Below are 115,343 nucleotides of genomic sequence, written 5' to 3' on the forward strand. Positions count from 1 at the left end.
TACGCGACAGTGCTGCACCGCCAGGTACGCGAATCACGGCTACGCGGCCTTTTTCGTCGTTCGCTGGGCCAGAGAACACTTTGAAGTCAACATCTTTCAGGATGTCAGCAACATCAACCAACTCTAGTGGGTTACGAAGGTCTGGCTTGTCTGAACCGAAACGGCGTGCCGCTTCTTCAAATGACATGATTGGGAATGCGCCAAGGTCTACATTAAGTAGCTCTTTCCACATTTCAGTGATCATACGCTCTGTCACTTCACGTACCTGCTCAGCAGACATGAATGACGTTTCGATATCGATCTGGGTAAATTCAGGCTGACGGTCAGCACGCAGATCTTCATCACGGAAACATTTTACGATCTGGTAGTAACGGTCAAAGCCAGACATCATCAGCAACTGCTTGAACAGCTGTGGTGACTGTGGCAATGCGTAGAAGCTGCCTTTGTGTACACGGCTTGGTACCAAGTAGTCACGAGCACCTTCTGGTGTCGCTTTTGTCAGTACTGGTGTTTCGATGTCTAGAAACGCGTTGTCATCAAGGAAACGACGCACAAAGCTTGATGCTTTTGCACGTAGCTTGATGCGGTCGCTCATTTCTGGACGACGTAAATCCAAGTAACGGTACTTTAGACGCTGCTCTTCAGAGTTCTTCTGGTTGAAGTCAAGCGGCAGTACATCAGAACGGTTGATGATTTCTAGGCCTGTAGCCAGAATTTCCACTTCACCGGTTGCCATGTCTTTGTTGACTTGGCTTTCTGGACGCTCACGTACTTCACCAACCAAACGGATACAGAATTCGTTGCGCAGTTGGTTGGCAACACCGAATACCTCTGTCATATCCGGATCAACAACTACCTGAACAATACCTTCACGATCTCGCATATCGATAAAGATAAGACCGCCTAAATCGCGGCGACGATTAACCCAGCCGCATAACTCTACTGTTTGCCCTGCTAGGGACTTGTTCAGGTGACCACAATATTGGGTGCGCATATGAAATTCCCGATCTGTTTACTAACTTTCCTGAGTCCATGGGGAGCAAGCGGCCCCGAACCACGCACAGGCTGAATCCTTCCCGGCCGCATTGGTTAAATTACACACAGCAGCATGTAATAACGGGGGCCGAGAGACAAAAATAACGAACCATTATATACCCAAGTTACCGGAAGATGAATCTTACATCGTCAGGTAAACGCGGGATTAGTTTGAACACTGTAGAAAAAAGCGACGCCAGTGATCAAGCAAAATTACCCTATTGCAGGCAGAAAGCCCCAAGAAAGATTGACCGCACCCAAAACGACTCGCCACAATAGCGAATAATCGCCCCATCACTGCCATCATACAGGACGTTGTTATGCCCGAACCCGCCATCCCTTCCCCGCCGGCACTCAAGCTTGGTTTGGCCATGTGGTCACACCCGCATTGGCAACAAAGCCTGTATGGCCGAGGCTGTAAAAGCGGTGAACGGCTGGCGCGCTATGCTGAGGTGTTTCACGCCGTCGAAGGTAATACCACCTTTTATGCCACGCCCAGCCCACAGACAGTGAAAAACTGGGACGCTGCAACGCCGGATGCCTTCCGGTTTACCTTCAAATTGCCGCAAACCATCACCCACCAGCAGCAACTACAACATTGTGATCAACTGTTGGCGGATTTTTTCTCGACGCTGTCGCCGCTGGCGCACAAAATTGGCTTGTGGAAGATTCAGTTACCGGCGCAATTTGGGCCCGCCGATTTACCGGCATTGGCCCGTGTGCTCGCCCGCTTTCCCCGCCAATACCCGATCGGCGTGGAAGTCCGCCATCCTGCGTTTTTTGCCAAAGGCGAAGACGAGCAGCAACTGAATCGCTTATTGATCCAACACGGGGCGAATCGCATCATCATGGACAGTCGCCCTGTGTTTGCTGCGCCCCCGACGACCCCTGCGGTTATTGAGGCGCACCAGAATAAACCGCATGTGCCAGTGCATGCCATTGCGACAGCGAACCAGCCGATGATCCGCTTTATCGGTCATCCCGATGACGCCAGCAATGATGCGTTCTTCACCAACTGGCTCGCCCGCCTGCCATTATGGCTACGCGCAGGTAAACAGCCCTACCTGTTTGTGCACACGCCAGACAACAATGCGGCCCCTGAATTGGCCATCCGGTTATACCAACACCTGCAACGCCATGCGCCAGATTTAGCCCTGCCCACGGTGGAATTACCGAAACCGCCCGACAGTGCGCAATTTTCCTTGCTGTAGCCTGACAGGAGGCTGAGTGAAAACAAAATCGTTAAAGACAAATGATCGCATTTTCACTACAATACGCGACCTTTCAGCGGTGATGGATCACCCGGTATGTCAGCACGGCGAACAACGCTGCAAAGTGCGCATACTTCTATAATTGGGATCCCAGTTCTTTCTACATTGACGAGGTTCGTGAGAATGGCAGGTCACGACAATATTTTTGCAGCACCTATCGAAAAGATGGGTGATTTCACCTTTGATGCGCGTGTGGCCGAAGTGTTCCCGGACATGATCCAACGTTCCGTACCGGGTTACAGCAACATTATTTCTGCGATTGGCATGTTGGCCGAGCGCTTTGCCAAACCGCACTCCAATGTCTACGACCTCGGTTGCTCTTTAGGGGCTGCCACGCTCTCAATGCGTCGCCATATTCAGCAAGAAGGTTGTGAGATCATTGCGGTCGACAACTCCAGCGCGATGGTGGAACGCTGCCGTTTGCACATTAATGCGTACCGCTCTGACACCCCGGTTCAAGTGATTGAAGCCGATATCCGTGATATCGACATTACTGACGCCTCCGTGGTGGTGCTGAACTTCACCTTGCAGTTTCTAGTGCCTGAAGATCGCTACAAACTGTTGGAAAAAATCTATGCAGGCCTGCGCCCAGGCGGCATTTTGATCCTGTCTGAAAAATACATTTTCGACGATGAACGTGCACACGATCTGTTGATTGATCTGCACCACGATTTCAAGCGCGCCAATGGCTACAGTGAATTAGAGATCAGCCAGAAACGCAGCGCGATCGAAAATGTCATGCGCCCTGATAGCATCGACACCCACAAAGCACGCTTTGCATCCATTGGCTTTAGCAGCTCTGAAGTCTGGTTCCAATGCTTCAATTTTGGCTCGATGTTTGCGATTAAATAAGGTTACCCGTTTTTATGTTTAGTTTTTCTGAGTTTTACCAACTCATTGCCCAGCACGACACACTACGTCCGTGGCTGAACACCCTGCCGCAACAATTGAGCGACTGGGAAGCAGAAGCCCACGGCGACATGGCCCGTTGGATGCGTGCACTGAATAAGTTCCCGACAGACAAGCCCGATACGATTGATATCAAAAACGCGGTGAGTGTGTGTAACGACACACCGATTGCCGAAGGCGAACAAAAGCGCCTAGAAAGCTTACTGCGCCTGCTACACCCATGGCGTAAAGGCCCGTACACCATGCACGACATCCACATCGATACCGAGTGGCGTTCTGACTGGAAATGGGACCGCGTACTGCCGCATATCACACCGTTAAAAGGCCGCTCAGTACTGGATGTCGGTTGCGGTAACGGCTACCACATGTGGCGTATGCTGGGTGAAGGCGCAAAGCTGACCGTGGGTATCGACCCGTCGAATCTGTTCTTAATCCAGTTTGAAGCGATCAAGCGTTTGATGGGCGGCGATGACCGCGCGTACTTGCTGCCGCTGGGCATTGAACAACTGCCAGAGCTAAAAGCCTTTGATACCGTCTTCAGCATGGGCGTGCTGTACCACCGCCGCTCACCGCTGGATCACATCATTCAATTGAAGAACCAGTTGCGCAAAGACGGCGAGATGATTTTGGAAACCTTGGTGATCGACGGCGATGAAAATGCGGTTTTGGTTCCCACGCACCGCTACGCACAAATGCACAACGTGTATTTCTTCCCGTCAGCCAAAGCGCTGAAAGTGTGGATGGAAAAATGCGGCCTTGTGGACGTGCGCATTGTGGATGAGTGTGTCACCACCACCGATGAACAACGGTCGACCAACTGGATGACCAACAACTCGTTGCCTGAGTACCTTGACCCAGCGGACCCATCGAAAACCATCGAAGGTTACCCTGCGCCAAGACGTGCCATTCTGGTTGCACGAAATCCTGACTAAGTACTGACAAGGGATGCTGTTCGCATCCCTTTTTGTACGTTAAAATATTGCCGCTTAAAGAAAAAATGTACTTCGGGAGAGACAATGCTTCACCGCTGTGTACCACTACTGACTCTGGCTATTCTATCTGGCTGTACGATGACCCCTCAGCAAGAACACGACAAAACCATGCTGGCGATTAACACCATGGAAGATCGGGTCAATTTCCAACTAGCCACTATGATTAAACAAATCGATGATCAACAGTCGTCGATTGGCAACCTCGAAAAAGAACTCTCAACGGTGTCTAAGCAGTTAGTGCAAGCGAACGCTGCCATGCGTTTGGCACAAACCGCCACACCGCAAACCAAAGCCCAGCCGATTCCAGAAAAAATGGATGCCGACCCACGCGTCGCACACGGCAAAGTCATTTTGGGTGAAGAAGAATGGGTATGGCTTGATACCGTACAGGCCTTTTTCAAGGCGCGCGTTGATACCGGTGCGACCACTTCATCACTGAGCGCTACGGATATCCAAATTTTTGAACGTGATGGCAGAGAATGGGCCCGTTTTCACCTTAACCACACCAATGATGAAGTGCCTGCTGATGCCGGTGTGATTGAAGCCCCCGTTGTGCGCTGGGTGAAAATTCGTCAAGCCAGCACCGAAGAGCCGGTACGTCGTCCTGTGATCGAAATCTGGGTGAAACTCGGTCAATTGCATGAGAAAACACAATTTACCTTGGCAGATCGCACACAAATGACCTATCCAGTATTATTAGGCCGTGAATTTTTTAAAGACATCGCCTTGGTTGATGTGGGTAAAAAGTTTGTTCAAGGCATGGATGAACAACAGGCACGACAAGTCAAACAAAACTAATAACAAAATAATGATGAGGATGTCATGACATCAAGAATCCCGTTCTACTTTCTTATTACGCTGCTGGTGATTGTCGGGGCGGCCCTTAGCCTGTACCGTCATGATGTTTACGGCGTGCCTTGGACACCCGGTGAAGAACGTGCTCTTTGGGAACTCGAAGCCCGCATTGAATTTGATGCCATTGGCGATCCGGTCAAGGTATCCATGGCTGCGCCTGAAACACAGCAAGGGTTTACCCAAATTGATGAAAGTACCTCCTCGCCTGGCTACGGTGTCGCACTGATTGACACCAGCAAAGGCCGCCGTGCCGAGTGGTCTATCCGCGAAGCCACCGGTAAGCAAATCCTGTATTACAAAACCCAAATGCTGGTCGATAACCAAGCCTCTTACACCCCTGTGCCCCCCAAAGGCGACACGGTGGCTGTCAGCTTGGATAACCCACAGCAAACCGCCGCTAAAGCACTGCTTGATCAAGCCCGTAGTCTCTCTTCTGACAACACCACCTTGACCCGTGAGCTGATCAAACAATTTAATGATCACAATAATCAGAATGCAGCGCTTCTGCTCAATAGCCTCAGCCGTGAACAAGCGATCATTAACCTGTTATCGCTAGAAAAAATCCATGCCCGTATTGTCGGTGGCTTGCTGCTGGAAGACGGACGCCGTCGTCAAAGCATCACCCCGATGGTGGAAGTGTGGGACGGTGGCCATTGGGAACTGTTTGATCTGCAAACCGGTCAGGAAGGTCAACCCGACAATGTGCTGATCTGGAACCAGCAAGGTCACTCACTGCTCGACGTGGTCGGCGGCCGTAATTCCAACATCAGCTTCTCGATCATTGCGCAAGATATTACGCCACAACAAGCAACCCGCGAGAAAGTCCAAGCAGAAGATCTGCTGAACTTCTCCATCCACAGCTTGCCGGTGGAAGAACAAGCCATGTTCAAGACCATCATGCTCGTGCCGATTGGCGCGCTGATTGTGGTGTTCCTGCGTATTATTATCGGCCTGAAAACCTCCGGTACCTTCATGCCCGTGCTGATCGCGGTGGCCTTCGTGCAGACCCAATTGGTGACCGGTGTGCTCGGCTTCCTGCTGATTGTCGGTACCGGTTTGATCATTCGAAGTTACTTGTCGAAACTGAACTTGCTGCTGGTCGCGCGAATATCCGCGGTGATCATCACGGTGATCATGATCATCTCCGTCTTCACCGTGGTGGCGTTTAAGATTGGCTTGGTGGAAGGCTTAAGCATCACCTTCTTCCCAATGATCATCTTGTCATGGACCATTGAGCGTATGTCTATCCTGTGGGAAGAAGAAGGCGCGAAAGAAGTCTTGATCCAAGGGGGTGGCTCGCTCTTAACGGCGATCATTGTTTATCTGGCGATGACCAACCCACTGGTTCGTCACCTGACGTTCAACTTCATCGGCATACAGCTCATTATCTTGGCTGTGATTCTAATGCTGGGTAACTACACCGGTTACCGCTTGAGTGAACTGCGCCGCTTCAAGCCGCTAACGGAGGATTGATATGTTGTCATTCCTGTCCAAGTTCACCTCCCCCATGAAGCTGCACCAACGTGGCATCATGGGCATGAACAAGCGTAACCACAGCTACATTGGCCGCTACAACAGCCGCCATTTGTTTCCCTTGGTTGATGACAAGCTCAAAACTAAACTGCTCGCCCAACAAGCCGGGGCAACCGTTCCTGACTTGATTGGCGTTATCGGCAGCCAAGTGGATGTGAAAACCATCCATGACATGGTGAAAAAATGGCCGGGCTTTGTGATCAAGCCCGCGCAGGGTTCCGGCGGTAAAGGCATTTTGGTGATCATCCGCCACAAAGACGGCGTTTACGTGAAGCCGTCAGGCGCCGAGATCAACAAACAAGATGTGGAACGTCACATTACCAATACCTTGGCGGGCTTGTTCTCGCTGGGGGGCAAAAATGACGTAGCCATGGTCGAGAACCTGATCCAGTTTGACGATGTGTTCGATGGCTTCAGTTACGAAGGTGTGCCGGATGTGCGCGTGATTGTCTTCAAGGGCTACCCGGTGATGGCGATGATGCGTTGCTCTACGGCGGCATCTGACGGCAAGGCCAACTTGCACCAAGGGGCGGTCGGGGTCGGTATTGATATCGCCACCGGCAAAGCCATTCGTGCGGTACAGTTTAACCAACCGATTGAACGTCACCCGGATACGGATCGCTTGCTCAGTGAGTTATCCGTGCCGAACTGGCACAAACTGCTGACGCTGGCATCCAGCGCTTGGGAAATGACCGGACTGGGCTACATGGGTACTGACATGGTACTCGACAAGTCCAAAGGCCCGATGGTACTGGAATTGAACGCCCGTCCGGGTTTAGCCATTCAAATTGCCAACGGGTGTGGCCTGTTACCGCGCCTCCAGCATATTGAACACCTCGGCGTGCCGGCTAAACCGCCAACACCGGAAGAGCGCGTGGCGTATGCGGCCGATCAATTTGGCAGCAAGTCACAGTTCTAAGTCCCCCTATCGGTTTTATGACCGTCTTCATGGCTACTTTCAAGCCCCGACCTTTGGTTGGGGCTTTTTCTTATCTGCTCGCCCACCATTACATCGCCGCCGCTTCGGCAGCGCTTTCACATAGCGTCACGCCAGAGAACCGCATAATATAGGTGAGTATCTCTTAGAGGGTCTCTACCCTGCTCACTTTTTTCGTTCAAGGATCCGATCATGTCTCTTCCTCCAAGCTTTGCACAGCCGGTTGATCGCACCAACAGTAACAGCATTAAATGGAATAAATACAAAGACCAAGACATTCTGCCTATGTGGATTGCCGATAGTGACTTTACGGTACCCAGCGCGATTACCGATGCTCTGCATAACCATATTGACCATGGGATCTTTGGCTATGGCTGCGCACCAGTACACCTAACCAATCTGCTAGTTGAGCGCATGGCCCATCGCTACCAATGGCACATTGAGCCAGAATGGATTGTGTATTTACCGGGCTTGGTATGCGGCATTAACCTGAGTGTGCGTGCGACAACCGAGGCTACCGCAGGCGTGTTGTGCCCAACACCGATTTATCCGCCGTTTAAACAAGCGGTAAAATTGGGCGAACGCACCTATCAGCCCCTGCCGATTGAACTGGATAACCAACGCTGGTTGCTGTCGCTGGACGATAATGCCGTGACAGCAGACAGCCAGTTGCTGCTGTTCTGTAACCCACTGAATCCGGGTGGCACAGTCTACCGCCGCCATGAATTGGAAGCCGTGTGTCACTTTGCGGAAAAACATGACTTGGTGGTGTGCTCGGATGAAATCCACAGTGATTTGATCTTGGATCCTCAGTGTCAGCATATTCCATTTGCCAGCATCAGCGAACAAGCCGCGCAACGCTCAATCACGCTGATCGCCCCAAGTAAAACCTTCAACATTGCCGGTTTGGGGGCGTCGATGGCGATTATTCCTAACCCGACCCTGCGTCGCGCATTCATTAAAGCGAAAGCAGGCATTGTGTCGGATGTGAACGTCTTGGCCTATACTGCCGCCGAAGCCGCTTATGAGCACGGACAAAGCTGGTTAGATGAACAATTGGTACTGCTTCGCCAACATAAACAAAAATTAGAAGAAACCATCAACGCCTTGCCTTATTTGACCTTACACCCGATTGAAGGCACGTACCTGGCGTGGATTGATGCGAGCGCGCTGCCTGTAACTTCTCCATTCAAATTCTTTGAAGAAGCGGGTGTCGGCCTGTCTCCTGGGGCTGATTTTGGTAATCCGCAATTTGTGCGCCTTAATTTCGCGTGTCACACCGACGTGCTGGATGAAGCACTGCGCCGTATTACGCATGCGGTAAGCACATTGGCCCAGCAGCAGGCACAAGCGTAAGCACGAAAAAAATGATGGCTTTGCGCTAAAGAAATGTTTGTTCGAACCGATACGCTTTATACGAAGGCAAAAGGCCATTCGCAAAGCAACGAGATGAACGGGCAAACATGCAGATCCATACCTTAGACAAAGCGCAGCTGATACACGAAGTTCAGCTCGGCAGCCACCTCAGCCATGCGGTTGAAGGCGGACGTCGTGCTGACTTTGCGTTAATGCTTGCCATGCTGTCACCGGATCTGCTGGAAACGACCCCGCTCGATACCCCGCCAGCACAGGGGAAAACCGAAAGTGAATTACGTGCATACTTCGAACTGCCACCGGCCGCGCCGTTATCAAGCACAGAACAGTGCTATGAGCACAGTGCACGACAAGCTCAAGCCTTCCATGACAGTGGCCTGTCTGATGTACGCTTACTGAGCGGCTTGCAGCCAACTGCACTCTCATACCCGCCACAAGGCACGAAAGGTATGCCGGAAGAGCTGTACCACAACCTTTCAGGCCATGAACGTCGCTTGCTGCCACCCACCGAAACCACCCGTGTCCCCGCTTCACCACAAGATCTTTACTTGTCATTGCTGCAGGCCAAGCGTTTCTCTGAAATGTACATCGCCTGATATTGCACGTTCCCCCCGTACAACACCCTCCGCGTTCTAGGCTTTCATCTATAGCCTCACTACAGCCTCTCAATCCATCTATACGCCAAAGAAATACACATACGCTTTAGGGGTATTTTTTATTTCGTGACCGCCTTCATAGCTTTGTCATCACGATCCCGCACGATGATCACAGTTCGCTAACATTTTATAGCGGGCCTTCAGGGAATGGGGGCTTTTTCACAGTTATTCGCGCCACAACCCCGTAGTGTCAGATGAAACAGTAGAAAAAGGGGGCCGTTATGGCGATTTTCAGGAGAAAACACCACCGTATGAAGACAGGTATAACACACCGCCTGACACATACCGATTTTCCCCATCACCTCCCTTATGCACGGTACCTGGGCATCACCCTGAAAGGATAAAAAACGTTATGAATATTGCACAATCCGTCATACTCGTTACCGCCGCAGGCAGCCCATTAGGCAAAGCGATTGCCATGCATTTTTCAACACTGGGTGCACAAGTGGCACTGGTGGATCACAACAAACGGGCACTCAACAATACGCTCATGGCATGTCAGGCCATTCAGCCCCATTGTCAGTCTTACCTGATCGACGATCATGATGAGAGTACCATTGCAACGTTAATCACCAATGTTCATCAAACCTTTGGCAAAATTGATGTGCTACTCAACTGCTGGCTCAGTACGCCTTTACCTGCCTTATTGAGCCCGACCTCCGTGGATCAATTCAGCCGATCACTGGCTGACGCCGTGGCGCCGTTTTTCTTGTTTGGCCAACACACCGCCCATTACATGCGACAGCATCACTGTCGTGGTGTGATCATCAACTTGGCGTTAAATGATGATAGCCTGCATCCGTCACTCAATAGCGGATCCAAAGCCATGGTCTCTGGGTTGACCTCCAGCTGGGCCAAAGAACTGGCCGAATTTAATATCCGCGTCGGCGGCGTCGTCCCTTTGACCCGCGATCACGACGAGATGACGGCTCACACGGTGATTAGCTCACCGTTGCAGTACGAAATTGTTCGCAGCGCGGAATACATTGTCGCGAACGATTACTTCAACGGCCGGATGATCGAAGCCGAAGTCAGTTAGTTCCCCCCCTTTCCTCAGTGGTGTAACAACACCCCACCACTGAGGCCTAAGTTTCATCGTTCTATCGCGCGAACTTAACACTCCGCTCTTATTCCCTTATCTTTTCGCTTTGACTCGACATTCGTCTCTTAATACTCACCTATCTTCTTTCCGGTCTTCCTAGGCACTCGTCCCTTCTCTTTACCGCTCTGACTCAACACTCGCACCTCGAAAACTCGTCACTAGAAACTCGCCCCCCTCTTTTCATCAGACGTAAAAAAGCCCGCCAAAGTGGCGGGCTAAATGTTTACAGTGCGCTAGCTAAACAAGGATTATGCTTCAGCTTTATCTGCTTTCTTTGCTTTTGCAGGCTTAGCAACTTCAACAGGCTCAGACTTCTTGATCACTGTTGTACCTTCGAACGTTTCACCTTCAACGTAAGCATTACCGTAGTAAGCCGCTGTTAGTACGTCTTTCAGCTCGCTGATCAATGGGTAGCGTGGGTTAGCACCTGTACACTGGTCATCAAACGCTTCAACAGACAAGGTATCCACTTTCGCTAGGAAGTCTGCTTCTGGTACGCCAGCCGCTTGGATAGACATAGGAATGTCTAGTGCCACTTTCAGCTCGTCCAACCATGTTAGTAGACGCTCAATCTTCTCAGCAGTGCGGTCACCAGCTTGAGACAGACCTAGGTGGTCAGCCACTTCTGCGTAACGACGACGTGCTTGAGGGCTCGCGTACTGAGAGAATGCCGTTTGCTTAGTTGGGTTATCATTCGCGTTGTAACGTACAACGTTAGAAATCAATAGTGCGTTCGCCAAACCGTGTGGAATGTGGAACTCTGCACCCAACTTGTGGGCCATTGAGTGACATACACCCAAAAAGGCATTCGCAAACGCGATACCCGCGATAGTTGCTGCGTTGTGTACTTTCTCACGTGCGATTGGGTCGTTTGCACCGTTCGCGTAGCTTGAAGGTAGGTATTCTTTAAGCATCTTAAGCGCTTGAAGTGCCTGACCGTCAGAGTATTCGTTCGCAAGAACAGAAACGTAAGCTTCTAGTGCGTGCGTTACTGCATCGTAACCACCGAAAGCAGTCAGTGACTTAGGCATGTTCATCACAAGGTTCGCATCAACGATAGCCATGTGAGGTGTTAGCTCGTAGTCAGCCAGTGGGTATTTTGCACCGGTCTTGTCGTCAGTAACAACCGCAAACGGTGTCACTTCAGAACCTGTACCTGATGTGGTTGTAATACAAACAAGCTCAGCTTTCTTACCCATTTTAGGGAACTTGTAGATACGCTTACGGATGTCCATAAAGCGCATTGCTAGTTCTTCGAAATGCGTTTCTGGGTGCTCGTACATTACCCACATGATCTTCGCCGCATCCATTGGAGAACCGCCACCTAGTGCTAGGATAACGTCTGGCTGGAAGCTCTTCATTGCTTCTGCGCCTTTCTCAACAACAGATAGCGTTGGATCCGCTTCTACGTCGAAGAATGTTTGTACTTCAATGCCTTGTGCTTTCAGTAGTGAAACCACTTCGTCTGCATAACCGTTGTTGAATAGGAAACGGTCAGTCACAAGGAATGCACGCTTCTTACCTTCTAGGTCGCTTAGCGCGATTGGAAGGCTACCACGACGGAAGTAGATAGATTTTGGTAGTTTGTGCCACAACATATTCTCTGCTCGCTTCGCTACTGTCTTCTTGTTGATAAGGTGCTTAGGACCTACGTTCTCAGAGATAGAGTTACCACCCCATGAGCCACAACCAAGAGTCAGAGAAGGTGCAACGTTGAAGTTGTAAAGGTCACCGATACCACCGTGTGTGGTTGGGATGTTTACAAGAATACGTGCAGTTTTTAGCTTGTCACCGAAGTAACGGATACGGTCTGCGTTCACATCTTGGTTAGTGTATAGGCCAGAGGTGTGACCGATACCGCCAATCTCAACCATGGTTACTGCTTGGTCTACGGCGTTTTCAAAAGAAGACGCGCGGAACATACCCAATGTTGGAGACAGTTTTTCGTGAGCGAATTCATCTTCGTACTTCACTTCAACACCTTCACCGATAAGGATCTTGGTGTTAGCTGGTACTTTAACGCCTGCCATTTCAGCAATCTTAGTTGCTGGCTGGCCAACGATGTCTGCGTTTAGTGCACCGTTGATAAGCAGAATTTTACGTACTTTGTCCGCTTCAGCAGCCGTCAATACATAACCGTTGTGAGAAGCAAAACGTGCTTTCACTTCTTCATACACTTCATCCATAACGATAACTGCTTGCTCTGAAGCACAAACAACACCGTTATCGAATGTTTTAGACATCAGTACAGAAGCGACTGCACGCTTAACGTCTGCGGTTTCATCGATAACAACAGGTACGTTACCTGCACCAACACCGATAGCTGGTTTACCTGAAGAGTAAGCCGCTTTAACCATGCCTGGACCACCAGTTGCAAGGATAAGGTTGATGTCATCGTGCTTCATCAGCGCGTTAGATAGTTCGACAGATGGCTGGTCAATCCAACCGATGATGTCTTTTGGTGCGCCAGCTGCAACGGCTGCGTCAAGCACAAGCTTAGCCGCGTCATTCGTTGAGTTTTTAGCACGTGGGTGTGGAGAGAAGATGATCGCGTTACGCGTTTTAAGCGAGATAAGAGATTTGAAGATCGCTGTAGACGTTGGGTTCGTTGTTGGAACGATACCACAAATGATGCCAACAGGTTCTGCGATGGTCATGGTGCCGAACTCTTCGTTCTCTTCCAAGATACCGCATGTTTTTTCGTCTTTGTATTTGTTGTAGATAAATTCTGAAGCGAAGTGGTTTTTGATAACCTTATCTTCAACAATACCCATACCTGATTCAGCAACAGCTTGTTGAGCTAGAGGAATACGCGCATTGTTTGCGGCAAGAGAAGCTGCACGGAAGATCTTATCAACTTGCTCTTGTGAGTAAGTTGCAAACTCTTTCTGAGCCGCTTTTACACGTGCAATCATTGCATCTAGTTCAGCTACATTAGTAACAGCCATAGTTAACTCCTAACTTAATATTGAAAACTTTTTAGTAAGGATACGTTTTACATCCTTTGAGCTACCTGGGCGCATCCAATGCAAACAACTCGGTAACACACATTCTTAGTAAATTGCTTTCAAAACTGATTATATTCTTTCACACCGCGAAAGAAATTGATTTAGATCACTTTCGGCCATTGAGACGTCGATTTTGTAAAAACAAGAGCTAAATCATACATAAATACGCTTCTACGTGGTTACTTTGTGAGCCTGGTGTTTTTATTGCACTCAAAGCATGTAATTCAGCGCCGCATCAACAGCTCTATTTTACGTAATAAACCTACATAAACGATCACAATTAGCGCTCAATGAGACATAAATCACAGTTATTTTTTTGCTCTTACCGAATGGCATATCATCGTGTAGCACGAGATCTACCTCATAGAGGGTACGTGAAAATATCCGCCTTTTACAGTCACGCAACAAACAATTCATAAATAACTTTTAATACCGACTAGGATAACTATTTTTAGTTGGTCTATATCAAGTGTTTAGACTAAAGTATCGCCGATCAACAGTCATGCATGCAGATTCCACTGTTGAGTAGGGATACTTTCTTTCGCGCTTTCTCATCATCAGACAGTCTATTTATGCCATCACTTGAACTTGCCATTTTCCTGCAGTTTTTTGTCGGCTTAATCGCCGCCGTGAACCCTATCGGCATCATGCCGATCTTTGTCTCGCTCACCAGCCATATGAGCCCTGAAGAGCGGAATAAAACCGCCCTGACAGCCAATATTGGTGTGGCTGTGATCTTAACCGTCTCGCTCTTAGCAGGGCAAATGCTGCTGGATATGTTCAGCATTTCACTTGATTCTTTCCGTGTCGCGGGCGGATTACTGCTATTAACCATCGCGTTTTCAATGATGAGCGGTAAGCTGGGGGAAGATAAGCAGAATAAAGAAGAGCGATCAGAGTCGATCAGCCGTGAACAAATCGGTGTGGTACCACTGGCCATGCCGTTAATGGCTGGCCCAGGTGCCATCAGCTCCACGATCGTGTATGGCTCTCGCCACCCCGACATGGCCAGTACCGTTGGCATTGCCCTGACCATTGTACTGTTTGCCACCAGTTGTTGGATGCTGTTCCGCGCCGCGCCGTTGATCGTACGTGTGCTCGGGCAAACCGGTATCAACGTCATCACCCGTATTATGGGTCTGATCTTGGCCGCGTTAGGTATTGAGTTTATCGCTAACGGGTTACGCGCCCTTTTCCCTGGTCTCGCATAACACCCTTTACTTGCATAACATACACCCCGCATTACACACACTTTAATTACCTCACGCTCTCTGTGACAGAGCGTGAGTGTGCTCACTGACGCCCCGACTCCGCCGCCATCCCATGGCTGGTTTCTTTTTGTTGCGCTCGTTTTCCCATCATCTTGTGCCATTAGTCTGAGAATCCACGCGATATCCTTGCATATCACCTTGCTTGCATTGTTCCTCTCGTCAATCCTTTATATGCTATGGCGCTTCAATTTCGACGTCGCGTATACATTTTGACATCGCGCATAACAGGGGAAAGGCAGACCAGTGGTAACACTTACCCGCAAGCAGCGGCTTTATCAGATCATTTTCGGCACCCAAACCAAAGCTGGGCAATATTTTGACATCATCCTGATTGGTGCGATCCTCAGTTCAGAGTTGATCCTGATCTTGTCCTCGGTACAAACCGTCGAATCCCAATACAGCACCCTGCTCACCGTACTGGAGTGGACCTTCACGTTGCTGTTCACTGCCGAGTACATCGTGCGTCTGTATTGCTCCCCGAAACCGTGGGCCTATGCCAAAAGCTTTTACGGCGTGATTGATTTGATTGCTGTGCTACCCAGCTATTTGGCTTTCTTGCTACCGGGATCCAATTACCTGCTGATCGTACGTTTGGTGCGTGTGATGCGGATTTTCCGTATTTTGAAGCTGGCGCGATTCCTGAAAGACTCCAACATCCTGCTGCGATCATTGAAGATGGCACAGCGTAAAATTTTGGTCTTTTTCAGTACGGTGGCCATTCTCGTGACCGTTCTTGGCTCGCTGCTGTACATCATTGAAGGGCCGGATAACGGCTTCACCAGCATTCCAATCAGTATTTACTGGGCGATTGTGACCATCACCACGGTCGGATACGGTGACATTGTGCCGCAAACCGATTTAGGGAAAGCGCTGGCCTCGTTAACCATGCTATTGGGTTACTCCATTTTGGCTGTCCCCACCGGGATCATTACCGCTGAACTCAGCCAAGAAATGAAAACCCAGCGTGAGTTCATTCGTTGTATGAACTGCTCCACCAGCGGCCATGAAGCGGATGCCAAATACTGCCGTAACTGCGGCACTGAACTGCCCGAGCATTTATAACAGGCACAAAAAAACCGGCGTATTCAACGCCGGTTTTTTATTTGAGCTTTTTTATTTGAGCTTTATGACTCGCACTTTCGTGATGGCTTACTTACGACGCCACGTTGTGCCTTGCGGGCCATCTTCCAGTACGATGCCCATCTCGGTCAGCTTATCTCGCGCCACATCGGCAGCCGCCCAGTCTTTCGCCGCTCGTGCATCAAAACGCTGCTGAATCAATGCTTCGATTTCAGCCACATCTTCTGCATCTTTCGTGCTTTGCAAGAACGCTTCTGGTTCTTGTGATAGCAAACCAAGAATGTCAGCCAATTCACGCATACGTGCACCCAGTGCCGATGCCGCCGCCATGTCTTCGTTCTTCAGACGGTTGATTTCACGCGCCATGTCAAACAGTACAGAGTAAGCTTCTGGTGTGTTGAAGTCGTCATCCATCGCTTCGATAAAGCGTGCGATAAACTCATCACCACCGATTGCTGCAACGTTGGTGTCCAAACCGCGCAGTGAGGTGTACAAACGCTCAAGTGCAGAACGCGCTTGCTTCAGGTTATCTTCGCTGTAGTTCAGCTGGCTACGGTAATGGCCTGACATCAGGAAGTAACGAACCGTTTCTGCATCGTAATGTGCCAATACGTCACGGATAGTGAAGAAGTTACCCAATGACTTGGACATCTTTTCACGGTCAACCATCACCATGCCACTGTGCATCCACGTGTTCACGTACTGTGAACCGGTTGCACAGCATGACTGCGCAATTTCGTTTTCATGGTGCGGGAATTGAAGATCCGAACCGCCGCCGTGGATGTCAAAGTGATCACCCAAAATCGCCGAGTTCATGGCTGAACATTCAATGTGCCAACCTGGACGACCCGGGCCCCATGGTGATTCCCATGTTGGTTCACCCGGCTTAGACATTTTCCACAACACGAAGTCCAATGGGCTGCGTTTTGCCATGTCGATATCAACACGTGCACCCGCCTGAAGCTGATCCAAATCTTGCTTAGACAGTTTGCCGTATTCGTCAAACTTGCTCACTTCAAACATCACGTCGCCGTTGCTTGCTACATACGCAAAGCCACGTTCGATCAAACGCTCACACATAGTGATGATTTCAGCAATGTAATCGGTCGCGCGCGGTTCGATATCTGGACGCTTCATGCCAAGGGCATCAAAGTCAGCGTGCATTTCACCGATCAAACGGGCTGTCAGTGAGTCACAGCTTTCGCCGTTTTCTGCCGCGCGTTTAATGATCTTGTCATCGATATCGGTAATGTTACGCACAAACGTCAAGTCGTAACCGGCATAGCGCAAGTAGCGGGATACCACATCAAACGATACGAATGTACGACCGTGACCGATGTGACACAAATCGTAAATGGTAACCCCACAGACATACATGCCTACTTTACCAGGCTGGATGGGTTTGAATGCCTCTTTCTGTTTTGTCAGTGAGTTATAGATCTTCAACATGTCTCTTAGATACTCATTTTCTGGGGTTACGATATAAGAAAGTCATTATACCCAAGCCACTTCAAGATGCCAGTTTCAGTGAGAATATATTGGTCACGGATTGCGCCACGACAGCCCGTATGACAGCGGGATCATCTATAGTTAGATCAATCGTTCCAAGCCGTGAAGCGAGGCACGCTTTCACGATTCCGTCACGCTGATTATTTCATCGATTTCGGCGGTAAAAGGGGTTCCTCAGCAGTTAATATTGACGGCTAATACCAGTAAGATAGAATCCAACGTTTATAGCAATAAACATCCATTTAAAGGACAAGCTCATGGTAACGCTTCACACGACTTTTGGTGACATCAAAATCCAACTAAATACAGAACAAGCACCTGTAACTTGTGAAAACTTCCTGCAGTACTGCCGTGACGGTTTTTACAACGGCACAATCTTCCACCGTGTAATCGACGGTTTCATGGTTCAAGGTGGCGGCATGGCATCTGGCATGGAAGAAAAAGAATCTCGTGCACCGATCAAGAACGAAGCGAACAACGGCCTAAGCAACAAAGTGGGTACACTGGCTATGGCACGTACAATGGAACCGCATTCAGCAAGCTCTCAGTTCTTCATCAACGTGAACGACAACAAATTCCTAGACTTCAAATCAGAGACGCCTGATGGTTGGGGCTACTGTGTATTCGCAGAAGTGGTTGAAGGTATGGACGTTGTAAACAAGATCAAAGCAGTATCAACGGGCAACTGGGGTTACGTACACCAAGATGTACCTGTTGAAGAAGTGCTTATCAACAGCGTAACTATCGAAGCATAAGTCTTCATAAGGGGCGGCCAGAGTGTCGCCCCTTTTTTTCCTATGACAACACTCTTTATTGCAGATTTGCACCTCAGTGCCGAACGCACTGACATTACCGATTGTTTCCTGCGTTTCATGGCACACGACACACAAGGGATTGATGCCCTCTATGTGTTGGGTGATTTATTTGAAATGTGGATCGGTGACGACGATGACTCCCCTTTCCACCAGCAGATCAAGCAGGCCTTTCGCCAGCTAACTGACCGTGGGATCCCGTGCTATTTCATTCATGGCAACCGCGACTTTCTTGTGGGGCAGCGATTCAGTCGTGAAACCGGCGTGCAGCTATTACCTGAGCACACCGTGATTGATCTTTATGGCATCCCAACACTGGTGCTGCATGGTGACACCTTATGCACCCTCGATGAAGCCTATCAAAAGTACCGTAAAAAAGTGCATAACCGCTTTATTCAATGGCTATTTTTCCGTCTACCGCTCCGCTACCGCCAACAAATCGGCCAGAAGATGCGTGGCAACAGCAGTAAAAATAATCAGGCGAAAACACAACGCATCATGGATGTGACACCGAGTGAAGTGCTGGCGTTGATGAGCGAGTATCAGGTTAATCAGATGATCCACGGCCATACCCACCGCCCGGATGTGCATCATTTGTCCCTGCACGGCCAACCTGCAACACGCACCGTGCTGGGAGATTGGTATGATCATGGGTCGGTACTGGTGTGCACCCCTGAGGGGAATACCTTAGAGACCCGTGATTTCAGTGCGCCCGAGGCCACACCACACACTGCGCACTCACCGGCCTAGCGATACGTGTTGCTTGCCCATGCACGAATAACGCCGAAGCCTAGCCTAAGAAAGCGGGGAAACCGGATCGTCAGACACAAAAAAGGTACGCCATGCGTACCTTTTTCTTTTTCACCCGTACTTTATGACCGGTCCATTATGACCAGCCTATTATGATTCGGAACCCGACAAGATCGGTGACGATACTTCCGTACCTTTCTCTGCGTCTTTCACCATCTCTTTCGCCGGCTCTTTCGCAGCTAAAGCGTGTGGGCGCTCTTGACGCCAAGAACGGTACATCGTCAACGACGTGTACAACACCACCCCAATCACCAGCCACGCCAACACGTGCATATCCAGCGATTTCACCAAGTATGCGGCAATCACGACCCCAATCGGACCGGTAATTGCCACCACTAAGGCGGCACGGCTGTTAATACGATTGCGGACAATAAAGCCACCGGCGGAGAAGAAACTCAAAAATGCGCACGAGCACATCATGATTGGGAACGCCGCCAAAGGATGCATACCGAGTAGATACACCATGGTCATACACGGTGCATACAAGCCAATGCCCACTGTCATCAAGGCGCCGAACAAGAAGTTACCGGCAATCGCAATCGCCAACTTCCAGCCTGTCAGCCCCAAGGCCATGCCACCCAGCGGTAACAACTTGAGCTGCCCCGCCAACATCATGCCTGCAATCGCCAGTAACGCGCCACACATGACGATACGGATCAACTGTCTGTCCCAGCTTGAGACCAAACGAGCGCCAAAGGTTGCCCCTAAGCACGCCGCAATCACCATGCTAACAAGGGTTGTCGGATCCACATCCACCGCAGTCAAAAAGATCAGCGATTGAAACACCGTCGCCATCACCGCTTGGCAATTTAACGTGCCCGGCAAAAGCTGGTCATCAACCAGTTTAAATTGTTTATAACCTGCGGTTTTAATAGCAAAGCTGCCGATACCTAAGGTATCACAGAAATTGGCCACCCCGCCGATAAGGCCAATGGGTAGGATCTTAGTTTGTGCTTCCTGCTTACGATTTTTACGCCATGCCATTAGCAGCATGACCATAAAAACGCATCCACCTACAAGCAATCCCGCTTGTATGACTGTGAATACTGTCATGAGTTACACATTATTTTGCGAAAGGAAAGGAATTATCTATTAAGATTAAGGCTTATTCTATGCGTCACGTCAGAGCGATACGGCTGAATCAGCATCCGTATTGACCCGCAATGACAGTAAGAAGCATGGGTATCATACCGATTTTGGCGGGCCACTGGCAAATATACGGCCATTTCAACAATATTACCGATCGCGAGTTTTGCCTCTTTTATGCATTCATACCTTGCCAGACAACCCATTCTCAACCGCAAAAAAGAAACCATTGGCTACGAATTGCTGTTTCGTGATGGCCCGAATAATGCTTTCCCCGGTGTCGAAGCCGAACACGCTACCCACCGCCTACTGACCGATAACTTCCTTGGCGGAAGCTCGTTGCATGTTGCTGCCGGTAAAAAAGCCTTTATCAATTTCCCCTATAGCAGCCTGATCAAGCGCACGCCGCTGATGTTTGCTAAAGAAAGCTTCATCATTGAAATTCTCGAATCGTGTGAACCGGATGATGCCTTGCTTGATGCGGTAATGGAACTGCATCATATCGGTTACACGTTGGCGCTGGATGATTTCATTCCGTCACCGCCGTGGAATCGCTTTTTGCCGTATATCCACATCATTAAGTTTGATATTCGCGCTATCCCCATCAGCCGTGCTGGTTTTTTCATTCGTCAGCATCGTAAAAAAGGCAGCCCTTTGCGCTTTTTAGCTGAAAAAGTCGAAAGCCATGCCGAGTTTATGGCCGCCCGAGATGCCGGATTTGACTGGTTTCAAGGCTACTTTTTCAGTCGTCCAGAATTACTGCGACAAAAAACCTTGTCACCTTCCGCCCTGACCATATTGCGTTTATATCAGGCCATCAGCCAACCTGAGCTGGATCTCAGCCACATCGAACAGCTCATCACGAACGATGTGTCACTGTCTTACAAGCTGTTGCGCCACGTCAACAACATGACCGCGCCGCGAGCCAAGCCGATGTCATCGTTTAAACAAGCCCTAGCGTTTATGGGGGAAACCCAGTTACGCCGCTTTGTCACCTTTGTTGCCACCTCACAAGCGACCGAAGATAAACCCCTGTCGCTCTATTTGCTGTCACTGCAACGCGCCCGTTTCTGCGAATACCTCAGTCAGCACATCACGCCAAAAGTCAGAGCGAACCAAGCATTTCTTACCGGTTTGTTTTCGTTGCTGGAATCCATGCTGGATCAGCCCATTGATGTGATCATTGATCAATTGGCACTGAATAAAGCCATCCGCCATGCATTGATCGCCCAACACGGTGAGCTGGGGTTGTTGCTGCAATTGGCAATCGCCTACGACAATGCCGATTGGCCGCGCATTCGCCAACTCAGTCAGATTTTGCATGTCCCTGAATCTGTCGTTGCAGAACAGTATCTAGAGTCATTAAAATGGGCCACTCATCATGAACAACACACTACCGAGTAAACCATGACCCAACGTCATTTGTCGTGCCCGTGCGGAAACAAACGCCCACTGGCAGAATGCTGCCAACCGATCCACCAAAACCCAGCCCTTGCAACACACCCTGAGCAACTGATGCGCGCACGCTACAGTGCTCACGTATTGGGCTTGGTGGACTTTGTCGTTCAGACGTATCACGCCAGCTGCGAAGCCGAACAACACCGCGATGCCATCGCAGAATCCGTGAATACCAAGTGGCTTGGCCTTGACGTGATCAATAGCGAAATCGCAGACAATGGCGAAGGGTTTGTTGAGTTTCAAGCCTTCTACCGTGACGGTAAAGAAGAATACTGCCTGCATGAGCGTTCTCGCTTTTTGCAAGAAGACGTTAACGGCGAAGCGCAATGGTTCTACCTTGACGGTGAATACCCAGAGCCGGAAGCCCCCGAAGTACTGACGCCAGCTGTGAGCGACAAAATTGGCCGTAACGACCCGTGTGTATGCGGCAGCGGTAAAAAATACAAGAAGTGTTGCGGCTAACGACGCCCGTCATCGAATTGTCTCTTGCTCCACAGGCCGCTGGCGTGTGGAGCAGATACATTTCCCCCTTTCACCTGACACATATCCCTTTCCCCTGACACATCCATCGCCTGCGCAGCAACAGCACAAACGTCGGGGCAATCGCGACATACTGACAATTTCCCTCTAATCGCTTGCCCAGAAAAAGCCCGCATAATGCCACTGCAAAAAGTCGTTAACAGACAGCCTGTTTCTGTTGTTTTTACATGGTAAATGAAAGCAAAAATCGGTGGTAATGCAGAGAGATACCCACAATAGGTACAGTCCAACAACACACGCACAATGAAATTTAATATTTCCTTAAAATACCTGTTGCAAAAAACCCGTAGCTTGGTTAGTGTGAATATCAAGCACAGCGTTAATAAAGATTTAGACAGAGTACATAATTATGCGTATCGACATGGTAAACCTACATCACCATCATCATCCTGATTAGTCTTTCGGGAGGATACGCCTCACTCTGGAAGACACCCATCACTCTTCCAGCGGTCAGATAAGCACTCAGCATTCAAGACCCTCGGGAGAGACATTTTCCGAGGGTTTTTCCGTTTTTACGCGCCACCATTTTTCGCTACACCATTTTCCGTTCACAGGGATGACAGGGATCAGAATTATGCAAACACAACGACTACGTATTGCCATTCAAAAAAAGGGACGCTTGAGCAAAGAGTGCCAAGAGCTACTAAAGCGCTGTGGCGTGAAGTTCAACATGGTCGGGGAACGCCTCGTCGTTCACGCTGAAAACATGCCGATTGATTTACTGCTGGTCCGTGATGACGATATTCCCGGCTTGATCATGGATGGCGTGGTGGATTTGGGCGTGATCGGCGAAAACGAGCTGGAAGAAGTCGCCCTTGAGCGTATCGCCCGTGGTGAGCCGGCCAACTATGAAAAACTGCGTCGCCTCGATTTCGGCGGCTGCCGCCTCTCGATTGCCATCAACAAGGGCGCGACGTACAACGGCCCACAAGATCTGCAAGGCCAGCGCATTGCCACCACGTATCCACAATTAGTGAAACGTTATATGGATGAGCAAGGCGTACAATTCAGTACCTGTATGCTGAACGGCTCGGTTGAAGTCGCTCCCCGTGCCGGTCTGGCCGATGCCATTTGTGATCTTGTTTCTACCGGCGCTACGCTAGAAGCCAATGGCCTGAAAGAAGCGGAAGTGATCTTGCGCTCGAAAGCGGTGCTGATCCAACGTACCGGTGACTTCTGCTACGACAAGCAAGCCTTGATCAATCGCCTGCTGACCCGTATGCAAGGGGTGATCCAAGCCAAAGAATCCAAGTACATCATGCTGCATGCCCCGACAGACCGCCTTGAGCAAATCAAAGATTTGCTGCCGGGTGCCGAAGATCCAACGGTACTGCCACTGTCTCAAGACAAAAACCGTGTCGCTATCCATTTAGTCAGCTCTGAAAATCTGTTCTGGGAAACCATGGAGCAACTCAAAGAGTTGGGTGCCAGCTCCATCCTTGTGCTGCCAATTGAAAAAATGATGGAGTAAGCGATGAAAACTGTTGTCTGGCAATCACTGAGCGAAACACAGCAAAACAGCGTGTTAGAACGCCCTGCGATCACAGAAGGCGCAAACATTACCGCGGCGGTGTCATCGGTCATCGCCCAAGTACAAACCGACGGCGATGCGGCACTGAAAGCGCTCACGGCAAAATTCGACAACGTGGCACTCGATAACCTGCGCGTGTCGGAAGAGGCCATTGTGGCTGCGTCTGGTCGTTTAACGGACACCATGAAGCAAGCCCTTCAAGCGGCTTACAACAACATCAGCACTTTCCATGAGGCGCAACGTCCGGCAGCCATTCGTGTGGAAACCCAACCGGGCGTGGTCTGTGAGCAAGTCACCCGCCCTATCAATGCGGTCGGGCTATACATTCCCGGTGGCAGTGCACCGTTGCCGTCAACGGTATTGATGCTGGGTGTACCCGCGAAAATTGCAGGCTGTGCACGTGCTATTCTGTGTTCGCCACCACCAATTGCCGATGAAATTCTCTATGTCGCCCAACTGTGTGGCATTGAAGAGGTCTACCAACTGGGCGGCGCCCAAGCGGTCGCGGCCATGGCGTATGGCACCGAAAGCATCACGAAAGTGGACAAAATCTTTGGTCCGGGCAATGCCTACGTGACCGAAGCCAAACGCCAGATCAGCAATGACTTCCGTGGCGCCGCTATTGATATGCCAGCAGGCCCTTCCGAAGTATTAGTGATTGCCGACAGCAGTGCGGATCCCGATTTCATCGCCGCCGATTTACTGAGCCAAGCCGAACACGGCCCGGATTCTCAGGTTGTGTTGGTGACGCCGGATCCTGCGTTGGCAGACCGTGTCGCCGATGCCATTCACAGCCAATTGCTGCAACTCAGCCGCGCCGACATTGCTCGTCAGGCACTGGGCGCCAGCATTTTGATTGTGGCGGACTCCATTGCAGAATGTGTTGCGATTTCTAACCGTTACGGCCCCGAGCACCTGATCGTCCAAACGGACAACCCGCGTGCGCTGCTGCCTGAATTGGATAACGCAGGATCGATTTTCCTTGGCAAGTGGTCACCCGAGTCCGTGGGGGATTATGCCTCTGGGACCAACCACGTACTGCCAACCTACGGGTATACCCGTACCTATTCGAGTCTGGGCTTGGCGGATTTCTCCAAGCGCATGACCGTACAAGAATTAAGTTGTGATGGCTTACTGGCGATTGCGCCAGTGGTTGAAGCCATTGCCGATGCCGAAGGGCTTGATGCCCACAAACGTGCCGTCACCCTCCGAGTTGAGAAGTTAAAGGAGCTGTAATGAGCCAGAATATTGAAGCATTGGCCCGTAAAACGGTCAGAGAAATGACCCCGTACATGTCTGCCCGCCGCTTGGGTGGTTGTGGGGACATTTGGCTCAATGCGAACGAATCCCCGTTCGTGAATGAATACACCATCAAAAGTGACCGTCTCAACCGCTACAGCACGTGTCAACCGGATACCCTGATTGGCGCCTACGCCAGTTATGCCGGTATTGACCGCGACTACGTACTGACCTCTCGCGGTGCCGATGAAGGGATTGAACTGTTAGTGCGCGCATTCTGTGAGCCCAATAAAGACGCCATTCTGTACTGTCCGCCAACGTATGGCATGTACGCGATCAGTGCACAAACGTTTGATGTGGCCGCCAAGCAAGTGCCGTTAACGGCGGACTGGCAATTAGATTTAGACGCCATTGCCGCCCACCTCGATGACGTGAAGCTGGTGTTTGTCTGCAGCCCGAATAACCCGACCGGCAATCTGCTCAACCGTGCGGACATTGAAGCGCTGTTAACCCTGACAGCCGACCGTGCCTTAGTGGTGGTGGATGAAGCCTACATTGATTTTTGCATGGACGCCTCAGTGGTGGACTTACTCAATCAATACCCGAACTTGGTGATCCTGCGTACGCTGTCTAAAGCTTTTGCGCTCGCTGGCCTGCGTTGCGGCTTCACCCTTGCCCACCCGATTGTCATCGAGTTGCTGCTGAAAGTGATCGCGCCGTATCCGGTACCGGTACCGGTGGCGGACATTGCCGTTGAAGCCCTATCGCCTGCTGGTTTGGCCCGCACCAAATTCCAAGTGCTCGATCTCAGTGCCAACCGCGCTTACCTGCAAGCCGGGTTGGGCATGTTACCGGGGGTCGAGGTCTTTGACGGTTACGGCAACTACCTGTTAGTGAAATTTCCTGACAGCGAAGGCCTGTTTAACGCCCTGTGGGAAAACGGCATCATTTTACGCCGTAGCCCAATCGAAGGCTGCATCCGCATCAGTGTCGGTAGCCGTGATGAGTGCGAAAAAACCCTCGCCTTCATTCGTCAACAACTCGCGTAATCGCGCACAATAAGGAAAGCCATTGTGAGCAAGGAAAAGATTTTATTTATCGACCGTGACGGCACATTGATTGTTGAACCCCCGGTTGATTTTCAAGTGGACCGTTTAGACAAATTGGCGCTTGAACCCTTTGTGATCCCCGCGCTGCTTCAGCTCCAAGCGGCCGGTTACAAGCTGGTCATGGTGACCAACCAAGATGGACTGGGCACTGACAGCTACCCGCAAGCAGATTTCGATGCCCCGCATAACATGATGATGGACATCTTCACCTCGCAAGGTGTTCGCTTTGACGATGTGTTGATCTGCCCACACTTTGACGCCGACAACTGCAGCTGCCGTAAGCCAAAGCTCGGCATGGTGAAAGACTACCTGCAACAAGGTCGCGTTGACTTTGAAACCTCTGCCGTGATCGGCGATCGCCAAACGGATCTGCAACTGGCCGAGAACATGGCGATCCGCGGTATTCAATACCACCCAGAGCGCATGGGCTGGCAGCAGATCGTCAAGGATCTCACCACTCAGCCACGCATCGCCGAAGTGGTACGCACCACCAAAGAAACCGATATCACGGTGAAAGTGAACCTGGACGAAAGCGGCGGCAACGAGATTACCACCGGCCTCGGCTTCTTTGATCACATGTTGGATCAAATCGCGACCCACGGCGGGTTCCGCATGATCTGTAAAGTCGACGGCGATCTGCACATTGACGATCACCACAGCGTGGAAGATACCGCGCTCGCTTTAGGCGAAGCCTTGAAGCAAGCCTTGGGCGACAAACGGGGCATTGGCCGTTTCGGCTTTAGTCTGCCAATGGACGAATGCCTAGCGCAATGTGCCTTGGATTTGTCGGGACGTCCGTACCTGAAATTCGACGCAACCTTCAGCCGCGACCAAGTGGGCGATCTGTCGACCGAAATGGTGCCCCACTTCTTCCGCTCGTTAACCGATACCTTGGCTTGCACCCTGCACCTGTCTTCGACGGGCCATAACGACCACCACATTGTCGAAAGCTTATTCAAAGCCTTTGGCCGCACCCTGCGCCAAGCGATCAAAGTCGAGGGCAATGAACTACCGAGCAGCAAAGGAGTGTTGTAATGGCCTCAACTACACAAAACGTCGTCATTATTGATACCGGTTGTGCCAATGTTGCTTCTGTGCGCTTTGCCATTGAACGCCTTGGCTACACGGTCACCGTCAGCAAGGCGCCAGATGTCGTGCTGGCAGCCGATAAACTGTTTTTGCCCGGTGTCGGCACTGCCAGCGAAGCGATGAAAAACCTGCAGGAACGTGAGCTGATCGAGTTAGTCAAACAAGTCGATAAGCCCCTGCTCGGTATTTGCCTTGGGATGCAGTTGCTGTGCCGTCTGTCGCAAGAACACGGTTCAGCCGGTGAAGACACCGTGGATTGTCTCGGCCTGTGTGATGCGCCTGTCGAAAAAATGCAGCCGGGCGATTTGCCCCTGCCGCACATGGGCTGGAACACCATCACACCGCAAGACGGCCACCCGCTGTTTAACGGTATTCCGGCAGACACTTACTTCTACTTTGTACACAGTTATGCCATGCCCGTGCGTGAAGGAAACACCATCGCCCAGTGTGAATACGGCCAGCCATTTACTGCCGCACTGCAAAGCGGCAATTACTATGGCGTGCAGTTTCACCCGGAGCGTTCCAGTAAAGCGGGCGCCCAACTGATCAAAAACTTTTTAGAGATGTGATAAGGAATGTCGATGATTATCCCTGCACTCGATTTAATTGACGGTCAAGTTGTCCGTCTCTATCAAGGTGACTACGGCCAAGTGACCGAATACCCCGTCATGCCAGCCGAGCAATTTGCGTTGTACCATCAAGCGGGCGCGAACTGGCTGCACTTGGTGGATCTCACCGGCGCCAAAGACACCTCGGCGCGTCAGCTCGATCTGATCGCCACGATTCTGGCCAGCACCCCGGCCAAGATCCAAATTGGCGGCGGCGTACGCAGCGAACAAGATGTGAAAGACTTGCTCGATGCCGGCGCACAGCGTGTGGTGATTGGCTCCACTGCGGTGAAACAGCCCGCGCTAGTCAAAGGCTGGATGGAAAAATACGGCCCTGAACACATCGTGCTGGCGCTGGACGTCAACATTGATGACCAAGGTAACCGCAAGGTCGCCATTTCCGGCTGGCAGGAAGATTCCGGTGTGTCCATTGAAGCGCTATTGGATGACTTCCTCACCGTGGGTCTGAAACACGTGTTGTGTACCGACATTTCCCGTGACGGCACCTTAGCGGGCTCCAATGTCGACCTGTACCGTGACTTGTGTGCGCAATACCCACAGGTGGCATTTCAGTCCTCTGGCGGCATTGGCTCGCTGGATGACATCGCCGCGCTGAAAGGCACGGGCGTACAAGGTGTGATTGTCGGTCGCGCTCTGCTCGACGGCAAATTCACCGCGGAAGATGCTTTCCGTATCTGGGCAGAATAAGGAGTCCATTATGTTAGCAAGACGCATTATTCCTTGCCTTGATGTGCGCGACGGCCAAGTCGTCAAAGGCGTGCAATTTCGCAACCACGAAATCATCGGTGACATTGTCCCGCTCGCCAAACGCTATGCCGAAGAAGGCGCGGACGAGTTGGTGTTCTATGACATCACCGCGTCCAGTGATGGCCGCGTCGTCGACAAAAGCTGGGTCGCCCGTGTGGCCGAAGTGATCGACATTCCGTTCTGTGTCGCCGGGGGTATTAAGTCTGCTGACGATGCCGCCCGCATTTTGCAATTTGGCGCCGATAAAGTCTCCATCAACTCACCGGCGTTAGCCAACCCTGCCCTCATCACCGAGTTGGCGGACAAATTCGGCGTGCAATGTATCGTGGTCGGCATTGATTCGTACTTTGATGCAGACACCGGAAAATACCAGGTCTACCAGTTCACGGGCGATGAAAGCCGCACCAAAGCCACCCAATGGGAAACCTGTGATTGGGTGCAGGAAGTGCAACGCCGCGGCGCCGGTGAAATCGTGTTGAATATGATGAACCAAGACGGCGTGCGTAACGGCTACGATCTCGATCAACTTAACATGGTACGCAATGTGTGCCGCGTGCCGCTGATCGCTTCAGGCGGTGCCGGAGAAATGGTGCACTTTGCCGATGCGTTCAAACACGCCAATGTGGACGGCGCACTGGCGGCGTCCGTCTTCCACAAGCAGATCATCAATATTGGCGACTTAAAACAGTACTTGAAGCAACAACAGGTGGAGATCCGACTATGAGCCTACAAACAAATATCGATTGGGAAAAAGTGGGCGGATTAGTCCCTGCCGTGGTGCAAGATCACACCAGTGGCCAAGTGCTGATGCTCGGTTACATGAATCAGGACGCACTGGCGAAAACGCTGGAAACGGAGCAAGTCACGTTCTTCTCGCGCACTAAGCAACGCCTGTGGACCAAAGGGGAAACCTCCGGCAACGTGTTAGCGCTTAAAAACATTGCGCTCGATTGTGATAACGACACCCTTTTGGTACAGGTGAATCCGATTGGCCCCACCTGCCACCTTGGCACGACCTCCTGCTTCGATACCGGCTTTGATGGCGATGCCGTCAACCAACCGTCAATCGTATTCCTTCATCAATTGGAACAAGTGTTGGCAGCCCGTAAAGGCAGCGATCCTGAGTCCTCTTACACCGCCAGCCTCTATGCCCGTGGCACCAAGCGTATTTCGCAAAAAGTGGGCGAAGAAGGCGTTGAAGTCGCGCTTGCGGCAACGTCGGGCGACAAGGCGGAGTTAGTGTGTGAATCGGCCGATTTAATCTACCACCTCTTGGTGCTATTGCAAGATCAAGGCCTGTCACTGTCAGACGTGACGGCAAAACTGCAAGAGCGTCATAAATAACGCGACATATTGGCTTGCGTATCAACGCCCAATAAAAAGCCCGCGTTCAGGATCGCGGGCTTTTCATTTTTAATGTTATATCGCAGCAGCGTATAGCTTTTGATTCAGTTTGTTCAGTCGTCTAACGCTTCTTTGTAGTGCTTACGGCACACAGACACATAACGGTCATTACCACCGATTTCCACCTGATCGCCATCAGCAATGGCTTTACCGCTTTCATCCTGACGGATCACCATGTTGGCTTTACGGCCGCAATGACAAATGGTTTTCAGCTCTACCAATTTATCGGCCCACGCGAGCAAATAACGGCTGCCATCAAACAACTCACCACGGAAATCACTGCGTAGACCGTAGCACAATACCGGGATATGCAGTTTATCGACCACTTCGGTCAACTGATACACCTGCGGTTTCGTTAGAAATTGGCTCTCATCGATCAGTACACAATCAATTTTATTCTCCGCATGCATTTGCGACAAACGCTGATACAGATCGTCTTCCACGTTAAACAACTCGGCTTCTTCTTGCAGGCCGATACGGGAACTCACGATCCCTTTACCGTAACGATCATCAATCGCTGCCGTAAAGATAACCGGATTCATCCCTCGCTCGCGGTAATTAAATGAAGACTGCAACAGGGTGGTCGATTTACCCGCATTCATTGCTGAGTAATAGAAATACATCTGGGCCATGTCGTTTCCCTTGTAGTAATACGATGGATGCTTGGAAAAAACTGCCGCGATGCTACAGAAAAGCCCCTCAGATTGAAAGAACCTCGCGCATATCTCCCGAAGAAAGTCTCAGCTTGCGACAGAAAAAAGAAAGCCTGCTCAGAAGGCAGGCTTTCAAGGTATTGCCGTTAGATACGGTTACGGACGGCGAGACAGCCACGCCAGCCCAGAACACACTAACAAGAAGGCCACGCTGGCCGCGATAAAGCCGACCGCCAACGAATCCGTAAAGCCTAACGCCAGAAAGCCAACGGTCGATACAGCCGCCATAGCAAAGGCATACGGCAACTGCGTTGAAACGTGATCCATATGGTGACAACGCGCCCCAGTTGACGACAAAATGGTGGTATCCGAAATCGGTGAACAGTGGTCACCAAACACCGAGCCCGCCAGCACCGCCGCCAGCATCGGTAGGATCAAGGTGATATCCGTCGCGCCAGCCAAATCACCGGCAATCGGTAGCATGATGCCAAAGGTGCCCCAAGAGGTACCGGTGGAGAACGCCATCGCCCCTGCCAGCAAGAATAAAATAGCCGGAAGTAACATTGGGTTGATATTGCCTTCCACCAACGTCGACAGGTAGCTACCGGTGCCCATGTCATTGATCACATTACCGATGCTCCACGCAAACAATAGGATCAAAATGGCACCGAACATGGATTTCGCCCCGATCCACAGGGTAAAGCCGACATCAGACATCGGCAGGCGCTGGCGCAATACCGACACCATGGCAGACAGCAAGCCGGCCAAGCTACCCAACACCAAAGACATGCCCACATCGGTATTTTCAAACGCACCCAACAAGTCAAACGGTTTGCCATCGGCCGCCAGTGATTGGTTACCGGTATACAGCATGAAGAACATCGTTGCGGCAATCAAAATCACGATCGGCAACACCAAATCCAACACGCGGCCATTCAGGCTTTCGTTGATTTCCAGCTCATCATTGATGTCTTTCGCACGCTTATCGCTGTCACCTTCATCAAAACCACGGCAATGGCTGGCTTCAATCTCGTGACGCTTCATTGGGCCGACATCCAATTGGAACCATGCCACCACAAAGACCAACAATAAGGCGAAGACCGCGTAGAAATTCATTGGCGCAAGCAATAAAAACGCGCCTAAAGGGGTGTATTCGGTCACGCCGTGTGACACCAAAATGCCACTGATCACGGTAATAATGTATGCGCCCCAGCTTGATGCTGGCATCAGTACACACATCGGTGCTGCGGTTGAATCAAGGATGTACGCCAGTTTTGCCCGTGACACGTAATAGCGATCGGTCACGGGACGGGAAATCGAGCCCACGGCCAAACTGTTAAAGTAATCATCAATGAAAATAAAGACACCCAAGAAAGCGGCCAGCAATTTTGCACCACGCTTGGTCTTTATCTTAGTTTGCGCCCACTCAGCAAAGGCTCTTGTGCCGCCTGATAAGGTCAATAATGCCGTTGTCATTCCCAGTAAAATCAAGAAGGCAACAATACTCATCTTCGAGCTATTGATACTGCCGGCTTCAATAAACAACCCTTTGACGGTCGTGCTGACATAATCAAGCATATCCGTATCAGGGTGGTTAAAGGTCAATAAGAAGGCACCAAGCAGTACACCTACACCGAGGGAAAATAAGACGTGACGCGTTAAAATGGCGAGTCCGAGCGCCACAAGGGGGGGAAGCAATGATACTGCGGAATGTGAATAATCTACAATGTTCATGATCTCTACTACAACCGTTCCTGGTTGGAGATCTACTGCTGAACATGGTGAAAACCATGCCAGTTGAGTGTGAGGAAAAGAAGTTACCCTGATCCGACTCCACAGTAGCGCTCCATAGTTAATGTCAATATATACTATGGCAGTGTTGCCCCTATTTGGTGACAACCCCAGCAAGGCGGTGTGATAAACCAGCACTTACTTCGGCATCGGCGCCTTTCACAAACCCTCATCGGAATCACCCTACGGCTTGTTACTCTTCGACAATGCAACCTCTACCCTTAGTCAAGGAATAGTCAATTCTACGGACAGAAATATTAATTGCAACAACTTAAGACGCAGTGCTTAACAGCACCAGCGCATCCTGTTACCAGACGGATGCAAAAAGGCACGTTATGCAGCCTTTTGTTGACAAAAACACTATGCAATTGATCGCAAAAGTACGGGTTCCCAGCCCTTCCAATATTCGTTTATTTCAGAGTATGAGCGATAAAAAAACATTACAAATGAGAATTGCGCCCGCGAATTAGCAAAAAAAAATAAATAAGAAGGTGATTTTTTATTTGGCATCTGCCAACTAAACGTATTAATATTGCAAATATTGAATTGTCACTGCTATTATTATTTTATAGTTTTAGAACAACAGGAAATAAAAAATGTCTGATGCAATGAAAGCACTTTTGAACCTTCGTAGCCTTCGCGCACTGTCTCGTGAATATTCACTAGAGCAGCTTCAAGAAGCTCTAGAAAAACTACAAACTGTGGTTTCTGAGCGTGAAGAATCTGAAGCAGAAGAGATTGCTAAAGAAAAAGAACGTACAGAGAAACTAGCACAATACCGTGAAATGCTACTTGCTGATGGTATTGATCCAGAAGAACTGCTTGCGGCAACACTACACAAAGCACCTAAAGCGAAGCGTGCACAGCGTCCAGCTAAATATAAGTTCATCGACGAAAACGGTGAAGAGAAAACATGGACTGGCCAAGGTCGTACTCCAAGCGCATTGAAAAAAGCACTGGATGATGGCAAAGCACTAGAAGAGTTTGAAATCTAATTTCGATTTCACTTTTTGACTGCAAAAACCCGGCTTTATGCCGGGTTTTCTTTATCTATCATAAAGATAAATATTGGGATAAACATCACAATTTTTCGCTCTATTTATTCACGCTATCCCATTAAGCGCCCCTGCCCAATTATCGATTGCCTCTATGATAAACATACCAAATAGCAATAAGCGCTATCGAATTATCTCTTTTTGCTAAACGGCACTCAGAACAATAAAACACAGGCATTCCACTGATAAACATATCAAGCACAAAAAACCAGACACAAAGGTCTGGTTTTATGATCACGCATAATGCCGACACATTTATCCGTTAGCGGATCTTGTCAGCCAAATGGCTTACTGCCAACGCAAAATAATGCGAACGGTTCCAATCCAACAATGACTGGTAGTTACCATAGACCAAATACGCTCTACCATGATTATCATCCGGTTGAATAAGCCAGGCATTAATATCAACATCAGGCAAATCACGCCCATTTAATCGTCTCACACCCAGCTTCTGCCACTCGCTTAATGCACGCGCCTGCTCTTTTTTCACCCCAAACACGCTCTTATCGAGAGAATCAGGCAATGTCACTTGGCGCCCCCAAGTATAATCACTGTCCCAATTGGCTTGTTTTAAGTAGTTCGCTGCAGAGGCAAACACATCCGCATCGGTCTGCCAGATATCGATCTTGCCGTCATTATTTCCATCAACCGCATACGATAAAAATGACGTTGGCATAAATTGCGGCTGCCCCATTGCGCCCGCCCAAGAGCCCTTCATATCTTTAGGGGCAATATGACCCGCCTCTAATATATCTAACGCCGCCATCACTTGCTTGCGGAAAAAAGCTTCTCGGCGTCCTTCATAGGCCATGGTCGACAACGCTTCCACCACATTGTAATTGCCCATTAAACGACCAAAGTTACTTTCTACACCCCATAACGCCACAATAAAACGTGGCTGCACACCGTATTGCTGGCCAATTTTTTCCAACACGACTTTGTGTTTTTGGTAGCGTTCATTGGCTTGCTTAACTTTCCAATCGGGCACCGCTCGGGGAATATACTCATCCAGCGTTAATTTTTTCTCTGGCTGATTTTTATCTGCCTTTACAGCGCGCTCTGTAAATGTAATGCCATCAAAAGCAGAGTTGATAATCGACTCTGAAATTCCATTTTCACGGGCTTCTACTTTTAGCCCTTCGACATAACTGTCAAATCCTTCATCTGCAGCAGATACCGCTGATGACAATCCTAATCCTAAGGCCACTAAGGCCGATACCAATCGCTTATGCATAATTTACCCTTGGTTTTTTGCTGCTTTCTCTGCCTTGTACTGTTCCAGTAAATTGGTCACGGGTGGCGGCACCTGCAAATAAAAACCGGTGTCGGCCAATGCCACTTTTACTTTTTCCACATCTGCCTGTGCTAATTTACGCCCGTCTTGCAACTTCAGCACCATCACAAGCTGGGGGGCCCCGAAGGTATTCATCAAGGCTTCTGGCACCGCAGAAAAATCATCTTTTTTGTTGATATAAAGATACGTGCCTTCTTTTTTTGGACTTTTATAAATGGCGCACAACATGTTTCTATAACCTATAAATACTTATTAACTCTCAATTCAGACCACAAACAGACGGGAACATTCCCTCATGTGCTGCTTGATGCGCCAAACTCATGAGACGCTTGTCTGAATTTCCAACGCTAAAGCAAGGATAGCTTGCTGATATACGCTTTGGAATATAACATGCAAGTACCCAAGAGATAACGTACCTGAACGGCTATTTTAGCGACAGTCAGTCAATGCCCATGACAAAATCAGCAGAACTCAAGGGAGGCTCTTATACCCTCTCAGCCCTCCACCTCGTGGACGGTGACATCCCTCAAGCGGCTGACTTTCTCAGACAGAAAGTTGATCACGCTCCCCATTTCTTCGCTGCCGCGCCAGTTGTTATCGATATTAGCCAAGTCAGTGATAATATCGATTTTGAACAACTTAAGCGCAGCGTCAGTGAAGCGGGTATGATCCCCGTTGGGATCAGTGGATGCAAAGCAAAACAACGCCAACAGCAAGCCAAAGAAGCGGGCTTTGCCATCATGAATGCAGCTCGTCAGGCCAAAGCGTCAGAGCCGATGATGGAGCCGGTGCAGGAAGCGATGATGGAGCCCACGCGAATCATCCGCAATCCGGTACGTTCTGGCCAGCAAATATATGCAAAAAATTGTGACCTTGTGGTGATTAATCACGTCAGTGCAGGGGCAGAAATTATTGCTGATGGCTGTATCCATATTTATGGCACGCTACGTGGCCGTGCTATTGCAGGGGCAAACGGCAATGGCGAAGCGAAGATTTTTTGCCACAACCTGCAGGCAGAACTAGTCTCGATTGCAGGAAACTACTGGCTGAGCGATAAAATTCAAGAAGCGTTCTGGGGTAAGAATGTGGTTATCTCACTTGCTGAAAATAATTTGAACATAGAGCCGTTGACTCTATAACGTTTAATAAGGAATTAAAAAATGGCACGTATTATCGTGGTAACCTCAGGTAAGGGGGGCGTTGGTAAAACTACCTCTAGTGCAGCAATTGCATCAGGCCTTGCACTGTGCGGCAAAAAAACAGCCGTGATTGATTTTGATATTGGCTTACGTAACCTCGATTTGATCATGGGATGCGAGCGTCGCGTAGTCTACGATTTTGTCAATGTGATCAATGGGGAAGCGAACCTTAACCAAGCGATGATCAAAGACAAGCGTGTCGAAAACCTTTTTGTACTGCCTGCCTCTCAAACCCGTGATAAAGAAGCGCTAAGCAAAGAAGGCGTGGAAAAAGTACTGAATGACTTAGCAGAGATGGGCTTTGATTTCATCATCTGTGACTCACCAGCAGGCATCGAAACCGGCGCCCTAATGGCCTTGTACTTTGCCGATGAAGCCATCGTAACGACGAACCCTGAAGTCTCGTCAGTTCGTGATTCAGACCGTATTTTGGGCATTCTTGATTCGAAATCTCGCCGAGCTGAAACAGCCGCTGAGCCGGTCAAAACACACCTGCTTCTGACACGTTACAACCCAGCACGTGTTACGCTCGGTGAAATGTTGAGCGTGACCGATGTTGAAGAGATCCTTCACATTCCACTGCTTGGCGTGATCCCAGAAAGCCAAGCGGTACTGAACGCCTCGAACAAAGGCGAACCTGTTATCTTTGATAAAGGATCGGATGCGGGTTTGGCGTATGAAGATACCGTTGCTCGCTTACTGGGTGAAGAACGTCCGTTCCGCTTCCTTGAAGAAGAGAAGAAAGGTTTCCTTAAACGTCTATTCGGAGGGTAATGCATTATGGCACTGTTAGAATTCTTCCGCCCCAAGAAAACAACGACAGCCAGTGTTGCCAAAGAGCGCCTTCAGATCATTGTTGCTGAACGCCGATCTGCCGGTCAGGGAGCCCCGAGCTATCTTCCTCAGTTGAAAGAAGATATCTTGGAAGTGATCCGCAAGTATGTGGCCATTAGCCCCGATCAAGTCACGGTAAACCTTGATCAAAAAGAAGAAGATCTCTCTGTTCTTGAGCTCAACGTCACCCTGCCTGACGAAGAAAAATAACGTATAAAAAAAGCCCTGCTCACGTGAGCAGGGCTTTTTTATTGTTATCACCGTATGCCTATAACAATTGGCATCAACGCTTAGCGATCCAGTAACGGCAGCACTTTTTGTTCAAACAATGGCTTACGCCATGTTTTCAGCATCTCTGGCAAGTTATCTTGCGGACGCTGTTTTTTCCACGCCCAAGAAATCAACTCGTTCACTTGCTTTTTTGAGGCCAAAAACTCAGGCATCAACCCGGTTTGTGCTTCGACTGCAGCCACCACGTCTTTGATGCTTTTCACCATCTGCTTGTACCCAGCCACATCGTCCAAACGAACGATTTTTTCTGGGTATTGCTCTGGCGACAAGTCATCCACGTCGTACACCATTTTCAATAAACGGTTACCGTGACGTTGAATTTCCATGTTCTCAAAGCCTTCTTTGGTCATGACCGCTCTTGACTTAATCCCATAACGCGCCAATTTCCACAAATTCAGCTCTTTCACCACAAAGTTCAACGCCAAATCGCGCTTACGGGCCTCCAGCACACGCCACTTGGCCGCCTGCTGTAAAATCGCCAGTTGCTTCGGCGTCAATTGCCACGCATTTTTGATATCACGGTACGCTTTGTCAGGATCAACCGTCTTCATGCGCTTGAGCATCAAATTGGCACACTCTTGCTCAAGGGCCTCTTTCCAACCTTTCGCTTCCACCAAAGGCAGCAGCTTTTGGTACAACGGCAGAAGGTAGAACACGTCAGCAGCAGCGTAATCGAGCTGGCGATCCGTCAGAGGACGTGCCATCCAGTTGGTGCGTGCCTCGCCTTTATCCAGCTCAACACCCAAGAAGTCATTCACCAGCGTACCAAAGCCCGCAGAGACACCGTAACCCAAGAAGGCCGCCATCACCTGTGTATCAATCATGGGTACTGGCAAACAACCGGCATAGTGCTGAAACACTTCTAAATCTTCGCCGCACGCGTGCAGCACTTTGATCACGGATTGATCACGCAGCAAGTCCCACAGCGGTTCTAAATCGTCAATCGCAATCGGGTCAATCAGTGCCAGCGCTTCTCCATCAAACAACTGGATTAGGCCCAGCTTTGGATAAAGAGTACGGGTACGAACAAATTCAGTGTCCAGCATCACAGCGGGCTGACGACGGGCTGCCAAGCAGATCGTTTCTAAGCGCGCGGTGGTGGTTATAATTTCAAAATTCACAATATCCTACCAATAAAATGCCGGCATAACGCCGGCATTGGATAATTCTCGTTACGTGATGCGATCACGCGTCCTGAGTAGGTTGTTGAGGCTCTTCACGCAACGCGCGGCGAAGGATCTTGCCGACGTTGGTTTTCGGTAATTCCTCACGGAACTCAACAATTTTCGGGATCTTATACCCTGTCAGGTGCTCACGACAGTGACTCAACAACTCTTCACGGGTCAGGCTGTCATCACGCTTCACCACACAGATCTTCACGATTTCGCCAGACACTTCATGCGGTTCACCGATCGCGGCGACTTCCAAGACTTTACCGTGCAATGCCACGACGTCTTCAATCTCGTTCGGATAAACGTTAAAGCCTGACACCAAAATCATGTCTTTCTTACGGTCGACAATATGCAAGAAGCCTTCATCGTCAAAGCGGACGATATCGCCGGTCGATAACCAGCCGTCTTTCGTCAACACTTCATCAGTCGCGTCCGGACGCTGCCAATAGCCTTGCATCACCTGCGGGCCACGAACCTGCAATTCACCCACTTGATCATAGCCTAGCACGTTACCTTCATCGTCCACCATACGTACTTCTGTTGAAGGCACAGGCAGGCCGATAGAGCCATTATAGTCAACCAAATCGTACGGGTACGCGGCAACCAGCGGGGAACACTCGGTCAAGCCATAGCCTTCCAACAAGTAGTTACCGGTGATCTGCTTCCATTTCTCTGCTACTGCGCGCTGTACGGCCATGCCGCCGCCCACTGACAAGCGAAGTTGGCTGAAATCCACATTACGGAAGTCGGCATTGTTCACCAGCGCATTAAACAGGGTATTCACACCGGTAATCGCGGTAAATTGGTAACGCTGTAGCTCTTTGACAAATGTCGGAATGTCACGCGGGTTGGTGATCAGCAAATTGCGACCGCCCATCTCGACAAACAACAAACAGTTAACGGTCAACGCAAACACGTGATACAGCGGCAACGCCGTCACAATCAGCTCACGGCCTTCCGTCAGTACTGGACCGTATGCGCCTTTGGCTTGCATCACGTTCGCCAGCATGTTGCGGTGGCTCAGGATGGCGCCTTTGGCAACACCGGTTGTGCCGCCAGTGTACTGCAAGAACGCGACATCGTTACCGTTCATGAACGGTTTCACGTACTGCATACGGCGGCCTTTACGCAGCGCCATACGCATCGATGTCGCATGCGGCAAATGGTATTTCGGTACCATTTTCTTGATGTACTTCACCACGAAGTTCACTAACGTGCCTTTCGGGCGAGAAAGTTGATCACCCAAGCTGGTCAACACCACGTGCTGCACACCAGTGTTTTTCACGATGCTTTCTAGCGTGTGCGCAAAGTTTGACACGATGACAATCGCTTTGGCACCGGAGTCATTCAGCTGATGCTCAAGTTCACGCGGGGTGTACAACGGGTTCACGTTCACCACCACACAACCGGCACGAAGAATACCGAACAGTGCAATCGGGTATTGCAACAGGTTCGGCATCATCACCGCCACGCGGTCGCCTTTCTGCAAACGCAGTTCGTTTTGCAGGTAAGCGGCAAAGGCACGGCTACGCTCTTCCAGCTTGCGGAAGGTCATGACCTGCCCCATGTTGATAAATGCCGTTTGGTCAGCATACTTCTGTACCGACTGCTCAAACATTTCAACTAATGACGGATATTGATCCGGTGAGATTTCAGCCGGTACATCTTCCGGATAGCGGTTAAGCCAAACCTTATCCACGTTGCATTCTCCTATTAATGTAGCTTGGTGCCAATGTGCGATAACGGGATCGGCATTTACTGTCAATTCAGACAATTACAGCACAATGAACCTACAAGTAACACTGACCTTAACCGATCAGTTTCTTTATTTTTGAACTGAACAACAAAATCTGTTCAGTCACCGCATGAGGACTTTCCAGATGACAATGGTGCCCACCTGTCACCTCATGCTGAATGAGTGATGGCCAATGCTGCTGCGCAGCGTGGCTGAGTTTCCAATGTGGGTACCCGTGATGACCCACAATCGATAATATCGGGGCGCTAACTGCACGCGCTAACGCCTGTGCATGCTCGCTTCCCATGCGATAGAGCGAATCACAACGCAACCGCGGATCATGTCGCCACCACCAGCGGCCGTGGGCTTCATACACACCCCGCGTCACGATGGGACGTAACTGTTCGGCCGATAAATGGTTCACATGGCAGCGTAATGCCAGCGCTTGTTCAAACGTAGCCATCGACCGTGACAAACGGTGCTGGGCACGCTGACGAAAACGTTGCCGACTCATGATACCTTGCCGTAATCGCTCAGCCGCTTGCGTCGGTGGCTCCGATAACGGGGCCAGCCCTTCAATCAACACCAAGCGTTCTACCTGCTCAGGGAAGGCTGCAGCATAACACACCGCGACTAAGGCACCGAGCGAGTGACCCGTCAGGATCACACGCGGCAACGTCCCATCAGGGGCCGTTAACGCTGACATCACTTGGGCCAAGTCATCCACATAGTCGACAAAATGAGAGAAATTATCGACCGCACGATGAGGCGAAAGCCCATGTCCCGGCCAATCCATGGCGAGCACCGAAAAATGCGCTGCCAAGGCAGGAAATAACGGTGTGAAACTGGCAGCGTTGTCTTGCCACCCGTGCAGCATGATCAACAACGGTTTGTCCGTCGGCAATGCCACACTCACCGCGTGTTCAGAAAAATCCGGCGGTGTAAACGAACACAAGCCCGCTAAATGCGAGCCTGCTATCGGGATCTCAATGTGGTGCATCGTTACCGTGGACCTCATGCTTTATTCGGTGACACGCTCTCTCACTTCGCCCCGCGAAAAAACGGTGCCGCGATGCGGTGAGCAATACAGCCCCCAGCACGGTGGTAAAGGGCTCGTCTCTGTCAGCCAAATTTCTTTTTTGACCTGCCACAGTTGACTGCCTGATACCGTCACAACCGGGTACGTATACGCATATTCCCCCACGGTGCCACGTTCTTGTCCCGTGACATGTCCCGCAACGGTAATCAAACGTCCCGGGTGATAAGCCATCGGCTCAACAAACCCATCGATATAGGCGATAAAGCGCTGCTCGGGGGTGACCCCTAACGTGGGTTTACCGGAAGCAGAGAGAGGCAGCGACACAATTTCGACGCGTGTTGCCTGCTCACCATTTCGCACACTGGCAATCACACCGCCTAACCGCACCTCAGGCTGTGTTGTCGGTGACTCGGCCTGATGTTGTGCGACTAACGTAATATCTGTCAGTGGGTTATCGCTCTCGGTACGTAGACTCTCAGGTACCGCCGCGCAGCCTACCATACTCCCGGCAAGCAACCCAACAAATAGCATTCTAAACATTCACACCCCCTGTCAACTGATGAAGAAGCATACAAGTGCCTGCGTGTCGCCTCTTTTCATGATGCCGCTTACACGTAAAGATCCACCCCGACCAAAGCGGACAAATCATCACGTTGCTGTTGATGCATGACCCCCATGTATGACGCTAACGCTTCACGGTGTTTACCGACAGGTTGATCATACTGAACACGGGCATGTGCCGCTTCAAACTGCGCGGGATCGGCCGCCATCATCGGCGTACGCGCGCTAACCGCTACCGGCTGAGGCGTAACGTCCAGCGTGACCGGACTCTGCGACGGTTTCGCTTTTGATGGAGAGGATGATGGTGTAAGGGTAACGGGGAGGCGCTGAATAGATACCATGAAAAACTCCCTGAACAGTCACGATGCCGTGCACGTGGCACGGCATCCATCCAACGCGCTTATTCGCGACCTGGCAACTTCTTCCACGTCACGGTATCACGGACATACACCGGGCTCGCGTGTTCGGCAGACACCGCTTCACCACGGGCGAAAGCGTATTTGGCCAAGTGTACCATATCCGCTGAATCCGGATAAAGAACAGTACCTTGTACTAATTCCGCAGGCAATTGCGATAAGGCTTCAGCATAGCTTTCCCAACCTGTACCGGCCGTGAACCAGCGGCCGGTTTCACCCTGAAGTTGAGTCACCAACTCCACAGGCTTCACAACGATCTCGCCACCTTCTACCGCCCAGTCACCGTCTGCCTGACGGATGTATTGACCCCAGTACACTTCGTCCATACGGGCATCAATGGCCGCCATCACGCGGTCGGCTTGGTGCGCACGGTACGTCCCTTGTGCCATCGCGGCCAAAGTGGACACACCCAGCATCGGCAGATCAGCGCCAAACGCCAACCCTTGTGCAATGCCGATACCGATACGCACGCCGGTAAAGCTACCTGGACCACGACCAAACGCCAATGCGTCCAGCTGTGTCAGGCTAATACCGCCTTCGGCCAGTACGGCGTCCACCATTGGAAGGATTTTGATCGTGTGTTCACGCGGTGCATATTCACAGCGAGAGATCACCTCATCGCCCATCAGAAGGGCTACGGAACAATTTTCTGTGGCAGTATCCACTGCAAGGATTGTGTTGCTCATTCAAGCCTCTGAATGCTGTTCTTCGCAATCATTCGGTGTGTGATCACCGTCGATGGAAGATAAAAACTGCCCAACGCCTTCCACATCGCGTGTGCGAGGAATAGGCGGCAGACTACGTAAAAAGACTGCGCCATACGGACGCGTCACTAATCGGTTGTCACAAATCACCAAAACACCTTTGTCTTTCTTGTCTCGGATCAAACGCCCAACCCCCTGCTTCAAGGTGATCACCGCATCAGGAATTTGGACTTGTGCAAACGGATCACCACCGCGCAGGCGGCAATCTTCTATTCGCGCTTTAAGCAACGGATCATCCGGTGCAGTAAACGGTAATTTATCGATAATAACACAGCTTAGGGCTTGGCCTCTAACATCGACCCCTTCCCAGAAGGCACCGGTGGCCACCAGCAAGGCATCACCACGCTCTAAGTATTCCGCTAACAGCTTCTGTTTGGTGGTTTCCCCTTGTACCAACACGGGTAAATCCAACTTTGCACGGAAGCCTTCGGCCAAGTCCCGCACCATCTGGTGTGAGGTACACAAAAAGAAACAGCGACCGTTATTGCGCTCAATCAACGGCGCCAACATGTCGACCAAGCGATCAGCAATCCCCATGCTATTGGGCTCTGGCAAAAAGCGTGGCACACACAACAAGGCTTGCTGCTGGTAATCAAACGGGCTTTCTAGCGAAAACTGCTGCTTCGGGGTCAACCCCAAACGTTGGCTGAAATGGCTGAAATCGTCATTCACGGCCAAGGTGGCTGATGTGAAGATCCATGCGCCGCCCTGTTGGGTCATTTGCTCATGAAATTTTTCAGCCACCGACAGCGGCGTGATGTGCAAACTAAAGTGACGCGGCGTACATTCATACCAATAAGAATAACCGGTAATGCTGGTATCACACACACGCTGCAAACGTGCCTTCAGCAGCGTTGCGCGCTCAAACGCGGTGTCCAATAGTTGGCTGCGCCCCAGCGCCAACTTCAGCACTTCGTGGGTCAGATCCAAGGCATCGGTTAATCGGGTGATTTCTCGCTGAATAGCCGGACTGGTAATGGCTTCACGCCAGTTACCGCGAAATCCCGGTTCGCCCAGCACAATACGCATGTCAGCCGCGGCTTGATACAAACGATCCGCCGTTTTCTGTAATTGGCGCATGTCTTTGGCTTCGGTCCGATAACCGATTTCCACATCTTTGGCGAGCTCTTGGATTTGGCGACTGGTCAGGCTCTGGCCGAAATATTGGCTGGCAATATCTGGCATTTGGTGGGCTTCATCAAAAATGAACACATCGGCCTCGGGGATCAATTCACCAAACCCGGTTTCTTTGATCGCTAAGTCCGCAAGGAAAAGGTGATGGTTCACCACGACCACATCAGCTTCCATGGCGCGACGACGGGCTTTCACCACGAAGCATTCATCATAAGACGGACATTCACGTCCCAGACAGTTGTCATTGGTGGACGTCACCATCGGCAACACCGGGCTGTCTTCGGCAATCGCTTCACAATCGCCCAAATCGCCTGTTTTCGTGGAAGAGGACCAGTGTCTGACTTGCACTAGCTGACTCAGCAAGGTGGGATCGCTATGCACACCGTGGCTTTCTGCGATCTGACGACTCAAACGGTCAACACACAAATAGTTCGCGCGCCCTTTTAATAACGACACGCGGCCAGTAAAGCCCAGCGCATTGGTCATTAGGGGCAAATCACGGTGAAAAAGCTGCTCTTGTAAGTTCTTGGAGCCCGTGGAAATAATGGCTTTCTTGCCACTGACCAAGGCCGGCACTAAATAGGCAAAGGTCTTACCGGTACCGGTACCTGCCTCGACCACCAACTGGGTTTGCGACTGAATGGCATCCGCCACCGCCTCAGCCATGTCGATCTGTGGTTGGCGAGCCTGAAACCCAGGAATGGCTTTATCGAGCGCGCCACCGGCGGCAAAAAACTTGGCTATCATCGCAATCAGAACATACAGGAAATAAGCGCCACATTATGCCAATATTCCCGTTAGGCGACCACGATTAATTCGGTGCTTGCCCGGCTGTGATCGGTTTCTCTCCGGTGACGCCCTCTTCCGCTCTCACACCACCTTGCAACGGTGCGGCGATAAAACACGCTTTTCTTTGATCCAGAAACCTTTTGACCTTGCTAAGAATGCGAGGTACATAATGGGGTAAGGGCTTATCGGCCTATCATCTCAAGGAAGAGTACATGGAAAAGAAAACGCTGCTGACCGATTGCAAAGATAACATGGGGTTGATCAGCAAAATCACCAATATTTGTTATAAACACCAACTCAATATTATTCACAATCGCGAGTTTGTGGATCACGGCAATAACCAGTTTTTTATGCGCACCGAACTGGAAGGTTACTTCAATGACAGTACCTTTTTGGCGGATCTGGATCGCGCCTTGCCAGAGAACAGCCGCCGTCGCCTGATCAGCTCTGAGCGCAAACGCATTGTGATCATGGTAACCAAAGAAGCCCATTGCTTGGGGGATATTCTGGTGAAAGCCTTTGATGGCTCGCTGGATCTCGAGATCGCCGCCATTGTCGGTAACTATGACACATTGGGTAATCTGTCTGAGAAATTTGATGTGCCGTTCCATCACGTCAGCCACGAAGGGCTGAGCCGCGATGAGCACGAAGCGCAATTACTGGCTGCCGTGAAGCAATACCAACCGGATTACGTGGTGCTGGCCAAATACATGCGTATTCTGACGCCGAACTTTGTCGCGCAATTCCCCAATAAAATCATCAACATTCACCACAGCTTCCTGCCGGCCTTTATCGGGGCAAAACCGTACCAGCAAGCCTTTGAGCGTGGGGTGAAAATCATCGGGGCGACTGCCCACTTTGTTACCAATGATCTGGATGAAGGCCCGATCATCACCCAAGACATTTCCCCGGTGGATCACACCTTCAGTGCGGCAGATATGGCGAAAGCCGGTCGAGATGTGGAAAAATCCGTATTGAGCAAGGCGCTCGGTCTGGTGGTTGACGATCACGTCTTCGTGTATGGCAACCGGACGGTGATTCTCTAGTTCGAGGTTCGAGGTTCGAGGTTCGAGGTTCGAGGTTCGAGGTTCGAGGTTCGAGGTTCGAGGTTCGAGGTTCGAGGTTCGAGGTTCGAGCAGGATCGTACAACAACTTAGCGCGAAGCAATGCCTCGCGCTATTTTTTGGTCTACGTTTTACCTGTGCTTTTCCCGTGCTATACCATAGCCCCACCAAGCACAACCTAGATTACGCGTTTTCGCTGGCAATCACGGCTTTCAGTGAACACGGGTGCAGTTTGATGCACACACCGTCTTTTTTGAACGCATACGTCGGGTTGGCCAAACGCTCGTGCTCTCCCGAGGGAGAACTCGCTTTCACTTTGATCCCTTGCGCCTTCAAACGATCCCACGCTAACGTCGGGAACGTCTCATCCAACACGGTTTTTAGGCTATCCGTGTCATTCACGTCAGACGGGATCACAAACTCCACATGTTCCCAGCCTTCTTGCGGATACTGTTTATCCCCCGGGTACGGCAGTTCCAATGCTTCAATGGTCCACGCCCCCACCTTGAGCGGCTCATGGAAACCAATCACGATGATCGGACGGCCATTGATTTCATTGTTTGACCATTCCTCACCGTAGGCCAACCACGCTTGATGCAGCGCTTGCGCTTGTTCGCGATCGTTCACCCGTAACGCGATATGATCCGCTTGATACGCCGTGAGCGTCAGCCCTAACTCGGCCGCCAATGCGTCGATTTTGGCCATGAAGGCTGGCAATTGCGCCAGCATTTGCGCCGGAAGCAGCCCCTTTTTTTCTAATACTTGCATACCGTGACTCCCCTTTCGGCCCGTTGACTTTTGCGCATAATTATACAATTTCATCAGAAAAGAAAGCGTCATCCGACGGCGCTCTGACTATCGTTTGTCCCCCGCAGAAAGCGTGTTAGTTTTCAACGCGATTAACAACTCACTCTCCAAGATAGTTTTTCTCATCCACCTTGTTCACCGCCTCATGCCCCCCAGCCCTTTTCTGCTCTGTGATGGCTCGCGGTTTGTACGTTGACGGGCAATAAAAAAAATTCATCAACTATCATCTTTATACCTTGCCAAACGACCTAAAATTGTGGGTATGATTAGGGCAATGCAAGCAATGTATTCAAGATGCCCTACCTCCTCCTTTGCGAGGCGGCCCCGTCAAAAATACTCACGTTTTAAAAAAGCCCTCATGGACTATCTTGTATAGGCCGGTGCTCGTGACTATTTTTGACGGTTATACTTGGATAGATTGACGCTTTTGCCTCGCCGGCATCGACGGGCGTAACGAACGATTTAAAGGATAAGCGTGTGAATATTCAAGCACTCATTAATGATAAAGTCTCTCAGGCGCTAGAAGCCGCTGGCGCCCCTGCTGGAAGTCCAGCTGCGGTCCGCCAATCGGCAAAAGTCCAGTTTGGTGACTACCAAGCAAACGGTGTAATGGGCGTTGCCAAGCAGCTAGGGACGAACCCTCGCGAATTCGCACAGAAAGTCATTGATCAACTTGACCTAGACGGCATTGCTGAGAAAGTAGAAATTGCCGGCCCTGGCTTTATCAATATTTTCCTAAGCAAAACGTGGTTGGCAGAGCAAGCAGAAGCTGCACTGGCTGACGAACGTCTTGGCGTTGAAAAAGAAGCACAACAAACCATCGTCGTCGACTACTCTGCGCCAAACGTGGCGAAAGAGATGCACGTGGGTCACCTACGTTCAACCATCATCGGTGATGCCGTTGTACGTACGCTTGAGCACCTTGGTCACAACGTGATCCGTGCTAACCACCTGGGTGACTGGGGTACACAGTTCGGTATGCTTATCGCAAACCTTGAGCGTGTACAGAAAGCCTCGGGTGAAGTGTCGATGGAGCTGTCTGATCTTGAAGCGTTCTACCGCGAATCAAAGACACTTTACGATGAAGATGAAGAATTTGCTGTTCGTGCTCGTAACTATGTGGTGAAACTGCAAAGCGGCGACGCGTTCTGTGCTGAAATGTGGCGCAAGTTGGTTGACGTTACTATGGTACAAAACCAGCGTAACTATGACCGTCTGAACGTATCGCTAACGAACGACAACGTGATGGGCGAGTCCATGTACAACGACATGCTGCCTGGCATCGTTGCTGATCTTGAAGAAAAAGGTCTAGCAGTAGAAAGCGATGGCGCAGTGGTTGTTTACTTGGATGAGTACAAGAACAAAGATGGTGAGCCAATGGGCGTTATCATCCGTAAGCGTGATGGTGGCTTCCTGTACACCACCACGGACATCGCGTGTGCTAAATACCGTTACGAGCAGCTGCATGCTGATCGCGTACTGTACTTCATCGACTCACGTCAGCATCAGCACCTGATGATGGCTTGGTCTATCGTACGTAAAGCGGGTTATGTGCCAGAGAGCGTATCTCTTGAGCACCACGCATTCGGTATGATGCTGGGTAAAGATGGTCGTCCATTTAAGACCCGTGCTGGCGGTACGGTTCGTCTTGCTGATCTCTTGGATGAAGCAGAAGAGCGTGCAAACAAGCTGATTGAAGAGAAAAACCCTGAGCTAGACGCAGCAGAAAAAGCAAACATTGCGAAAACTGTGGCGATGGCGGCGGTTAAATACTCAGATCTGTCTAAGCACCGTACCACAGACTACATCTTCGATTGGGATAACATGCTGGCGTTTGAAGGCAACACTGCACCGTACATGCAGTATGCTTACACCCGTGTTGCGTCTATCTTCAAGCGTGCGAATGTTGAACTGGCAGACCTGACTCATCCTGTTGTGATTAACGACGAGAAAGAGCAAGTACTGCTATCTAAACTGCTTCAGTTTGAAGAAGCGGTACAGTCAGTGGCGCGTGAAGGTCAACCACACCTAATGTGTGCTTACCTGTTCGAGCTAGCGGGTATCTTCTCAAGCTTCTACGAAGCCTGTCCGATCCTGAACGCAGAAGAAGCCGTGAAGCAAAGCCGCTTGAAACTGGCGCTATTGACGTCGAAGACCATCAAACAAGGTCTTGATCTACTGGGTATTGAAACCCTAGAGCGTATGTAATTTATTACTGACGCCCTCAAAGCGATCAAAAACAAAAGCCTTCTCTTGTGAGAAGGCTTTTTTCTTTTTCAGCCACCGGTATCCATCGAGCATTCACGGCATCCAACAATCACTGATTTCGCACTGACACTGTTTTGCCTCACTGGCCAAAACGCTGACCGCCTTTCAGTAACCAATGCAACTCTTCTTCCGTCGACAGACGCCCATACACGGCATTGCGATGTGGAAAGCGCCCAAACCGTTTCACGACATCATGATGGCTAACAGCATACTGATAGAAACCATCAAAGATTTCAGCCTCTTCAGATGTCACTCCTTGGCGCAGGCGCTCAAAACGAAACACGGCTTCTTCTTGATCCTCTATTGCTTCAGAATGCTCCAACGGTAAATAGAAAAACACCCGCTCAATGGGCGTTAATTGCAAATCTTGATTCTTTGCCAGCCCGCGACGACACAACGCCAATGCCAGTGCATCGTAACGAAAAGCGGCACTCAACCCACGGTAGATATTACGGGTAAATTGGTCGAGCAAGATGATCAATGCCAGACTGCCTTTCGGTGACGTCCCCCAATGACTGAGCGCCCCTGAACCCGCCAGACTCACCAAATGCTGAAAACGCTGCGCAATCAACGCGTCTGTTTCCACATCCCCTTTAAACCACAGTGCATGACGGTCAGAAAGTGGGGTGTCGTTATTCATGTCACCGAACCAAAAGTCCAACACCTCTTGATATTCTGTTGTCATAAGCATGCTCCTTACCTTGAAATCACGCTAATCGATACCTTACCGGTTAACGTTTGAGAAACGGCCAATACCAGCCTCTGCATCATCCATACTTATACCCGTAGCAAATACTCCTCGCTAAAAAGGAGAAAATATTGCTACTGTCCTTTAATCACACTATCTTACTGACATCCATGCAGTTCCTGACTGTTATATCCTAACCCACCCTGCGATACCCGTAGGGAGTAATGTCCCAGCCTGTGAGCTGAATAATACAATTTAGGAATATTACGATGCACTTTACACTCCATCCGAGACTGGCCGCAGATACCACGGTACTGGGCAACTTTCCACTTTGTCAGGTGCTTCTGTCGAAAGAAGCCTTGGGGCCATGGTTAATTTTGGTGCCACGCAAAGACGCCCTGACTGAAATTCACCACCTGTCACACGAGGAACAGTGCCAACTGATGCGTGAATCCAGCACAGTAGCCGCCCTACTCGAAAACGATTACCAAGCGGACAAAATCAACATCGGCGCATTGGGTAACTTGGTACCACAGTTGCACGTACACCATATCGCGCGTTTTCAGTCTGACATTGCTTGGCCGGGGCCGGTATGGGGAAATACGGATGGCACACAGCGCAGCGAGGCCTTGCAGCAAGCACTCGCCGAAGAGTTACAGGCGGAGCTTAGCCATACTGACGGCTTTTTCATTCCGGCTTAATCTGCGCAGATGAAACTGGCGCAAAAAGACCATATATAAAAAAGGCAACCCGAAGGTTGCCTTTTCCATACAGAGAGAAGCGTTAACTACGCATCACGGTGACAGACAGTTCGTTATCTTGCAGACAACGGTACCAAATGTCTTTGGCGCTTTGGCAACAGCCATCGCTGCTGCAGCCAATCAGTTCTCGACCAATCTTTCCCTTACGGATCCAGATATCCAACATCGCTTCCACACCGTCTTCTGACATCCCAAAATGGTGTGCCAATGACGAACGGCTAATGCGTCCTTGTTGTTCAATATACTGTTTTAGCTGCTGTAAAATCATAATGCGGTCACCAATGTTTGTGCTTGTTTTCGACCTTGATGCTTAAATATCACGATCAAACCAATATTCAACAGAACAAAGAAGCCGATCCACAACATACTGGTGACGGGGTGATCCATAAAGTGCGCCACTTGGTACCACAACGTCGCAAACGTATACGCCAGCAACATGGTCCAACCGGCAATAAATGCCGCAAACTTCTGACCAAACTCACGCACGTACGCCCCCATCGCCGCCGCACACGGTGTGTACAGCAAAATGAAGATCAAGTAGGCCATGGCAGCCGCAGAACTCACAAAGTGGGCCTGAATATTCCCAAACAACGAAGCATCAACTGCTTGCTCTTCCGCTGCCTCGTCCAAATTCTTTAACTCACCGACCGTGATACCCAGTGGATCAGAGTAATTAATATCAGACAGGTTCGCGCCGATTGAGCTCACCGCTTCTTGCAAGCTCGCCATCAAATCGTATTCACCGCCGTTTTCTTCTTCTGCCGGCGAGTACAGGCTGTTCAAGGTACCCACAACCGCTTCTTTGGCAAAGATACCAGTAATGATACCAACCGTCGCTGGCCAGTTATCGGCATTCACGCCGATCGGCGCCAATACCGGTGTCACCACCTGTGCTGCTTTCGACAGGACGGAGTTCGCGCTGTCTTCGTTCCCGAACGATCCATCGGTACCCAGTGAGTTGAAGAAGCTCAATATCGCCACCACCACGACAATCGTTTTACCGGCACCGAGCACGAATCGCTTCAGCTTCTGCCAGGTTTTGATCCCCACGTTACGCATCGTCGGCAATTCATAATCCGGCAGCTCCATAATGAAGCTGTCGCTACTGCCCGGGTAGAGCGTATGACGCAGGATCAAGCCGGTCATCACTGCGGCGGCAATACCGAGTAGGTACAGGCCAAACACCACATTCTGGCCGCTTTCAGGGAAGAAGGCCGCCGCAAACAGCGCATACACAGGTAAACGGGCACCGCATGACATAAACGGGGCCATGGCCGCCGCAAGCTTACGCTCACGCTCTTGCTCTAGTGTACGCGTGGCCATGATAGCCGGTACGTTACAGCCAAAGCCCAGTACCAATGGGACAAACGCTTTTCCTGGCAGGCCGATCTTTTGCATCACTTTGTCGAGCACAAACGCGGCACGCGCCATATAACCCGAGCTTTCCAGCATCGCCAAGAACAAATACAGGCAGGCAATCACAGGAATAAAGGTCGCGACGGTCTGAATACCACCACCAATACCATCGGCTAACACGGTCACCAACCAAACGGGCAGATGGCCATCCATTAAGTAGTGCCCACCATCAACCAAGATCGCACCGACACTGATATCAAAGAAATCAATGAACGCGCTACCAATGTTGATGGAGAACATGAACATCAGGTACATCACAACGAAGAAAAAGGGGATACCAAAAGCACGATGTAATAATACCGAATCAATTTTATCGCTCAGGCTACGGCTTAATTTACCTTCCTGACGACGGACTTTCTGACACAGCGCATGCAGATAGCTATAACGCACATCCGCCACTTGGACATCTGGGTCGACCTGATCCATCAGCTGGCTACGAACGGCACAGGCTATGGTTTGATCCGCATCTGACAATGTGCGGATCACTAACGTGTCATTTTCCAGAATACGGATCGCTTGCGCCCGCGCCTTCAGCTCGGTATCGCTGACTAATGGCTCAAGCTGCGTGATCGCTTGCTCAAACGCATCACCGTAATCCAAAGACAGATCATGCACAGCAATGCCTTGCGCCAACATTTTATGCAAGTGCGTTTTGAAGGCTTCCACTTGCTTCAAGTGATGGGCTGACAAGGTCATCACGGGGCAACCCAGTGCTTTTTCCAAGCCTTTCACATCCAACACCTGACGCTGGCGTTCCAGCACATCCATCTTGTTCAGCACGACCACCATTGGGCGGCCCAGCTCACGCAGTTGCAACGTCATGTACAGACTACGCTCAAGGCAAGACGCATCCACAACGTTGATGATCACATCCGCGGCGGTGGTTAAAATCGCACGTGATGCAATGGCTTCATCCAAACTGTTCGCATCGTTCGCGCTGTCCAGGTTATAAATTCCGGGTAAATCGGTTAGCGCAAAATGGTCACCCGCACACTCATAGTGACCGGTTTTCTTCTCAACCGTCACACCAGCCCAGTTACCGACCTGTTGTTTGGCACCGGTCAAGCCATTAAAAAGTGTGGTTTTACCGCTGTTTGGGTTGCCCACCGTAAGGATGTTGTACTGCATTACTTCAACTCCACATCAATGCTATCCGCCAGTGTCTTACGTAACGCAAGATCAACGCCACGCACTCGCACCTGAAGCGGGTCGCCCAAGGGCGCGACACGCACAACACTGATAGGCGTATTGGGCAATACCCCCATCACCATCAATTTTTTACGCGTTGCAGCCGCAAGGCCGGACATACCGGTCACTACCCCTTCTGCACCACATGACATTTCTGAGAGTTTCATTCTTAATTGCCACCTTAAATAAGAATAATTAGCATTACCTTTAACATTGTTACAGATTGAAACATATTTCATCTTGTTTTAAATCAATTAATAGACCCCATTAATGGGATCATTGTTTACGTTATTGACAATGTTCGCATTATTGCTGCGTATTGTTGCAAATAAGTTTCATATCAACGCATTTGACAATATTAACGTCAATTAAACGTCACTCTTATTCGGGGATGATGAAATATGGCGAGAAATCACAGTGAACTGGCGGCAATTTAATCACCCTCCCTCTCAGATAACGTTAATATAAACACTATCGAATTGGAGAGCAGTTCATGCAGTGGACATGCTCGATGATAGACCCCATTCCAATGGTTGGTGGTTCCCCCACTAACCAGCAGCAAGCGAAGGTGCCTTTGGTACCCGTGATATGGTCGAGAGACCATATCACGTCATTTTTTTTCTCCGCTTTCTCAACCGAATCCCTCAATACAACAAAACACCGTCTCTGTTGGGCTACCCCCTGTACGCTACCCAACAACGCCGTGAATACCCTCACCCATGCCAAAAATCCGCAACCTGTAGTGCTACACCTCTAAGCGCGATCTTCGCATTCATAACCCGCAACTCGACACTCAATACCTTACATACTCACAAACAAAAAAGCCCAGCGGCTAAGGCTGGGCTTTTCAATTGTGATTTTCTGTCATCGCGCTTTACGTCAATAGACCGCTCAGCGTTGTTCGGCGTCCTGATTCACAAATCCGCTGGCAAACTGCGTGGGGGTTTGTCCAGTATGCGTTTTAAATCGAACACTGAAGTACGACGGATCGTTAAACCCACAGGCCAAGGCGACATCCGCCACCCGATCCCCTTGCTTGAGCATCAACGCCGCTTGGGTGAAACGGAACTGGGTCACATAGTCTTTAAAGGCTATCCCAAACTCTTGTTTAAACTTACGTTGTAAACTGCGCTCTGACATGAACAACGCCTTGGCTGCGGCAGATGTACCAAAGTCTGGATGATGGAAATGCGCGGCCACTAGCGCCTTTACACTGTCACGCCAAACCGTATCAACGGCTTCTTCATTACCGTCTGTTATCGCCTCTTTCAGGCTGTGCAGCAAGCGGCTGACCGCGACAAAGGCTTGACTGGTATCTAACGGCTTGGTCAACACTGCATGCGCCCATCCGGCCATCAAGACTTCACCGTGATCCACCTCATCGCCTTCCGTGACCAAGATCAGTCTTGGTTGATAATCGAAAGGCAACTCCTCCGCCAAACGTTGTAACAGCTGCGTCCCGGTTAATCCCGGCAGGTGCAAATCGGCAATCAACATCTCGGGGGCATGATCCTGCATGGCGATCAATGCATCATAGCCATCCGCCACAAAGTGCAACTGGTAGTCAGCATTCAGTAGCGATGACCATGTCTCTTTTTGTGACGTATCGGCACTGGCAATCAAAATTTTCAGTTTGGTTTCCGACGCATCCACGGCCTCTAAGGCATTATCGAGCCCATGGATCTCCGAGCGATAAATCGGCAGGCGGATAATGAATTCACTGCCGACCCCTTGGTAACTGATCACCGAAATGTCGCCTTCATACAACTCCACCAGCTGTTTGACTGTACTCAGTCCCAACCCAAATCCGGCCTCCGGACTGAATATCGGCTCTTCCTGATAATAACTTTCGAATAAGTGGGCCTTGGTTTCTTCCGTCATCCCGCGTCCTGTGTCACTCACCGAGATAACCAACTGAGATTTCATTTCACGCACATTGACGGTGATACCGCCTTTACGATCGGTGTATTTCAAGGCATTAGACAGCAAGTTCCCTAGCATGATTTCAAGGTGATACGGTGCCAAGAACACGCTGACCTTCGCGGTGCTGTCTTCCAAACACAGGGCTATTTGCTTTTTCTCCGCTTCAACCTGCCAACTGATGCAGCAAGCCTGAATAATGGGGGCGACACGTTGTTCACAACGTTTATCCGGCTCAATCAATGCCAATGCATCACACGACAACAGCTGCTCGGCCACATGCAAAGAATGTGCGATATTTTTCTCCACCACCTCTAACTGGCTCGTTGGAGGAAGCTTTTCTTTCAACCCTGCCAACATACCCTGCGCTAGACTCAGCGGCGTGCGTAATTCATGCGACAATTGCGCCATCAAATTCTGACGAATTTCCAAAATACGCTGCAACTGCATATTGCTCGCATTGAGCTGTTTTTTCTGCAATTCGATTTTAGCCGTCTTCTGGTATACCGCTTGTTTAAGCTGCTGATTTTGCTCATTGAATGTGCGACTTCGCCAGTACAATGTCGTCAGCACGATACCCCCTAGCACCAATAGCACACCGCTGATCAAGAACGTCGATAAGAACCAAGGACGCTCAACACTGAAGGGATAACGCACCACTTCACCGCCATCAAACAGGCTATCTTTCACTTCGAGCAAATAATTACCCGGCGACAACGGTTCCAATAACAAAAAACGGCTATTAATGGTTGTCCACTCCGTTGGGACATTGCTTTCGTTCACCACTCGGTAATCAAAATGCGGCTGCCCTTTCAGTGCAGTGATATTGAATTCAAAACTCGCCATGGCACCATACGGCAACAGTAAGGGTTCACTCGCCAGTCCCCCCAACTGATGCAGCGTATTGTTCACCCGCACTTCGCTCAGCGCCAAGGGCGCGATGGCTGTTTTGCTGCTTAATAAAGTACGAGGCTCAATCTGTACCAACCCTTCGCGGCTACTGAATAACAACCTGCCGGTATCGCTTCGCTGGCACATCTGATCGGCAAATTCATTGGGCACTAACCCTTCGGTGTCCGTGAAGTGACGTCTTTGATGGGCATTAAAGGATAAATAGCTCAAGCCACTCGTGGTACTGACCCACACCCCATTATTATCGCCCACAATACAGAAGGGGTATGCTCGCCCACCTAAGAGCGAGATCGGTTGCAACGACAGTGGCGATAACGTTTGGGAGTACTGTAAGCCGTAATGATGGGCGATCCAAAGTTGGCCCATGCGATCCTCATACAGATCACGCACGCCGCCTTGTGATGCGGTATTGTTGACGAGGTATAGGTGGCCCGCTTCAAACTGGTACAAACCATAATCCGTTCCTACCCAAATCTGGTATTCGCTGTCTTCATAGATCACGGTGACGCTTTCATCACCCATCGGATCTTTCAGCCAATGCTGGCCAAATGAGATCCACTCTTGGGTATCCGGCCAATAGCGATAAAGCTGCGATCTCATACCCAACCATAGCGAACCATAATGATCCACTTTTAAGCTGGTAATGGCGTGATCAGCAGAGCCATGCGGTAACGCAAGGGGGCGCCAGGTATGCGTTTTGCGTGAATACACCCGCACCGTCTTATCGGCCAGCAACCACAGTTCTTGCTGCCAGACACTGATTTTATCAACATGGCCTAACGTGGGTTCATGGCGTAGGATTTCCAGTGACGATGACAACTCGAACAAACCGTTATCCGTCGCCAGCCAATAACTGCCATCACTGGTATACACAACATCATTAATGCGGTGTGCCTTGATTTGATCGACGTCACCGCCAAATCGCACCCGGTTAAAGAGTTCTGTTCCTTGAGGAAGATAACTGATCCCCTCTTCAGTCGAGATCCATAAGCCCCCCGCTTTATCACGCTCTAAGTCCAAGATACGCTGTCCCGGCAACGCATAATCATTGTGCTTAGACGGCAAATATTGCCGCTGTTGCTGCGTCTCGAGATCGATAGAAAACAACCCGTGCTTCGAGCCTACCCACAATGTCTTATCTGTTTGCTGTAACGTCGAGACGGGCAGGTCAAAACGGCCGCCAATGAACTCAACAGGCTTACCATCACGCCCTTTAAATAGCCCATTCAACGAGGCAAACCACATGGTGCCTTGGGTATCAAGAAAGACATCGGTGATATGTTGCTGTGGAAAGCGTTTTTGAAAGACCGTTTGATCGGCAGAAGGTAACTCATACACGCCACTTTGTGCGGCGACAAACACAGAGGATCCCTCGATGTGTAATCCTCTGAGCTTCAACGGGTGTTGGAAAGGGATAAAGGCGGGCTGTAAATCATTTTCCTGCATCTTGTACACGCCACGCCGGCTGGCAAACCAAATGGTATCACCTTGACTGGCAACGTATTCCATCGGTATTTGGCTAATAGTCAGACGCAATAGTTCAGTGGTCGCCGGTGCGTAGTAATAGGCATCATCGCCCCTCACCAACCATAGCTTCGAACCGGCCATGGCTGCATCTTGCACGTTATCAATGGCGTGCCCTTGGCTATCAAGGGCCAATTTAAGGGTGAGTCCATCATAAAAATATAACGTCCCTTGCACATCGACGATCCACAAACCGCGTTGCGTATCTTGCAGTATTTTACTGGCGACAACCATCCCCCCCGGTTTTTCAACCGGTAAAGGATAAAACAAAGGCGTGGATGCAAAAGCACGCCCCCCGATCAATAAGAGCAGGAGCGATAATACAATGGAAGCCGTAAACCGTTTAAACATAGCCGTTGAAATACACCACAACCAGAGCCATAAGAATATAGGCTCATTATGCAATATCAGGGCATTGAATATAAGTTGGCATTTATAAAATGAGGCAGGATGCATAAAAAAACGTACCAACGTACGTTTTACACACAAAAATTAGTATTAAAAATGCTTTTACGTCAGCGATTTATTACAAATTGACGCCTTGTTTTTTTGACACGCCGCCATGTTGTTGACGACATGGCGGGTGTCAAGCTAATTAGGCACGCAACACAATCGCCGCGTTATTGTAGGCACGACGCAAAGCGTTGACCAAGTTGGCGTAAGAACTGCGGGTAACCGTCAGCGCCTTCCTGAATATCTGTGGCCATTGGGTCCAACACGCCCACTTTCACATCAGTGCCGCGTACCACGCTGTTAACCACCGCCGGCGTAAACTGAGGCTCACTGAACACACACTTCGCTTGGGCATCTTTCAGCGAAGCGCGAATGTTAATCAAGGTTTTTGCCCCCGGACGACGATCCGGCTCGACCGTAAAGTGGCCTAAATTGTTCAACTGAAATTGGTCTTCAAAGTAGCCGTAGCCATCGTGAAAGACAAAGTAGCCGTTTTCTTTCAGTGGCTTCAGTGACTGCTCAATCTCTTTCACCGCCACGTTCACTTCACCATTAAAGGTGTGCAAATTCGCTTGGTATTGCGCTTTATGGCTTGGATCCAACGCGATCAGTTTTTGCGTGATCACATTAGCCGCTTGCAACGCCGTTTCTGGCCCTAGCCATACGTGCGGATCAATCCCATGATGATCATGGTTGTGGCCGTGCGCCTCGTCGCTGTGCTCATGGCCATGGTCATGGTCAGCATGCGCGTCTTCATCATGGTGGTCATGCTCATCATGCACCCCAGCAGAATGTTCATCACCCTGTTCTGGCTCACCGTAATGGCGAAAATCAATTCCCTTCTGCGCCGTCAAAGCAAACGCATTACTCTGACCATCAAGGATTTTCGTCAAAAAACGCTCTAGCTCTGGCCCCACCCAAATCACCAAATCAGCATCATGCAATTTGCGGGCATCCGACGGGCGTAACGCATAATCATGGGGAGAGGTACCTGTCGGTAGTAAGGTGTCACTGGTCGTCACATCCTTCGTCAGCGCTTGGACGATCATGCTTAAAGGTTTCACCGTCGTCACCACGTTAGGTGCTTCAGCTTGCACATAAGAGGAAAATAACAAGCCAAACGAGCTGCAAGATAGAAGTAAACGGCGCATAATGGATCCCCAAAAAAATAGTTCTGAATGACAACAACGCCAAAGATGTTATATTATAACATCTCACTTTGGCAAATCCCAAAAGCAAAGAAACCATGACTTCCTTAGTTGAATTACAAACCGTCACCGTCACATTCGGCGAACGCCATGTGCTCGATCAAGTCTCGCTCAAGCTCGAACGGGGCCAAATCACGACCCTGATCGGCCCCAACGGTGCCGGCAAGTCGACCCTTGTCAAAGTCATTACCGGACTTCAAAAAATCTCGGCGGGTAAATTGCTACGCCAAAAAGGGCTACGTATCGGCTACGTCCCTCAAAAGCTTGCTCTTAACAACGCAATGCCACTGAATGTCGACCGCTTTATGCGTCTTGCTGGCCGTTATAACAACGACGACCGCTTAACAGCGCTAGAGATGGTAAACGGTAAACACCTGCAACACAGTAATATGCATTCCCTTTCTGGCGGTGAAATGCAACGCGTACTGCTGGCTCGTGCCCTGCTGCAAAAACCAGACCTTTTGGTGCTGGATGAGCCGGTGCAAGGGGTGGATGTCAATGGCCAGCTGGAACTGTACAGTTTGATCCAATCACTGCGGGATACGCTTGATTGTGCCATTTTAATGGTTTCACACGATCTGCATTTGGTGATGGCCAAAACAGATAATGTGATTTGCTTGCAACACCATGTGTGCTGTTCCGGTGAACCTGAAACCATTGCGAACCACCCATCCTACGTGGCGCTGTTTGGTTGCAAGCAAACCGAGCAACTGGCGCTGTACCACCATCATCACAATCATGAACATGCCATGTCAGGCAGCCCGATTGGCCCTTGTCAGCATGATCATCACACCGATCACCAACACGAGAAACACGATGCTTGAGTTTTTATTACCGGCTTTGCTTGCCGGTGTGGGGATCGCCCTGCTTGCGGGGCCGTTAGGCTCCTTTGTGGTATGGCGAAAAATGGCGTACTTCGGCGATACCCTTTCACACGCCTCGTTACTCGGCATCGCGCTAGGTTTTCTGTTCAATATTAATTTGAACCTGGCGCTGATCATCTGCTGTTTGGTATTAGCGGTAATTCTGGTTACCCTGCAAAAACAAAAAGTGGTGGCGACCGATACCTTACTCGGTATTTTGGCGCACAGTGCCTTGTCACTGGGCTTAGTGGCCGTCAGCTTTCTCGACAATGTCCGTATCGATTTAATGTCGTACCTGTTTGGTGATCTGCTCGCTGTCACGACGCATGATTTGTACTGGATTTACGGCGGCGGTGCGATTGCACTGGCAATGCTCATTGTGCTGTGGCGTCCGCTCTTGTCGATGACCATCAATGAAGACTTGGCGCAAGTTGAAGGTGTCAATGTCGATTTAATGCGTCTGTTATTGATGCTGATGGTCGGTTTAGTGATTGCCGTGGCGATGAAGTTCGTCGGGGCGCTGATCATCACGTCACTGCTGATTATCCCTGCTGCGACTGCACGACGCTTTGCACACAGCCCAGAAGTGATGGCGGTAATGGCCTCTGTTATCGGTATTCTCTCGGTGTTTGGTGGCTTGGCGATGTCATGGCATTACGATACCCCTGCCGGCCCTTCGGTCGTTGTCGCGGCAGCCGCCATTTTCATGTTGAGTCAGTTTAAACGCTCTGATGCTTAACGCCTTGCGTTAATGAGTGCCTGAGTTATTCAGCCCTTGCGCATCAGGCACAAATACAGACGCGATGATCTGAAAAACAAAAACCCGCCATTGGCGGGTTTTTTTATGGTCTTTCATACTCGGTGATAAACCGTCGCTTACCAGTTCGTGACATCACGCAAGGCTTTACCGATATCAGCCAAGCTCTTCACGGTACGTACACCCGCCGCTTCCAGTGCTTGGAATTTATCTTCTGCCGTGCCTTTACCACCGGAAATGATCGCACCCGCGTGACCCATACGTTTACCCGGAGGCGCTGTCACCCCCGCAATGTAAGAGACAACCGGCTTAGTGACGTGATCTTTAATGTACGCGGCCGCTTCTTCTTCTGCGGTTCCACCGATCTCACCGATCATCACGATAGCTTCTGTTTCTGGGTCTTGTTCAAACAACGCCAGAATATCAATGAAGTTAGAACCAGGGATCGGATCCCCACCAATACCGACGCACGTTGACTGGCCAAAGCCTTCATCCGTGGTCTGCTTCACCGCTTCATAGGTCAAGGTACCAGAACGCGAAACGATACCCACTTTACCCGGCTTATGAATATGACCAGGCATGATACCAATCTTACAGGCATCCGGCGTAATCACCCCCGGACAGTTAGGACCAATCATGTGTACGCCCGCTTCATCCAGACGCACTTTCACATCCAGCATATCAAGCGTTGGAATACCTTCGGTGATGGTCACAATCAGCTCAATACCCGCATCAATCGCTTCTAAGATTGCGTCTTTACAGAACGGTGCAGGGACGTAAATCACCGTCGCAGTGGCACCTGTTGCTTCAACCGCGTCACGTACCGTATTGAAGACAGGAAGCCCAAGGTGCGTGGTGCCGCCTTTGCCCGGCGATACCCCACCGACCATTTGTGTGCCGTAAGCAATCGCCTGCTCAGAATGGAATGTGCCCTGCCCGCCCGTAAAGCCCTGACAGATCACTTTGGTGTCTTTATTAATGAGTACAGACATTATTTACCCTCCGCAGCAGCAACCACTTTTTCCGCTGCTTCCGTTAGGGAAGTTGCAGCAATAATATTCAGACCACTTTTCGCCAGCGTCTCGGCACCCAGTACCGCATTGTTACCTTCGAGGCGAACCACGACAGGCACTTCTACGCCCACTTCTTCGACCGCACCGATAATGCCTTCTGCAATCAGATCACAGCGCACAATACCGCCGAAAATGTTCACTAATACGGCTTTTACATTGCTGTCTGATAGGATGATTTTGAACGCTTCTGTGACGCGCTCTTTGGTGGCGCCACCGCCCACATCCAGGAAGTTGGCAGGTTGGCCACCATGCAGGTTAACGATATCCATCGTCCCCATAGCAAGGCCCGCACCGTTGACCATACAACCGATGCTGCCATCTAACGCGACATAGTTCAGTTCCCACTGTGCCGCATGGGCTTCACGCTCATCTTCTTGTGAGGCATCGTGCATTTCACGCAGCTTAGGCTGGCGATACAGGGCGTTGGAATCAATGTTGATTTTGCCATCAAGGCAAAGAAGATCGTCGTCGCCGGTTACCACAAGAGGATTAATTTCGAGCAGGGCGAGATCGTAATCGGCAAACATGGTTGCCAATCCGAGGAAAATTTTAGTGAATTGCTTGATTTGGTCGCCTTTCAAACCCAGTTTGAAAGCCAATTCACGACCTTGGTATGGCTGTGGACCCACTAGCGGATCAATTGCAGCCTTGTGGATCAGCTCTGGCGTTTCTTCTGCCACTTTCTCGATTTCCACGCCACCTTCTGTCGAGGCCATGAAAACGATACGCTGTGTGGCACGGTCAACAACCGCCCCCAAATAGAGCTCATTGGCAATATTCGAGGCTTCTTCCACCAGAATTTTACTGACAGGTTGACCATTGGCATCGGTTTGATACGTGACGAGGTTTTTCCCTAGCCATTTTTGGGCAAACGTCTTAATGCCGTCTTTGGTGTCGTGCAGCTCTACCCCGCCCGCTTTACCGCGGCCGCCGGCATGGACCTGACATTTCACGACCCACTTATCACCGCCGATTTTCCCTGCTGCTTCTGCCGCTTCTTGTGGCGTATCACAGGCGTAACCTTCAGGAACAGGTAAACCGTACTCGGCGAACAGCTGTTTCGCTTGGTATTCATGCAAATTCATATGTTCTATCCATTTTATACCCCAATGGGGCTTGTTATATCCATATGAAATACTCTTGGGTATTTCCTCTTCATGTACTGTTGCTGTACCACCAAGACCGAACGTTGAGCCTGTCCGGCCTTGATGCCATCTTACTGTTGGTATAACCGACGTGTGTGCTTACACGTCCAGTCGATTACACATCCAATAGCAGACGGGTTGGATCTTCAAGTAAGTCCTTGATGGTTACTAGGTAACCCACTGACTCACGGCCATCGACCAAGCGATGATCGTAAGACAGCGCAAGATACATCATAGGCAAAATTTCCACTTTGCCGTCTACCGCCATTGGGCGGTCCTGAATTTTGTGCATCCCAAGGATCGCTGACTGTGGTGGGTTGATAATCGGTGTCGACATCAACGAACCAAAGACGCCGCCATTGGTAATCGTGAAGTTACCACCGGTCAAATCATCGACCGTTAGTTTGCCGTCACGCCCTTTAATGGCTAGCTCGCGAATACCTTTTTCAATTTCTGCCAAGCTTAGCTTGTCGCAATCGCGCAGTACCGGTGTTACCAAACCACGCGGTGTTGACACGGCAATGCTCACATCAAAGAAGTTGTGATAAACAATATCATCACCATCAATAGAGGCATTCACTTCTGGGTAACGCTTCAGCGCTTCAACCACGGCTTTCACGTAGAAAGACATAAAGCCAAGACGGATACCGTGGCGCTCTTCAAAAATGTCTTTATATTGCTGACGAAGATCCATGATCGGTTTCATGTTCACTTCGTTAAACGTCGTCAGCATGGCTGTGCTGTTCTTCGCTTCAAGCAGACGCTCTGCAACGCGCTTACGCAAACGGGTCATCGGCACACGTTTTTCGCTACGGTGTGCCAGAGGCGCTTCCACTTTCGCTTCAACCGGTGCAGCCACTGGTGCCGTTGGGGCTGCGTCTTTCACGAACGCTTCCACATCTTCACGGGTAATGCGACCGCCTACCCCTGAACCTTTCACCGCAGACGCTTGAATACCGTGCTCGCTCAGCAAACGGCGTACCGCTGGGCTCAAGGCTTCGTTCGTTTCTTCGCCCAATGCCGCGGTATTGCGTTTATTCGGGGACGCTTCTGCCTCAGCCGGCACATCTTGCGTCGGTTCACCCGCGACAGCACCCGCTTTGATTTTGCCAATCAATTGCTTGGTTAAAACCGTGGTGCCTTCCGCTTCAAGAATTGCTTCAAGAATGCCATCTTCCGGTGCGGGTACTTCCAACACCACTTTGTCTGTTTCGATATCAACCAGAACTTCATCACGTGTTACAGCATCGCCTGGCTGCTTGTGCCAAGTCGCTACGGTTGCATCGGCAACGGATTCAGGTAAATCGGGAACCAGAATTTCGATCGTCATATCGGTTTTGTCCTTTTTGTTCCAGTTCTTACTGCGTTATTGTTAATGCGTCTTCTACTAACGCTTTTTGCTGTTTCAGGTGAACCGACATGTAACCTACCGCCGGTGAAGCAGAGGCGGGACGGCCTGCATATTCCAACTGCGAACCCACGGGTAACGCTGAGCGGAAGTTATGCTGACTGGAGTACCATGCCCCTTGGTTTTGTGGCTCTTCCTGACACCAAATGTAATCGGTGACATGTTGGTAGTCGGCTAACGCCGCTTCTACCTCTTCTTTCGGGAAAGGATACAGCTGCTCAATGCGCACAATCGCAACATCGGTCTGTTCGTTCTTACGGCGCTGCTCGAGCAAGTCGTAATAAACTTTGCCTGAACAGAACACCACGCGTTTTACTTGTTTCGGATCCAATGGGTCGATCTCACCAATGGCGGCCTGGAAATTACCGTTGGCCAATTCGTCCATGGAGGAGATACACAGTGGATGACGAAGCAATGATTTCGGTGACATCACCACCAGCGGGCGACGCATAGGACGTACCACCTGACGGCGGAGCATGTGATACACCTGCGCAGGTGTCGATGGGATCACAACCTGCATATTCTGCTCAGCACACAACTGCAAGTAACGCTCAAGACGGGCTGATGAGTGCTCAGGACCTTGGCCTTCGTAGCCGTGCGGTAACAGCATGGTCAAGCCACACATACGACCCCACTTCTGCTCACCGGAGCTGATGAACTGGTCGATCACAACCTGTGCCCCATTGGCAAAATCACCAAACTGCGCTTCCCATACGGTTAAACCGCTAGGCTCTGCCGTCGCATAACCGTATTCAAACGCCAATACCGCCTCTTCGGATAACACAGAGTCAAAGACCTGGAAGGTGCCCTGCTTATCATGAATGTTGGACAGTGGAATGTAGGTGCTGGCATCGCCTTGATTATGCAATACCGCATGACGGTGGAAGAACGTACCGCGACCTGAATCTTGACCGGTAATACGGATGCGATTGCCTTCATCCACCAAGGTGGCGTAGGCCAAGGTTTCCGCCATGCCCCAATCGAGCATCTTGTCACCCGCCGACATTGCAAGACGGTCATTATACAATTTCTGTACCCGGCTTTGCAGTTTGTGGCTATCAGGGAACTGACACACACGTTGCGCCAATTCTTGCAAACGCTCCATGTCGACTTTGTTCGCCCAATCCACCGTCCAGTCATGACCCAAGTAAGGGGACCAATCCACCGAATGCAGTTTCATCGGACGCCATTCTTTCACCACGCACTCTCCGCGATCAAGGGCATCACGGTATTCGTTGATCAGCGATGTCGCCGTTTCCAACTCAATGGTGCCATTGTCGGTCAGCGCATCCGCGTAAATCTTACGTGGCGTCGGGTGTTTTTTGATTTTCTGGTACATCAACGGCTGCGTCGCGTTCGGCTCATCCGCTTCGTTGTGACCATGACGGCGGTAACACACTAAATCGATCACCACATCACGTTTGAACGTATTGCGGTATTCCAATGCAATGCGCGTCACAAACGCGACCGCTTCCGGATCATCCGCGTTCACGTGCAGGATCGGGGCCTGTACCATTTTTGCAATGTCAGTACAGTACTGCGTCGAGCGGGTATCCGTCGGGTTCGAGGTGGTAAAACCAATTTGGTTGTTCACCACAATACGTACGGTTCCCCCTACACGGTAGCCACGTGACTGTGACATGTTGAATGTCTCTGCCACTACGCCCTGACCGGCAATCGCCGAGTCACCATGAATGGTAATAGGCAACACTTGCGAACCATCTCGGTCGCCCAAACGATCTTGACGGGCACGTACCGAACCCACGACCACTGGATTGACAATTTCGAGGTGAGAAGGGTTAAACGCCAACACCAAGTGAACATCACCACCCGGCGTAGCAAAGTCCGCCGAGAAACCTTGATGGTATTTCACATCGCCGGTTCCCCATGACTCACCATGCTTACCCGCAAACTCATCAAACAAGTCTTGCGGCTTTTTGCCCAAAACGTTGACCAGCATGTTCAAACGGCCACGGTGTGCCATGCCAATCACGACTTCGCGTACCCCGTTGCTACCCGCATAGCGGATCAGCTCTTTCACCATTGGGATCATGGCGTCGCCACCTTCCAAGGAGAAGCGCTTCGCCCCTGGGAACTTCGCCCCAAGATAACGCTCAAGCCCCTCGGCGGCGGTCAATTCATCAAGAAACGTCAGCTTTTCTTCTTGGCTGAAATTGCCTTGGCCCACCACAGACTCAAGGCGCTGCTGCAACCAGCGTTTCTCTTCGGTATTGGTGATGTGCATGTACTCAGCACCGATAGACCCGCAATAGGTCTTTTTCAGTGCGTCATACAACGCAGACAATTTCATGGTTTCCTGCCCAATGGCAAAGGAGCCCACATTGAAGGTTTCATTGAAATCGTCTTCGGTCAGGTTGTGAAACTCAGGGTCGAGATCTGGCACGCGTTCTTGTTGCCATAAACCTAACGGATCTAAATTTGCGTGCTGATGCCCACGGAAACGGTATGCGTTAATCAACTGCAAGACCTTAACCTGCTTGGCATCAACGTCTGGATCGCTGACGGCAGCACTTAAATAGGTTGTTTCTTTCGCGAGACGTCGGAAATAGTCACGAACACGCGAGTGAGGTTGCTCAACGGCATCTTCACGCACCACCGGCAAATCACTAAACACGTGACGCCATTCTTCGTCTACTAATTCTGGATCGCTGAGATACAACTCGTAGAGATCCTCTACGTAAGTTGCATTGGCGCCAGCCAGGTGTGAAGACTCCATCCAAGTCTTCATAACGCCGTTCTGCATTGTTTTCCCTTAACCACTAGTTATCGCCATTCTTGCCCGAATAAACACCGGACTTAAAGCAGACTCTTCGCACAATACGAACAAGCCTGCATATCGATAATGCTTTAAATTAGACTGCGCGCTTGAGTAACATCGATTTGATGTGACCGATCGCCTTTGTTGGATTTAGCCCTTTAGGACAAACATTTACACAGTTCATGATGCCATGGCAACGAAAAACACTAAATGCATCGTCCAAATCGGACAAACGCGCATCCGTTGCGGTATCGCGACTATCAATTAGCCAACGGTAGGCCGCCAACAACCCTGCGGGACCAATAAACTTATCCGGGTTCCACCAAAATGATGGGCATGATGTGGAACAACACGCACACATGATGCACTCATACAGGCCATCAAGATGCGCCCGATCTGCCGGCGACTGTAAGTTTTCACGGGCAGGCGGCATGGCACCGTCATCAATCAAAAACGGCTTCACTTTGGCGTAATTGGTGTAGAACTGCTCCATGTCGATGATCAAATCACGCACCACCGGCAAGCCCGGCAACGGGCGGATCACGATGGTTTTCTCACCGGTCAAGGCTGATAGCGGCGTGATACAGGCTAACCCATTCTTACCGTTCATATTAATACCGTCGGAGCCACATACCCCTTCACGGCAAGAGCGACGAAACGCCAGACTTGGGTCTTGCTCTTTCAGTAAGATCAAGGCATCGAGCACCATCATGTCGGAGCCTTCCGGCACCTCGAGCGTGTACCCCTTCATATGGGGCGCGTTATCAACATCAGGGTTGTAACGATAAATAGAAAAACTTAATTTCATTTTGTTGTCCTCCCCTAGTAGGTACGCGCTTTCGGCGGAAATGCATCACGATGCACCGGTGCCATGTTCACACCACGTTTGGTCATCGCTTCTGTTTCCGGGTTATAGATGGAATGGCACAACCAATTCGCATCATCACGCTCAGGGAAATCAAAGCGGGCATGGGCACCACGACTTTCTGTGCGATAGTTCGCGGCAACCGCCGTCGCAAACGCCGTTTCCATCAGGTTTTCTAGCTCAAGGCATTCGATACGCTGGGTATTAAATTCAGAGGACGTATCATCCAAACGGGCGGTTTTAAGGCGGTCGCGGATCACTTTCAGCTCTTCCAAGCCTGTCGCCATCGCCTCTCCTTCACGGAACACCGAGAAGTTATTCTGCATGCAGGTTTGCAGATCTTTACGGATCTGTACGGGGTCTTCCCCTTTCTGCGTGTTGTTCCAACGGTTCACACGCGCCAATGACGCTTCAATGTCAGACTCGGTTGCCGGACGCGCTTCGGCTTGCGCCAACAACGTTTCCCCCAGATGCAGACCCGTTGCGCGACCAAAGACCACTAAATCAAGTAGGGAGTTCCCGCCTAAACGGTTAGCACCATGTACCGAGACGGATGCAATTTCACCACAAGCAAACAGGCCTTGTACTTCTACGTCATCGCCCATCGCATTTTGTTTGATCGCCTGCCCTGACACTTGTGTCGGCACGCCACCCATCATGTAGTGACAGGTCGGGATCACTGGGATCGGCTCTTTCACCGGATCAACATGCGCGAAGGTACGGGACAATTCACAGATGCCAGGCAGACGTGATTCAAGCACGTCTTTGCCTAAGTGATCCATCTTCAACTTAAGGTGTGGCCCCCACGGACCATCACAACCGCGGCCTTCACGGATTTCTACCATCATCGAACGGGCAACCACATCACGGCCAGCCAAGTCTTTGGCATTCGGTGCGTAACGCTCCATAAAGCGCTCGCCGTCCTTATTGAGGAGATAGCCCCCTTCACCGCGACACCCTTCTGTCACCAGTACCCCGGCACCGGCAATGCCGGTTGGGTGGAACTGCCACATTTCCATGTCTTGCATCGGTACGCCCGCACGGAGCGCCATCCCCACACCGTCACCGGTATTAATATGGGCATTGGTGGTTGAGGCATAAATACGCCCCGCCCCGCCTGTCGCCAAAATCGTCGCCTTCGATTTGAAGTAACACACTTCACCGGTTTCCATGCACAGCGCAGTACAACCGAGAATGGCGCCATCTTGGTTTTTCACGAGATCCAGTGCATACCATTCTGAGAAAATGGTGGTTTTGTGTTTGATATTCTGCTGATACAAGGTGTGCAGCAAGGCGTGACCGGTTCGGTCTGCCGCCGCGGCCGTACGGGCCGCTTGCTCACCACCAAATTCTTTAGACTGACCACCAAACGGACGCTGATAGATTGAGCCGTTATCAAAGCGAGAAAAAGGCAGCCCCATTTTCTCTAGCTCAATCACTGACTTCGGTCCGTTTTTACACATGTATTCAATGGCATCCTGATCACCGATGTAATCCGACCCCTTGACGGTATCGTACATGTGCCATTGCCAGTTATCGGGATGGGAATTGCCCAATGCCACCGTGATCCCGCCTTGCGCGGAAACCGTGTGGGAACGGGTTGGGAATACTTTTGACAACAGCGCACATTTAAGGCCCTGCTCAGAAATTTGTAGTGCGGCACGCATTCCTGCGCCCCCCGCACCAATCACGACCGCATCAAACTCACGAACTGCAATGCTCATTTACGCACCCCACACAATAAAGAAACCTGACAACAGGTACACAAACAACACCGCAACGACACCAAACTGCAGGCCTGCACGCAGCGCCGCCGATTTAATGTAATCCGTGAGGACTTGCCACATGCCAATCCAGGCATGGATCAAGACAGACAAAAGCGCTAGCAGGGTAAACACCTTGGTGCTCAATTGCCCCCAGAACGCGGCCCATGTTTCGTAGGTCAGTTCCGGTCCGAATGCGAGGAAACCAACCATATAAAGGGTGTATAAAGTGAGTATGATGGCCGTTGCGCGGATCAGAATGAAATCATGAATACCGTTTCGACCAACGGTAGAGACGTTATTTACCATACCAAGCCTCCTGCAAAGAGAGACAGCACGGCCACAATGGCGAAACTGACTTTCGCACTGGCGATACCGGTTTCCATTTCTTCAAAATATCCCATGTCCATCATCAAATGACGGATTCCGACGACAATGTGATAAAAGAGCGCGGTTAGGATTCCCCACAGCACAAATTTCACAAAGAAGCTGTCGACAATGCTTTGGGCACTGGCAAAACCTTCAGGAGAGGATAAAGAGATGTTCAGCAGCCATAATAGGATGGCGACGGAAACAAACGTGATCACGCCGGAAACGCGATGGATGATTGACGCTATCGCTGTCAAAGGAAAGCGAATCGTCTGTAGGTCGAGGTTGACGGGTCTTGGCTTATTTACTTTCACGGTGATTGCCCACTCAGCTCCATTTGATGGAAGCAATTTTATAGTTATGACTCTCCGCTTCTTACTCAAGCCGCCCGCTTAACATTCGCGCAACATAGTGTTGCATATTTGTTTCTCTAAACGTAAAGACAAGCGCTTTTCTTCACGTACTCAGAGAGGGAGGAACGTCGTGTAATTGCATTAGGCATCAGCAGAATCAGAGACCTAACGCGAGTATACGCCCCGTAACATTCAAATACAAACGCCGTTACATGACCGCAAACACGCTTTTAGAAATTTATACTTTTTAATTCAAAGTTATTAACAAGCGCACAGTTGAGAGTACAAAAATTGACATTTTCAGCAGCCAGCGGTACAACAATCATACATCCGCCTTGGATTAGGATTATAAAAATACAAAGGAGATTGTTATGGCAGACAAGAAAGCGACTCTTCACATTGAAGGGGAAGCACCCGTCGAACTGCCGATTATCGGGGGCACTGAAGGGCCAGAAGTCGTTGATGTACGCCAACTTGGCGCTAACGGTTACTTTACTTTTGACCCTGGTTTTCTAGCCACTGCATCATGTGAATCTCAAATTACCTACATTGATGGTGATAAAGGTATTCTGCTTCACCGCGGCTACCCTATTGACCAACTGGCCAATAACGCTGATTACCTCGAAGTCTGTTATATCTTGCTGTACGGCGAAGTCCCTACCCGTGAGCAATATGAAACATTCCGCACAACCGTGACGCGTCACACCATGGTGCATGAGCAAATTTCCAGCTTCTTCCATGGCTTCCGCCGTGATGCTCACCCTATGGCTGTTATGTGTGGGGTGGTAGGTGCACTGGCTGCCTTCTACCACGACTCACTGGATATCAATAATGATACCCACCGTGAAATCACGGCATTCCGTCTGTTGTCAAAAATGCCAACCTTGGCGGCAATGTGTTACAAGTACTCGATCGGTCAGCCGTTCATTTTCCCAAGAAATGATCTGGATTATGCCGAGAACTTCCTGCACATGATGTTTGCAACACCATGTGAAGAGTACGAAGTGAGTCCTGTGGTTGCCCGCGCGATGGATAAGATCTTTACCCTGCATGCGGATCATGAACAAAACGCTTCTACGTCAACCGTGCGTCTTGCGGGTTCTTCGGGTGCGAATCCTTTCGCCTGTATTGCGGCAGGTATTGCTTCACTATGGGGGCCGGCACACGGTGGCGCCAATGAAGCGTGCTTGAAAATGCTGGAAGAAATCGGCAGTGTGGATGCGATCCCTGAGTTTGTTGAGCGCGCAAAAGACAAAGATGATCCTTTCCGCTTAATGGGCTTTGGTCACCGCGTGTACAAGAACTACGATCCACGTGCAACCGTGATGCGTGAAGCCTGTCATGACGTTCTGAATGAGCTGAACATTCAAGATCCATTATTGGATGTGGCGATGGAGCTTGAGCGAATTGCCCTGTCGGATGAGTACTTCATTGAGAAGAAACTGTACCCGAACGTGGACTTCTACTCTGGCATCATTTTGAAAGCGATCGGCATTCCAGTTTCTATGTTCACCGTGATCTTCGCCATGTCGCGTACCATTGGTTGGATTGCACACTGGAACGAAATGCATGCGGATCCGGCCAACCGTATCGGCCGTCCTCGTCAGCTTTACACCGGTCACTCGCAACGCGAATTTAATCCGTTACATGAACGAGAGTAATGACGTGACGTAATGATTTAGCACTTTGTGCATCATTCAATGATGTACAAAACAATTTGAGAACAATAAAAAAGGGCCTTTCGGCCCTTTTGCTTTTTTACGTGCTGCCACTCTCGACAGAATATCGAGACTGAACCCCTACACCGGATTATCAATATCAATAAAGGTCACATCAAAGCCATGTTGCTGAGCAAGATGCTCCCCCAGCGCCTTAATACCGTAACGCTCGGTGGCATGATGGCCGGCACTGAAGTAATGGATCCCCAACTCGCGCGCTGTGTGCACGGTACGCTCAGAGATCTCCCCAGAGATAAACGCATCCAAGCCTTTCTGGGTCGCCAGTTCAATGAAGTCTTGCCCGCCTCCCGTACACCACCCCACGGTTTTAATGTCAGCCGGACCATTGTCACCAATGTGCAACGGCTCACGTTGTAGTGTCATCGCAATACGCGCGGCAAAGTCTGTTCCACTCATCGGTTGCGCCAATTGGCCGTAAATCGCGACGGAATTGCTCTTACCCGGTTCTAGGCCACCCAATACTTCCAGCCCTAACAGCTGCGCCAGCATGGCGTTATTACCCAGTGTCGGGTGTACATCCAACGGCAAATGGTAGGCGTACAGGTTAATGCCATTTTCAATCAATGCCTTAATACGGCGAAACTTCATGCCGCGAATTTCGGCGGGCTCTCCTTTCCAGAAAAAACCGTGATGGACTAAAAGCGCATCGGCTTTTTCTTCAATCGCACGTTCGATCAATGCTTGGCACGCGGTCACACCGGTGATGATTTTTTTAACTTCGGGTTTGCCTTCCACTTGCAAGCCGTTCGGGCAGTAATCGTTGATCAAATGCGGACTCAGAATGTCATTGAGCACCGATTCCAATTGCATATTATTCATGTCTTTTTCCTTCTCGCGGGATCCCTTCATTCTAACGTGAAACCCACAGGATAAAAGCCACAAAACAGTGGGTTTTCATTGAAGATCACCCCGCATTTTGGCCGATGCGACGCTGCACGCATACCGCGCAGCCTGTTACAATGCATCATCACCACCTAATCTAGACGCATGACCGGAGCGAAAATCGGAATGGATAACATGGATGACAAATCAGGTGACATCGTGATTCAGATACCTTCACACATGGCATTGCCGCCTTGTCTGCAAGCATACTTTGAGGCGGTATTAAACTTCCCCCCCTTGCTGGCAGGCTCCTCTCTGATTGCCGATCAAGCGTGGTTGGATGCCTTTCGTCAACGTGCTGTCTTACCACACGGTCTGCGCTATGACGGCAACACGCGATTGGGTTTTTTCTATCAATGGTTATGGGCGCAATTGATCCACCATCATCCTGACTATGATTTGGTCGCCGAAGAGATCCAGTTACATGTTGAGGGCAAAACCCTTGGTGCCATTGATTTTCTGGTCGCAAACCGCCGAAGCGGCGAGTTAGAACACTGGGAAGTGGCGATCAAGTTTTATCTGGCGTGGGAGAAAAATTGGCCGGGCCCCAATGCAAAAGACAACTTGGAAAAAAAAGCCCACCGTATGCAGAGTCATCAGTTGCTGTTGTCAGAGACACCGGCTTATCACCAACAATGCGCTCCTCGCTTTGGTCAGCCGACGGTGAAACGCTTGATCATGCAAGGTCGCCTGTTTACGCCCGCTTATCGTAACGACACGGGCTCGAGCCTATCCATTAATCCGTCGGCATCATTCGGGCAATGGTGTTATGCCAACGAATGTGAGGGATTGGCTCTGCGTGCTATCACCAAAATAGACTGGATTGCCCCGCCACGTTACGCCTTTTTGTCACCCACCCCGTCGCTTTCTACTGTGACGCACCCGATCATGGCCGTCGCACCGAATGAACAGTTATGGTTTGTGATGCCTATGCACTGGCCGCAGGGACACGCCTAGGCATAAATGGCAGGCATAAAAAAACGCCCGCATAAGCGGGCGTTTTCAATGAGCATGTGGTGACTGAAACAAGGCTTATAGGCCTGCGTCAGCAAATACCTTACTCACGATTTCCTGTGCTTCTTGTTCGATCAACGCAAGGTGATCTTTACCTTTGAAGCTTTCACAGTAAATCTTGTAGATATCTTCCGTGCCTGATGGACGTGCCGCAAACCAACCGTTCGCTGTCGTCACTTTCAAGCCACCGATTGCCGCGCCGTTACCCGGTGCATGCGTCAAACGTGCCGTGATCGGATCGCCAGCCAGCGTTTCTGCCGCCACCATTTCTGGAGATAGCTTGCTCAGGATCGCTTTTTGCTCACCGTTTGCCACCGCTTGTAGGCGGTTGTACTCAGACGCACCGTGTTTCGCGGCCAACTCGTCATAGTACTGCTGCGGGTTTTTGCCTGTCACCGCCGTGATTTCAGCCGCTAGCAAGCAAAGTAGGATGCCGTCTTTGTCGGTAGACCACGGTGTGCCATCCATGCGAAGGAACGATGCCCCTGCACTTTCTTCACCACCAAAGCCCAGCTCACCGCTGTATAGACCATCAACGAACCACTTAAAGCCAACAGGCACTTCGCACAGCTCACGACCCAAATCAGCCACAACGCGGTCAATCAGGGCGCTGGATACCAAGGTTTTACCCACGGCAACCTGCTGGCTCCACTCTGGACGGTGACGGTAAAGGTAATCAATACAAACCGCCAAGTAGTGGTTCGGATTCATCAGACCCGCCGGGGTCACGATGCCGTGACGATCGTAATCCGGATCGTTACCGAACGCTAAGTCGTAGTTGTCTTTGTGTGCTAACAGACCCGCCATCGCATAAGGCGATGAACAGTCCATACGTACCACACCGTCTTTGTCTAGCGACATAAAACGGAATGACGGATCAATCGATTCATCCACCAGCGTAAGATCAAGACCGTAATGCGCAGCAATCTGACGCCAGTACTCGATACCAGAACCACCCAGTGGATCAACACCGATCTTCAAGTTAGCTTGCTGGATAGCCGCCATGTCGATCACGTTAACCAGGTCGTCCACATACGGGGCCACCAATTCACGCTCTTCAACAAAATCACTCGCTAAAGCGTCAGCAATAGAAACACGCTTCACATCCACCAGACCGGCTGCGATGATCGCATTGGCACGGCTCTCGATCGCTGTCGTCAGCGCACCTTCTGCCGGGCCACCGTGAACAGGGTTGTACTTAATACCGCCGTCCTGTGGTGGATTGTGTGATGGCGTGATCACGATGCCATCGGCTTTCGCTTCATTGGCAATGTTATGGCACAAAATGGCATGGGAGATCCCTGGGGTTGGTGTGTAACCACGGCCCGTTTGGATCACCACGTGTACACCATTGGCCACGAGCACTTCTAGCGTAGAAGTGAACGCAGGCTCTGACAACGCGTGTGTATCTTTACCCAAGAAAAGTGGCCCAGTGACACCATTGGCTGCACGCACTTCGGCAACAGCTTGAGCAATCGCCCAAATATGATGCTGGTTAAACGTCCCTTTATCCGCCGTACCACGGTGACCCGAGGTACCAAACGCCACTTGTTGCTGGAGATCTTCCGCGTTAGGTTCAATTAGAAAGTAATTAGCCACTAACGCGGGAATATTATACATATCTTCTTGCTGAGCACGCTGCCCCGCACGAGGATGAATCGCCATTAACCTGTCCTTGTATGAAGTTAGGCAAAACGCCTATTTAGATTTCACCGCAAACTTTTTCAATGATGTCTGAACCGAAGTGCATCTTAACCATCAATTGTTCGATCATCTGACGTTTACGATCTGTATTCGTATTGGTAATGACCCAAAACGGGGTTTCAGGAATTGACTTCGGCTTTGTCGTTTTACCACTGGCTAACAACGTTTCTGCACTGTCGGCAAAATAAACGCGTGTACGCCCTTTGATGGCAGCCGCTTCTGTAAAGCCTTGCGGATCGATACGATAAAGCGAGGACAACACCAACATAAAGCGACCAATCGCTTTTTCTTGTGCGGCAAATTCATCAGAGATCAGCAGTGAACGCATTTCTTTCACGCGATCGGTATGAACAACATTACCCGCATCTTTGCTAACCACGATCCCTTTAGGACGCACAGGCATGATAATGTCATGCGGTAACGTTTCTAATGTTTGATCTGGCATCATCAACAAGCGACGCAAAATATCAGATGCGCTCTCGCCGATGTGTTGGGTTTGGCTAGCGATATAACGATATAGCTCTTCGTCTACCTCAATAGTCTTCATCGTAGTGTTCATTATCGTTCCGTTTAAAAATCACGGTGAGATTATAACGTGATCCGAAGGTATACTCTACGATAAAGCGTTAACAACAAGAGAAAATAGTCAGTGAATCTTCATTACCACGTCGAGGGAGAAGGCGATGCGATCGTGCTGATCCATGGCCTATTTGGCAGCGCCGACAATCTGGGGTTGCTCGCCAGATCGTTGAAAGATAACTACAAAGTGATCAGTGTCGATCTGCGTAATCACGGTCGATCCCCGCACAGCGAGACCTTTTCCTATCAAGCGATGGCACAGGATGTGTTGCAAGTGATTGATCATCTTGATCTGCCTCGCTTCTCGCTAATTGGTCATTCTATGGGCGGTAAAGTCGCCATGGCCCTCACCGCCCTCGCCGCACCGCGTATCCGTCATCTGTTAGTGCTGGATATCGCCCCTGTTGCTTATCACGAACACCGCCATGAAAATGTGTTTGCAGGGCTGCAAGCGGTCAACCAACACAGTGTCAGTAAACGCAGTGAGGCCGACCAGTACCTTGCCCTGCACGTGATGGATCCGGGTGTGCGCCAGTTTCTGCTCAAGTCATTCGCCAAAACGCCGGAAGGCCATTATGCTTGGCGATTCAATGTTGATGGCTTGATTGCCAACTACGCCACCATCATGGGTTGGCCTGAGATCCCCGCTTTTCATGGCAACACGTTGTTCATGAAAGGGCAGCTTTCCGATTACCTGCTTCCGGCACACCGCGAGGCCATTCAACGCCAGTTTCCTACCGCCAAAGCGCACCAAGTGGCGAATACAGGACATTGGCTGCACGCAGAAAAGCCTGAGACGGTCAATCGTATCATTTTGAACTTCTTACAGACGGCTTAACGTTAACAGGCTGGTATTGTCTGTGCTATAGTCGCGGCTAGCTCAGTGTTAACACAGGCCGTAGGGAGACGCACATGTTGTACGAGCATATGGACTTGCTGGAATCCATCGGATTGGATTTATTGTTTGCCGCTATTTTTTTCTTTATCGGTATGGCCATCCGTGATGTCCTCAAGCAAGGCAATGTCCCTCCTTTTGGTCGTAAGATTGTCTGGCTCGTGCTCTTTCTTGGCTGTGCGGGCTTTATTACCAAAGGGGTGATCCAGATAAGCTGGGAAGGTGCTGGCCTCGGTTAATGGGTTTAATGGTTTCATCTGAAACCAACAGCTCCTCTGTTAACACTGAAACCTATTTTTTCTTATGTTCATTACGCGTATGCGCATAAGATGCTTGGGCTTGCTCCAAGCGAGACATTCTGTCTATCGTTAACACTTACGTTAACGGTCAACAATTAATACGGGTAATTTCTACTATGGCGAGTGTAGGACTCTTCTTTGGTAGCGACACAGGTAACACTGAAGCAGTCGCTAAAATGATCCAGAAACAACTGGGCGACAAGCTCGTTGAAGTTAAAGATATTGCAAAAAGCAGCAAAGAAGATATCGATAACTTTGACCTATTGCTACTGGGTATCCCTACTTGGTATTACGGTGAAGCACAGTGTGACTGGGATGATTTCTTCCCTGAACTGGAAAATGTCGACTTCTCTACCAAGCTAGTGGCTATCTTCGGTTGTGGCGATCAGGAAGACTACGCAGAATACTTCTGTGATGCGATGGGCACCGTACGTGATATCGTTGAAGGTCGTGGTGCGACTATCGTCGGTCACTTCTCAACAGAAGGTTTTGAGTTTGAAGCGTCAAAAGCCTTGGTTGATGACAACCACTTCATTGGCCTATGTATCGATGAAGATCGCCAGCCAGAACTCACTGCAGCGCGCGTTGAAAAGTGGGTAAACCAGATTTACGACGAAATGTGTCTGGCTGAACTGGCTGACTAAGCACACAGTATATTGCACGCCAGGCCTCATGCCTGGCGTTTTTTTCACCCTTATGCGAAGTGAGTACGATTAGCATTTTTATTCCACCTTTGTAACGTTCATCGCATTGCAACACACCAAAGCGCTTACCGCTCTCTCTCGGCACCGTCATAAAAAACAGACATAAACAGGGAAATTTCCAGCCCACCTCTCACTCTTGCGCATTACAATCTTCAATTTCACCGCATTCTGGCTAAAAATAGTAACGGTATGCAGGCAGCCATCTTCGCCAAGCTTACGCATACATATTTACAACACTTGCATAACAAAAAGAAAAGTTAGATATCAGCAAGATTGACCTGTTTTATGGTTTATTGTTACCTTGTCGTCACTTATAATGTGGAAAGAAGAGAAAGACTACCGCATCATGTGGGTGCGGCTAGCCAATAGGAAACTCGAATGTCAGATAATAATCACGCACTCAAACAAGCAGGCCTAAAGGTGACGCTTCCACGCCTTAAAATTCTGGAAGTGCTCCAGCAACCAGACTGCCAACACATCAGTGCTGAAGATCTTTACAAGAAGCTCATTGATATCGGTGAAGAAATTGGCTTGGCGACAGTATATCGTGTACTTAACCAATTTGATGATGCAGGTATTGTTACCCGTCACCACTTTGAAGGGGGCAAATCAGTTTTTGAACTGGCTACCCAACACCACCACGACCACCTTGTGTGTCTTGATTGTGGCAAAGTGATTGAGTTTTCAGATGACGTCATTGAAAAGCGTCAAAAAGAAATTGCCGCTAGCTTCAATGTTCGCTTGACCAACCATAGCTTGTACCTTTACGGGCATTGTATGGAAGGCAACTGCAGCGAAGACGAAAGCCTGCACGACCGCAAATAATCCGCCTTCAGAATAACGGGGAATCCTCTCGCTCATCATTCCCTGTTTGATTTTCAGTGATTATATTGCAAAAAAAACCAGCCTATCGGCTGGTTTTTTTATTGGCTTTCATTGGCAAACTCGACTTATTCGCCGATTTTCGCCCATGTATCACGCAGACCAACAGTACGGTTAAATACCAAGGCATCTGCTGATGAATCTTTGTTATCCGCGCAGAAGTAACCCATACGCTCAAACTGGTAAGCCTTTTCTGCTTCTGCTGATACCAATGCTGGCTCAACAAAACCGTTCAGCACAGTCAGTGATTCAGGGTTGATCACAGAAACGAAGTCTTCTGCCGCACCTGGGTTCGCCACGGTGAACAAACGATCGTACAGACGGATTTCAGCCGGGATGCCCTGCTCTGCAGATACCCAGTGGATCACGCCCTTCACTTTACGGCCGTCAGTTGGGTTTTGACCCAACGTTTCGTTATCGTAAGAACAGAAGATGGTTGTGATGTTGCCTTCCGCATCTTTCTCGATACGTTCTGCTTTAATCACGTAGGCGCCACGTAGACGCACTTCTTTACCCAGCACCAAGCGCTTGTACTTCTTGTTGCCTTCTTCACGGAAGTCTTCACGTTCGATGTACACTTCACGCGTAAACGGCACCTGACGCGCACCCATTTCAGGCTTGTTCGGGTGGTTCGCGATGGTCAGCATTTCTGCTTCACCGGTGAAGTTTTCAATCACGACTTTAACCGGATCAAGCACAGCCATTGCGCGTGGTGCGTTTTCGTTCAAATCATCACGAATACACGATTCTAGTGAGCTGATTTCAATGGTGTTGTCTTGCTTGGTCACACCAATACGCTTACAGAATTCACGCATAGATGCAGGGGTGAAACCACGACGACGCAAGCCAGAGATTGTAGGCATACGTGGATCGTCCCAACCAGATACCAATTTCTCAGTCACTAGTTGGTTAAGCTTACGCTTAGACATCACGGTGTATTCCAGGTTCAGACGGCTAAACTCGTACTGACGTGGCTGGCAATCAATGGTGATGTTTTCCAGTACCCAATCGTACAGACGACGGTTGTCCATGAACTCTAGCGTACAGATAGAGTGCGTAATGCCCTCTAGCGCATCAGAGATACAATGCGTGAAGTCGTACATTGGGTAAATGCACCACTTGTCGCCCGTCTGATGGTGACTAGCGAAACGAACACGGTAAAGCACAGGATCGCGCATTACCATGAATGGCGATGCCATATCAATTTTCGCACGAAGGCACATCTTGCCTTCTTCAATTTCACCGTTCTTCATTTTGTCGAACAGTGCAAGGTTCTCTTCTACGCTACGATCGCGGTAAGGGCTGTGCTTACCCGCTTCAGTTAGCGTACCGCGGTACTCGCGCATTTGCTCTGGACTTAGCTCATCAACGTACGCTAAGCCTTTATTAATTAATTCAATAGCAAACCCGTGCAGCTTATCGAAGTAGTTTGATGAATAGCAAATCTCACCGCTCCACTCGAAGCCCAACCAGTTAACATCGTTCTTAATAGACTCAACGTACTCGATGTCTTCTTTCTCAGGGTTTGTGTCGTCGAAACGTAAGTTACATTGACCCTGATAGTCCTGAGCAATACCGAAGTTCAAACAAATAGATTTCGCATGGCCGATATGCAGGTAGCCATTCGGCTCTGGCGGGAATCGGGTATGTACGCTGGTATGTTTGCCACTGGCTAAATCCGCATCAATGATTTGACGGATAAAGTTTGATGGACGAGCTTCAGATTCACTCATCTAGTTACACCTCGTGTGCTGACAGGATTTTTAAGTTCTCTATCATCCATAAATCGGGGGCACTACTCAACAAATAGTATGCATTGTTTGTCGATATGGATAAAAAAACCCCGCAAAATGCGGGGCTGGAAATTATCGGCCTGTAAGAATGGCCTTCTGGATCACTGACTCACCGACACTGACCCAAAAAATGGCCGCCGGTGACGAACTGACGGCATCTGCCACCAGTCCGCCTATACCGTCAATTACAGTGTGATCACGCGGCTGTAGCGCTGACCGTCCGCACTCACTGCACGCACTGACACCTTGCCAGAAACCGCAGGTTTGGCTTTCGCGTTATACGTTGACCAGTTGTTGCCACCGTTAGTTGAGTACTGTAGCGGCAGACCCGGCATACTCACGTTCATGTGCAATACGCCGTTTTTAATCTTCGCACCCGGTACCGGTACACGGTATTGGATACCCGCGGCATCCAATTTCGCCAACTCACGCTGACCCAATAGGTTCGCAAAGCGTGACCAGTCGTCGTGTAGCGCAACTTTGTTTACGTGGTTAGTCTCTTGTGAGAACTCCAGCCCTGGCTGGTAATCACGCTCCCACTCACCTTTGTGCCATGCACGCTCAGCAGCGGCCAGTACGCGAGGGAAAACCATGAACTCATACTGTTCGTCAGTACGTACGGTTTCACTCCATAGCTGTGCAGATAGACCGTAGAAGCCTTTACGTGGCGTTGCTTCACCCTTACTGGTGAAACCGTTACCGTCACGGTCAACAGAGGTTTCTGCGTTCTGAGGCAAGTTTTCTGGTGCAAAACCAAACATCTTACGTGTATCGGTCGCACGGGTTGCCCAGTAGTAACCGCGCTCTTCAGGATCCACTTCGTACGGCATGTCCATGTACACGTAATCTGGGTTAGAGATGATCATGTCATACCCTTTTGCAGCCCAGTCGTACGCGGATGCACCGCCGCCCCAGTACAAGGTATCCCAGAAGTTAACACGCACGTTGTCGGTCGCGAATGCTTGTGCATCTTTCGAGTACTTCAAGCCATCCTGCCATGCTTGGAAGTTTTCAATACCTTTGGCTGCCACCACTTTGCTGACTTTCTCAGCGAAGTAGCTTGGTAAGTGGCCGTAATCAGACACGACACCTTTAGCAATGGCTTTCTGACACATTGGAGACTGTGCAAATGGCTTGTCTTGCTTAGACAGATCCAGATCGCCTTTCCAGTCCACTTTGTCAGCGGCATTCACGTCTTGGAAGCCTGCGCCCAGTTTGATGTTTTTCGCTTCATCACCACCGAAGTGCCATGTGTTCAGCGGCATACCGACTGCACGGTGCATCGCAGCCACTTCAGAGATCACTTTGTCGACAAAGTTCAGCGACGAATCCATACATGGGTTGATGAAGCTACGCTTATCGTAGAACTGTACCGTGGTCACGTTCGAGGTATCTTGTGGATCCATCAGACGGTATTCATTAGCGGCAGCCAAGTCGCCCGCTTCTGCCAAACGCTTGTAACGCGCTTCCATCGCCACAACCGCGGCACGTGAGTGCGCAGGCATGTCGATTTCAGGGATCACTTCAATACCACGCGCTTTCGCGTATTTCAGGATATCCAAGTAATCTTGTGTGGTGTAGTAGCCTGAACCGAAGTTATCGCTCTCTGGGCCTGAACCTAGCTGAGGCAACAAACACGTAGTTTCAGACAGATCGTGACAACGCTTGCCACCGATATCCGTAAGCTCAGGCAAGCCCGGGATCTCGATACGCCAGCCTTCATCATCCGTCAGGTGGAAGTGGAATTTGTTCATCTTGTACGCGGCCATTTGGTCTAACGTACGAAGAATCGCCTCTTTTGAGTGGAAGTTACGGCCAACATCGACCATCACACCACGGTAGTCAAAGCGCGGAGCATCCACCACTTTTAGCGTAGGGATCGTCTTGTCTGCGCCCGTGCTTGCCAATGACATCAAAGACTGCAAACCATAGAACGCACCGTCAGCATCGTAACCCACGATCAACGTAGAACCGTCACGCACGTCTAGCTGGTAAGCACCTGATACTTTAGTTTCTTTGCTAAAGCGGCTTGGGTCTAAGATCACTTTTACCGGGTACTGACCGTTGGTCTTGATGCCCAATGTCGCCATACGGCTGACAGCAGCATCCAGCTTCTGAGCAGTCAGTGCTTTGTTTTCAATACGGATACCCTGTGCCAACGACACAGTGTTGCCCGTTAGTGTGGTGCTCAATGGCGTAGGGACAATCGTACCGGCCAACGTTTCTGATGCGATCAAATCCACATCGCTGTTTTTCTCAAAACGCGATTGGGCTGTCGCCAGAATGTTGTTATCCGTTGGGGTACGCTTCCAGTTATCGCCATCAATCGGATCCAAGTAAGCAGATGGATCTTCATGATCAAGGCTTTCTAGTGTTTTTGGTGTCGAGTCACCGGCAATCACATAGGCACGCGGCATAAAGTCATTTTCAAACAATGTCCAGTATTCACCGATATAAGGGATCACCACCTTTTCACCTGCCGCGAAGCCTTTAAACTTCTCAGTCGGTTCTAAGGTATGAAGGTCACCGGTAATGTGTGTGACTTTGAATTGATCATTCTGTACATCCAAAATCATACGAATACTGTGGAAGTAGATTTTCCAATCCGTGTTGTCAACCGCTGGACCGTTGTTTGTCAGCGTCAGATTAATCACATCACACGATGCCCATTCTGCTTGTAGCTGACGACATTCCAGGCCTTCATTGGCACCATGGTTGGTAATGACTTTGTAGTTCACGCCCAAGTTAGCCGCTAACGTATCAGCGACTTGCTGATCTGTCATCACGGATGGACTTGGCGCATTTGACGCACAGCCTGTTGCCACGAGGGCCACAACTGACGCCAATAAACTTAGCTTAAATGTTCTCACGAGTAACTCCTTTCCCGAATAACCCCAGCCAGCATCAAAGATCCGCACCGAGGCAAAATAAAAAAACAAATAATAAACAAAACAATAATCTGAAACTGCAGACACAACTTATCGCCCTTTGATTCAGGCAGCGCCTGAAAGGGGGATAGTGTTCCAGTAAGAGTGTTGTAGTAACAGATGATTGTTCAGTCGAGGGGATCATCGGCCTTCGCGAGGAAGGCCGATGTATTACGATTAATTATTTAGCGTGAAATAATTAAGGCAGTTTTACTGAAGATAGGTCTTCAGATGGAGACACTTTCTTCATCTCACCCGCTACGATTTCAGCCAGTGGGCCAAGAATCACCTGCAGGTTGTTCGAACCTAGTTTAACCACACCCATCGCACCCAGTGCTTTCAGTGTTTTCTCGTCAGCTAGGCTGCTGTCTTTCAGTGTTAGACGTAGACGTGTGATACATGCATCAATGTTTTCTAGGTTAGATACGCCACCCAGTGCTTTGATGTATTGCTTCGCTAGTTCGCCCGTTTCTTTTGAGCCTTTCACGTCGCTCACTGTTTCGTCTTCGTCTTCACGGCCAGGTGTCTTCAGATTGAACTTCACAATCACCGTACGGAAGATGGTGTAGTAAAGACCGAAGAATACAAGACCTTGAACAATCAGCATGTACCAGTTAACCGCTAGTGGGTTACGCGTAGATAGAACCATATCTACTAGACCTGCTGAGAAACCGAAACCTGCAATCCACTGCATGCTTGCTGCGATGTAAACAGATAGACCTGCTAGCGCGGCGTGAAGCACGTATAGGCCAGGTGCTAGGAACATGAATGAGAATTCTAGTGGCTCAGTTACACCCGTGAAGAATGATGCGAAGCCCGCTGCGATCATGATAGAAGCAACTTTCTCTTTGTTCTGAGGCTTAGCAGTGTGGTAGATAGCCAGTGCCGCACCTGGTAGACCGAACATCATGATTGGGAAGAAGCCCGCCTGGTACATACCTGTTACACCAACAGTTGCCGTACCTTCAGCGATAGACTTAGCGCCACCAAGGAAGTTAGGAATATCGTTAATGCCTGCCACATCGAACCAGAATACTGAGTTCAGTGCGTGGTGTAGACCCACAGGAATCAATAGACGGTTGAAGAATGCGTATAGACCCGCACCAAACTCGCCCATGCCCTGAATGCCTTCACCAAATGTCACTAGGCCGCCATAAACTGCAGGCCAGATGTACATCAGAACGAATGCAATGAAGATACCCGCGAAAGACATCATGATTGGTACTAGACGCTTACCAGAGAAGAATGACAACGCTTTGTGCAGCTCAACGGTTGAGAAACGGTTGTAAATTTCTGCTGCAACGATACCAACAAGGATACCTACAAACTGGTTATTAATTTTACCGAATGCAGCCGGAACAGCGCTAGCGTCGATGCCCTGAATTTGAGCAACCGCACCTGGTGCTAGCAACGTAGTAACGACCAAGAAGCCAACGAAACCAGAAAGTGCTGCTGCACCGTCTTTGTCTTTAGACATACCGTACGCAACACCTACCGCGAAGAGTACAGACATGTTATCGATGATTGCAGCACCGGCTTTGATCAAGAAGGCTGCCAGTGCGCTGTTCGCACCCCAACCTGTTGGGTCAACCCAGTAACCAATACCCATTAAGATAGCGGCTGCTGGTAGCGTTGCTACCGGCACCATCAGTGCTTTACCTACTTTTTGCATATATCCAAGAATGTTCACCCTATAGTTCCCCCTATGGTTTTCTTAGACGCGATGTTGAGTCACTTTTTTTAGTTACTCGATTAAGTTATTTGCAGTTTAAGAAATTAATTTCGCCCCGCAAATTAAAAGGTCATCATTTGTGATCTTTATCACCTGTAAGGGCAATAAACAGGCGAATTTGCTAGCTCGATCATAAAACTTATTTTATTATCCAAAACAAAGGCGATAACACGCTAAGATTTTCCCGTATTTTAACTTGGAATGAGGTGTCACCGTGAGACTAATCCCACTCAATGAAGCTAAAGATGTAGGTTTGTGGTCTGCTCGCTATATTGCTGATCGTATTAATAAATTCGAGCCATCTGCCGAGCGTCCGTTCGTGCTAGGCTTGCCAACCGGTGGCACTCCGCTAGCAACCTACAAGCGCCTAATCGAGCTTTATCAAGCAGGTGAAGTAAGTTTCAAACACGTTGTGACTTTTAACATGGATGAATATATTGGCATTCCTGCTGATCACCCAGAGTCATACCGCAGCTTCATGTACAACAACTTCTTCAATCACATTGATATTCAAGAAGAAAACATCAACCTTTTGAACGGTAATGCAGAAGATCACGCGATTGAATGCCAGCGTTACGAAGACAAAATTAAGTCTTTCGGTCGCATCAACCTGTTCATGGGTGGCGTGGGTAACGATGGTCACATCGCCTTTAACGAGCCTGCGTCTTCATTGGCGTCTCGTACACGTATCAAAACACTGACGGCTGACACGCGTATTGCTAACTCGCGTTTCTTCGACGGCGACATGAACCAAGTACCAAAGTACGCACTGACTATCGGTGTAGGTACATTGCTTGATTCTGAAGAGATCATGATCCTTGTAACAGGTCACAACAAAGCATTGGCACTAGAAGCAGCGGTAGAAGGTTCTGTGAACCACCTATGGACCGTTTCTGCGCTTCAGCTTCACCCTAAATCACTGATCGTATGTGATGAGCCTTCTACGCAAGAGCTAAAAGTGAAGACAGTGAAGTACTTCCAAGAGCTAGAAGCTAACAACATTTCGCACCTGTAACGAAGGATTGATCCATGTACGCACTGACCAATTGCCGTATTTTTACCGGTAGCGATGTGCTGAATAACTACGCCGTCATCATTGACGGCGTAAACATTCATGCCGTCTGCCCTGTGGCAGAGCTACCTGCCGACATTGAAACACGTGACCTTGACGGTGCCAATCTGGTACCGGGCTTCATTGACCTTCAGCTCAATGGCTGTGGTGGCGTGATGCTAAACGATGAAATCAATGCCGACACCATTCACACCATGCACCTGGCGAACCTGAAATCAGGCTGCACCAGCTTTCTACCTACGCTAATCACCTCTTCTGACGAAGACATGAAGGCGGCGATTGTCGCACAGCGTGAGTACCAAGCCAAATACCAAAACCAGTCACTGGGTCTGCACCTTGAAGGGCCTTACCTGAACGTGATGAAAAAAGGCATTCACTCGGTTGATCACATTCGTCGCTCTGATGACAACATGATCAACACCATCTGTGAAAACGCCGATGTCGTGACCAAAGTAACACTGGCACCTGAGCAAAACCCACATGCACATATCGAGCAGTTGGTTGATGCAGGTATCGTCGTGTCTGCGGGCCACACCAATGCGACCTACGTGGAAGCACGTGAAGGCTTTGCTGCCGGTATCACGTTTGCAACACACCTATTCAATGCGATGACACCAATTGCAGGGCGTGAGCCTGGCATGGTCGGTGCGATTTATGATACGCCAGAGGTTTACACTGGGGTTATCGCAGACGGTTTCCATGTCGATTACGCCAACATCCGTATCGCTCAGCGCATCAAGGGTGACAAACTTATTTTGGTTACCGATGCAACTGCACCTGCAGGAGCGGACATGGATCACTTTATTTTTGTCGGTAAGAAAGTATATTACCGTGATGGTAAGTGTGTGGATGAAAATGGCACACTTGGTGGTTCGGCACTCACGATGATTGAAGCAGTTCAAAACAGTGTCGAACATGCAGGTATCGCCCTGGACGAAGCGATTCGTATGGCAACCCTTTATCCTGCTCGCGCGATTGGCGTGGACAAGACATTGGGGGCTATCAAAAAAGGCATGGTCGCTAACCTGGCTATTTTTGATCGTGACTACCATGTTCGGGCGACTGTTGTTAACGGCGAATACGAGCAAAATTAACTATGACTGGCGGACAAATTGGTAATGTAGATCTGGTAAAGCAGCTGAACAGTGCAGCGGTTTACCGGCTCATCGACTTGCAAGGCCCTATCTCACGTATTCAGGTTGCTGATGTGAGTCAGCTTGCGCCTGCAAGCGTTACTAAAATTACCCGCCAATTGCTTGAGCGCGGCCTGATCAAAGAGGTCGCGCAGCAAGCATCTACCGGTGGTCGACGTGCGATCTCTCTGACCACAGAGTCGACCCCGTTCCATTCGATAGCGATCCGCTTAGGACGTAACTACATCGAAATCACGCTCTATGATTTGAGCGGCAAATTCATCGCAGGCAGTGCCCATCCTTTCAGCTATACCAGTCAGCAAATGTTAGTGGATGGTCTGCTTGAGCATATTCGCCAATTTATTAGCGAAAACCAAACCGCAATACGCGAACTCGTCGCCTTTGGTATCACCCTGCCCGGCTTGATCGATCCTGAAAAAGGGGTGGTCGAATACATGCCGACCATTGATGTCGATAACTTGCCACTGGCGGATATCATCACCGATAAATACGGCGTGGCCTGTTTTGTCGGCAACGACGTGCGCGGCCTTGCGCTGGCGGAACACTACTTTGGTGCCAGCCGCGATTGCAAAGACTCCATTTTGGTCAGCGTGCACAACGGTACCGGTGCCGGCATCATTGTGAACGGTCAGGTCTTCCTTGGCTTTAACCGCAATGTCGGTGAGATTGGCCACATCCAAATTGATCCCCTCGGTGACAAATGCCAGTGCGGTAACTTCGGCTGCCTTGAAACCGTTGCGGCTGATCCTGCGATTATTCGTCATATTCAAGATCTGCTCGATCAAGGCTACCCAAGCAGCCTGCAAGATCTCGAATCGCTGACCATGCCCGCCATTTGTGACGCGGCCAACCACGGTGACGAACTGGCCAGCCAAGCCCTGATCAAAGTCGGCAATCAGCTCGGCAAAGCCTTGGCCATGACGATCAATTTATTCAACCCGCAAAAAATTGTCATCGCCGGCAATATTACCCATGCCAAAGACGTGATTTTCCCAGCCATTCGCCGCTGTGTGGAAACCCAATCACTTTCCACGTTTAATAAAGATTTGCCGATTGTGGTGTCAGAGCTGTATACCCAGCCGACCATCGGTGCCTTTTCGATGATTAAACGTGCCATGCTCAACGGCGTCCTGCTGCAGCGTCTCTTAGAAGACTGATCGCAAGAAGGCCGAGCGCAGCGATCATTTACGTTACGCTAAGTCACTCAATTTGTAACAAATTCAAGGGGCATGTTCCAGACAGGAACATGCCCCTTATGCTATATTCCTGCCTCAATGCGCAGAGGTCCCCCCTCTTCACTCAGTAAAAGGATGTTAGCCAGCAATGGAACTTGTCTATATCATCGCCGCATTTTTGGCCGGCTTTATTGCCCTTCGCTGCAAGCTCCCCCCGTTAGTGGGCTTTTTAGTGGCGGGCTTTGCCCTCAATACCGCCGGTTATCAATCCACAGAAACCTTAACGACCCTGGCTGATCTCGGCGTCACCCTGCTGCTGTTTTCCATCGGCCTAAAATTGGATATCCGCACCTTATTGGCCAAAGAGATCTGGGGCGGAGCGACGTTACACAATGTCTTAACCACCGGTCTGTTCACCTTGGTGTTACTGGTACTCAAGCAATTGGGTATCGGCATGATGGCCGATCTCGATCTCAGCCAATTAGCCTTGATGGGCTTTGCCCTGTCGTTTTCCAGTACCGTATTTGCCATTAAAGCACTGCAGGAAAAAGGGGAATTAAACGCCACCTACGGCACCCTGGCGATTGGGATCTTGGTGATGCAAGATATCTTTGCCGTGCTCTTCCTGACCATCTCCACCGGTAAAGTGCCTGAAGTGACCGCTCTGGCGTTGTTTGCCCTTCCCCTGTTGCGCCCTTCTTTGTTCCGCATTCTTGATCGCGCAGGCCACGGTGAAATGTTGGTGTTGTACGGTATTTTCTTGGCATTGGTCGCAGGCTCGGGCTTGTTTGAAGCTGTCGGGATGAAAGCAGACTTGGGCGCACTGATCGTCGGTATGATGCTCGCCGGTCACCCAAAAACCTCAGAAATGTCAAAATCACTCTTTAATTTGAAAGAGTTACTGCTGGTCTGCTTTTTCCTTAATATCGGCCTGTCAGAAGAGCCGACCTTCGACGGCTTATTCATGGCGCTCATTTTGCTGGTGCTGCTGCCGCTTAAAGGCATTCTCTATTACGTCATCTTCAACTTGTTCCGCTACCGCGTGCGTACGTCGCTGCTCGGCACGCTGACACTGTTTAACTACAGTGAGTTTGGGTTGATCGTCGGTGGCCTCGCCTACAACATGGGCTACCTACCCGGTAATTTCTTGGTCGCCATCGCGATTGCCGTGTCGCTCTCTTTCCTGATCGCCGCCCCACTCAACAGCCTCGGCCATCGCTTGTATAAAGACGCCGCCAAATGGCTGAAAGAATTTGAGCCCGACCGCCTTAACGCCAACGATCGCCTGATTGACTTAGGTGACAAGAAAATTTTGATTTTAGGCATGGGGCGTATCGGCAGCGGCGCTTACGATGAACTGGTCAGCCGCTACGGTGAGCAAGTGATCGGCATTGAAACCCGCGAAGACTCCGTCGCTTTACACCGCGAACAAGGCCGCACAGTGATCCACGGCGATGCCACCGACCCCGACTTTTGGGCGCGCGTGATCTCAAAGCACAACACGCAGCTCATCTTGTTAGCCATGCCCCACAGCCAAGCCAACAGCTTCGCTCTTGAGCAAATCCGTGAACGCAACTACAAAGGGCAGATCGCGGCCATTGCTAAGTATGATGATGATGAAGAAGCCTTATATGCGCTGGGCGTGGATGCGGCTTTTAATATTTACCATGAGGCCGGTAGCGGGTTTGCGCGCCATGTGTGTGATCACCTCACCCCTCCCATCGACCCTATCTAACGGGCGCTAAACGCTCTAACAGACATGCGCTTTATTTCTTTTCGCACTAACGGCAGCTTCGGCTGCCGTTTGTTTTTCTGTGCAAAAAACCGACCTAACATAGAAAATATTTATTAAAACCAGCAAAAACCGAACAAAATTCATCATTAGACCTTTTTGTGTATTGATTAGAGATTAAAGGTTGCATTTCATTGTTGAATACGCAATTTTAACAAACAGGAAAGCGAAACCGGTGTTGTGGCCAAGTTCTATCTGCTTCGAACCTTTTTTAGCCACGCACTCTCGCGCCTGTTTGTGGAAAGTCATAATCATAATGTTGGGGTAGAAAGTATGTGTTCAGTATTTGGCATCTTAGACATCAAAGGTGATGCAACCGCCTTGCGCACCACCGCGCTGGAAATGTCGAAAAAAATGCGCCACCGAGGCCCAGATTGGTCCGGTATTTATTCGTCAGACAAAGCGATTTTGGTGCATGAGCGCCTTGCGATTGTCGATCTGAACAGTGGTGAACAACCATTGTATAACGCCGATAAAAGCCACGTACTGGCCGTCAATGGTGAGATCTACAATCACAAAGAACTCCGTGCTGAATTTGCGCCAGACTACCCGTTCCAGACGGAATCAGACTGTGAAATCATTCTCGCGCTGTATAAAGAAAAAGGCCCTGAACTGCTGGATTACCTCAACGGGATCTTTGGTTTTATTCTGTATGACGAGCAAGAAGATGCGTACCTGATCGGCCGTGACCACATTGGTATCATCCCGCTATACCACGGCTACGATGAGCACGGTAACTACTACGTGGCCTCAGAAATGAAAGCCTTGGTACCCGTGTGTAAAAGCATCAGCGAATTCCCTCCAGGTCAATACTTGTGGAGCAAAGTCGGTGAGCCCGTACGTTATTACAAACGTGACTGGATGGAATTTGATACGGTTGCTGACGCACAAACGGACAAAGTCGCACTGACCGATGCGTTAGAAAGTGCGGTAAAACGCCAACTGATGACCGACGTACCTTATGGTGTCTTACTGTCAGGTGGCCTAGATTCTTCCGTTATTTCTGCTATTACGAAAAAATTCGCCGCACGCCGCATTGAAGACGATGAACAGTCACAAGCATGGTGGCCGACCCTGCACTCCTTCGCCGTGGGCTTAGAAGGCGCGCCGGATCTGAAAGCCGCAAAAAAAGTGGCCGATCATATCGGTACCGTACACCATGAACTGACCTACACCGTGCAAGAAGGGCTGGACGCCATCCGTGATGTGATTTACCACATCGAAACCTATGACGTGACCACCATTCGTGCTTCTACGCCAATGTATTTGATGTCACGTAAGATCCGCGCCATGGGGATCAAAATGGTTCTTTCCGGTGAGGGTGCCGATGAAGTCTTTGGGGGCTACTTGTACTTCCACAAAGCGCCAAACGCCAGAGAGTTCCATGAAGAAACCGTGCGTAAGCTACTGGCACTGAACATGTTTGACTGTGCCCGTGCCAACAAATCCATGGCGGCATGGGGCATTGAAGCGCGTGTGCCGTTCTTGGACAAAGAATTCCTCGAAGTGGCCATGCGCCTGAACCCTGAAGACAAGATGTGCGGCAACGGCAAGATGGAGAAACACATTCTGCGTGAATGTTTCGGTCATTACCTGCCTGAATCTGTGGCATGGCGCCAAAAAGAGCAATTCTCTGATGGCGTCGGGTATAGCTGGATTGATTCTCTCAAAGAAGTCGCCGAAGCTAACGTCTCTGAGCAACAACTGGAAACGGCCAAGTTCCGCTTCCCATACAACACCCCAACAACAAAAGAAGCGTACGTTTACCGCGAAATCTTTGAGGAATTATTCCCGCTGGAAGACGCCGCGAAATGTGTACCAGGGGGGCCTTCCATTGCCTGCTCCAGCGCCAAAGCCATTGAGTGGGATGAGAGCTTCAAAAACTGTGCAGATCCATCAGGCCGTGCGGTTGCAGCAGTGCACAATGAAGCATACGGTGCGGGCAAATAACATGGCCTCGAGAGCTAACTGACTGAATTTACGACTGTCATAACGACGTGTAGAAAGCACTCTGGCAAACAGAGGCAACAATAAAAAGTACAGAAAGTACAAACAACAACATCACTAACGACAAACAGCGAGGCCGATAGGCGCTCGCTGTTTTTTTTACTGCCATTTCAAACGGCTAACCGGTGTCGATTAGAAGTAGAAACGGGTACCAAACACAAAGCGGGTAAAACTGTCTTCGACTCCGTCTTTGCTGACATTAATATCGTCAGTCGAAATGTTGTAATTCACTTCCGCACTGATCGCGACATTTTTATTGATGAAGTATTTCACCCCGCCGGACAGCTTAATGTTCAGTGCGGTGACATCTTCAACATCAAAGTCTAAGTCACCGTCATCACTCGATAAGTTTGCCAACTGTGCGGCCGCCCCAAGGTAAGGCACCCAGTTAGAGGTATTGGTAAAGTTATATTCGGTAAAACCACCAAACTGGAACTGCTGATTACTGTCACTCATGCTGACATCCAGCACCGCACCGATTTCCCAATCGTCGTAGATAAAATATCCGTATGAGGTATTCAATACAAACAAATAGTCATCGACATAATCGAGGTCGAGACTCCCCTGCAAGCCAAATTCTTGCGTCCCTTCAGGTAAATCTACCCCTGCCCATAATGCCGGGGTAAAAAAAGCACCCATTAATACTAAAGCCACTGCATTTTTCTTCATATTCTTCTCCACTTCCTTATTGATGTAGCAAAAATAAGCGTAGATGCGGAAAAGGTATTTTTCTAACTATTTGCAGGATAAATAATGGCTATTTTTCACTCATTGGTCACAGATAACGCAAAAAAGTACTCATCCTTACGTCGATGCACACTGCCACAAGCAAAAAAAAGAGAGCCACAAGGGCTCTCTTTTCTCTGTATGGTTCAAGCATCGGCGAATTAACGCTCCCAGTATGCTTCTTCCAGGCTGTCTTCACGCTCCGGCAAACCACGAGACAAACGTGGTGAGTGCTGCGCCAATACTTCATAACTTACACGGTTAGAGTACAGACAGATCTGAGAGAATGACGAGTACGTCAGGAAGTCAAACTGATGTTTGCTCGACTTTGGCACGTTCTCTTTATGGTAGCGATTAGCAGACATGTCATGCAGCAATGCTGACAACGCACCGTCACCGGCACCGTTGGTGTTCTTGATACGCTCAGGGCCACCCATGTATGGGGCAATGTGCGAGTACACCTTAATTGGCGTATCACAATCGGCTTTCAGCATTGGACGGCTGAATTCAAAACGGTTGAACTCAGGAATATCACCCGGCAGCAAGTGCAGGCTCGTCTCACGCTTCGCGTCATCGTCAGTATAACCGGCTGTATACAGGCCAACAGGGCCCGCTGTACACAATACCAAGTCAACCCACTCCAAGGTTTTCTCAGAGGCCATCAACGGATCCGTTTCACCCGTTAGCGCTTCTGCTTCGTCTTCGTTCATCGCAACAACCGTTACGTGATCACGCAAGAAATCACGCCACCACTGCGGATCGTCTTCGATGACAAACTTCGTGCCCAGGGTCAACACCACTGGAACGTCGTATTTTTTCGCGTATTCGATCGCTTTCATGGTCGCAGCAGGCATTGGATCACCTTCTTTACAGCGAACCAAGTACGCCGTCAGCACCAATGCCGATGCGTTTTCAAATACCGCTTCAGGAATGCTTGATGGATCAAGCTGGTTCATGCGACCTTCGTTGATGGCAAACGTACGTTCACCTTCTTTTGAGATCAGCGCAAAACAGCGACCAATCGGACCGTCTACCGCTTGCAGGTAGTTCATGTCCATACGGCTTGACGTATTGCAAAGGTAACGGTACGCGTAGCTACCGATTTCGATGTCTTTACTCATCACACCCAGCAATACTGACTTATCATCTGCCAATACGGAGTAGTTGTGCAACGTGTTACCAATGGTACCACCCGCAAACTCATGGCTGATCAGCGCGTTTTCTTTCAGCTCTTGGTACAGTGCTTCGGCTTTTTCATCGGTGATCACCAATGAGTGGCCTTTACTAAGCCCATAGCGCTCTAGAAATTCATCATCCACACAAGCTTCAATATCAACCAAGGTTTGATCAATACCCACAATGTGTGTGCGAGTTAGTCGCTTTTCTTGTTTGGTTTGACTAAGAAGTGGATCGCGAGCATGTACTGGAAAGTAATGCTTGGATTTGCGTTGGCCGGGAAATTTCATGTCAATGCGCTATCTGTTGAGAAATTTTTGCGAATTCTATCACAGAATATAGAACAGAAAAGCAAAAGCTCTCATTGAGAATGAGAGCTTAAATGCCAAAATCACTGTCTATACCGAAAAAACAGCCAATTTGTCCCTACACCACAAGTGGTTACCAGCCTTGGATATGTTGCTCGACCAATGCTGCCATCACACCAATATGGGCAGGATCATCATTCAAACAAGGGATCAAACGGAAACGCTCCCCGCCGGCCGCCAAGAAGACCGCTTTGCATTCTTCGGCGATTTCTTCCAGTGTTTCCAGGCAATCGACCGAAAACGCCGGGCAAATCACATCCAAGCGTTTAACGCCCTTCTCCGCCAACGCTTTAATCGTGCCTTCGGTGTACGGTTTCAGCCACTCTTCACGGCCAAAGATAGACTGGTAGCTCATGCTCATTTTTTCCCGTGGCATCGCCAGCTTTTCAGCCAGTAATGCCGTGGTACCATTGCAATGTTCCGGGTACGGATCGCCGTTGTCCGCATAGCGTTTCGGGATCCCATGGTACGAACACAACAGATAATCGGCCTCGCCATGCTCCGCCCAAAACGCCGACACTGAGCCTGCCAGCGCATCAATATAGCTTGGGTGATCAAAATACTGATTCACGAACCGTAATTCAGGGATGTCCGCCTGAGACTTGAGTACCTTGGCGACCTTATCAAACACCGCCGCCGTGGTGGTACGTGAATACTGCGGATACAACGGCAGCACCAACACCTTGTCACACCCTTGCGCTTTTAACGCAGCCAAGCCAGAGGCAAGACTTGGGTTACCGTAAGTCATCCCCAATGCGACAGGCACATCCAGCATCTGGGCTAATTGCTGCTGTTGGCGCTTGGAGTACACCATGAGCGGTGAGCCCTCGTCCATCCAGACCGACTGATACAGTTTGGCCACTTTGGGGGCGCGCACGGGTAAAATGACCCCATGCAACAAAGGACACCACAGCCATCGTGTCATGTCGACCACACGATGATCATGCAAAAACTCAGACAAAAAACGTTTCACGCCCGCCGGGGTGGGCGCATCCGGGGTGCCTAAATTCACCAGTAATACGCCATATCGGGCGCTGGCTGTTGTCATTGTTGGGCTTTGTTCGCTCATAGCATCCTTCATACGTCAGCGGGTACAGTGTCGTACTCACTGTATCAGTTTATTTTCAGTCGGTTATACCTGACTTAAAAGCATAACGATCATCGCGTCATCACGCCAGACATAAAAAAGCGGGGTGATCGTTATCGATCACCCCGCTTTTAATGTTTGTCTAGCAGACTGGTAATTACGCCAGTGCTTCTTCTAGCTCAGCGCTTACTGTTGCAACTGGCTTAGTACCGTCAAACTTCAGGTACTTCGTGTTACCTGCTTCTGCTTCTTTGCCGTAGTAAGCAATAAGCGGTGCAGTTTGCGTATGGTAAACCGTTAGACGTGCACGTACGGTTTCTTCTTTGTCATCTTCACGGATAACAAGATCTTCACCGGTTACGTCATCTTTGCCTTCAACCTTTGGTGGGTTGTAAACAGCGTGGTAAGTACGGCCAGATGGTAGGTGAGCACGACGGCCCGCCATACGCTCAACGATCACATCGTCAGCCACATCGAACTCGATCACGTAATCAACGTCAACGCCCACTTCTTTCAGACCATCAGCCTGTGGGATAGTGCGAGGGAAACCGTCTAGTAGGAAGCCTTTAGCACAGTCCTCTTCAGCGATACGCTCTTTAACCAGACCTAGGATAATGTCGTCAGACACCAGCTGGCCCGCATCAATAACGGATTTTGCTTGTTTGCCTAGCTCTGTACCTGCTTTGATCGCAGCACGTAGCATGTCACCGGTTGAAATTTGTGGAATACCAAATTTCTCCATGATGAATTGTGCCTGAGTACCTTTACCTGCACCTGGAGCGCCCAGAAGAATGATGCGCATCTTGATCCCCTTAAATGTGAATGGTGTTTTCAACCATTTTTAAAAAATGGAAAATACACTGATTAGCGTTTAGTCGCAAGCCCGACACGGCTGTCATCATGCGGTCACTACGGGATTACACCTTGTATCAGCATACAATTAGAGCGAGCACGAGGGCGATTAGACCTTAGTCCTACCGCCCTCGTTACATTGGCCTTATGCCAGCAGCTTGTTCATTGCCGCCAAGAACTGTGATGGATCATCCATCGTGCCTTTCTCAGCCAGCATCGCTTGACCTAATAGCATCTCTACCCAGCGGCCGAAGACTTCTTCATCCGCTTCGTCTGCCATCTTAGTGATCAGTGCGTGCTCAGGGTTCAGTTCAAAGATGTACTGCACTTCTGGCGCATCATGGCCGGCAGCGGCCAACAATTTCGCCATCTGCGTACCCATTTCGTTCTCATCGGTCACGACAACCGCTGGGGTGTCTTTCAACTTGAACGTGGTACGTACGTCTTTCACACGATCGCCCAAGTACTGCTTGGTGCGATCCACGACAGATTTGAAGGCTTCTTCGGTTTCTTTGTGCTTTTCTTTTTCAGCGTCATCTTCAAACGCAGACAGATCCAGATCCGCTTTGGTGATTGCCTGGAAGGCTTTGCCTTCAAACTCAGGCAAGTGACCCATTAACCATTCGTCGATACGGTCATGCATCAAGATCACTTCAAGGCCCTTCGCGCGGAACTGCTCAAGGTGCGGGCTGTTTTTCGCCGCAATAAAGCTGTCAGCGGTCAGGAAGTAAATCTTCTCTTGGCCGTCTTTCATGCGTGACACGTAATCGCTCAGCGATACGGTCTGCTCCAGCGTTTCTGCGTGGGTTGACGAGAAGCGCAACAGTTTGGCAATTTTCTCACGGTTAGCAAAGTCTTCTACCGGGCCTTCTTTCAGCACTTGGCCGAACTCGTTCCACAAGGTCTGGTATTTTTCTGCGTCATTGTTTGCCAAACGTTCCATCATGGTCAGCGCACGCTTGGTGCACGCTTTACGCAATGACTGCGTCACTTTGTTGTCTTGCAGAATTTCACGCGACACATTCAGTGGCAAATCATTCGAGTCAATCAAACCGCGCATGAAACGCAGGTAAGACGGCATGAACTGCTCAGCGTCATCCATGATAAACACGCGCTGCACGTACAACTTCAAGCCGTGCTTGCTGTCGCGGTTATACATGTCCCACGGCGCTTTTGACGGGATGTACAGTAAGCTGGTGTAGTCTTGCTTGCCTTCTACGCGGTTATGGCTCCACGTTAGCGGCTCTGCAAAATCATGCGATACGTGGTTGTAGAACTCTTTGTATTCTTCTTCGGTGATGTCTGACTTATTGCGCGTCCACAAGGCTTGGGCTTTGTTGATTTGTTCCCACTTACGGCCGGTTTCTTTGCCTTCTTCATCGCGCTCGATGGTTTGGATCTGCACCGGAATACCGATGTGATCCGAATACTTGCTGATGATGTCGCGCAGACGGTATTCGCTCAGGAACTCTTTATCGTCTTCACGCAGGTGCAGAATGATTTCCGTACCACGGCTGGCTTTTTCGATGTTTTCAACGGTGTAGTCGCCTTCACCCGCTGACTGCCAAGACACCGCTTGATCGGCAGGTACGCCTGCCGCACGGGTGTTCACCGTCACAGCATCTGCCACGATAAACGCCGAGTAGAAGCCCACACCAAACTGACCAATCAACTGCGAATCTTTCGATTCATCTTCGTTCAGTTTTGCAAAGAAATCTTTGGTACCGGATTTCGCAATGGTGCCAAGGTGCTCAATCACGTCGTCACGGCTCATGCCGATGCCGTTATCCGAAATCGTTAGTGTGCCAGCTTGCTCATTGAAAGACAGCTTCACGCCCAGCTCGGCATCGCTCTCGTACAGATCCGGCTGTGACAAAGCACGGAAGCGCAGTTTATCGGCCGCATCCGACGCATTTGAAATTAACTCACGTAAAAAAATCTCTTTATTTGAATAGAGAGAATGGATCATCAACTGAAGTAATTGCTTCACTTCAGACTGAAAACCACGGGTTTCTTTATTGTTGTGGGTTTCTTGATCGTTATGGATAGTATGCTCGCTCATTTCAACTCCGAAACTGGACACTAAAACAGACAAGGAAAGACGTTCAAAATAACGTCCCACAGCCCCTCCGGCTGTCTTTCCTTCTTCATTACCCATAGAGATAAGGGCGAAGCGGGAAAATTCAACCTAAATGCCATGTTTTTTATACACTCGCGACCTCAACAGACCGAATTCAGAGTAAGCCCAGCCGCGTAAAATCGCTGAGTGACGGGTTTTATATTTTCTTTGCGCATTTTTAGATCTGTTTTTTGTTTTTTTATGTTCAGAGGGGATTCAGGCGAGGTGTGATACATATCACTAAGCTCAATGCCTGAAAGACGGACTTATGAATACAATCGAAACGAAATTTCTCATCGGCCAACGCTTTTTGTTTATCCCCCATGACAACAGCTTGATCGATCAAGATGAAGATGAAGAAATCACCCGACTTGGCAGCAATGAAAGCCGCGCCCTCTGCTTATTGATTGAAGCCCCGGGCGCTATTGTGACGCGTACACGTCTGCACGATTATGTGTGGCGAGAGCAAGGCTTTGAAGTGGATGATTCCAGCCTAACACAGGCGATTTCAACACTGCGTAAAGCGCTAAAAGATTCAACTAAATCCCCTGAATTTATCAAAACCGTGCCTAAACGCGGTTATCAGATGATTGCGCCCGTCGAGTCAATCACACAAACACCGGCCTCGGCATATAGTGCGACTAACCTGCATGGCACGGTCGAAGACGGCACTCATGCGCCATCGATAACGGAAAGCGAAGATACACAGCACGCAGCGATAGTGTCGGACGACGCCTCGTCAACACCTACCGATGCCGCCTTTTCTCACGCTCATCACGCATCAAAGACGCATCACCGTCCGATACACACGCCAGTGCCCTCACACGACGCGAACCCTCCTTGGTTGCATCGGGCTCGGTGGATAGGCGCAGGTATCGTCTTACTGATCGCTCTGCTGCTACCGGTATGGGTAAACCAAAGCCTGCCCCCTGTGTCTGCGGCTTTCACGCCAATCGAACACGTTGATGGTGTCCCTATCTTGGTGCCGAACCATAATCCGGACCTCACGCCGTGGCAGCCGTTGATCACCCAATGTGTTAAACGCTACATCGCCCACCATCCGGATGCTCTGCGCCCGGTAGAAGTGATTGCGACCGGCGGTCAGAACAGCCAGATTTGGCTCAACTATGTCCATACCAGCCAGCGTCCCAGTGAAAATGTCACGTTGCGTTTATTGACCAGTCAAAAGGACAACACCACGATATGTCAGTAACTTCTCTCTCTCCGTCTACGCGCAAAGGACTAGGACGTTATGCGGTCTTGATTGTGCTGGCGCTTTCGATGCTGCTAAGCGGCGGGATCTATTTTTCTGGGGATTATAAGCAGGCTCAACTGCTAATGTCACAGGAATGGCAAACCCGCAGTACCAGCCACATTGAGGCCACCGAACTCGATGATCTGGGCATGTTGCGCCGGGTCGATCAAAACAGCCATGTGGTGTATCTGCCGAATCACACGTATTCGCGGATCACACTGGTGCACCTGTTCAGCGATGAAGCACAGCCGCTCACGCTGCACATTTCTGAATCCGGCAAATGGGACATCAGCGGCGGGTATTTACTGACTGAGCCGGTCGAATTTAAAGACATTACCTCTGGTCAGAATCAAGATTTCAAACCGGAACATTTGGCGATCATTAAACAGATCTACCGGATGGATGCCCAACAAAGCCGTCGCTTAGATGTGCTCAATGAAAAGGCGATTTTGCTGACCAGCCTCACCTATGGGTCTAACATCTTGTACGCCCTGTAAAAGAGCCCTTCTTTATCTTGCCGATAAAAAAATCCCCATACAGAGCACCTCTGTATGGGGATTTTACGATCAGCCTATCGTGATCAGTACAGTCGCTGTCGACCGGCCAATGAATGCGACAACGTCGTGCCATCCACCAGCTCCAACTCCCCGCCGACCGGCACACCGTGCGCGATACGGGTAGCAGGAATGTCATACTCACTGCACAATTCAGCAATGTAATGGGCTGTCGCCTCCCCTTCCACCGTGGGATTGGTGGCCAGGATCAGCTCACTCATGGATTCACTTTGCATACGAAATTCCAGTGTATCCAAACCGATATCAGACGGACCGATACCATCGAGCGGCGACAAGTGTCCCATCAAGACAAAATAGCGCCCCGAAAACTGACCGGTAGACTCAACGGCCACAATGTCCGCCGGACTTTCTACCACACAGATCTGACCGTTTTCCTGTCGACGCGGATTGGCGCAAATCGCACACACGTCTTCTTCTGTAAACGTGCGGCAATCACGACAATGGCCAATGTCAGTCATGGCCTTATTCAAGGCATCGGCGAGTTGTAAGCCGCCTTGTCGATTGCGCTGTAACAAATTGAAGGCCATCCGCTGGGCTGACTTGGGGCCAACCCCAGGCAGACAACGTAAGGCCTCCATCAATTGTTCCAGTAAGTGACTGGTACGCATTAATTAGAATGGCATTTTAAAGCCAGCAGGCAAGTTCATGCCGCCAGTCACGCTTGCCATTTTTTCTTTCTGCGTTTCTTCGATACGGCGTGCCGCATCGTTGAATGCTGCCGCGATCAGATCTTCTAGCATGTCTTTGTCGTCTTCCATCAAGCTATCGTCGATGTCAACGCGACGTACACTGTGGCTACCCGTCAGTGTCACTTTTACCAGGCCAGCACCAGACTCGCCAGTCACTTCCATGCTTGCGATCTCTTCCTGCATTTTCTGCATGCGATCTTGCATCTGCTGCGCTTGCTTCATCATGTTAGCCATACCGCCTTTACCAAACATATCTTCTCTCTCTGTGGTCTGGTTAATTTATAAGGGTCTTACGCTCTCTTCATCCAAGATAGCGGCAAAGCGCTGACAGATGAAGTTCACGTTCGGATCAGCCTGCAAACTTTGCTTAGCCTGATCCAATTTTTGTTGATAAAGCGCTTCTCGCCATTCAAGCGGCGAACGCCCTTCATCACTCAATACGATCTGTAACGATACCGGCTCATGCAAACATGCCGCCAATGCCGTTTCAAGTTGTTCACGGGCTTTCGGGGTGTCTAAATGCTTTTGCGCCGGACGTAAATGCAATGTCACCGCCCCGCCGTCACGGGTGAAGGCAGAATTTAACGCCAACTGCTGCACCATACGACCCACATCAAGCTGGGTCACTGAATCCGACCAACTATCCTGTTTTGCCGCTTCATTGACAAGCAATTTCACCATCTCAGGTGTCTTTTCATGCTCCAACGCCTGTTTCAGCTTGGTGGGCGCAACGACCTGTTGTGTCTCATTGTCTTGCGGCGCAACAGTCGGTCGCCATTGGTATTCTTCCGGCGTATCTGATGCTTCAGACACGGACAGCGCTGCACCCGAGGTGCCCGGTACCGACATCGCATGTGGCGTCATCGACGCGGATCCGCTTTGCTTATTCGCAATGCGGTCTAACACATTGGTTGCGACTTTTTTCGCCCGTACCGGTTCAGCCTTTTTTCCGTGCGGTGATTCATTTCCGTCACGTTTACTTTGGCTACGTAGCTTATTACGCGCCGCTAACAAGCCGGATGCCGCTGACGGTGGCTGCGATACCGCTTGAGGTGGCACTGATGGCGCTGACTGGGCGTTATCATTCGGCGGATACACGGGTTGCTGAGCTGGCATACCTTGAGATGGCATGCCCTGAGGCTGCATACCGTGCGTCTGTGGCACAGGTTGTCCCATTGCAGGCTGATCAACATACGGTTGCTGTACCGGTGCTTGCTGTACTGGAGCCTGCGGCATGTGCTGAACCGTCGGTTGTTGCATCTGCGCTTTTAACGCTTGAACGCGCTCAATGCCTTGTGGGGCACCCTGACCTACTGGCGCACTGGGTGCTGACGAGGTCATCGGCTGGCTGACAACAGGCTGCGTCGCCGGTACCGCAATGGCTTGTGGTGTCATTGCTGTCACAGACACCGGACGGAATGCCAACATACGCAGCAAGACCATCTCTAAGCCAGTACGGCCATCAGGGGCAAAGGCCAAGTCTTGGCGCCCTTGCAGTGCAATTTGGTAGCAAAGTTGGATTTCTTGCGGTGACACCGCTTGGCTGAGCGTCATAATACGCTCGGCATCCGGCGCGCTCTCATCCAACGATGCAGGCAGAGCTTGGTGCATCGCGACACGGTGCAGCTGTGAGGCGAGTTCACGCAACAAGCTGTCCCATTCCACACCGATGCCCGCTAATTCTTCCAAGCACGCCATGGCAGGCTGCGCATTGCCTTGGGCGACCGCTTCCAGCAAATACAGGGCTTGCTCGGTATTCAACGTGCCCAACATGGTGGAGACGGCATCAACCTGCACCTGACCATTGCCTAACGCAATGGCTTGGTCGGTCAGGCTCAATGCATCACGCATACTGCCTTCGGCCGCACGGGCCAACAAGCTTAATGCACGGGCATCAAACGCCACTTGCTCTTGTGTCAGCACATGCTCAAGTTGGGTTTGGATTTGGGTGTTATCCAAATGTTTAAGATGAAATTGCAGACAGCGCGACAAAATGGTCACGGGCAATTTCTGAGGATCCGTGGTCGCCAGAATAAACTTCACATATTCTGGTGGCTCTTCGAGCGTTTTCAGCAAGGCATTGAAACTGTGACGAGACAGCATGTGCACTTCGTCAATCAGGTAAACCTTGAAACGCCCTCGCGCAGGCTTGTACTGAACGTTATCAAGCAGATCGCGGGTATCTTCGACCTTGGTGCGAGAGGCGGCATCGATTTCAAGCAGATCAACAAAACGGCCTTCATCGATCTCACGGCACGTTTCACACTGGCCACACGGTGACGCAGTGATCCCTTGCTCACAGTTCAAGCCTTTAGCAAAAATACGGGCAATCGTGGTTTTACCCACCCCACGCGTACCGCTGAACAAATAGGCGTGATGGAGACGGTTGTGGGCCAACGCATTCGCCAATGCCGTTAAGACATGGGATTGTCCCACCACATCGTCAAACTGGTGCGGGCGCCATTTACGAGCCAGAACCTGATAACTCATGTTAACTAACCTTACAGAATCAAGAACTCAATGCTAGCACAGGGAGGATTTCTGAGCGAGAGGGCGCCACGTCGAGCGCCCAATGATTAGCCAGCCACACCGCCGTTGCAGGTATAACTGGCTACAGGGAGATGAGATTAATGACCGTCGAAGTCACAAATGCTGAATACGTTTAAACCCAAGCCTTTTAGACGGGCTTCACCACCGATATCCGGCAGGTTGATCACAAATGCTGCATCTTCCACCACGCCGCCTAGACGACGCACCAATTTCGTGGTCGCTTCAATGGTGCCACCGGTAGCTAGCAAGTCATCCACCAGCAACACTTTGTCACCTTCGCTGATCGCATCAATGTGGATTTCCAAGGTGTCTTGACCATATTCTAGCTCATAGCTTTCGCCAATCACTTCACGCGGTAATTTACCCGGCTTACGTACCGGCACAAACCCCACGCCCAACTCAAGTGCCAGAGGCGCACCAAACAGGAAACCACGCGCTTCAGTACCGATCACTTTGGTGATACCGCTGTTTTTGTACTGCTCAACCAACACCTGCATGGTGGCACGGTAAGCCGCAGGGTTTTCCATCAGGCTGGTCACATCACGGAACAGGATGCCTGGTTTTGGGTAGTCAGGGATAGACTTGATGCTGTTGTAGATTAACGCGTGCTTTTCTTGAGTCATAATCTTTTCCGCGTTCCCTCTTTGCGTTAACAACCGGCAGGAAGGAACTCAATCTAAATAAAACGGCAGAACGTTTTCCGCCGACAAAATCCGGTCAAATAGTAGTGACTTTCGGCCAGAGGAGCAAGGATTGGCCACGATTGATCCCCCAGAGGATGATCGCAGTAACAGCGCCGCCCGCTCAAGCCGACGCAACGGGGCACAATATCACATTATGAGGGGGACGAGGCGTTCTCTGGTAAACGATTAAACCATACCAATAACATCGCCAGCATGCTCACTAAGAACAGTTTATGCCACCACAATGGCACCATATACACCGACAACGAAAAGCTCAGCACGATCATCACATTCGCTTTTCGCTTAATCGAGCGTGAGACCGCCCGATGCGTATACCAATCGTGCAACACGGGACCAAAACGGGGATGAGCGAGTAACCATGCATTCACGCGTGGGGAGCCACGCATAAAGCAGGCACTGGCGAGCAATAGGAAAGGCGTGGTCGGCAATAGCGGCAGAAACGCCCCAATAAGCCCTAACGCCACGCACACCCAACCACAGAATAATAAGAGTGTTTTTCTAATCATGCCGACACGATCCCCCCGCTTTTTATTGAGTGTACCAGCCCTTAAAAAAAGGGTCATCAGGGATCGCCGGGAAGGAGAGAATAAGAGGGCTTATCGTGCTTTACTGTGAAAACAGACCAAGCAATGTCAGGCTAGCAGGCAGCGTCGGCAGCCCTAATACAACGATTAAACCGAAAAAATACTTTGCACTGTAAGGATCTTTATATCCCTGTTCCATCCGATACGTCCTTGGTAAATGAAGGTGAAAGACACGCGAGGCATCAATATAGCGGATAAAGAAAGGGACAAAAACCGAGAGAAAATGCGGTTATTCGCTCATAACCCCGTATTTATTTGATTCAAATCACAATCAAACTCTAAAATCGTCTTAGACTAAAATGACCGACAACAATAATGATGATCCTATGACAACGTCAGATATCGCATTCGAGCAATTGCAGCAGCGTTTAGAGCTAGAACATGCTCAACAGGCGCATACGCTCAAAAATGAAATGTTACTTCATACCCTGGTACCGTCAGCCGACACCATCAATAACGCGGGGCTCAGTGAGCTCATCGTGATGGCAAAATCATCATTCATTCCCCATTTATTCGATCTAGCTGTCAGAATGGAAAAAGTCGATGCGGCGGTGTGCTCAGTGAAACTGGGGATGTACGGCCTGTGTGTGGATTGTGAAGAAGAGATCGCCATCGCCGATCTTAACGATGATCCGGCACAACCACGCTGCCATGATTGTCGCGAACACAGTCGCTATCACCATGATGCGTTGTGCGCCCAAGCGTAATATACCGCCATACCGTATTCAGCCGAGCTCACAGCAATGGGCGTCTTCATGCGCCCATTGCTGCGAGCCCCTCGTAAACACGAACCGTATTCTGCCGGCTTTACTTATTCGCTGACTGCTTCTGCGTTTCTACCCACTGCGCAAAGGCTGCTTTTTCTTCCGCGTCAGCTTTGGTGTACCACAGTTTCAGTTGCGCCAGCGCTTCACCGCTAATGTTCACTTTACCCTGCTCGGTCACTTCGACCACGGTTGCTTCTAAGTCGACCGCATAGCCTTCTTCAAAGGTGATACCTTGTTGGCGGTTATATTCGCCCACTAACGCTTCCATATCACTGTAAGCACCGAGGCCTTTACCGTGCAGCTCGACATATTCTAGCGCGAGTGACTCGCCATCGGCCAATGCTAATGTCCACTCAGGGCCACGCTGAAAATGTGCTTTCGCTTGTGACATAGTAGAAAAACGCGGTAGCGTAATTTCTACATTTTGTTCTGGTACATCCAATTCAAACAAGTACGGGCGAGTGGTGTAAATACGCGATTTCGCCCCATCTTTCAGTTCACCATCAAAACGCACCACAACTTGGTGTTTACCGGCTGGCAAATTGACACTCTCGGTTTCAGACCAGAAGGAAGACTGCACTTTTTTACCGTCCACAACCAGCAACTCAATGCCGTTACCAACGGCTAATTCCCCCGCCTGAACCGCAACCGGCAGCGCCATCAAGCCCAATGCCATGACCCAGTTTTTCATGTTATTTTTCCTTTTTTGATATTTAGTGTGACTACTCGCTATTCACACAGCCAAGATAGCAAAAAGCCGCCATAAAGGCGGCTTTTTCTGGAATTATCCTAAACGTCGAAACGAATTAGAATTTAACTTCCATACCCACTAGGAAACCTAGGTCGTAATCTGCTTTGTCAGCATCCGCCCAACCTAGCTCACCGTACACTTTCGCGTTGCTGTGAAGCTGGTGAGAGATGTTTGCGTATACGTTGTCAGTTGTGTTGTTTGCAACAGACTCGTCAGCGCGGTTGTAGCCTAGACCGAAGGTGTTTTTACCCATGGTGTAAGAACCCGCGATTTCAATTAGATCGTAATCAGTAGATTTGATGTTAGTACCAGCAAGCTCTGACTCAATCTGACCGTAAGACGCTGCGAATGCAAACTGACCCATTACGTATTCAGCTTCTAGGTTGAAACCTTCTACGTCAACAGTACCTACGTTGTCACCCACGTAGTAGTAACCACGTACGTCGAAGTCACCGAAACGTGCGCCAATGCGGCCGTCAGTTACAGTTTTATCGTTATTGCCCGCATCTAGATCGTGCGTGATACCGAAGTAGAACTGACCGTTATCGAATACGTATTTGATCGCATCGTCGCCGTCAGTGTTGATGAAATCAACTTGCTCAGTACCTAGCTCGTAATCTTTACCGATACCTGCATCATCAGTGATGTATAGCTGACGACCGAAAGTCAATGTACCGAAGTCACCGCTGAAACCAAGCCATAGCTCATCGTTTTGAACATCACGATCTTCAAACGCGAAACCGATACCAGAAACAACGTTTAGCTGGTCGTTTACTGCGATAGTGGTGTTCAGTTGTAGATCACCGTCGTCTAGACGAAGCTCTGAATCTGAATCTTTTTCCATGCTCTGGAAGTACTGAACTTCTACTGCGCCAGATAGGTCAACAGCTACGCCGTTCGCGTCATATAGGTTGATGCCTGCTTGTGCAGAACCCGCTGCTAGTACAGATAGTGCTAGAAGAGTCTTTTTCATGATATCCACTGCCTTTTCTTATATTGACGAGAATTCCGGTTTCCAGAATTCCTTTTCTTTTTTAATTTCTTCTCTCGACCCCATTCCTTACAAACATAAAGAACAATAAGAAAGTCCAAAGAAGCAGTAATTTGTGGCGCCATCCTGACAGAAGAATCCTCTAGCTGTCAAATTACCTAAAGCGAATCTAAAAAAACATCAAACAATTATAATATCAATGACTTATTTTGTGATCGGTACAACAATTAATCACTTAATCTATTTGATAGGGAACTCATTTACTTTTTTGATGTCAGTAAAAAACAGAATAAAACACTATAAAAATGCAAAACACACAACACCAACAGAGTAAAATACTAGCGTAGACCATACTTTGTGGTTATTTTTAGATTTACGAATATGCCGCAAATCACCCTGCCAAGAGTTCCGTTCTATTTCGTGAAGCATTTCGCATTTTTGGCTATATTTGAGCCGAAATTTGCGCCCGCTCACAATCAGATGTTCGTGCTATAATGCTTCACCCTGTCCTTATGAAGTTTCAAAAATGTTAAATACCCAGATAAAGAGTGATATCAAGCAGTGCTATGACAACCTCACCAATCAGCTCGATAACTTTATACCGCGACGGGCTCAAAACTATCTGGTGGCTGAAATCGCCAAAACATTAGGCGGGGAATACCACGCCAAGCACCGCATGATTGTGGCCGAAGCCGGGACAGGGATCGGTAAATCACTCTCTTATTTAATGGGGGCGATACCTTTTGCGGTGTTCAACAACAAAAAAGTCCTTATTTCGACCGCCACGGTGGCGCTGCAAGAACAGCTGATCAATAAAGACTTGCCGCTGTTCAATCGCATTTACCCTAAATCGTTCAGTTTTATCCTCGCGAAAGGACGACAGCGTTATTGCTGCCACCATAAGCTGGAAGCCAGCTGCAGTACCGATACTGATCAGCAGGTTAGCTTGTGGGAAGAAAAACCTAAAAAGGCAGATTTAGATCTTTTGAAGCGCATGATGACAGCCTGCGAGAGCAAAAAGTGGGACGGTGACCGCGACAGTTGGCCGACCACCATCCCCGATCGCGTCTGGCAGCAAATTGTCGCCGACAAGCACAGTTGCCATGCAGGCTTACCTAAACACCGTGATTGTCCGTTTGCCAAAGCCCGTGAGCATCTGGAAAAAGCCGATGTCATTATTGCCAACCATGCCTTGCTAATGGCCGACATTGAGCTTGGCGGCGGAGTGATATTGCCCGAACCAGAAAAAACCATTTATGTAATTGATGAGGCCCATCACCTACCGCAGGTCGCGCGCGACTTCTCTTCTGCCTCTTCCAGTTTAAAAGGGGCCTGTACGTGGCTGGAAAAACTCAACCAATCGGCAGGGAAATTGGCAGAGTTGGCCGACTATAAAAAATCGGGCCGCTTCCAAACCACACTAAATGAAAACATTGCCATTCTGATCCCTGCGCTACGCCAAATCGCCAATCACATCGATCCCGCCCAGTTTAATAAAGACGGGGTATATCGCTTTGAACACGGTGAACTGCCCGCTTGGCTGCAAGAAGAAGCCAAAGGCTGCAAAGAGGCCAGTAAAAAAGCCCTGCAATCACTCGGCAAAATCCATGATTTGATTTCAGAGCGCACCAAAGACAATGAAATCCAACAGCGACTTGGCGAACAAGCCCTAACAGAATCTGGCTTTTATCTGCAACGTTTGGAGAATCTGGAAAAAGTCTGGCATTTAATGGCACAGCCCAACAAAGACAAAGGCGCGCCGTTAGCACGCTGGCTTGAAAAAAGTCAGGAACGCGAAGATGACTACATTGTAGAAGTCTCGCCGCTGGAAGTCGGCCACCGTCTGGACCAACTGCTGTGGAGCCGAGCAGTGGGTGCGGTACTGGTTTCAGCGACCTTGCGTGCGTTGAACCAGTTTGACTACTTCTGCCGTCAGGCGGGGATTTTTGAAAAAGAGGCCACGCGCTTTCTTGCCTTGGCCTCACCGTTTGATTACCAGAACAACGCACGCCTCGTGATCCCAGCGTTACCGCTAGAGCCGCAGGCCGAGAAGTTTACCGATTTACTGATCGACATCTTGCCGGAGTATTTAGAAGGGGAAACCGCCAGCTTGGTATTGTTCTCTTCTTACTGGCAGATGAACCAAGTGGCCGAGAAACTGGCGCCACTGGCAAAGAAAAACAAATGGGCGTTACTGATCCAAGGGGAAGAAACCCGGAGTGTTATTCTAAAAAAACATAAAGAGAACTGTGAAAAAGGTAAAGCGAGCATTCTGTTTGGTACCGGCAGTTTCTCTGAAGGGCTTGATTTGCCGGGTAAATTACTGACTAACCTGATCATTACCAAAATCCCGTTTGCGGTGCCAACCTCCCCCGTGGAAGAGGCCCATGCAGAATACATTGAAAGCCGTGGCGGAAACCCGTTTTTACAAATTTCCGTGCCAGAAGCGAGTAAAAAGCTGATCCAGTCGGTCGGCCGCTTACTGCGTAAGGAAGAAGATTCTGGTAGAGTCGTCCTCTTAGATCGACGTGTGGTCACCCGTCGCTATGGCAAAGCACTGCTGGACTCGTTGCCGCCATTTAAGCGTGTCATTGAATAACCATAACAAAGAATAATGAATGATTGAGATGATTGAGCCGAGTATGTGGATTGTACTCGGCCTTGTAGCTTTTCTTGCTGGCTTTATTGATGCGGTCGCTGGCGGTGGGGGCATGCTTACCGTCCCCGCCCTGCTATCCATTGGCTTACCGCCCCACATTGCCCTCGGCACCAATAAATTGGCCGCCACGTTTGCGTCTTCCACCGCGGCGTGGACCTACTACCGCAAGCAATTATTCTCGCCTGCATTTTGGCGTCTGTCTTTTATTGCCACACTATTCGGTGCCATTGGTGGCACGCTGGTTGTGGACATGATCAGCACCGACTGGCTGGAAAAAGTCCTGCCACTCATTATTCTCGCTGCCGCGGTCTATACCATCTGGCATCCGCACCCTAAAGGGGATAACCATACCCTACCGACAAAGTGCCGTGCCCTCACGCGTAAGCAGTGGCTGCAAGGCACCGCTCTGGGTTTTTACGATGGCGTGGCAGGCCCAGGCACCGGTGCCTTTTGGACGGTGTCGAACATGGCGCTGTACAAGTTGGATATCCTGCGTGCTTCTGGCCTGTCAAAAGCCATGAACTTTACCAGTAACATCACATCACTGGTGACCTTCGCTATTTTAGGCCATATCAACGTTGCACTAGGCTTAACCATGGGCGTGTGTTTAATGCTTGGGGCATACATCGGCGCCCACTCGGCCATTCGCTTTGGCGCCGCTTTTATACGTCCCGTGTTTGTCACGGTCGTCATTATCTTGGCCGGTAAATTGGCCATCCAAGCTTGGTTTTGATCACGGAGTCACCCACACATGCCGGATTTAAGCCGCTTAGAACAGATTGTTTCACAACTGGCGCAACAGGCCACACAGGTCGATAAACAACGCGGGGTTGCCCGACGTCCCCTATTTGATGAACAACTGTTTCATTGCCGCAGTAAACAATTAATGCCGTGTATCCACGAGATCCGGCATGAAATCGAGGCCCTGCGCAGCGAACAAGATGCAGGGAAATTGCTTCCCGCCCGCACGCAACATGTGTGCGAGCGTATCGTCGCGCAAATTCAAGCGGTACAACGCGAACTCGCGACGCTCGACATTCGTAAAAATGAACCCAAACCCCAGCGTTCATGGCGTAAGCCCCTGCACGAACTGTATCAGGATCTCGCTCAGCACCAAGAATGGGAGCGACGATTGGAAGACATGGTACGCGACAAACATCAACAATTACCGCGTTGCGCCACCCAGCAAGAACAGCTACACACCCAGCGGGAAATCGTCGCACTTGAAGCACGCCTGACACGCTGTACCGCCGCACGGGTAAAAATTGAAGTCTCTATTGGCCAACGGGAACGCAAAGGATAAGAAGCAGGATAATGCCGACGTTAACCGCCCCCAGCACACGCATCTTGCCTTTGGTGTATCACCCATTGTATTCGCAATTGGTGCTGCCGGCTCAGCATCGCTATCCCATCAGCAAGTATCAACGGTTGTACCAGTATTTGGCTGACACCTTGCCGCTGACCGCCCATGCCGACACGGAGGCGCCGCTTCGGCTGTTTACCCCGCAGCCCATCGACATCGCACACCTGAAAGCGCTGCACCAGCCGGACTACATTGATGCCCTGCTCCACAACCAGCTGCCCGCCGCCAAAATGCGTCGGATCGGCTTCCCGTGGAGCCAGCCATTGATTGACCGCACCCTGATGTCATCCGGCGGCACCTTGCGCACCGTCGAATTGGCCCATGAATACGGCGTAGGGATCCACCTCAGTGGCGGCTATCACCATGCGCACCATGATTTCGGCAGTGGCTTTTGTTTGGTCAATGATCTCGCGTTAGCCGCCAAACATGCGCTCACTCTGGAGGGCATTGATACCGTCATGATCATCGACTGCGATGTGCACCATGGCGATGGCACGGCAACTTTACTGGCCGATGATCCCAACATCATTACGTTTTCCGTGCATTGCGATAAGAACTTCCCCGCCCGCAAGCCCGATTCGGATATCGACCTGCCGCTGCCCAAAGCCACCAGCACCGACGACTACCTCAGCGCCTTGGGCGGGATTTTGCCGCTCGCGTTGGCTCAGCACCAACCGGATCTGATCATTTACGATGCAGGGGTTGATATTCACCAAGACGATGAACTGGGTTATTTCAATGTGTGTACCCAAGGCATTTATCAACGTGACCATCTGGTTTTCAGCCAGTGTCAGCAAGCCGATATTCCGGTAGCGGCAGTGATTGGCGGAGGCTACCGCAGCGATCACCAATTACTGATTCACCTGCATGCGCAATTGATCCACGCGGCATTAGCGGTGCACGCAATCCCCGTACCGGCCGACGGCTCATCAAACTAATCCGGATCAAAGATGATTGACCCTGATCAGAGCAAGCCGGCATACAACGCCATCACATTCACATTCACATTCACGCGGTTTACACAGAGAACACACCATGTCTAACACAAACGAAAAAGATGAACAGGCACCAGCGGCCTCGCCACTGGATAATGCCCCTGCTGAAATAAAATTAGCGGTCGATTTGATTTATTTGCTGGAAAGCAACGAGATTGATCCCAAGGTTGCCTTAGCGGCACTGGCCATTGTGAAAAGTGATTTAGAACGCAAGATCGCACAAGACGACGCATAAACGCGTCAGCGATAAAATGCCTCAATCGCACAACAAGAGCACCATCTCAGACAAGCGCAACGCAAAAACCACACTGTCAATGCGTCATCATTTTGACGCATTTTCCTCTTCTGCTATATTCCCTAAAAAAATATAAATAATTACGAATATTTTATTCAGAACAAGTAGTTGCAGGCTTCCATTCTAAAAATATCGTTTTATTATGGCGCGATAATAATATAGACATCGAACACTGAATAATTAGACAGTGCCGATATTCCACACTATTGCCTTTTATTTCGGTATATCTTATGAAAATGGATTTAAAACTGACCGCGCTTGCCGCCGCCCTGCTGTTATCGGGCTGTGCTTCTGACTCCAACTCAACCGCCACGGTGACCCCGACGACCAATCAGACGGACACCACCCAAGAAGCGGCCTCTTTACAACAGTACATCGCCCAAGCAGAAGTGCGTATGGAACAAGCCCACGCGCAAGACTTGATGTGGCTGGCGTCAGAGTTAATGCAAGATGCAGAGAAAGCCTTGTCAGACGCGAAAGAGTATTACGCGGTGATTGAAAAAGATCCGACCCAAGCTAACAGCAGCAGTGGTTTTTTCAGCTCAACCACCAACTGGCAAGCGGCAAAAGACAGCCTGACGGCGTTTAATGATGCCGTTGATCAAGCACAAGCGCTGCAGCAACAGGCACACACCGTCTTAGCGGAAGCCTTCTCTTACCGCGTGCAACTGCGTCAGTTAAATGCTGCCGAGTATTTCCCGGATACCAGCCGTTCGTTGGACAATGAGTTCAAAACACTGATTGAGTGGATTGCAGAAGATGACGCCGAGCGCGCAACACAGGCCCAACCGGCATTAGTAACTCAACTGCGTGCATTTGAAGTTAAAACCGTGACGCACATTTACCTTGATGCGGCGAAGCAAGAATTGGCCAAGTTAAACAGCGCCAACGTGATCCAACATGCGCCTGATACCTTAGCAGCCGGTGCGGCAGCCGTGGTCGCCGCAGAAGCCTTTATCACCGCCGACCCGCGTGATATGGCCACCATCCAAACCAAAGCCGATGAAGCCATGTTTGCGTTGCATCACACCCGTTACATTGCCGAAGCCGTTCAGCAGCTGAAACTGTTGCCGGTGACAGACTACGAACGTTATGTCGTCAGCCAAGAAACCCTTTTGTTCAACATTTCTCAAGCCCTTGGCGCAGAAGACACCCGTGATCGCAGTATGCCGGACCAAGGCCAAGCCTTGGTCGCGTTCATCACGCAATACCAGCAGGATCTGGAAGATATCAAACAGCTGAACGCAAAACTGGCCGCCGCGACTGACAAGGTAGAGACACTGGAACATGACCTGAGCCAGTTGAACGAGCAGAACAGAAAAGTCGCTAAACTGGAGGCACAACTGGCAGCGATGCACACCACACCGGCAGCACCTGTTAACCCCAAAGCGATGACCGTTGCTACCCCTGTCGATGCCAAGACGGACACCCCAGAGGCGACCGCAACCACGCCAGTGACTGTCACTACAGAGGCCGCTGAAATGAATTCGACTGAAAATCGCCAGACAGACGCCGAAGCGACACCAGCCGTCGTAACGGAAGCAACGGAAGTAAAAGAGACCGAAACCGAAACAGCTGTCACTGATAAAATGATCACCGATAGAGTGGTCACAGATGAAGCCGTAACGAATGAAGCGACAGCAGCGGACACGGCAGAGACAGACACCACGGCTGACGCCACGATCACGCAATAAGCCGTCCAATCCGCTATTCGATAAGGCACTCGATCAATGAGGGCCATAAACGCCCTCGTTAATTCCGTGTTACCAATGACGTAGCCTGTGTGCTGCGTCTTTTTTTGCCTGCAATCCGCCCCTGACAAAAAATACCAGGGTGTGTCCCTTAATTATTTGCACCATCGTTATAGGTCCAAAATTCGTGAAAGCAATCAAAATGGCGATGAACATAGTGGTTCTATCTTCAAGCCATTTTGGGCAGATAGCGCGGATTTTGGCCATAACCCTTCGGGCTGCGCTATTTTCTGCGCATGGCTGCCTTAAAAATTGCTCATTTGGCCCACCAAATCACACATTTTTTAAGTTGTCCTGCTTGAAAATAGCAGCAGCGATGGACGCAACATAATTGAGGGACACACCCTAGGATAAACTTGACCTTCCCCCTAGGGAAAGGTTTACACTTTTTAGGCTTTTTGTCCGTTTTGGCAAATAACCGTCTTGAGTAGTGAAATGA

Annotated in this window: 100 protein-coding genes, 1 riboswitch and 1 other annotated feature (1 of these 102 only partly in view); of the genes, 52 read left to right on the plus strand and 48 right to left on the minus strand. The window is 50.1% G+C overall.

Annotation, left to right across the window (positions count from 1 at the left end; all coding sequences use genetic code 11):
• Positions 1 to 994: the 5' portion of an aspartate--tRNA ligase gene (gene aspS / locus ACSF8W_RS09990; protein ID WP_500847186.1), read on the minus strand. It extends 788 nt beyond the left edge of the window; 994 of the gene's 1,782 nt are visible here — the first part of the coding sequence; it begins with the start codon at positions 992 to 994; the stop codon falls past the left edge of the window.
• 361 nt (positions 995 to 1,355) lie between these two features.
• Here aspS and ACSF8W_RS09995 point away from each other — a divergent pair, with 361 nt between their 5' ends.
• The 9 genes from ACSF8W_RS09995 (at position 1,356) to ACSF8W_RS10035 (ending at position 10,601) form a co-directional block, all read left to right on the plus strand.
• Positions 1,356 to 2,246: a DUF72 domain-containing protein gene (locus tag ACSF8W_RS09995; RefSeq protein ID WP_500847187.1), complete on the plus strand. Its 891-nt coding sequence runs from the start codon at positions 1,356 to 1,358 to the stop codon at positions 2,244 to 2,246.
• Positions 2,247 to 2,429: 183 nt separating this feature from the next.
• Complete coding sequence (gene cmoA / locus ACSF8W_RS10000; protein WP_500847188.1) at positions 2,430 to 3,158, plus strand: carboxy-S-adenosyl-L-methionine synthase CmoA; 729 nt, start codon at positions 2,430 to 2,432, stop codon at positions 3,156 to 3,158.
• A 14-nt stretch (positions 3,159 to 3,172) separates the two neighbouring features.
• Positions 3,173 to 4,147, plus strand: a complete 975-nt coding sequence (cmoB, locus tag ACSF8W_RS10005; RefSeq protein ID WP_428477294.1) for a tRNA 5-methoxyuridine(34)/uridine 5-oxyacetic acid(34) synthase CmoB — start codon at positions 3,173 to 3,175, stop codon at positions 4,145 to 4,147.
• Between the two features lie 84 nt (positions 4,148 to 4,231).
• Positions 4,232 to 5,005: an ATP-dependent zinc protease family protein gene (locus tag ACSF8W_RS10010; RefSeq protein WP_500847189.1), complete on the plus strand. Its 774-nt coding sequence runs from the start codon at positions 4,232 to 4,234 to the stop codon at positions 5,003 to 5,005.
• A gap of 24 nt (positions 5,006 to 5,029) precedes the next feature.
• A complete protein-coding gene (locus ACSF8W_RS10015) occupies positions 5,030 to 6,535 on the plus strand; it encodes an inactive transglutaminase family protein (protein WP_500847190.1) in 1,506 nt (501 codons plus the stop codon).
• 1 nt (position 6,536) lies between these two features.
• Positions 6,537 to 7,514, plus strand: coding sequence for an alpha-L-glutamate ligase-like protein (locus ACSF8W_RS10020; protein WP_500847191.1), 978 nt, complete (start codon positions 6,537 to 6,539; stop codon positions 7,512 to 7,514).
• Positions 7,515 to 7,724: 210 nt separating this feature from the next.
• Entirely contained in the window at positions 7,725 to 8,888 is a 1,164-nt protein-coding gene (locus tag ACSF8W_RS10025; protein WP_500847192.1) for a MalY/PatB family protein, read from the plus strand.
• Between the two features lie 107 nt (positions 8,889 to 8,995).
• Positions 8,996 to 9,502: a VC2046/SO_2500 family protein gene (locus ACSF8W_RS10030; RefSeq protein ID WP_500847193.1), complete on the plus strand. Its 507-nt coding sequence runs from the start codon at positions 8,996 to 8,998 to the stop codon at positions 9,500 to 9,502.
• 412 nt (positions 9,503 to 9,914) lie between these two features.
• Positions 9,915 to 10,601, plus strand: a complete 687-nt coding sequence (locus ACSF8W_RS10035; protein WP_428477300.1) for an SDR family oxidoreductase — start codon at positions 9,915 to 9,917, stop codon at positions 10,599 to 10,601.
• Between the two features lie 311 nt (positions 10,602 to 10,912).
• On the opposite strand, the gene adhE is transcribed toward ACSF8W_RS10035, so the two are convergent.
• Entirely contained in the window at positions 10,913 to 13,612 is a 2,700-nt protein-coding gene (adhE, locus tag ACSF8W_RS10040; RefSeq protein WP_428477301.1) for a bifunctional acetaldehyde-CoA/alcohol dehydrogenase, read from the minus strand.
• Between the two features lie 632 nt (positions 13,613 to 14,244).
• On the opposite strand from adhE, the gene ACSF8W_RS10045 reads away from it, so the two are divergent.
• The gene (locus tag ACSF8W_RS10045) at positions 14,245 to 14,883 is read left to right on the plus strand and encodes a YchE family NAAT transporter (protein ID WP_500847194.1); all 639 of its coding nucleotides are present in this window, start codon (positions 14,245 to 14,247) and stop codon (positions 14,881 to 14,883) included.
• Between the two features lie 303 nt (positions 14,884 to 15,186).
• The gene (locus ACSF8W_RS10050) at positions 15,187 to 16,005 is read left to right on the plus strand and encodes an ion transporter (RefSeq protein ID WP_500847195.1); all 819 of its coding nucleotides are present in this window, start codon (positions 15,187 to 15,189) and stop codon (positions 16,003 to 16,005) included.
• An 87-nt stretch (positions 16,006 to 16,092) separates the two neighbouring features.
• Here ACSF8W_RS10050 and cysS read toward each other — a convergent pair whose 3' ends face one another.
• Complete coding sequence (gene cysS / locus ACSF8W_RS10055) at positions 16,093 to 17,472, minus strand: cysteine--tRNA ligase (RefSeq protein ID WP_500847196.1); 1,380 nt, start codon at positions 17,470 to 17,472, stop codon at positions 16,093 to 16,095.
• Positions 17,473 to 17,789: 317 nt separating this feature from the next.
• Here cysS and ACSF8W_RS10060 point away from each other — a divergent pair, with 317 nt between their 5' ends.
• Complete coding sequence (locus tag ACSF8W_RS10060; protein ID WP_428477305.1) at positions 17,790 to 18,287, plus strand: peptidylprolyl isomerase; 498 nt, start codon at positions 17,790 to 17,792, stop codon at positions 18,285 to 18,287.
• 42 nt (positions 18,288 to 18,329) lie between these two features.
• Positions 18,330 to 19,094: a UDP-2,3-diacylglucosamine diphosphatase gene (lpxH, locus tag ACSF8W_RS10065; protein WP_500847197.1), complete on the plus strand. Its 765-nt coding sequence runs from the start codon at positions 18,330 to 18,332 to the stop codon at positions 19,092 to 19,094.
• A 150-nt stretch (positions 19,095 to 19,244) separates the two neighbouring features.
• Here the strand turns inward: lpxH and ACSF8W_RS10070 are convergent, their stop codons facing one another.
• Positions 19,245 to 20,207, minus strand: a complete 963-nt coding sequence (locus tag ACSF8W_RS10070; RefSeq protein WP_500847198.1) for a sulfite exporter TauE/SafE family protein — start codon at positions 20,205 to 20,207, stop codon at positions 19,245 to 19,247.
• Positions 20,208 to 20,417: 210 nt separating this feature from the next.
• Here ACSF8W_RS10070 and ACSF8W_RS10075 point away from each other — a divergent pair, with 210 nt between their 5' ends.
• From ACSF8W_RS10075 to hisIE, 10 genes are all read left to right on the plus strand, one after another.
• Positions 20,418 to 21,644 carry an EAL and HDOD domain-containing protein gene (locus ACSF8W_RS10075; RefSeq protein WP_500847199.1) on the plus strand — a complete coding sequence of 409 codons (1,227 nt, stop codon included), beginning with the start codon at positions 20,418 to 20,420 and terminating at the stop codon, positions 21,642 to 21,644.
• A gap of 3 nt (positions 21,645 to 21,647) precedes the next feature.
• Positions 21,648 to 22,160, plus strand: coding sequence for a YchJ family protein (locus tag ACSF8W_RS10080; protein WP_500847200.1), 513 nt, complete (start codon positions 21,648 to 21,650; stop codon positions 22,158 to 22,160).
• A 450-nt stretch (positions 22,161 to 22,610) separates the two neighbouring features.
• Positions 22,611 to 22,748, plus strand: a sequence feature (His leader region).
• 64 nt (positions 22,749 to 22,812) lie between these two features.
• The gene (gene hisG, locus ACSF8W_RS10085; protein ID WP_428477310.1) at positions 22,813 to 23,709 is read left to right on the plus strand and encodes an ATP phosphoribosyltransferase; all 897 of its coding nucleotides are present in this window, start codon (positions 22,813 to 22,815) and stop codon (positions 23,707 to 23,709) included.
• A 3-nt stretch (positions 23,710 to 23,712) separates the two neighbouring features.
• The gene (hisD, locus tag ACSF8W_RS10090) at positions 23,713 to 25,005 is read left to right on the plus strand and encodes a histidinol dehydrogenase (RefSeq protein ID WP_500847201.1); all 1,293 of its coding nucleotides are present in this window, start codon (positions 23,713 to 23,715) and stop codon (positions 25,003 to 25,005) included.
• Positions 25,006 to 25,016: 11 nt separating this feature from the next.
• Positions 25,017 to 26,057: a histidinol-phosphate transaminase gene (hisC, locus tag ACSF8W_RS10095; RefSeq protein WP_500847305.1), complete on the plus strand. Its 1,041-nt coding sequence runs from the start codon at positions 25,017 to 25,019 to the stop codon at positions 26,055 to 26,057.
• Between the two features lie 24 nt (positions 26,058 to 26,081).
• A complete protein-coding gene (hisB, locus tag ACSF8W_RS10100; RefSeq protein ID WP_500847202.1) occupies positions 26,082 to 27,152 on the plus strand; it encodes a bifunctional histidinol-phosphatase/imidazoleglycerol-phosphate dehydratase HisB in 1,071 nt (356 codons plus the stop codon).
• Complete coding sequence (hisH, locus tag ACSF8W_RS10105; RefSeq protein ID WP_500847203.1) at positions 27,152 to 27,775, plus strand: imidazole glycerol phosphate synthase subunit HisH; 624 nt, start codon at positions 27,152 to 27,154, stop codon at positions 27,773 to 27,775. The genes hisB and hisH overlap by 1 nt, the downstream gene beginning before the upstream one ends.
• 12 nt (positions 27,776 to 27,787) lie before the next feature.
• Entirely contained in the window at positions 27,788 to 28,522 is a 735-nt protein-coding gene (hisA, locus tag ACSF8W_RS10110) for a 1-(5-phosphoribosyl)-5-[(5-phosphoribosylamino)methylideneamino]imidazole-4-carboxamide isomerase (RefSeq protein ID WP_500847204.1), read from the plus strand.
• A gap of 10 nt (positions 28,523 to 28,532) precedes the next feature.
• Positions 28,533 to 29,306 (plus strand): imidazole glycerol phosphate synthase subunit HisF, encoded by a 774-nt coding sequence (gene hisF / locus ACSF8W_RS10115; protein WP_500847205.1) that lies wholly within the window; start codon positions 28,533 to 28,535, stop codon positions 29,304 to 29,306.
• Entirely contained in the window at positions 29,303 to 29,926 is a 624-nt protein-coding gene (gene hisIE, locus ACSF8W_RS10120; protein WP_500847206.1) for a bifunctional phosphoribosyl-AMP cyclohydrolase/phosphoribosyl-ATP diphosphatase HisIE, read from the plus strand. The genes hisF and hisIE overlap by 4 nt, the downstream gene beginning before the upstream one ends.
• A gap of 113 nt (positions 29,927 to 30,039) precedes the next feature.
• Here hisIE and ACSF8W_RS10125 read toward each other — a convergent pair whose 3' ends face one another.
• Together ACSF8W_RS10125 and ACSF8W_RS10130 are read right to left on the minus strand one after the other, a co-directional pair.
• Positions 30,040 to 30,618: a thymidine kinase gene (locus tag ACSF8W_RS10125; protein WP_500847207.1), complete on the minus strand. Its 579-nt coding sequence runs from the start codon at positions 30,616 to 30,618 to the stop codon at positions 30,040 to 30,042.
• Between the two features lie 177 nt (positions 30,619 to 30,795).
• Positions 30,796 to 32,373, minus strand: coding sequence for a Na+/H+ antiporter NhaC family protein (locus ACSF8W_RS10130; RefSeq protein WP_500847208.1), 1,578 nt, complete (start codon positions 32,371 to 32,373; stop codon positions 30,796 to 30,798).
• Positions 32,374 to 32,470: 97 nt separating this feature from the next.
• Positions 32,471 to 32,656, minus strand: a riboswitch (Lysine riboswitch).
• Positions 32,657 to 33,026: 370 nt separating this feature from the next.
• On the opposite strand from ACSF8W_RS10130, the gene ACSF8W_RS10135 reads away from it, so the two are divergent.
• Positions 33,027 to 33,425, plus strand: a complete 399-nt coding sequence (locus ACSF8W_RS10135) for an H-NS family histone-like protein (protein ID WP_500847209.1) — start codon at positions 33,027 to 33,029, stop codon at positions 33,423 to 33,425.
• A 322-nt stretch (positions 33,426 to 33,747) separates the two neighbouring features.
• Here ACSF8W_RS10135 and ACSF8W_RS10140 read toward each other — a convergent pair whose 3' ends face one another.
• Together ACSF8W_RS10140 and ACSF8W_RS10145 are read right to left on the minus strand one after the other, a co-directional pair.
• The gene (locus ACSF8W_RS10140) at positions 33,748 to 34,719 is read right to left on the minus strand and encodes a lytic murein transglycosylase (protein ID WP_500847210.1); all 972 of its coding nucleotides are present in this window, start codon (positions 34,717 to 34,719) and stop codon (positions 33,748 to 33,750) included.
• Positions 34,720 to 34,722: 3 nt separating this feature from the next.
• On the minus strand, positions 34,723 to 35,007 hold the full coding sequence (locus tag ACSF8W_RS10145; protein ID WP_500847211.1) for a YcgL domain-containing protein: 285 nt from the start codon (positions 35,005 to 35,007) through the stop codon (positions 34,723 to 34,725).
• A 224-nt stretch (positions 35,008 to 35,231) separates the two neighbouring features.
• On the opposite strand from ACSF8W_RS10145, the gene minC reads away from it, so the two are divergent.
• Genes minC through minE form a run of 3 tightly spaced genes read left to right on the plus strand, consistent with a single transcriptional unit; the run spans position 35,232 to position 37,022 of the window.
• Positions 35,232 to 35,918, plus strand: a complete 687-nt coding sequence (gene minC, locus ACSF8W_RS10150) for a septum site-determining protein MinC (RefSeq protein ID WP_500847212.1) — start codon at positions 35,232 to 35,234, stop codon at positions 35,916 to 35,918.
• Between the two features lie 21 nt (positions 35,919 to 35,939).
• Positions 35,940 to 36,752, plus strand: coding sequence for a septum site-determining protein MinD (gene minD / locus ACSF8W_RS10155; RefSeq protein WP_500847213.1), 813 nt, complete (start codon positions 35,940 to 35,942; stop codon positions 36,750 to 36,752).
• Between the two features lie 6 nt (positions 36,753 to 36,758).
• Positions 36,759 to 37,022: a cell division topological specificity factor MinE gene (gene minE / locus ACSF8W_RS10160; protein ID WP_500847214.1), complete on the plus strand. Its 264-nt coding sequence runs from the start codon at positions 36,759 to 36,761 to the stop codon at positions 37,020 to 37,022.
• 80 nt (positions 37,023 to 37,102) lie between these two features.
• Here the strand turns inward: minE and rnd are convergent, their stop codons facing one another.
• From rnd to yoaA, 7 genes are all read right to left on the minus strand, one after another.
• Positions 37,103 to 38,224, minus strand: a complete 1,122-nt coding sequence (gene rnd / locus ACSF8W_RS10165; protein WP_500847215.1) for a ribonuclease D — start codon at positions 38,222 to 38,224, stop codon at positions 37,103 to 37,105.
• A 64-nt stretch (positions 38,225 to 38,288) separates the two neighbouring features.
• Positions 38,289 to 39,974: a long-chain-fatty-acid--CoA ligase FadD gene (gene fadD, locus ACSF8W_RS10170; RefSeq protein ID WP_500847216.1), complete on the minus strand. Its 1,686-nt coding sequence runs from the start codon at positions 39,972 to 39,974 to the stop codon at positions 38,289 to 38,291.
• 109 nt (positions 39,975 to 40,083) lie between these two features.
• Complete coding sequence (locus tag ACSF8W_RS10175; RefSeq protein WP_500847217.1) at positions 40,084 to 41,028, minus strand: alpha/beta fold hydrolase; 945 nt, start codon at positions 41,026 to 41,028, stop codon at positions 40,084 to 40,086.
• 3 nt (positions 41,029 to 41,031) lie between these two features.
• Positions 41,032 to 41,589: a Slp family lipoprotein gene (locus ACSF8W_RS10180; protein WP_500847218.1), complete on the minus strand. Its 558-nt coding sequence runs from the start codon at positions 41,587 to 41,589 to the stop codon at positions 41,032 to 41,034.
• A gap of 68 nt (positions 41,590 to 41,657) precedes the next feature.
• On the minus strand, positions 41,658 to 41,951 hold the full coding sequence (locus tag ACSF8W_RS10185; protein WP_500847219.1) for a hypothetical protein: 294 nt from the start codon (positions 41,949 to 41,951) through the stop codon (positions 41,658 to 41,660).
• A 59-nt stretch (positions 41,952 to 42,010) separates the two neighbouring features.
• Positions 42,011 to 42,712, minus strand: coding sequence for a tRNA (adenosine(37)-N6)-threonylcarbamoyltransferase complex dimerization subunit type 1 TsaB (gene tsaB, locus ACSF8W_RS10190; RefSeq protein ID WP_500847220.1), 702 nt, complete (start codon positions 42,710 to 42,712; stop codon positions 42,011 to 42,013).
• The gene (gene yoaA, locus ACSF8W_RS10195) at positions 42,713 to 44,671 is read right to left on the minus strand and encodes a DNA repair helicase YoaA (protein WP_500847221.1); all 1,959 of its coding nucleotides are present in this window, start codon (positions 44,669 to 44,671) and stop codon (positions 42,713 to 42,715) included.
• Between the two features lie 254 nt (positions 44,672 to 44,925).
• Here yoaA and purU point away from each other — a divergent pair, with 254 nt between their 5' ends.
• Positions 44,926 to 45,759, plus strand: coding sequence for a formyltetrahydrofolate deformylase (purU, locus tag ACSF8W_RS10200; RefSeq protein WP_500847222.1), 834 nt, complete (start codon positions 44,926 to 44,928; stop codon positions 45,757 to 45,759).
• 201 nt (positions 45,760 to 45,960) lie between these two features.
• Here purU and ACSF8W_RS10205 read toward each other — a convergent pair whose 3' ends face one another.
• Positions 45,961 to 46,545 carry a VOC family protein gene (locus tag ACSF8W_RS10205; RefSeq protein ID WP_500847223.1) on the minus strand — a complete coding sequence of 195 codons (585 nt, stop codon included), beginning with the start codon at positions 46,543 to 46,545 and terminating at the stop codon, positions 45,961 to 45,963.
• Between the two features lie 516 nt (positions 46,546 to 47,061).
• Here ACSF8W_RS10205 and argS point away from each other — a divergent pair.
• Entirely contained in the window at positions 47,062 to 48,792 is a 1,731-nt protein-coding gene (argS, locus tag ACSF8W_RS10210; RefSeq protein WP_500847224.1) for an arginine--tRNA ligase, read from the plus strand.
• A 139-nt stretch (positions 48,793 to 48,931) separates the two neighbouring features.
• Here argS and ACSF8W_RS10215 read toward each other — a convergent pair whose 3' ends face one another.
• Positions 48,932 to 49,537 carry a DUF924 family protein gene (locus ACSF8W_RS10215; protein WP_500847225.1) on the minus strand — a complete coding sequence of 202 codons (606 nt, stop codon included), beginning with the start codon at positions 49,535 to 49,537 and terminating at the stop codon, positions 48,932 to 48,934.
• A gap of 272 nt (positions 49,538 to 49,809) precedes the next feature.
• On the opposite strand from ACSF8W_RS10215, the gene ACSF8W_RS10220 reads away from it, so the two are divergent.
• On the plus strand, positions 49,810 to 50,241 hold the full coding sequence (locus tag ACSF8W_RS10220) for an HIT domain-containing protein (protein WP_500847226.1): 432 nt from the start codon (positions 49,810 to 49,812) through the stop codon (positions 50,239 to 50,241).
• A gap of 82 nt (positions 50,242 to 50,323) precedes the next feature.
• Here ACSF8W_RS10220 and ACSF8W_RS10225 read toward each other — a convergent pair whose 3' ends face one another.
• The 5 genes from ACSF8W_RS10225 to znuA all read right to left on the minus strand — a co-directional run bounded on the left by ACSF8W_RS10225 (position 50,324) and on the right by znuA (position 58,865).
• Positions 50,324 to 50,569, minus strand: a complete 246-nt coding sequence (locus ACSF8W_RS10225) for a FeoC-like transcriptional regulator (protein ID WP_500847227.1) — start codon at positions 50,567 to 50,569, stop codon at positions 50,324 to 50,326.
• Positions 50,566 to 52,845, minus strand: coding sequence for a Fe(2+) transporter permease subunit FeoB (feoB, locus tag ACSF8W_RS10230; protein WP_500847228.1), 2,280 nt, complete (start codon positions 52,843 to 52,845; stop codon positions 50,566 to 50,568). The genes ACSF8W_RS10225 and feoB overlap by 4 nt, the downstream gene beginning before the upstream one ends.
• Positions 52,845 to 53,072 carry a FeoA family protein gene (locus ACSF8W_RS10235; RefSeq protein ID WP_500847229.1) on the minus strand — a complete coding sequence of 76 codons (228 nt, stop codon included), beginning with the start codon at positions 53,070 to 53,072 and terminating at the stop codon, positions 52,845 to 52,847. The genes feoB and ACSF8W_RS10235 overlap by 1 nt, the downstream gene beginning before the upstream one ends.
• Before the next feature lie 724 nt (positions 53,073 to 53,796).
• Positions 53,797 to 57,531, minus strand: coding sequence for a two-component regulator propeller domain-containing protein (locus tag ACSF8W_RS10240; protein WP_500847230.1), 3,735 nt, complete (start codon positions 57,529 to 57,531; stop codon positions 53,797 to 53,799).
• A 350-nt stretch (positions 57,532 to 57,881) separates the two neighbouring features.
• Entirely contained in the window at positions 57,882 to 58,865 is a 984-nt protein-coding gene (gene znuA / locus ACSF8W_RS10245; RefSeq protein WP_500847231.1) for a zinc ABC transporter substrate-binding protein ZnuA, read from the minus strand.
• Between the two features lie 95 nt (positions 58,866 to 58,960).
• On the opposite strand from znuA, the gene znuC reads away from it, so the two are divergent.
• Entirely contained in the window at positions 58,961 to 59,746 is a 786-nt protein-coding gene (znuC, locus tag ACSF8W_RS10250) for a zinc ABC transporter ATP-binding protein ZnuC (protein ID WP_500847232.1), read from the plus strand.
• The gene (gene znuB / locus ACSF8W_RS10255) at positions 59,739 to 60,524 is read left to right on the plus strand and encodes a zinc ABC transporter permease subunit ZnuB (protein ID WP_500847233.1); all 786 of its coding nucleotides are present in this window, start codon (positions 59,739 to 59,741) and stop codon (positions 60,522 to 60,524) included. The genes znuC and znuB overlap by 8 nt, the downstream gene beginning before the upstream one ends.
• Positions 60,525 to 60,661: 137 nt before the next feature.
• Here znuB and sucD read toward each other — a convergent pair whose 3' ends face one another.
• From sucD to sdhC, 8 genes are all read right to left on the minus strand, one after another.
• Positions 60,662 to 61,534, minus strand: a complete 873-nt coding sequence (sucD, locus tag ACSF8W_RS10260; RefSeq protein WP_500847234.1) for a succinate--CoA ligase subunit alpha — start codon at positions 61,532 to 61,534, stop codon at positions 60,662 to 60,664.
• Complete coding sequence (gene sucC / locus ACSF8W_RS10265) at positions 61,534 to 62,700, minus strand: ADP-forming succinate--CoA ligase subunit beta (RefSeq protein ID WP_500847235.1); 1,167 nt, start codon at positions 62,698 to 62,700, stop codon at positions 61,534 to 61,536. The genes sucD and sucC overlap by 1 nt, the downstream gene beginning before the upstream one ends.
• A gap of 175 nt (positions 62,701 to 62,875) precedes the next feature.
• Positions 62,876 to 64,090: a 2-oxoglutarate dehydrogenase complex dihydrolipoyllysine-residue succinyltransferase gene (gene odhB, locus ACSF8W_RS10270; RefSeq protein ID WP_500847236.1), complete on the minus strand. Its 1,215-nt coding sequence runs from the start codon at positions 64,088 to 64,090 to the stop codon at positions 62,876 to 62,878.
• A 28-nt stretch (positions 64,091 to 64,118) separates the two neighbouring features.
• Entirely contained in the window at positions 64,119 to 66,932 is a 2,814-nt protein-coding gene (sucA, locus tag ACSF8W_RS10275) for a 2-oxoglutarate dehydrogenase E1 component (protein ID WP_500847237.1), read from the minus strand.
• 109 nt (positions 66,933 to 67,041) lie between these two features.
• Positions 67,042 to 67,755: a succinate dehydrogenase iron-sulfur subunit gene (locus ACSF8W_RS10280; RefSeq protein ID WP_500847238.1), complete on the minus strand. Its 714-nt coding sequence runs from the start codon at positions 67,753 to 67,755 to the stop codon at positions 67,042 to 67,044.
• A gap of 14 nt (positions 67,756 to 67,769) precedes the next feature.
• A complete protein-coding gene (sdhA, locus tag ACSF8W_RS10285) occupies positions 67,770 to 69,536 on the minus strand; it encodes a succinate dehydrogenase flavoprotein subunit (RefSeq protein ID WP_500847239.1) in 1,767 nt (588 codons plus the stop codon).
• Positions 69,537 to 69,884, minus strand: coding sequence for a succinate dehydrogenase, hydrophobic membrane anchor protein (sdhD, locus tag ACSF8W_RS10290; protein ID WP_500847240.1), 348 nt, complete (start codon positions 69,882 to 69,884; stop codon positions 69,537 to 69,539).
• A complete protein-coding gene (gene sdhC / locus ACSF8W_RS10295) occupies positions 69,878 to 70,258 on the minus strand; it encodes a succinate dehydrogenase cytochrome b556 subunit (protein WP_500847241.1) in 381 nt (126 codons plus the stop codon). The genes sdhD and sdhC overlap by 7 nt, the downstream gene beginning before the upstream one ends.
• A 410-nt stretch (positions 70,259 to 70,668) precedes the next feature.
• On the opposite strand from sdhC, the gene ACSF8W_RS10300 reads away from it, so the two are divergent.
• Positions 70,669 to 71,958 carry a citrate synthase gene (locus ACSF8W_RS10300; RefSeq protein ID WP_500847242.1) on the plus strand — a complete coding sequence of 430 codons (1,290 nt, stop codon included), beginning with the start codon at positions 70,669 to 70,671 and terminating at the stop codon, positions 71,956 to 71,958.
• A 138-nt stretch (positions 71,959 to 72,096) separates the two neighbouring features.
• Here ACSF8W_RS10300 and ACSF8W_RS10305 read toward each other — a convergent pair whose 3' ends face one another.
• Positions 72,097 to 72,855, minus strand: a complete 759-nt coding sequence (locus ACSF8W_RS10305; RefSeq protein ID WP_500847243.1) for a Nif3-like dinuclear metal center hexameric protein — start codon at positions 72,853 to 72,855, stop codon at positions 72,097 to 72,099.
• Positions 72,856 to 73,053: 198 nt separating this feature from the next.
• Between ACSF8W_RS10305 and ACSF8W_RS10310 the strand changes: the two genes are divergently transcribed.
• Positions 73,054 to 73,875 carry a DUF1853 family protein gene (locus tag ACSF8W_RS10310; protein WP_500847244.1) on the plus strand — a complete coding sequence of 274 codons (822 nt, stop codon included), beginning with the start codon at positions 73,054 to 73,056 and terminating at the stop codon, positions 73,873 to 73,875.
• 75 nt (positions 73,876 to 73,950) lie between these two features.
• On the opposite strand, the gene pgm is transcribed toward ACSF8W_RS10310, so the two are convergent.
• The gene (gene pgm, locus ACSF8W_RS10315) at positions 73,951 to 75,597 is read right to left on the minus strand and encodes a phosphoglucomutase (alpha-D-glucose-1,6-bisphosphate-dependent) (RefSeq protein WP_500847245.1); all 1,647 of its coding nucleotides are present in this window, start codon (positions 75,595 to 75,597) and stop codon (positions 73,951 to 73,953) included.
• A gap of 37 nt (positions 75,598 to 75,634) precedes the next feature.
• The gene (seqA, locus tag ACSF8W_RS10320; protein ID WP_500847306.1) at positions 75,635 to 76,183 is read right to left on the minus strand and encodes a replication initiation negative regulator SeqA; all 549 of its coding nucleotides are present in this window, start codon (positions 76,181 to 76,183) and stop codon (positions 75,635 to 75,637) included.
• Positions 76,184 to 76,285: 102 nt separating this feature from the next.
• On the opposite strand from seqA, the gene ACSF8W_RS10325 reads away from it, so the two are divergent.
• From ACSF8W_RS10325 to fur, 4 genes are all read left to right on the plus strand, one after another.
• Positions 76,286 to 77,053, plus strand: coding sequence for an alpha/beta fold hydrolase (locus ACSF8W_RS10325; protein ID WP_500847246.1), 768 nt, complete (start codon positions 76,286 to 76,288; stop codon positions 77,051 to 77,053).
• A gap of 74 nt (positions 77,054 to 77,127) precedes the next feature.
• On the plus strand, positions 77,128 to 77,349 hold the full coding sequence (locus tag ACSF8W_RS10330; protein ID WP_428478275.1) for a DUF2788 domain-containing protein: 222 nt from the start codon (positions 77,128 to 77,130) through the stop codon (positions 77,347 to 77,349).
• Positions 77,350 to 77,525: 176 nt separating this feature from the next.
• Entirely contained in the window at positions 77,526 to 78,053 is a 528-nt protein-coding gene (fldA, locus tag ACSF8W_RS10335) for a flavodoxin FldA (RefSeq protein WP_500847247.1), read from the plus strand.
• 438 nt (positions 78,054 to 78,491) lie between these two features.
• Positions 78,492 to 78,938 (plus strand): ferric iron uptake transcriptional regulator, encoded by a 447-nt coding sequence (fur, locus tag ACSF8W_RS10340; RefSeq protein WP_500847248.1) that lies wholly within the window; start codon positions 78,492 to 78,494, stop codon positions 78,936 to 78,938.
• A gap of 125 nt (positions 78,939 to 79,063) precedes the next feature.
• Here the strand turns inward: fur and glnS are convergent, their stop codons facing one another.
• The 3 genes from glnS to nagE form a co-directional block, all read right to left on the minus strand.
• Positions 79,064 to 80,728, minus strand: coding sequence for a glutamine--tRNA ligase (gene glnS, locus ACSF8W_RS10345; protein WP_500847249.1), 1,665 nt, complete (start codon positions 80,726 to 80,728; stop codon positions 79,064 to 79,066).
• 245 nt (positions 80,729 to 80,973) lie between these two features.
• Positions 80,974 to 83,658 (minus strand): beta-N-acetylhexosaminidase, encoded by a 2,685-nt coding sequence (locus ACSF8W_RS10350; protein WP_500847250.1) that lies wholly within the window; start codon positions 83,656 to 83,658, stop codon positions 80,974 to 80,976.
• 256 nt (positions 83,659 to 83,914) lie between these two features.
• On the minus strand, positions 83,915 to 85,405 hold the full coding sequence (gene nagE / locus ACSF8W_RS10355; RefSeq protein WP_500847251.1) for an N-acetylglucosamine-specific PTS transporter subunit IIBC: 1,491 nt from the start codon (positions 85,403 to 85,405) through the stop codon (positions 83,915 to 83,917).
• A gap of 256 nt (positions 85,406 to 85,661) precedes the next feature.
• Here nagE and nagB point away from each other — a divergent pair, with 256 nt between their 5' ends.
• The 5 genes from nagB (at position 85,662) to asnB (ending at position 92,590) form a co-directional block, all read left to right on the plus strand.
• Positions 85,662 to 86,462, plus strand: coding sequence for a glucosamine-6-phosphate deaminase (nagB, locus tag ACSF8W_RS10360; protein ID WP_500847252.1), 801 nt, complete (start codon positions 85,662 to 85,664; stop codon positions 86,460 to 86,462).
• Between the two features lie 14 nt (positions 86,463 to 86,476).
• On the plus strand, positions 86,477 to 87,613 hold the full coding sequence (gene nagA / locus ACSF8W_RS10365; protein ID WP_500847253.1) for an N-acetylglucosamine-6-phosphate deacetylase: 1,137 nt from the start codon (positions 86,477 to 86,479) through the stop codon (positions 87,611 to 87,613).
• A gap of 2 nt (positions 87,614 to 87,615) precedes the next feature.
• Positions 87,616 to 88,830 carry a DNA-binding transcriptional regulator NagC gene (gene nagC, locus ACSF8W_RS10370; protein ID WP_500847254.1) on the plus strand — a complete coding sequence of 405 codons (1,215 nt, stop codon included), beginning with the start codon at positions 87,616 to 87,618 and terminating at the stop codon, positions 88,828 to 88,830.
• Positions 88,831 to 88,996: 166 nt separating this feature from the next.
• Positions 88,997 to 90,583: a cation:proton antiporter domain-containing protein gene (locus ACSF8W_RS10375; RefSeq protein WP_500847255.1), complete on the plus strand. Its 1,587-nt coding sequence runs from the start codon at positions 88,997 to 88,999 to the stop codon at positions 90,581 to 90,583.
• Positions 90,584 to 90,913: 330 nt separating this feature from the next.
• The gene (asnB, locus tag ACSF8W_RS10380) at positions 90,914 to 92,590 is read left to right on the plus strand and encodes an asparagine synthase B (RefSeq protein WP_500847256.1); all 1,677 of its coding nucleotides are present in this window, start codon (positions 90,914 to 90,916) and stop codon (positions 92,588 to 92,590) included.
• Positions 92,591 to 92,779: 189 nt separating this feature from the next.
• Here the strand turns inward: asnB and ACSF8W_RS10385 are convergent, their stop codons facing one another.
• From ACSF8W_RS10385 to htpG, 5 genes are all read right to left on the minus strand, one after another.
• The gene (locus ACSF8W_RS10385; protein WP_500847257.1) at positions 92,780 to 93,316 is read right to left on the minus strand and encodes an outer membrane beta-barrel protein; all 537 of its coding nucleotides are present in this window, start codon (positions 93,314 to 93,316) and stop codon (positions 92,780 to 92,782) included.
• Between the two features lie 218 nt (positions 93,317 to 93,534).
• Positions 93,535 to 94,839 carry an inosine/guanosine kinase gene (locus tag ACSF8W_RS10390; RefSeq protein ID WP_500847258.1) on the minus strand — a complete coding sequence of 435 codons (1,305 nt, stop codon included), beginning with the start codon at positions 94,837 to 94,839 and terminating at the stop codon, positions 93,535 to 93,537.
• A gap of 151 nt (positions 94,840 to 94,990) precedes the next feature.
• The gene (hemH, locus tag ACSF8W_RS10395; RefSeq protein WP_500847259.1) at positions 94,991 to 95,986 is read right to left on the minus strand and encodes a ferrochelatase; all 996 of its coding nucleotides are present in this window, start codon (positions 95,984 to 95,986) and stop codon (positions 94,991 to 94,993) included.
• Positions 95,987 to 96,161: 175 nt separating this feature from the next.
• Positions 96,162 to 96,806, minus strand: a complete 645-nt coding sequence (gene adk / locus ACSF8W_RS10400; RefSeq protein ID WP_500847260.1) for an adenylate kinase — start codon at positions 96,804 to 96,806, stop codon at positions 96,162 to 96,164.
• A gap of 195 nt (positions 96,807 to 97,001) precedes the next feature.
• Positions 97,002 to 98,918, minus strand: coding sequence for a molecular chaperone HtpG (gene htpG / locus ACSF8W_RS10405; RefSeq protein WP_500847261.1), 1,917 nt, complete (start codon positions 98,916 to 98,918; stop codon positions 97,002 to 97,004).
• 325 nt (positions 98,919 to 99,243) lie between these two features.
• Here htpG and ACSF8W_RS10410 point away from each other — a divergent pair, with 325 nt between their 5' ends.
• Together ACSF8W_RS10410 and ACSF8W_RS10415 are read left to right on the plus strand one after the other, a co-directional pair.
• The gene (locus tag ACSF8W_RS10410; RefSeq protein ID WP_500847262.1) at positions 99,244 to 100,188 is read left to right on the plus strand and encodes a winged helix-turn-helix domain-containing protein; all 945 of its coding nucleotides are present in this window, start codon (positions 99,244 to 99,246) and stop codon (positions 100,186 to 100,188) included.
• Positions 100,189 to 100,256: 68 nt separating this feature from the next.
• Positions 100,257 to 100,727 carry a regulatory protein ToxS gene (locus ACSF8W_RS10415; protein WP_500847307.1) on the plus strand — a complete coding sequence of 157 codons (471 nt, stop codon included), beginning with the start codon at positions 100,257 to 100,259 and terminating at the stop codon, positions 100,725 to 100,727.
• A gap of 83 nt (positions 100,728 to 100,810) precedes the next feature.
• Here the strand turns inward: ACSF8W_RS10415 and recR are convergent, their stop codons facing one another.
• The 5 genes from recR to ACSF8W_RS10440 form a co-directional block, all read right to left on the minus strand.
• A complete protein-coding gene (recR, locus tag ACSF8W_RS10420) occupies positions 100,811 to 101,413 on the minus strand; it encodes a recombination mediator RecR (protein WP_428478293.1) in 603 nt (200 codons plus the stop codon).
• A gap of 3 nt (positions 101,414 to 101,416) precedes the next feature.
• The gene (locus ACSF8W_RS10425) at positions 101,417 to 101,746 is read right to left on the minus strand and encodes a YbaB/EbfC family nucleoid-associated protein (RefSeq protein ID WP_500847263.1); all 330 of its coding nucleotides are present in this window, start codon (positions 101,744 to 101,746) and stop codon (positions 101,417 to 101,419) included.
• A 27-nt stretch (positions 101,747 to 101,773) separates the two neighbouring features.
• Complete coding sequence (dnaX, locus tag ACSF8W_RS10430) at positions 101,774 to 103,984, minus strand: DNA polymerase III subunit gamma/tau (RefSeq protein ID WP_500847264.1); 2,211 nt, start codon at positions 103,982 to 103,984, stop codon at positions 101,774 to 101,776.
• 137 nt (positions 103,985 to 104,121) lie between these two features.
• Positions 104,122 to 104,667: an adenine phosphoribosyltransferase gene (apt, locus tag ACSF8W_RS10435; protein WP_500847265.1), complete on the minus strand. Its 546-nt coding sequence runs from the start codon at positions 104,665 to 104,667 to the stop codon at positions 104,122 to 104,124.
• 212 nt (positions 104,668 to 104,879) lie between these two features.
• Positions 104,880 to 105,254: a YbaN family protein gene (locus ACSF8W_RS10440; protein WP_500847266.1), complete on the minus strand. Its 375-nt coding sequence runs from the start codon at positions 105,252 to 105,254 to the stop codon at positions 104,880 to 104,882.
• 404 nt (positions 105,255 to 105,658) lie between these two features.
• Between ACSF8W_RS10440 and ACSF8W_RS10445 the strand changes: the two genes are divergently transcribed.
• Complete coding sequence (locus ACSF8W_RS10445; RefSeq protein WP_500847267.1) at positions 105,659 to 106,039, plus strand: conjugal transfer protein TraR; 381 nt, start codon at positions 105,659 to 105,661, stop codon at positions 106,037 to 106,039.
• Positions 106,040 to 106,139: 100 nt separating this feature from the next.
• Here ACSF8W_RS10445 and ACSF8W_RS10450 read toward each other — a convergent pair whose 3' ends face one another.
• On the minus strand, positions 106,140 to 106,790 hold the full coding sequence (locus tag ACSF8W_RS10450) for a YccT family protein (protein WP_500847268.1): 651 nt from the start codon (positions 106,788 to 106,790) through the stop codon (positions 106,140 to 106,142).
• A 115-nt stretch (positions 106,791 to 106,905) separates the two neighbouring features.
• Positions 106,906 to 107,823 carry a porin gene (locus tag ACSF8W_RS10455; protein ID WP_500847269.1) on the minus strand — a complete coding sequence of 306 codons (918 nt, stop codon included), beginning with the start codon at positions 107,821 to 107,823 and terminating at the stop codon, positions 106,906 to 106,908.
• A gap of 544 nt (positions 107,824 to 108,367) precedes the next feature.
• Here ACSF8W_RS10455 and dinG point away from each other — a divergent pair.
• From dinG to ACSF8W_RS10485, 6 genes are all read left to right on the plus strand, one after another.
• Complete coding sequence (gene dinG / locus ACSF8W_RS10460) at positions 108,368 to 110,440, plus strand: ATP-dependent DNA helicase DinG (RefSeq protein WP_500847270.1); 2,073 nt, start codon at positions 108,368 to 108,370, stop codon at positions 110,438 to 110,440.
• 19 nt (positions 110,441 to 110,459) lie between these two features.
• On the plus strand, positions 110,460 to 111,233 hold the full coding sequence (locus tag ACSF8W_RS10465) for a sulfite exporter TauE/SafE family protein (RefSeq protein WP_500847271.1): 774 nt from the start codon (positions 110,460 to 110,462) through the stop codon (positions 111,231 to 111,233).
• 18 nt (positions 111,234 to 111,251) lie between these two features.
• Positions 111,252 to 111,803 (plus strand): primosomal replication protein, encoded by a 552-nt coding sequence (locus ACSF8W_RS10470; RefSeq protein WP_500847272.1) that lies wholly within the window; start codon positions 111,252 to 111,254, stop codon positions 111,801 to 111,803.
• A 41-nt stretch (positions 111,804 to 111,844) separates the two neighbouring features.
• The gene (locus tag ACSF8W_RS10475) at positions 111,845 to 112,801 is read left to right on the plus strand and encodes a histone deacetylase family protein (RefSeq protein WP_500847308.1); all 957 of its coding nucleotides are present in this window, start codon (positions 111,845 to 111,847) and stop codon (positions 112,799 to 112,801) included.
• Positions 112,802 to 112,898: 97 nt separating this feature from the next.
• A complete protein-coding gene (gene rsmS, locus ACSF8W_RS10480; RefSeq protein ID WP_500847273.1) occupies positions 112,899 to 113,093 on the plus strand; it encodes a pleiotropic regulatory protein RsmS in 195 nt (64 codons plus the stop codon).
• A gap of 290 nt (positions 113,094 to 113,383) precedes the next feature.
• Complete coding sequence (locus ACSF8W_RS10485) at positions 113,384 to 114,847, plus strand: hypothetical protein (RefSeq protein ID WP_500847274.1); 1,464 nt, start codon at positions 113,384 to 113,386, stop codon at positions 114,845 to 114,847.
• Positions 114,848 to 115,343 lie beyond the last annotated feature (496 nt).

Source organism: Photobacterium sp. 270122K (genome assembly GCF_059941365.1).

Excerpts from the sequence above, each read along its gene's own strand:
- ACSF8W_RS09995 (WP_500847187.1), top strand. The coding sequence starts at position 1,356 with ATGCCCGAACCCGCCATCCCTTCCCCGCCGGCACTCAAGCTTGGTTTG.
- cmoA (WP_500847188.1), top strand. The coding sequence starts at position 2,430 with ATGGCAGGTCACGACAATATTTTTGCAGCACCTATCGAAAAGATGGGT.
- cmoB (WP_428477294.1), top strand. The coding sequence starts at position 3,173 with ATGTTTAGTTTTTCTGAGTTTTACCAACTCATTGCCCAGCACGACACA.
- ACSF8W_RS10010 (WP_500847189.1), top strand. The coding sequence starts at position 4,232 with ATGCTTCACCGCTGTGTACCACTACTGACTCTGGCTATTCTATCTGGC.
- ACSF8W_RS10015 (WP_500847190.1), top strand. The coding sequence starts at position 5,030 with ATGACATCAAGAATCCCGTTCTACTTTCTTATTACGCTGCTGGTGATT.
- ACSF8W_RS10020 (WP_500847191.1), top strand. The coding sequence starts at position 6,537 with ATGTTGTCATTCCTGTCCAAGTTCACCTCCCCCATGAAGCTGCACCAA.
- ACSF8W_RS10025 (WP_500847192.1), top strand. The coding sequence starts at position 7,725 with ATGTCTCTTCCTCCAAGCTTTGCACAGCCGGTTGATCGCACCAACAGT.
- ACSF8W_RS10030 (WP_500847193.1), top strand. The coding sequence starts at position 8,996 with ATGCAGATCCATACCTTAGACAAAGCGCAGCTGATACACGAAGTTCAG.
- ACSF8W_RS10035 (WP_428477300.1), top strand. The coding sequence starts at position 9,915 with ATGAATATTGCACAATCCGTCATACTCGTTACCGCCGCAGGCAGCCCA.
- adhE (WP_428477301.1), bottom strand. The coding sequence starts at position 13,612 with ATGGCTGTTACTAATGTAGCTGAACTAGATGCAATGATTGCACGTGTA.
- ACSF8W_RS10045 (WP_500847194.1), top strand. The coding sequence starts at position 14,245 with ATGCCATCACTTGAACTTGCCATTTTCCTGCAGTTTTTTGTCGGCTTA.
- cysS (WP_500847196.1), bottom strand. The coding sequence starts at position 17,472 with ATGTTGAAGATCTATAACTCACTGACAAAACAGAAAGAGGCATTCAAA.
- ACSF8W_RS10060 (WP_428477305.1), top strand. The coding sequence starts at position 17,790 with ATGGTAACGCTTCACACGACTTTTGGTGACATCAAAATCCAACTAAAT.
- lpxH (WP_500847197.1), top strand. The coding sequence starts at position 18,330 with ATGACAACACTCTTTATTGCAGATTTGCACCTCAGTGCCGAACGCACT.
- ACSF8W_RS10070 (WP_500847198.1), bottom strand. The coding sequence starts at position 20,207 with ATGACAGTATTCACAGTCATACAAGCGGGATTGCTTGTAGGTGGATGC.
- ACSF8W_RS10075 (WP_500847199.1), top strand. The coding sequence starts at position 20,418 with ATGCATTCATACCTTGCCAGACAACCCATTCTCAACCGCAAAAAAGAA.
- ACSF8W_RS10080 (WP_500847200.1), top strand. The coding sequence starts at position 21,648 with ATGACCCAACGTCATTTGTCGTGCCCGTGCGGAAACAAACGCCCACTG.
- hisG (WP_428477310.1), top strand. The coding sequence starts at position 22,813 with ATGCAAACACAACGACTACGTATTGCCATTCAAAAAAAGGGACGCTTG.
- hisD (WP_500847201.1), top strand. The coding sequence starts at position 23,713 with ATGAAAACTGTTGTCTGGCAATCACTGAGCGAAACACAGCAAAACAGC.
- hisH (WP_500847203.1), top strand. The coding sequence starts at position 27,152 with ATGGCCTCAACTACACAAAACGTCGTCATTATTGATACCGGTTGTGCC.
- hisA (WP_500847204.1), top strand. The coding sequence starts at position 27,788 with ATGATTATCCCTGCACTCGATTTAATTGACGGTCAAGTTGTCCGTCTC.
- hisF (WP_500847205.1), top strand. The coding sequence starts at position 28,533 with ATGTTAGCAAGACGCATTATTCCTTGCCTTGATGTGCGCGACGGCCAA.
- hisIE (WP_500847206.1), top strand. The coding sequence starts at position 29,303 with ATGAGCCTACAAACAAATATCGATTGGGAAAAAGTGGGCGGATTAGTC.
- ACSF8W_RS10125 (WP_500847207.1), bottom strand. The coding sequence starts at position 30,618 with ATGGCCCAGATGTATTTCTATTACTCAGCAATGAATGCGGGTAAATCG.
- ACSF8W_RS10130 (WP_500847208.1), bottom strand. The coding sequence starts at position 32,373 with ATGAACATTGTAGATTATTCACATTCCGCAGTATCATTGCTTCCCCCC.
- ACSF8W_RS10135 (WP_500847209.1), top strand. The coding sequence starts at position 33,027 with ATGTCTGATGCAATGAAAGCACTTTTGAACCTTCGTAGCCTTCGCGCA.
- ACSF8W_RS10140 (WP_500847210.1), bottom strand. The coding sequence starts at position 34,719 with ATGCATAAGCGATTGGTATCGGCCTTAGTGGCCTTAGGATTAGGATTG.
- ACSF8W_RS10145 (WP_500847211.1), bottom strand. The coding sequence starts at position 35,007 with ATGTTGTGCGCCATTTATAAAAGTCCAAAAAAAGAAGGCACGTATCTT.
- minC (WP_500847212.1), top strand. The coding sequence starts at position 35,232 with ATGACAAAATCAGCAGAACTCAAGGGAGGCTCTTATACCCTCTCAGCC.
- minD (WP_500847213.1), top strand. The coding sequence starts at position 35,940 with ATGGCACGTATTATCGTGGTAACCTCAGGTAAGGGGGGCGTTGGTAAA.
- minE (WP_500847214.1), top strand. The coding sequence starts at position 36,759 with ATGGCACTGTTAGAATTCTTCCGCCCCAAGAAAACAACGACAGCCAGT.
- ACSF8W_RS10175 (WP_500847217.1), bottom strand. The coding sequence starts at position 41,028 with ATGAGGTCCACGGTAACGATGCACCACATTGAGATCCCGATAGCAGGC.
- ACSF8W_RS10180 (WP_500847218.1), bottom strand. The coding sequence starts at position 41,589 with ATGTTTAGAATGCTATTTGTTGGGTTGCTTGCCGGGAGTATGGTAGGC.
- ACSF8W_RS10185 (WP_500847219.1), bottom strand. The coding sequence starts at position 41,951 with ATGGTATCTATTCAGCGCCTCCCCGTTACCCTTACACCATCATCCTCT.
- tsaB (WP_500847220.1), bottom strand. The coding sequence starts at position 42,712 with ATGAGCAACACAATCCTTGCAGTGGATACTGCCACAGAAAATTGTTCC.
- yoaA (WP_500847221.1), bottom strand. The coding sequence starts at position 44,671 with ATGATAGCCAAGTTTTTTGCCGCCGGTGGCGCGCTCGATAAAGCCATT.
- purU (WP_500847222.1), top strand. The coding sequence starts at position 44,926 with ATGGAAAAGAAAACGCTGCTGACCGATTGCAAAGATAACATGGGGTTG.
- ACSF8W_RS10205 (WP_500847223.1), bottom strand. The coding sequence starts at position 46,545 with ATGCAAGTATTAGAAAAAAAGGGGCTGCTTCCGGCGCAAATGCTGGCG.
- ACSF8W_RS10215 (WP_500847225.1), bottom strand. The coding sequence starts at position 49,537 with ATGACAACAGAATATCAAGAGGTGTTGGACTTTTGGTTCGGTGACATG.
- ACSF8W_RS10220 (WP_500847226.1), top strand. The coding sequence starts at position 49,810 with ATGCACTTTACACTCCATCCGAGACTGGCCGCAGATACCACGGTACTG.
- ACSF8W_RS10225 (WP_500847227.1), bottom strand. The coding sequence starts at position 50,569 with ATGATTTTACAGCAGCTAAAACAGTATATTGAACAACAAGGACGCATT.
- feoB (WP_500847228.1), bottom strand. The coding sequence starts at position 52,845 with ATGCAGTACAACATCCTTACGGTGGGCAACCCAAACAGCGGTAAAACC.
- ACSF8W_RS10235 (WP_500847229.1), bottom strand. The coding sequence starts at position 53,072 with ATGAAACTCTCAGAAATGTCATGTGGTGCAGAAGGGGTAGTGACCGGT.
- znuA (WP_500847231.1), bottom strand. The coding sequence starts at position 58,865 with ATGCGCCGTTTACTTCTATCTTGCAGCTCGTTTGGCTTGTTATTTTCC.
- znuC (WP_500847232.1), top strand. The coding sequence starts at position 58,961 with ATGACTTCCTTAGTTGAATTACAAACCGTCACCGTCACATTCGGCGAA.
- znuB (WP_500847233.1), top strand. The coding sequence starts at position 59,739 with ATGCTTGAGTTTTTATTACCGGCTTTGCTTGCCGGTGTGGGGATCGCC.
- sucD (WP_500847234.1), bottom strand. The coding sequence starts at position 61,534 with ATGTCTGTACTCATTAATAAAGACACCAAAGTGATCTGTCAGGGCTTT.
- sucC (WP_500847235.1), bottom strand. The coding sequence starts at position 62,700 with ATGAATTTGCATGAATACCAAGCGAAACAGCTGTTCGCCGAGTACGGT.
- odhB (WP_500847236.1), bottom strand. The coding sequence starts at position 64,090 with ATGACGATCGAAATTCTGGTTCCCGATTTACCTGAATCCGTTGCCGAT.
- sucA (WP_500847237.1), bottom strand. The coding sequence starts at position 66,932 with ATGCAGAACGGCGTTATGAAGACTTGGATGGAGTCTTCACACCTGGCT.
- ACSF8W_RS10280 (WP_500847238.1), bottom strand. The coding sequence starts at position 67,755 with ATGAAATTAAGTTTTTCTATTTATCGTTACAACCCTGATGTTGATAAC.
- sdhA (WP_500847239.1), bottom strand. The coding sequence starts at position 69,536 with ATGAGCATTGCAGTTCGTGAGTTTGATGCGGTCGTGATTGGTGCGGGG.
- sdhD (WP_500847240.1), bottom strand. The coding sequence starts at position 69,884 with ATGGTAAATAACGTCTCTACCGTTGGTCGAAACGGTATTCATGATTTC.
- ACSF8W_RS10300 (WP_500847242.1), top strand. The coding sequence starts at position 70,669 with ATGGCAGACAAGAAAGCGACTCTTCACATTGAAGGGGAAGCACCCGTC.
- ACSF8W_RS10305 (WP_500847243.1), bottom strand. The coding sequence starts at position 72,855 with ATGAATAATATGCAATTGGAATCGGTGCTCAATGACATTCTGAGTCCG.
- ACSF8W_RS10310 (WP_500847244.1), top strand. The coding sequence starts at position 73,054 with ATGGATGACAAATCAGGTGACATCGTGATTCAGATACCTTCACACATG.
- pgm (WP_500847245.1), bottom strand. The coding sequence starts at position 75,597 with ATGGCGATTCATCCTCGTGCGGGGCAGCGTGCTCAGCAAGAAGATATG.
- seqA (WP_500847306.1), bottom strand. The coding sequence starts at position 76,183 with ATGAAGACTATTGAGGTAGACGAAGAGCTATATCGTTATATCGCTAGC.
- ACSF8W_RS10330 (WP_428478275.1), top strand. The coding sequence starts at position 77,128 with ATGTTGTACGAGCATATGGACTTGCTGGAATCCATCGGATTGGATTTA.
- fldA (WP_500847247.1), top strand. The coding sequence starts at position 77,526 with ATGGCGAGTGTAGGACTCTTCTTTGGTAGCGACACAGGTAACACTGAA.
- fur (WP_500847248.1), top strand. The coding sequence starts at position 78,492 with ATGTCAGATAATAATCACGCACTCAAACAAGCAGGCCTAAAGGTGACG.
- glnS (WP_500847249.1), bottom strand. The coding sequence starts at position 80,728 with ATGAGTGAATCTGAAGCTCGTCCATCAAACTTTATCCGTCAAATCATT.
- nagA (WP_500847253.1), top strand. The coding sequence starts at position 86,477 with ATGTACGCACTGACCAATTGCCGTATTTTTACCGGTAGCGATGTGCTG.
- nagC (WP_500847254.1), top strand. The coding sequence starts at position 87,616 with ATGACTGGCGGACAAATTGGTAATGTAGATCTGGTAAAGCAGCTGAAC.
- ACSF8W_RS10375 (WP_500847255.1), top strand. The coding sequence starts at position 88,997 with ATGGAACTTGTCTATATCATCGCCGCATTTTTGGCCGGCTTTATTGCC.
- asnB (WP_500847256.1), top strand. The coding sequence starts at position 90,914 with ATGTGTTCAGTATTTGGCATCTTAGACATCAAAGGTGATGCAACCGCC.
- ACSF8W_RS10385 (WP_500847257.1), bottom strand. The coding sequence starts at position 93,316 with ATGAAGAAAAATGCAGTGGCTTTAGTATTAATGGGTGCTTTTTTTACC.
- ACSF8W_RS10390 (WP_500847258.1), bottom strand. The coding sequence starts at position 94,839 with ATGAAATTTCCCGGCCAACGCAAATCCAAGCATTACTTTCCAGTACAT.
- hemH (WP_500847259.1), bottom strand. The coding sequence starts at position 95,986 with ATGAGCGAACAAAGCCCAACAATGACAACAGCCAGCGCCCGATATGGC.
- adk (WP_500847260.1), bottom strand. The coding sequence starts at position 96,806 with ATGCGCATCATTCTTCTGGGCGCTCCAGGTGCAGGTAAAGGTACTCAG.
- htpG (WP_500847261.1), bottom strand. The coding sequence starts at position 98,918 with ATGAGCGAGCATACTATCCATAACGATCAAGAAACCCACAACAATAAA.
- ACSF8W_RS10410 (WP_500847262.1), top strand. The coding sequence starts at position 99,244 with ATGAATACAATCGAAACGAAATTTCTCATCGGCCAACGCTTTTTGTTT.
- ACSF8W_RS10415 (WP_500847307.1), top strand. The coding sequence starts at position 100,257 with ATGCTGCTAAGCGGCGGGATCTATTTTTCTGGGGATTATAAGCAGGCT.
- recR (WP_428478293.1), bottom strand. The coding sequence starts at position 101,413 with ATGCGTACCAGTCACTTACTGGAACAATTGATGGAGGCCTTACGTTGT.
- ACSF8W_RS10425 (WP_500847263.1), bottom strand. The coding sequence starts at position 101,746 with ATGTTTGGTAAAGGCGGTATGGCTAACATGATGAAGCAAGCGCAGCAG.
- dnaX (WP_500847264.1), bottom strand. The coding sequence starts at position 103,984 with ATGAGTTATCAGGTTCTGGCTCGTAAATGGCGCCCGCACCAGTTTGAC.
- apt (WP_500847265.1), bottom strand. The coding sequence starts at position 104,667 with ATGACTCAAGAAAAGCACGCGTTAATCTACAACAGCATCAAGTCTATC.
- ACSF8W_RS10440 (WP_500847266.1), bottom strand. The coding sequence starts at position 105,254 with ATGATTAGAAAAACACTCTTATTATTCTGTGGTTGGGTGTGCGTGGCG.
- ACSF8W_RS10445 (WP_500847267.1), top strand. The coding sequence starts at position 105,659 with ATGACAACGTCAGATATCGCATTCGAGCAATTGCAGCAGCGTTTAGAG.
- ACSF8W_RS10450 (WP_500847268.1), bottom strand. The coding sequence starts at position 106,790 with ATGAAAAACTGGGTCATGGCATTGGGCTTGATGGCGCTGCCGGTTGCG.
- ACSF8W_RS10455 (WP_500847269.1), bottom strand. The coding sequence starts at position 107,823 with ATGAAAAAGACTCTTCTAGCACTATCTGTACTAGCAGCGGGTTCTGCA.
- dinG (WP_500847270.1), top strand. The coding sequence starts at position 108,368 with ATGTTAAATACCCAGATAAAGAGTGATATCAAGCAGTGCTATGACAAC.
- ACSF8W_RS10465 (WP_500847271.1), top strand. The coding sequence starts at position 110,460 with ATGATTGAGATGATTGAGCCGAGTATGTGGATTGTACTCGGCCTTGTA.
- ACSF8W_RS10470 (WP_500847272.1), top strand. The coding sequence starts at position 111,252 with ATGCCGGATTTAAGCCGCTTAGAACAGATTGTTTCACAACTGGCGCAA.
- rsmS (WP_500847273.1), top strand. The coding sequence starts at position 112,899 with ATGTCTAACACAAACGAAAAAGATGAACAGGCACCAGCGGCCTCGCCA.
- ACSF8W_RS10485 (WP_500847274.1), top strand. The coding sequence starts at position 113,384 with ATGAAAATGGATTTAAAACTGACCGCGCTTGCCGCCGCCCTGCTGTTA.